Annotated in this window: 99 protein-coding genes, 4 tRNA genes, 3 rRNA genes, 1 pseudogene and 1 riboswitch (1 of these 108 cut by a window edge); of the genes and pseudogenes, 54 read left to right on the plus strand and 53 right to left on the minus strand. The window is 53.5% G+C overall.

Going from position 1 to position 115343, the window contains the following annotated elements:
- Positions 1 to 58: 58 nt before the first annotated feature.
- A complete protein-coding gene (gene ilvL / locus AAEY27_RS21460; RefSeq protein WP_071818784.1) occupies positions 59 to 157 on the minus strand; it encodes an ilv operon leader peptide in 99 nt (32 codons plus the stop codon).
- 319 nt (positions 158 to 476) lie between these two features.
- Here ilvL and AAEY27_RS21465 point away from each other — a divergent pair, with 319 nt between their 5' ends.
- On the plus strand, positions 477 to 1997 hold the full coding sequence (locus tag AAEY27_RS21465) for a YifB family Mg chelatase-like AAA ATPase (RefSeq protein ID WP_342322779.1): 1521 nt from the start codon (positions 477 to 479) through the stop codon (positions 1995 to 1997).
- Between the two features lie 28 nt (positions 1998 to 2025).
- On the opposite strand, the gene AAEY27_RS21470 is transcribed toward AAEY27_RS21465, so the two are convergent.
- On the minus strand, positions 2026 to 2364 hold the full coding sequence (locus AAEY27_RS21470) for a DUF413 domain-containing protein (protein ID WP_342322780.1): 339 nt from the start codon (positions 2362 to 2364) through the stop codon (positions 2026 to 2028).
- Between the two features lie 106 nt (positions 2365 to 2470).
- Between AAEY27_RS21470 and hdfR the strand changes: the two genes are divergently transcribed.
- Positions 2471 to 3304, plus strand: coding sequence for an HTH-type transcriptional regulator HdfR (gene hdfR, locus AAEY27_RS21475; protein WP_342322781.1), 834 nt, complete (start codon positions 2471 to 2473; stop codon positions 3302 to 3304).
- 101 nt (positions 3305 to 3405) lie between these two features.
- Here hdfR and AAEY27_RS21480 read toward each other — a convergent pair.
- The 9 genes from AAEY27_RS21480 to btuB all read right to left on the minus strand — a co-directional run bounded on the left by AAEY27_RS21480 (position 3406) and on the right by btuB (position 11801).
- Positions 3406 to 3481: transfer RNA gene (locus tag AAEY27_RS21480), tRNA-Trp, on the minus strand.
- Positions 3482 to 3489: 8 nt separating this feature from the next.
- Positions 3490 to 3566: transfer RNA gene (locus AAEY27_RS21485), tRNA-Asp, on the minus strand.
- A gap of 55 nt (positions 3567 to 3621) precedes the next feature.
- Positions 3622 to 3737: ribosomal RNA gene (gene rrf, locus AAEY27_RS21490) — 5S ribosomal RNA — on the minus strand.
- 102 nt (positions 3738 to 3839) lie between these two features.
- Positions 3840 to 6745, minus strand: a 23S ribosomal RNA gene (locus AAEY27_RS21495).
- Between the two features lie 179 nt (positions 6746 to 6924).
- Positions 6925 to 7000 (minus strand) — tRNA-Ala (locus AAEY27_RS21500).
- Positions 7001 to 7107: 107 nt separating this feature from the next.
- Positions 7108 to 7184 (minus strand) — tRNA-Ile (locus tag AAEY27_RS21505).
- A gap of 71 nt (positions 7185 to 7255) precedes the next feature.
- A 16S ribosomal RNA gene (locus AAEY27_RS21510) occupies positions 7256 to 8797 on the minus strand.
- Together the 16S, 23S and 5S rRNA genes with 4 tRNA genes alongside form the textbook arrangement of a ribosomal RNA operon.
- A 357-nt stretch (positions 8798 to 9154) precedes the next feature.
- Positions 9155 to 10006 carry a glutamate racemase gene (gene murI / locus AAEY27_RS21515; protein ID WP_342322782.1) on the minus strand — a complete coding sequence of 284 codons (852 nt, stop codon included), beginning with the start codon at positions 10004 to 10006 and terminating at the stop codon, positions 9155 to 9157.
- Entirely contained in the window at positions 9951 to 11801 is a 1851-nt protein-coding gene (btuB, locus tag AAEY27_RS21520; protein WP_342322783.1) for a TonB-dependent vitamin B12 receptor BtuB, read from the minus strand. Before btuB ends, murI begins: the two co-directional genes overlap by 56 nt.
- A gap of 66 nt (positions 11802 to 11867) precedes the next feature.
- Positions 11868 to 12038, minus strand: a riboswitch (cobalamin riboswitch).
- 117 nt (positions 12039 to 12155) lie between these two features.
- Between btuB and trmA the strand changes: the two genes are divergently transcribed.
- Positions 12156 to 13256, plus strand: a complete 1101-nt coding sequence (gene trmA, locus AAEY27_RS21525) for a tRNA (uridine(54)-C5)-methyltransferase TrmA (RefSeq protein ID WP_342322784.1) — start codon at positions 12156 to 12158, stop codon at positions 13254 to 13256.
- A 43-nt stretch (positions 13257 to 13299) separates the two neighbouring features.
- Here trmA and AAEY27_RS21530 read toward each other — a convergent pair whose 3' ends face one another.
- Both AAEY27_RS21530 and fabR read right to left on the minus strand, forming a co-directional pair.
- Complete coding sequence (locus tag AAEY27_RS21530) at positions 13300 to 13665, minus strand: YijD family membrane protein (protein ID WP_342322785.1); 366 nt, start codon at positions 13663 to 13665, stop codon at positions 13300 to 13302.
- Between the two features lie 3 nt (positions 13666 to 13668).
- Entirely contained in the window at positions 13669 to 14313 is a 645-nt protein-coding gene (fabR, locus tag AAEY27_RS21535; RefSeq protein WP_342322786.1) for an HTH-type transcriptional repressor FabR, read from the minus strand.
- A gap of 196 nt (positions 14314 to 14509) precedes the next feature.
- Between fabR and sthA the strand changes: the two genes are divergently transcribed.
- The gene (gene sthA, locus AAEY27_RS21540; protein ID WP_342322787.1) at positions 14510 to 15910 is read left to right on the plus strand and encodes a Si-specific NAD(P)(+) transhydrogenase; all 1401 of its coding nucleotides are present in this window, start codon (positions 14510 to 14512) and stop codon (positions 15908 to 15910) included.
- On the opposite strand, the gene oxyR is transcribed toward sthA, so the two are convergent.
- The 4 genes from oxyR to argC form a co-directional block, all read right to left on the minus strand.
- Entirely contained in the window at positions 15893 to 16810 is a 918-nt protein-coding gene (gene oxyR, locus AAEY27_RS21545; protein ID WP_342322788.1) for a DNA-binding transcriptional regulator OxyR, read from the minus strand. The genes sthA and oxyR overlap by 18 nt on opposite strands.
- Positions 16811 to 17070: 260 nt before the next feature.
- Positions 17071 to 18444, minus strand: a complete 1374-nt coding sequence (gene argH, locus AAEY27_RS21550) for an argininosuccinate lyase (protein WP_342322789.1) — start codon at positions 18442 to 18444, stop codon at positions 17071 to 17073.
- Positions 18445 to 18523: 79 nt separating this feature from the next.
- Positions 18524 to 19300, minus strand: a complete 777-nt coding sequence (argB, locus tag AAEY27_RS21555; RefSeq protein ID WP_342322790.1) for an acetylglutamate kinase — start codon at positions 19298 to 19300, stop codon at positions 18524 to 18526.
- Between the two features lie 13 nt (positions 19301 to 19313).
- A complete protein-coding gene (gene argC, locus AAEY27_RS21560) occupies positions 19314 to 20318 on the minus strand; it encodes an N-acetyl-gamma-glutamyl-phosphate reductase (RefSeq protein ID WP_342322791.1) in 1005 nt (334 codons plus the stop codon).
- 168 nt (positions 20319 to 20486) lie between these two features.
- Between argC and argE the strand changes: the two genes are divergently transcribed.
- From argE to gldA, 6 genes are all read left to right on the plus strand, one after another.
- Positions 20487 to 21638 (plus strand): acetylornithine deacetylase, encoded by a 1152-nt coding sequence (gene argE / locus AAEY27_RS21565; RefSeq protein WP_342325671.1) that lies wholly within the window; start codon positions 20487 to 20489, stop codon positions 21636 to 21638.
- A 254-nt stretch (positions 21639 to 21892) separates the two neighbouring features.
- On the plus strand, positions 21893 to 24544 hold the full coding sequence (gene ppc / locus AAEY27_RS21570) for a phosphoenolpyruvate carboxylase (protein WP_342322792.1): 2652 nt from the start codon (positions 21893 to 21895) through the stop codon (positions 24542 to 24544).
- Between the two features lie 227 nt (positions 24545 to 24771).
- A complete protein-coding gene (locus tag AAEY27_RS21575) occupies positions 24772 to 26505 on the plus strand; it encodes a phosphoethanolamine transferase CptA (protein ID WP_342322793.1) in 1734 nt (577 codons plus the stop codon).
- A gap of 83 nt (positions 26506 to 26588) precedes the next feature.
- Positions 26589 to 27449, plus strand: a complete 861-nt coding sequence (locus AAEY27_RS21580; protein ID WP_342322794.1) for a helix-turn-helix transcriptional regulator — start codon at positions 26589 to 26591, stop codon at positions 27447 to 27449.
- A gap of 210 nt (positions 27450 to 27659) precedes the next feature.
- Positions 27660 to 28322: a fructose-6-phosphate aldolase gene (fsa, locus tag AAEY27_RS21585; RefSeq protein ID WP_342322795.1), complete on the plus strand. Its 663-nt coding sequence runs from the start codon at positions 27660 to 27662 to the stop codon at positions 28320 to 28322.
- A gap of 10 nt (positions 28323 to 28332) precedes the next feature.
- On the plus strand, positions 28333 to 29436 hold the full coding sequence (gene gldA, locus AAEY27_RS21590; RefSeq protein ID WP_342322796.1) for a bifunctional L-1,2-propanediol dehydrogenase/glycerol dehydrogenase: 1104 nt from the start codon (positions 28333 to 28335) through the stop codon (positions 29434 to 29436).
- 93 nt (positions 29437 to 29529) lie between these two features.
- On the opposite strand, the gene metF is transcribed toward gldA, so the two are convergent.
- From metF to metB, 3 genes are all read right to left on the minus strand, one after another.
- Positions 29530 to 30417, minus strand: coding sequence for a methylenetetrahydrofolate reductase (gene metF / locus AAEY27_RS21595; RefSeq protein WP_342322797.1), 888 nt, complete (start codon positions 30415 to 30417; stop codon positions 29530 to 29532).
- Positions 30418 to 30621: 204 nt separating this feature from the next.
- A complete protein-coding gene (locus AAEY27_RS21600; RefSeq protein WP_342322798.1) occupies positions 30622 to 33054 on the minus strand; it encodes a bifunctional aspartate kinase/homoserine dehydrogenase II in 2433 nt (810 codons plus the stop codon).
- A 2-nt stretch (positions 33055 to 33056) separates the two neighbouring features.
- Positions 33057 to 34217, minus strand: coding sequence for a cystathionine gamma-synthase (metB, locus tag AAEY27_RS21605; RefSeq protein ID WP_342322799.1), 1161 nt, complete (start codon positions 34215 to 34217; stop codon positions 33057 to 33059).
- A gap of 263 nt (positions 34218 to 34480) precedes the next feature.
- Here metB and metJ point away from each other — a divergent pair, with 263 nt between their 5' ends.
- Entirely contained in the window at positions 34481 to 34798 is a 318-nt protein-coding gene (gene metJ, locus AAEY27_RS21610) for a met regulon transcriptional regulator MetJ (protein ID WP_007369220.1), read from the plus strand.
- A gap of 307 nt (positions 34799 to 35105) precedes the next feature.
- Here metJ and rpmE read toward each other — a convergent pair whose 3' ends face one another.
- Complete coding sequence (rpmE, locus tag AAEY27_RS21615) at positions 35106 to 35318, minus strand: 50S ribosomal protein L31 (RefSeq protein WP_342322800.1); 213 nt, start codon at positions 35316 to 35318, stop codon at positions 35106 to 35108.
- A gap of 206 nt (positions 35319 to 35524) precedes the next feature.
- Here rpmE and priA point away from each other — a divergent pair, with 206 nt between their 5' ends.
- From priA to rraA, 7 genes are all read left to right on the plus strand, one after another.
- Complete coding sequence (gene priA, locus AAEY27_RS21620) at positions 35525 to 37717, plus strand: primosomal protein N' (protein WP_342322801.1); 2193 nt, start codon at positions 35525 to 35527, stop codon at positions 37715 to 37717.
- A gap of 124 nt (positions 37718 to 37841) precedes the next feature.
- On the plus strand, positions 37842 to 38867 hold the full coding sequence (gene cytR, locus AAEY27_RS21625) for a DNA-binding transcriptional regulator CytR (RefSeq protein ID WP_342322802.1): 1026 nt from the start codon (positions 37842 to 37844) through the stop codon (positions 38865 to 38867).
- Between the two features lie 94 nt (positions 38868 to 38961).
- Positions 38962 to 39951 carry a cell division protein FtsN gene (gene ftsN / locus AAEY27_RS21630; RefSeq protein ID WP_342322803.1) on the plus strand — a complete coding sequence of 330 codons (990 nt, stop codon included), beginning with the start codon at positions 38962 to 38964 and terminating at the stop codon, positions 39949 to 39951.
- A gap of 92 nt (positions 39952 to 40043) precedes the next feature.
- Positions 40044 to 40574 carry an ATP-dependent protease subunit HslV gene (gene hslV, locus AAEY27_RS21635; RefSeq protein ID WP_039055225.1) on the plus strand — a complete coding sequence of 177 codons (531 nt, stop codon included), beginning with the start codon at positions 40044 to 40046 and terminating at the stop codon, positions 40572 to 40574.
- A gap of 9 nt (positions 40575 to 40583) precedes the next feature.
- A complete protein-coding gene (gene hslU, locus AAEY27_RS21640) occupies positions 40584 to 41918 on the plus strand; it encodes an HslU--HslV peptidase ATPase subunit (protein ID WP_342322804.1) in 1335 nt (444 codons plus the stop codon).
- Positions 41919 to 41984: 66 nt separating this feature from the next.
- Positions 41985 to 42914, plus strand: a complete 930-nt coding sequence (gene menA / locus AAEY27_RS21645; protein ID WP_342322805.1) for a 1,4-dihydroxy-2-naphthoate polyprenyltransferase — start codon at positions 41985 to 41987, stop codon at positions 42912 to 42914.
- A gap of 93 nt (positions 42915 to 43007) precedes the next feature.
- A complete protein-coding gene (rraA, locus tag AAEY27_RS21650; protein ID WP_342322806.1) occupies positions 43008 to 43493 on the plus strand; it encodes a ribonuclease E activity regulator RraA in 486 nt (161 codons plus the stop codon).
- 95 nt (positions 43494 to 43588) lie between these two features.
- Here rraA and zapB read toward each other — a convergent pair whose 3' ends face one another.
- Positions 43589 to 43834 (minus strand): septal ring assembly protein ZapB, encoded by a 246-nt coding sequence (zapB, locus tag AAEY27_RS21655; RefSeq protein WP_342322807.1) that lies wholly within the window; start codon positions 43832 to 43834, stop codon positions 43589 to 43591.
- A 478-nt stretch (positions 43835 to 44312) separates the two neighbouring features.
- On the opposite strand from zapB, the gene AAEY27_RS21660 reads away from it, so the two are divergent.
- From AAEY27_RS21660 to fpr, 4 genes are all read left to right on the plus strand, one after another.
- Positions 44313 to 45167 carry an MIP/aquaporin family protein gene (locus AAEY27_RS21660; RefSeq protein WP_342322808.1) on the plus strand — a complete coding sequence of 285 codons (855 nt, stop codon included), beginning with the start codon at positions 44313 to 44315 and terminating at the stop codon, positions 45165 to 45167.
- 21 nt (positions 45168 to 45188) lie between these two features.
- Positions 45189 to 46697 (plus strand): glycerol kinase GlpK, encoded by a 1509-nt coding sequence (gene glpK, locus AAEY27_RS21665; protein WP_342322809.1) that lies wholly within the window; start codon positions 45189 to 45191, stop codon positions 46695 to 46697.
- Positions 46698 to 46807: 110 nt separating this feature from the next.
- Positions 46808 to 47818 (plus strand): class II fructose-bisphosphatase, encoded by a 1011-nt coding sequence (glpX, locus tag AAEY27_RS21670; protein ID WP_342322810.1) that lies wholly within the window; start codon positions 46808 to 46810, stop codon positions 47816 to 47818.
- A gap of 96 nt (positions 47819 to 47914) precedes the next feature.
- Complete coding sequence (gene fpr / locus AAEY27_RS21675; RefSeq protein ID WP_342322811.1) at positions 47915 to 48661, plus strand: ferredoxin--NADP(+) reductase; 747 nt, start codon at positions 47915 to 47917, stop codon at positions 48659 to 48661.
- Here fpr and AAEY27_RS21680 read toward each other — a convergent pair whose 3' ends face one another.
- Positions 48662 to 49081, minus strand: a complete 420-nt coding sequence (locus tag AAEY27_RS21680) for a DUF805 domain-containing protein (protein WP_342322812.1) — start codon at positions 49079 to 49081, stop codon at positions 48662 to 48664.
- 112 nt (positions 49082 to 49193) lie between these two features.
- Here AAEY27_RS21680 and AAEY27_RS21685 point away from each other — a divergent pair, with 112 nt between their 5' ends.
- Positions 49194 to 49793: a DUF1454 family protein gene (locus AAEY27_RS21685; RefSeq protein ID WP_342322813.1), complete on the plus strand. Its 600-nt coding sequence runs from the start codon at positions 49194 to 49196 to the stop codon at positions 49791 to 49793.
- Between the two features lie 107 nt (positions 49794 to 49900).
- Positions 49901 to 50668, plus strand: a complete 768-nt coding sequence (tpiA, locus tag AAEY27_RS21690; protein ID WP_342322814.1) for a triose-phosphate isomerase — start codon at positions 49901 to 49903, stop codon at positions 50666 to 50668.
- 41 nt (positions 50669 to 50709) lie between these two features.
- On the opposite strand, the gene AAEY27_RS21695 is transcribed toward tpiA, so the two are convergent.
- From AAEY27_RS21695 to fieF, 5 genes are all read right to left on the minus strand, one after another.
- A complete protein-coding gene (locus AAEY27_RS21695; RefSeq protein ID WP_342322815.1) occupies positions 50710 to 52014 on the minus strand; it encodes an SLC13 family permease in 1305 nt (434 codons plus the stop codon).
- Positions 52015 to 52087: 73 nt separating this feature from the next.
- Positions 52088 to 52846, minus strand: coding sequence for a CDP-diacylglycerol diphosphatase (locus AAEY27_RS21700; protein WP_342322816.1), 759 nt, complete (start codon positions 52844 to 52846; stop codon positions 52088 to 52090).
- Positions 52847 to 52994: 148 nt separating this feature from the next.
- Positions 52995 to 53984 (minus strand): sulfate ABC transporter substrate-binding protein, encoded by a 990-nt coding sequence (locus tag AAEY27_RS21705; RefSeq protein ID WP_342322817.1) that lies wholly within the window; start codon positions 53982 to 53984, stop codon positions 52995 to 52997.
- Between the two features lie 146 nt (positions 53985 to 54130).
- Positions 54131 to 55093, minus strand: a complete 963-nt coding sequence (gene pfkA, locus AAEY27_RS21710; protein ID WP_017459651.1) for a 6-phosphofructokinase — start codon at positions 55091 to 55093, stop codon at positions 54131 to 54133.
- A gap of 201 nt (positions 55094 to 55294) precedes the next feature.
- A complete protein-coding gene (fieF, locus tag AAEY27_RS21715) occupies positions 55295 to 56179 on the minus strand; it encodes a CDF family cation-efflux transporter FieF (protein WP_342322818.1) in 885 nt (294 codons plus the stop codon).
- A gap of 334 nt (positions 56180 to 56513) precedes the next feature.
- Between fieF and AAEY27_RS21720 the strand changes: the two genes are divergently transcribed.
- Both AAEY27_RS21720 and AAEY27_RS21725 read left to right on the plus strand, forming a co-directional pair.
- Positions 56514 to 57224 carry a class I SAM-dependent methyltransferase gene (locus AAEY27_RS21720; RefSeq protein ID WP_342322819.1) on the plus strand — a complete coding sequence of 237 codons (711 nt, stop codon included), beginning with the start codon at positions 56514 to 56516 and terminating at the stop codon, positions 57222 to 57224.
- A gap of 361 nt (positions 57225 to 57585) precedes the next feature.
- Positions 57586 to 58980, plus strand: a complete 1395-nt coding sequence (locus tag AAEY27_RS21725; protein WP_342322820.1) for a hypothetical protein — start codon at positions 57586 to 57588, stop codon at positions 58978 to 58980.
- 198 nt (positions 58981 to 59178) lie between these two features.
- On the opposite strand, the gene cpxP is transcribed toward AAEY27_RS21725, so the two are convergent.
- Complete coding sequence (gene cpxP, locus AAEY27_RS21730; protein WP_342325672.1) at positions 59179 to 59673, minus strand: cell-envelope stress modulator CpxP; 495 nt, start codon at positions 59671 to 59673, stop codon at positions 59179 to 59181.
- Between the two features lie 151 nt (positions 59674 to 59824).
- Between cpxP and cpxR the strand changes: the two genes are divergently transcribed.
- Positions 59825 to 60523, plus strand: coding sequence for an envelope stress response regulator transcription factor CpxR (gene cpxR, locus AAEY27_RS21735; protein WP_342322821.1), 699 nt, complete (start codon positions 59825 to 59827; stop codon positions 60521 to 60523).
- A complete protein-coding gene (gene cpxA, locus AAEY27_RS21740) occupies positions 60520 to 61893 on the plus strand; it encodes an envelope stress sensor histidine kinase CpxA (RefSeq protein ID WP_342322822.1) in 1374 nt (457 codons plus the stop codon). The genes cpxR and cpxA overlap by 4 nt, the downstream gene beginning before the upstream one ends.
- Here the strand turns inward: cpxA and yiiM are convergent.
- A pseudogene (yiiM, locus tag AAEY27_RS21745) lies at positions 61876 to 62599 on the minus strand (6-hydroxyaminopurine reductase). The gene cpxA and the pseudogene yiiM sit on opposite strands and share 18 nt — an antisense overlap.
- A 163-nt stretch (positions 62600 to 62762) precedes the next feature.
- On the opposite strand from yiiM, the gene AAEY27_RS21750 reads away from it, so the two are divergent.
- Positions 62763 to 63653, plus strand: a complete 891-nt coding sequence (locus AAEY27_RS21750; protein WP_342322823.1) for a dihydrodipicolinate synthase family protein — start codon at positions 62763 to 62765, stop codon at positions 63651 to 63653.
- Positions 63654 to 63694: 41 nt separating this feature from the next.
- Here the strand turns inward: AAEY27_RS21750 and kdgT are convergent, their stop codons facing one another.
- Together kdgT and sodA are read right to left on the minus strand one after the other, a co-directional pair.
- Complete coding sequence (kdgT, locus tag AAEY27_RS21755; RefSeq protein ID WP_342322824.1) at positions 63695 to 64678, minus strand: 2-keto-3-deoxygluconate transporter; 984 nt, start codon at positions 64676 to 64678, stop codon at positions 63695 to 63697.
- 257 nt (positions 64679 to 64935) lie between these two features.
- Complete coding sequence (gene sodA / locus AAEY27_RS21760) at positions 64936 to 65556, minus strand: superoxide dismutase [Mn] (RefSeq protein WP_342322825.1); 621 nt, start codon at positions 65554 to 65556, stop codon at positions 64936 to 64938.
- Between the two features lie 289 nt (positions 65557 to 65845).
- Between sodA and rhaT the strand changes: the two genes are divergently transcribed.
- Positions 65846 to 66880 (plus strand): L-rhamnose/proton symporter RhaT, encoded by a 1035-nt coding sequence (rhaT, locus tag AAEY27_RS21765; protein WP_342322826.1) that lies wholly within the window; start codon positions 65846 to 65848, stop codon positions 66878 to 66880.
- On the opposite strand, the gene rhaR is transcribed toward rhaT, so the two are convergent.
- Positions 66881 to 67729 carry an HTH-type transcriptional activator RhaR gene (gene rhaR, locus AAEY27_RS21770; protein WP_342322827.1) on the minus strand — a complete coding sequence of 283 codons (849 nt, stop codon included), beginning with the start codon at positions 67727 to 67729 and terminating at the stop codon, positions 66881 to 66883.
- A 73-nt stretch (positions 67730 to 67802) separates the two neighbouring features.
- Complete coding sequence (gene rhaS / locus AAEY27_RS21775; protein ID WP_342322828.1) at positions 67803 to 68639, minus strand: HTH-type transcriptional activator RhaS; 837 nt, start codon at positions 68637 to 68639, stop codon at positions 67803 to 67805.
- Between the two features lie 301 nt (positions 68640 to 68940).
- On the opposite strand from rhaS (AAEY27_RS21775), the gene rhaB reads away from it, so the two are divergent.
- The 9 genes from rhaB (at position 68941) to rhaM (ending at position 78792) form a co-directional block, all read left to right on the plus strand.
- Positions 68941 to 70410, plus strand: a complete 1470-nt coding sequence (rhaB, locus tag AAEY27_RS21780) for a rhamnulokinase (protein WP_342322829.1) — start codon at positions 68941 to 68943, stop codon at positions 70408 to 70410.
- Positions 70407 to 71666, plus strand: a complete 1260-nt coding sequence (gene rhaA / locus AAEY27_RS21785; RefSeq protein WP_342322830.1) for an L-rhamnose isomerase — start codon at positions 70407 to 70409, stop codon at positions 71664 to 71666. The genes rhaB and rhaA overlap by 4 nt, the downstream gene beginning before the upstream one ends.
- 60 nt (positions 71667 to 71726) lie before the next feature.
- Positions 71727 to 72557, plus strand: a complete 831-nt coding sequence (gene rhaD, locus AAEY27_RS21790; RefSeq protein WP_342322831.1) for a rhamnulose-1-phosphate aldolase — start codon at positions 71727 to 71729, stop codon at positions 72555 to 72557.
- 80 nt (positions 72558 to 72637) lie between these two features.
- Positions 72638 to 73624: a rhamnose ABC transporter substrate-binding protein gene (gene rhaS, locus AAEY27_RS21795; protein ID WP_342322832.1), complete on the plus strand. Its 987-nt coding sequence runs from the start codon at positions 72638 to 72640 to the stop codon at positions 73622 to 73624.
- A gap of 50 nt (positions 73625 to 73674) precedes the next feature.
- Positions 73675 to 75186, plus strand: a complete 1512-nt coding sequence (locus AAEY27_RS21800; RefSeq protein ID WP_342322833.1) for a sugar ABC transporter ATP-binding protein — start codon at positions 73675 to 73677, stop codon at positions 75184 to 75186.
- On the plus strand, positions 75186 to 76190 hold the full coding sequence (locus tag AAEY27_RS21805; RefSeq protein WP_342322834.1) for an ABC transporter permease: 1005 nt from the start codon (positions 75186 to 75188) through the stop codon (positions 76188 to 76190). Before AAEY27_RS21800 ends, AAEY27_RS21805 begins: the two co-directional genes overlap by 1 nt.
- The gene (locus tag AAEY27_RS21810) at positions 76187 to 77191 is read left to right on the plus strand and encodes an ABC transporter permease (protein ID WP_342322835.1); all 1005 of its coding nucleotides are present in this window, start codon (positions 76187 to 76189) and stop codon (positions 77189 to 77191) included. Before AAEY27_RS21805 ends, AAEY27_RS21810 begins: the two co-directional genes overlap by 4 nt.
- Positions 77192 to 77332: 141 nt before the next feature.
- The gene (gene fucO / locus AAEY27_RS21815; protein WP_342325674.1) at positions 77333 to 78481 is read left to right on the plus strand and encodes a lactaldehyde reductase; all 1149 of its coding nucleotides are present in this window, start codon (positions 77333 to 77335) and stop codon (positions 78479 to 78481) included.
- Positions 78478 to 78792, plus strand: coding sequence for an L-rhamnose mutarotase (rhaM, locus tag AAEY27_RS21820; RefSeq protein ID WP_342322836.1), 315 nt, complete (start codon positions 78478 to 78480; stop codon positions 78790 to 78792). The genes fucO and rhaM overlap by 4 nt, the downstream gene beginning before the upstream one ends.
- Positions 78793 to 78824: 32 nt before the next feature.
- Here rhaM and AAEY27_RS21825 read toward each other — a convergent pair whose 3' ends face one another.
- The 6 genes from AAEY27_RS21825 to AAEY27_RS21850 form a co-directional block, all read right to left on the minus strand.
- Positions 78825 to 79541 carry a fimbrial biogenesis chaperone gene (locus tag AAEY27_RS21825; RefSeq protein ID WP_342322837.1) on the minus strand — a complete coding sequence of 239 codons (717 nt, stop codon included), beginning with the start codon at positions 79539 to 79541 and terminating at the stop codon, positions 78825 to 78827.
- Positions 79542 to 79564: 23 nt separating this feature from the next.
- The gene (locus AAEY27_RS21830) at positions 79565 to 80884 is read right to left on the minus strand and encodes a fimbrial protein (protein ID WP_342322838.1); all 1320 of its coding nucleotides are present in this window, start codon (positions 80882 to 80884) and stop codon (positions 79565 to 79567) included.
- Positions 80885 to 80899: 15 nt separating this feature from the next.
- A complete protein-coding gene (locus tag AAEY27_RS21835; protein ID WP_342322839.1) occupies positions 80900 to 83365 on the minus strand; it encodes a fimbria/pilus outer membrane usher protein in 2466 nt (821 codons plus the stop codon).
- A gap of 114 nt (positions 83366 to 83479) precedes the next feature.
- A complete protein-coding gene (locus AAEY27_RS21840) occupies positions 83480 to 84196 on the minus strand; it encodes a fimbrial biogenesis chaperone (protein ID WP_342322840.1) in 717 nt (238 codons plus the stop codon).
- Positions 84197 to 84247: 51 nt separating this feature from the next.
- Positions 84248 to 84787, minus strand: coding sequence for a fimbrial protein (locus tag AAEY27_RS21845; RefSeq protein ID WP_342322841.1), 540 nt, complete (start codon positions 84785 to 84787; stop codon positions 84248 to 84250).
- 416 nt (positions 84788 to 85203) lie between these two features.
- Entirely contained in the window at positions 85204 to 85752 is a 549-nt protein-coding gene (locus AAEY27_RS21850; protein ID WP_342322842.1) for a helix-turn-helix domain-containing protein, read from the minus strand.
- A 102-nt stretch (positions 85753 to 85854) separates the two neighbouring features.
- Between AAEY27_RS21850 and AAEY27_RS21855 the strand changes: the two genes are divergently transcribed.
- Entirely contained in the window at positions 85855 to 86517 is a 663-nt protein-coding gene (locus AAEY27_RS21855; RefSeq protein ID WP_342322843.1) for an AzlC family ABC transporter permease, read from the plus strand.
- Positions 86517 to 86840, plus strand: coding sequence for an AzlD domain-containing protein (locus AAEY27_RS21860; protein ID WP_342322844.1), 324 nt, complete (start codon positions 86517 to 86519; stop codon positions 86838 to 86840). The genes AAEY27_RS21855 and AAEY27_RS21860 overlap by 1 nt, the downstream gene beginning before the upstream one ends.
- Positions 86841 to 86891: 51 nt before the next feature.
- Here the strand turns inward: AAEY27_RS21860 and AAEY27_RS21865 are convergent, their stop codons facing one another.
- Complete coding sequence (locus AAEY27_RS21865) at positions 86892 to 87104, minus strand: YdgH/BhsA/McbA-like domain containing protein (RefSeq protein WP_342322845.1); 213 nt, start codon at positions 87102 to 87104, stop codon at positions 86892 to 86894.
- A 126-nt stretch (positions 87105 to 87230) separates the two neighbouring features.
- Positions 87231 to 88067 carry a formate dehydrogenase accessory sulfurtransferase FdhD gene (fdhD, locus tag AAEY27_RS21870; protein WP_342322846.1) on the minus strand — a complete coding sequence of 279 codons (837 nt, stop codon included), beginning with the start codon at positions 88065 to 88067 and terminating at the stop codon, positions 87231 to 87233.
- Between the two features lie 154 nt (positions 88068 to 88221).
- On the opposite strand from fdhD, the gene fdnG reads away from it, so the two are divergent.
- The 5 genes from fdnG to AAEY27_RS21895 all read left to right on the plus strand — a co-directional run bounded on the left by fdnG (position 88222) and on the right by AAEY27_RS21895 (position 94825).
- The gene (fdnG, locus tag AAEY27_RS21875) at positions 88222 to 91272 is read left to right on the plus strand and encodes a formate dehydrogenase-N subunit alpha (RefSeq protein ID WP_342322847.1); all 3051 of its coding nucleotides are present in this window, start codon (positions 88222 to 88224) and stop codon (positions 91270 to 91272) included.
- 12 nt (positions 91273 to 91284) lie between these two features.
- A complete protein-coding gene (gene fdxH, locus AAEY27_RS21880; RefSeq protein WP_342322848.1) occupies positions 91285 to 92187 on the plus strand; it encodes a formate dehydrogenase subunit beta in 903 nt (300 codons plus the stop codon).
- Positions 92184 to 92819, plus strand: coding sequence for a formate dehydrogenase cytochrome b556 subunit (gene fdoI / locus AAEY27_RS21885; protein WP_342322849.1), 636 nt, complete (start codon positions 92184 to 92186; stop codon positions 92817 to 92819). The genes fdxH and fdoI overlap by 4 nt, the downstream gene beginning before the upstream one ends.
- Positions 92816 to 93745: a formate dehydrogenase accessory protein FdhE gene (gene fdhE / locus AAEY27_RS21890; protein ID WP_342322850.1), complete on the plus strand. Its 930-nt coding sequence runs from the start codon at positions 92816 to 92818 to the stop codon at positions 93743 to 93745. The genes fdoI and fdhE overlap by 4 nt, the downstream gene beginning before the upstream one ends.
- A gap of 168 nt (positions 93746 to 93913) precedes the next feature.
- Positions 93914 to 94825 carry an alpha/beta hydrolase gene (locus tag AAEY27_RS21895; protein WP_342322851.1) on the plus strand — a complete coding sequence of 304 codons (912 nt, stop codon included), beginning with the start codon at positions 93914 to 93916 and terminating at the stop codon, positions 94823 to 94825.
- 32 nt (positions 94826 to 94857) lie between these two features.
- Here AAEY27_RS21895 and fabY read toward each other — a convergent pair whose 3' ends face one another.
- From fabY to typA, 5 genes are all read right to left on the minus strand, one after another.
- Complete coding sequence (gene fabY / locus AAEY27_RS21900; protein WP_342322852.1) at positions 94858 to 95799, minus strand: fatty acid biosynthesis protein FabY; 942 nt, start codon at positions 95797 to 95799, stop codon at positions 94858 to 94860.
- Positions 95800 to 95843: 44 nt separating this feature from the next.
- Positions 95844 to 96281 carry a D-aminoacyl-tRNA deacylase gene (gene dtd, locus AAEY27_RS21905; RefSeq protein WP_342322853.1) on the minus strand — a complete coding sequence of 146 codons (438 nt, stop codon included), beginning with the start codon at positions 96279 to 96281 and terminating at the stop codon, positions 95844 to 95846.
- Positions 96278 to 97150 (minus strand): virulence factor BrkB family protein, encoded by an 873-nt coding sequence (locus AAEY27_RS21910; RefSeq protein ID WP_342322854.1) that lies wholly within the window; start codon positions 97148 to 97150, stop codon positions 96278 to 96280. Before AAEY27_RS21910 ends, dtd begins: the two co-directional genes overlap by 4 nt.
- On the minus strand, positions 97144 to 97743 hold the full coding sequence (gene yihX, locus AAEY27_RS21915) for a glucose-1-phosphatase (RefSeq protein ID WP_342322855.1): 600 nt from the start codon (positions 97741 to 97743) through the stop codon (positions 97144 to 97146). The genes AAEY27_RS21910 and yihX overlap by 7 nt, the downstream gene beginning before the upstream one ends.
- 139 nt (positions 97744 to 97882) lie before the next feature.
- A complete protein-coding gene (typA, locus tag AAEY27_RS21920; protein ID WP_342322856.1) occupies positions 97883 to 99706 on the minus strand; it encodes a ribosome-dependent GTPase TypA in 1824 nt (607 codons plus the stop codon).
- Positions 99707 to 100086: 380 nt separating this feature from the next.
- Here typA and glnA point away from each other — a divergent pair, with 380 nt between their 5' ends.
- The 4 genes from glnA to AAEY27_RS21940 all read left to right on the plus strand — a co-directional run bounded on the left by glnA (position 100087) and on the right by AAEY27_RS21940 (position 104448).
- A complete protein-coding gene (glnA, locus tag AAEY27_RS21925; protein ID WP_342322857.1) occupies positions 100087 to 101496 on the plus strand; it encodes a glutamate--ammonia ligase in 1410 nt (469 codons plus the stop codon).
- Between the two features lie 263 nt (positions 101497 to 101759).
- Positions 101760 to 102809: a nitrogen regulation protein NR(II) gene (gene glnL, locus AAEY27_RS21930; protein WP_342322858.1), complete on the plus strand. Its 1050-nt coding sequence runs from the start codon at positions 101760 to 101762 to the stop codon at positions 102807 to 102809.
- Positions 102810 to 102817: 8 nt separating this feature from the next.
- Positions 102818 to 104227, plus strand: a complete 1410-nt coding sequence (glnG, locus tag AAEY27_RS21935; RefSeq protein WP_342322859.1) for a nitrogen regulation protein NR(I) — start codon at positions 102818 to 102820, stop codon at positions 104225 to 104227.
- 110 nt (positions 104228 to 104337) lie between these two features.
- A complete protein-coding gene (locus AAEY27_RS21940) occupies positions 104338 to 104448 on the plus strand; it encodes a YshB family small membrane protein (RefSeq protein ID WP_342322860.1) in 111 nt (36 codons plus the stop codon).
- 72 nt (positions 104449 to 104520) lie between these two features.
- Here the strand turns inward: AAEY27_RS21940 and hemN are convergent, their stop codons facing one another.
- Both hemN and yihI read right to left on the minus strand, forming a co-directional pair.
- Complete coding sequence (hemN, locus tag AAEY27_RS21945; RefSeq protein ID WP_342322861.1) at positions 104521 to 105894, minus strand: oxygen-independent coproporphyrinogen III oxidase; 1374 nt, start codon at positions 105892 to 105894, stop codon at positions 104521 to 104523.
- Between the two features lie 186 nt (positions 105895 to 106080).
- A complete protein-coding gene (yihI, locus tag AAEY27_RS21950) occupies positions 106081 to 106581 on the minus strand; it encodes a Der GTPase-activating protein YihI (protein WP_342322862.1) in 501 nt (166 codons plus the stop codon).
- A 574-nt stretch (positions 106582 to 107155) separates the two neighbouring features.
- Between yihI and yihA the strand changes: the two genes are divergently transcribed.
- Entirely contained in the window at positions 107156 to 107782 is a 627-nt protein-coding gene (gene yihA, locus AAEY27_RS21955) for a ribosome biogenesis GTP-binding protein YihA/YsxC (RefSeq protein ID WP_342322863.1), read from the plus strand.
- Between the two features lie 300 nt (positions 107783 to 108082).
- On the opposite strand, the gene polA is transcribed toward yihA, so the two are convergent.
- On the minus strand, positions 108083 to 110869 hold the full coding sequence (polA, locus tag AAEY27_RS21960; RefSeq protein WP_342322864.1) for a DNA polymerase I: 2787 nt from the start codon (positions 110867 to 110869) through the stop codon (positions 108083 to 108085).
- Between the two features lie 421 nt (positions 110870 to 111290).
- Between polA and AAEY27_RS21965 the strand changes: the two genes are divergently transcribed.
- On the plus strand, positions 111291 to 112199 hold the full coding sequence (locus tag AAEY27_RS21965; RefSeq protein WP_342322865.1) for an acyltransferase: 909 nt from the start codon (positions 111291 to 111293) through the stop codon (positions 112197 to 112199).
- 14 nt (positions 112200 to 112213) lie between these two features.
- On the opposite strand, the gene dsbA is transcribed toward AAEY27_RS21965, so the two are convergent.
- The 3 genes from dsbA to AAEY27_RS21980 all read right to left on the minus strand — a co-directional run bounded on the left by dsbA (position 112214) and on the right by AAEY27_RS21980 (position 114185).
- Positions 112214 to 112837 carry a thiol:disulfide interchange protein DsbA gene (gene dsbA / locus AAEY27_RS21970; protein WP_342322866.1) on the minus strand — a complete coding sequence of 208 codons (624 nt, stop codon included), beginning with the start codon at positions 112835 to 112837 and terminating at the stop codon, positions 112214 to 112216.
- Positions 112838 to 112853: 16 nt separating this feature from the next.
- On the minus strand, positions 112854 to 113840 hold the full coding sequence (locus AAEY27_RS21975) for a serine/threonine protein kinase (RefSeq protein WP_342322867.1): 987 nt from the start codon (positions 113838 to 113840) through the stop codon (positions 112854 to 112856).
- A 75-nt stretch (positions 113841 to 113915) separates the two neighbouring features.
- Entirely contained in the window at positions 113916 to 114185 is a 270-nt protein-coding gene (locus AAEY27_RS21980) for a YihD family protein (RefSeq protein ID WP_342322868.1), read from the minus strand.
- Positions 114186 to 114311: 126 nt separating this feature from the next.
- Here AAEY27_RS21980 and mobA point away from each other — a divergent pair, with 126 nt between their 5' ends.
- Complete coding sequence (gene mobA, locus AAEY27_RS21985; RefSeq protein ID WP_342325676.1) at positions 114312 to 114839, plus strand: molybdenum cofactor guanylyltransferase MobA; 528 nt, start codon at positions 114312 to 114314, stop codon at positions 114837 to 114839.
- On the plus strand, positions 114836 to 115343 hold the 5' portion of the coding sequence (gene mobB, locus AAEY27_RS21990) for a molybdopterin-guanine dinucleotide biosynthesis protein MobB (protein WP_342322869.1). Its footprint extends 2 nt past the window's final position; 508 of the gene's 510 nt are visible here — the first part of the coding sequence; the start codon lies at positions 114836 to 114838; the stop codon is cut by the window's right edge — 1 of its three bases falls inside, at position 115343. The genes mobA and mobB overlap by 4 nt, the downstream gene beginning before the upstream one ends.

A 115343-nucleotide genomic window follows, 5' to 3' on the forward strand; every position in this document is an offset into this window, starting at 1 on the left:
TATAAAAAAACCCCCGGACCTTTCGGTGCGGGGGTCTTAGTTCGTTAAGGCTTGTTTTTTAAGCCTTTCCTCGTCCAAGTGCAGCCCCGCACGGTGGGATAATAATCACCACCACGCTAATCACGACTAGGCTAATCACTTGCAGAAGGGCTTTCATATGTGTTCGTTCTGGCTTCATGTTCGAAGGAATGCCTAAAGAGGTAACACAGATTTGCGACAAGACACAAGAAAAAATTATGGCAAGTTTTGTGGCGAAGTTAGCAATTCAATAAAAAACCGTTGTTTTATATGACAAAAATGAAAGGTGAAAATATTTCACCCATTCGGAGCTACCGACATAGCTGCGATCGTGGTTCCAATTGCATGAAAATTGCGTCCTTTTGCCTTCAAATGCTGGGAAATAGTACGTAAATCCGTTATTTCAGCGGTGATAAAGGTGTGATGAAAACAGATAATGCGTAGGACAAGGAGGGGTTATGGCATTGTCTGTAATTTATACAAGGGCTGTATTGGGCGTGACGGCGCCGCTAGTAACTGTTGAAGTACATATTAGTAACGGGCTACCGGGGCTGACTATTGTTGGCTTGCCGGAAACAACCGTCAAAGAGGCGCGCGATCGGGTACGTAGCGCAGTCATCAACAGTGGTTATGATTTCCCGGCCAAGCGGATCACGATAAATCTCGCACCTGCGGATTTACCAAAAGAAGGGGGACGGTACGATTTGCCCATCGCCATCGCACTTCTGGCAGCCTCTGAGCAGATCACGGTGTCCGAGCTCGGCCATTACGAGTTCGTCGGCGAGCTTGCTCTTACAGGCGCGCTACGGGGAGTTCCTGGTGCTATATCTTGTGTAATTGATGCGGTGAATGCAAACAGGCAAATCATTATCGCAAAAGAGAACGAAGCGGAAGCAAGCCTGGTCGAAACGCAGGCATGCCTGGTCGCCAGCCATCTATTGGAAGTATGCGCATTTCTTGAAGGTAAACAGGCTTTACGCCCTCCGGAACCGTTGGTTGGCTACGAGGAAAGACGCAGTGAGGATTTGAGCGACGTCATTGGGCAGGAGCAAGGGAAGCGAGCCTTAGAGATCACCGCTGCAGGTGGACATAACTTACTGCTGATTGGGCCGCCGGGAACAGGAAAAACAATGCTGGCGAGTCGGATGGGTGGGTTGTTACCTCCGCTCAGTAATCGCGAAGCATTGGAAAGTGCGGCAGTAATGAGTGTAGTGAATACTACTGCCCTTGCCCGTCATTGGAAGCGCCGTCCTTTTAGGGCACCTCACCACAGTGCTTCGCTAACCGCTATGGTAGGTGGCGGCTCAATACCGGCACCGGGTGAAATTTCACTGGCACATAATGGCATACTGTTTTTGGATGAATTGCCAGAGTTCGAACGGCGCGTTTTGGATGCCCTGCGAGAACCGATTGAATCCGGACAAATCCATATTTCACGGACAAGAGCAAAGGTCACTTACCCTGCGCGCTTCCAGCTAATCGCCGCGATGAATCCCAGCCCGACCGGCCATTATCAGGGGAATCATAACCGCTGCACACCGGAGCAAACGCTGCGGTATCTGGGAAAATTATCAGGCCCTTTTCTTGACCGTTTCGACCTCTCGCTTGAAATACCGCTGCCTGCACGGGGGTTGATGAGTGAACCGCAGCCTAAAGGTGAAAGTAGCGAAGCAGTAAGATCGCGCGTGATTAACGCTCAGGCGAGACAGCACAGTCGGCAGAATAAACTTAATGCGCGGCTGGAGAGCAGCGAAACGAAACAGTTCTGCGCACTCACCAGGGAAGATGGATGCTGGTTGGAAGAGACGTTAACAAGACTGGGTTTATCAGTTCGTGCCTGGCAACGACTATTGAAGGTAGCGAGAACGATTGCAGATCTCGAACAGCAAGAGACTATCCATCGAGTGCATCTGCAAGAAGCGCTGAGCTATCGCGCAATTGATAGATTACTCATTCACCTGCAAAAAATGCTGGCATAAAAAAAGGGGCCATAGCCCCTTTTTTCGTTTAATCGTCGGAATCTGAGTAGTCTTCCGTGCCTTCCATCTGCGGTTTTCCGCCAGAAAGGGTATGAAAACGCTTCGGACGCTTAATACGTGCCATATACTTGATCCACACGCGTTCAGCTTCCGTATTGGGTTCACGTTCCCCGCGGCACACAGCGACAAATTGGTTCTCTTCTTCAGTCACCGGTTCACGCTTACCGAGCTCAAGCTCGTTAAAGGCAAAACCATGACGCTCAAGCAGTTGAGCCTCTTTGATGGTGAAATCACCGTGGCGAGAGAACCCGCGTGGATAATTTTTATTGTCGAAAAAACGATTCGTCGTCGTAAAGCTTTCCGCCATCCTGCACGCTCCTAATTCTTTGGCCGAGCTATTTATGGCGCGGAGTATTAGTTACGCTTGACAGAGTGTAAAACAAAACATTTAAATCATTACGACAAATATTTTTGTGGAGAAAACCGTGGATACGGAATTGTTAAAAACTTTCCTGGAAGTAAGCAGGACTCGTCACTTCGGTCGCGCAGCCGAGGCACTCTATCTGACACAGTCCGCGGTGAGTTTTCGTATTCGCCAGTTGGAGAACCAGCTTGGGGTCAATCTTTTTACCCGTCATCGTAATAACATACGTCTGACAGCGGCTGGAGAGAAACTCCTCCCCTACGCAGAAACACTGATGAGCACATGGCAAGCAGCCAGAAAAGAAGTGGCTCATACCTCGCGGCATCATCAATTTTCGATCGGTGCCAGTGCGTCGCTTTGGGAATGTATGCTGAGTGACTGGCTTACCCGGCTCTATGATCTGCAAGGTAACCTACAGTTCGAAGCACGTATCGCTCAACGACAATCTTTGGTTAAACAGTTACATGAAAGGCAGTTGGATCTGCTTATCACCACTGAAACACCCAAAATGGATGAGTTTAGTAGCCAATTGCTGGGGCATTTCACACTCGCGCTTTACTGCGCAGCACCCGAAAAGAACAAATCAGAATTGAATTATCTACGCCTGGAATGGGGTCCGGACTTTCAGCAACATGAATCGGAGCTGATTGCCAGTGATGACGTGCCCACTTTGACGACCAGCTCAGCAGAAGTGGCGCATCAACAGTTGCCGCAGTTGAATGGTTGCACATGGTTACCAGTTTCATGGGCAGAACAAAAAGATAGGCTACATCCGGTTACTGACACGGAAACACTTTCCCGACCGCTTTATGCGATTTGGCTGCAAAATAGCGATAAACAAAACCAGATTAAGGATCTTTTGAAGATTAATGTTATTGACTGAATTCGTATAGCAGGGACGCTATACGAATTTATTCAATGAGGGAAATGAGGAAGCTTTGAAAAAGGCAAAAAAAATCCTTAGCAGACGCTAAGGATTATTTCTGGCAGGGGCGGAGGGACTCGAACCCCCAACACCCGGTTTTGGAGACCGGTGCTCTACCAATTGAACTACGCCCCTAATTAGGGTGGCGGAACGGACGGGACTCGAACCCGCGACCCCCTGCGTGACAGGCAGGTATTCTAACCGACTGAACTACCGCTCCACCGAATTTTTTCACAACCACCGGTTTGTTGCCCCGGTTTTCACTGCAATTTGATGCCTGGCAGTTCCCTACTCTCGCATGGGGAGACCCCACACTACCATCGGCGCTACGGCGTTTCACTTCTGAGTTCGGCATGGGGTCAGGTGGGACCACCGCGCTAGTGCCGCCAGGCAAATTCTGTTTACCGCATGCAGACTTCTCCTCCGCACCCGGCTTTATCTGTATCAGGCTGAAAATCTTCTCTCTCTCACACCAAAACATCTTCGGCGTTGTAAGGTTAAGCCTCACGGTTCATTAGTACCGGTTAGCTCAACGCATCGCTGCGCTTACACACCCGGCCTATCAACGTCGTCGTCTTCAACGTTCCTTCAGGAGACTTTAAGTCTCAGGGAGAACTCATCTCGGGGCAAGTTTCGTGCTTAGATGCTTTCAGCACTTATCTCTTCCGCATTTAGCTACCGGGCAGTGCCATTGGCATGACAACCCGAACACCAGTGATGCGTCCACTCCGGTCCTCTCGTACTAGGAGCAGCCCCCCTCAGTTCTCCAGCGCCCACGGCAGATAGGGACCGAACTGTCTCACGACGTTCTAAACCCAGCTCGCGTACCACTTTAAATGGCGAACAGCCATACCCTTGGGACCTACTTCAGCCCCAGGATGTGATGAGCCGACATCGAGGTGCCAAACACCGCCGTCGATATGAACTCTTGGGCGGTATCAGCCTGTTATCCCCGGAGTACCTTTTATCCGTTGAGCGATGGCCCTTCCATTCAGAACCACCGGATCACTATGACCTGCTTTCGCACCTGCTCGCGCCGTCACGCTCGCAGTCAAGCCAGCTTATGCCATTGCACTAACCTCCTGATGTCCGACCAGGATTAGCTGACCTTCGTGCTCCTCCGTTACGCTTTAGGAGGAGACCGCCCCAGTCAAACTACCCACCAGACACTGTCCGCAACCCGGTTCACGGGTCCACGTTAGAACATCAAACATTAAAGGGTGGTATTTCAAGGTCGGCTCCACGCAGACTGGCGTCCACGCTTCAAAGCCTCCCACCTATCCTACACATCAAGGCTCAGTGTTCAGTGTCAAGCTATAGTAAAGGTTCACGGGGTCTTTCCGTCTTGCCGCGGGTACACTGCATCTTCACAGCGAGTTCAATTTCACTGAGCCTCGGGTGGAGACAGCCTGGCCATCATTACGCCATTCGTGCAGGTCGGAACTTACCCGACAAGGAATTTCGCTACCTTAGGACCGTTATAGTTACGGCCGCCGTTTACCGGGGCTTCGATCAGGAGCTTCGCTTGCGCTGACCCCATCAATTAACCTTCCGGCACCGGGCAGGCGTCACACCGTATACGTCCACTTTCGTGTTTGCACAGTGCTGTGTTTTTAATAAACAGTTGCAGCCAGCTGGTATCTTCGACTGGTTTCAGCTCCGTGAGCAAGTCACTTCACCTACGCACCAGCGTGCCTTCTCCCGAAGTTACGGCACCATTTTGCCTAGTTCCTTCACCCGAGTTCTCTCAAGCGCCTTGGTATTCTCTACCTGACCACCTGTGTCGGTTTGGGGTACGATTTCGTGTTACCTGATGCTTAGAGGCTTTTCCTGGAAGCAGGGCATTTGTCACTTCAGCACCGTGGTGCCTCGTCATCACGCCTCAGTGTTAAAAACAACCGGATTTACCTGGTCGTTCCACCTGCACGCTTAAACCGGGACAACCGTCGCCCGGCCGACATAGCCTTCTCCGTCCCCCCTTCGCAGTAACACCAAGTACAGGAATATTAACCTGTTTCCCATCGACTACGCCTTTCGGCCTCGCCTTAGGGGTCGACTCACCCTGCCCCGATTAACGTTGGACAGGAACCCTTGGTCTTCCGGCGAGCGGGCTTTTCACCCGCTTTATCGTTACTTATGTCAGCATTCGCACTTCTGATACCTCCAGCATGCCTCACAGCACACCTTCAACGGCTTACAGAACGCTCCCCTACCCAACAACGCATAAGCGTCGCTGCCGCAGCTTCGGTGCATGGTTTAGCCCCGTTACATCTTCCGCGCAGGCCGACTCGACCAGTGAGCTATTACGCTTTCTTTAAATGATGGCTGCTTCTAAGCCAACATCCTGGCTGTCTGGGCCTTCCCACATCGTTTCCCACTTAACCATGACTTTGGGACCTTAGCTGGCGGTCTGGGTTGTTTCCCTCTTCACGACGGACGTTAGCACCCGCCGTGTGTCTCCCGTGATAACATTCTCCGGTATTCGTAGTTTGCATCGGGTTGGTAAGCCGGGATGGCCCCCTAGCCGAAACAGTGCTCTACCCCCGGAGATGAATTCACGAGGCGCTACCTAAATAGCTTTCGGGGAGAACCAGCTATCTCCCGGTTTGATTGGCCTTTCACCCCCAGCCACAGGTCATCCGCTAATTTTTCAACATTAGTCGGTTCGGTCCTCCAGTTAGTGTTACCCAACCTTCAACCTGCCCATGGCTAGATCACCGGGTTTCGGGTCTATACCCTGCAACTTAACGCCCAGTTAAGACTCGGTTTCCCTTCGGCTCCCCTATACGGTTAACCTTGCTACAGAATATAAGTCGCTGACCCATTATACAAAAGGTACGCAGTCACCCCATTAATGAGGCTCCCACTGCTTGTACGTACACGGTTTCAGGTTCTCTTTCACTCCCCTCGCCGGGGTTCTTTTCGCCTTTCCCTCACGGTACTGGTTCACTATCGGTCAGTCAGGAGTATTTAGCCTTGGAGGATGGTCCCCCCATATTCAGACAGGATACCACGTGTCCCGCCCTACTCTTCGAGCTCACAGCATGTGCATCTTCGTGTACGGGGCTTTCACCCTGTATCGCGCGACTTTCCAGACGCTTCCACTGACACACAAACTGATTCAGGCTCTGGGCTGTTCCCCGTTCGCTCGCCGCTACTGGGGGAATCTCGGTTGATTTCTTTTCCTCGGGGTACTTAGATGTTTCAGTTCCCCCGGTTCGCTTCACAGCACTATGGATTCATGCTGTGATGATGCACCTGAGTGCACCGGGTTTCCCCATTCGGACATCGCCGGCTATAACGGTTCATATCACCTTACCGGCGCTTTTCGCAGATTAGCACGTCCTTCATCGCCTCTGACTGCCAGGGCATCCACCGTGTACGCTTAGTCGCTTAACCTCACAACCCGAAGATGTTTCTTACGCATCATCACGTTGCGAAAATTTGAGAGACTCACGGAACAGTTCGCACTGCTCCGCGTTTCAATTTTCAGCTTGATCCAGATTTTTAAAGAGCAAAACTTCGCAGCACACACAGAATGTGTACTCTGAAGTTTTCTTGTACCGAACAGTAAAGGATGGTGGAGCTATGCGGGATCGAACCGCAGACCTCCTGCGTGCAAAGCAGGCGCTCTCCCAGCTGAGCTATAGCCCCATCGTAGTCAAACCTCATGAACCGGAATTTCTGGTGAGGCAGGGCGAGGTGGCACGAAGCATACTGAAGTATGCGAGTGTCGCCGCAACGCAGCATCAGCAGAAATTTGGTAGGCCTGAGTGGACTTGAACCACCGACCTCACCCTTATCAGGGGTGCGCTCTAACCACCTGAGCTACAAGCCTGCAGAGATTTTTTACTGCTCGTTTTTCATCAGACAATCTGTGTGGGCACTGCAGGGGCAGGTTCTTTCAGGTAAGGAGGTGATCCAACCGCAGGTTCCCCTACGGTTACCTTGTTACGACTTCACCCCAGTCATGAATCACAAAGTGGTAAGCGCCCTCCCGGAGGTTAAGCTACCTACTTCTTTTGCAACCCACTCCCATGGTGTGACGGGCGGTGTGTACAAGGCCCGGGAACGTATTCACCGTGACATTCTGATTCACGATTACTAGCGATTCCGACTTCATGGAGTCGAGTTGCAGACTCCAATCCGGACTACGACGCACTTTATGAGGTCCGCTTGCTCTCGCGAGGTCGCTTCTCTTTGTATGCGCCATTGTAGCACGTGTGTAGCCCTGGTCGTAAGGGCCATGATGACTTGACGTCATCCCCACCTTCCTCCAGTTTATCACTGGCAGTCTCCTTTGAGTTCCCGGCCGGACCGCTGGCAACAAAGGATAAGGGTTGCGCTCGTTGCGGGACTTAACCCAACATTTCACAACACGAGCTGACGACAGCCATGCAGCACCTGTCTCACAGTTCCCGAAGGCACCCCGGCATCTCTGCCAGGTTCTGTGGATGTCAAGACCAGGTAAGGTTCTTCGCGTTGCATCGAATTAAACCACATGCTCCACCGCTTGTGCGGGCCCCCGTCAATTCATTTGAGTTTTAACCTTGCGGCCGTACTCCCCAGGCGGTCGACTTAACGCGTTAGCTCCGGAAGCCACGCCTCAAGGGCACAACCTCCAAGTCGACATCGTTTACGGCGTGGACTACCAGGGTATCTAATCCTGTTTGCTCCCCACGCTTTCGCACCTGAGCGTCAGTCTTCGTCCAGGAGGCCGCCTTCGCCACCGGTATTCCTCCAGATCTCTACGCATTTCACCGCTACACCTGGAATTCTACCTCCCTCTACGAGACTCAAGCCTGCCAGTTTCGAATGCAGTTCCCAGGTTGAGCCCGGGGATTTCACATCCGACTTGACAGACCGCCTGCGTGCGCTTTACGCCCAGTAATTCCGATTAACGCTTGCACCCTCCGTATTACCGCGGCTGCTGGCACGGAGTTAGCCGGTGCTTCTTCTGCGGGTAACGTCAATGAAAATGGTTATTAACCATTCCCCCTTCCTCCCCGCTGAAAGTACTTTACAACCCGAAGGCCTTCTTCATACACGCGGCATGGCTGCATCAGGCTTGCGCCCATTGTGCAATATTCCCCACTGCTGCCTCCCGTAGGAGTCTGGACCGTGTCTCAGTTCCAGTGTGGCTGGTCATCCTCTCAGACCAGCTAGGGATCGTCGCCTAGGTGAGCCTTTACCCCACCTACTAGCTAATCCCATCTGGGCACATCTGATGGCAAGAGGCCCGAAGGTCCCCCTCTTTGGTCTTGCGACGTTATGCGGTATTAGCTACCGTTTCCAGTAGTTATCCCCCTCCATCAGGCAGTTTCCCAGACTTTACTCACCCGTCCGCCACTCGTCAGCGAAGCAGCAAGCTGCTTCCTGTTACCGTCCGACTTGCATGTGTTAGGCCTGCCGCCAGCGTTCAATCTGAGCCATGATCAAACTCTTCAATTTAAGTTTGATGCTCACTGAATTAAACTTCGTAATGAATTACGTGTTCACCCGTGAGACTTGGTATTCATTTAGCGTCTTGCGACGTTCAAGAATCCATATCCCCTGAGTGCCCACACAGATTGTCTGATAAATTGTTAAAGAGCAGTGCCGCCTCGCTTTTCGCTGCGGCGCGGGGTGTGCATATTACGCTTTCCCGCCGTGAAGTCAACTGATTATTTTCAGAATTCTTCACCTGACAGGCCGGTGTGTCTGCCGTTGTGCCGTGTCAGTGGAGGCGCATTATAGGGAGTTAATTCCGGCTGACAACCCCTAAATTCAAAAAACTTTTCAACCGCCTCTTTTTTGCGCAAAACCGCCCTAAACAGCCAGTTTTTCGAGCTTTTTGAACCCGTAGCGCTGCAAAACGGGCACTAATTGTGCGGTCTCTGGCGTGAGCGCCATGCAATACGCAATATTGTCGGCACAAGATTTTGCATCAGGCGCTTCGTGTTCAAGAAGCCAGGCGGTTCGACGTGCAATCGCCGAGCCGGAATCCACCAGACGCGTACCTTCAGGCAAGACCTGCAATAACTCTTCTTGTAATAAGGGAAAATGCGTACAACCTAAAACCACGGTATCCGGCGGTTCCTTCATGCGCAGCCAGGGGCGCAGAATACGACGCAACTCTTCGAGCGGTACGGGTGCACCGTGCAGTTTCGCTTCGGCCAGTTCCACCAGCTCAGCCGAACCCAGCATCTCAATCCGGCATTCATTCGCGAAACGCGCGATCAGCTCGTGCGTATAAGGACGCTTCACCGTACCGCGCGTCGCCAGTAAACCCACAATACCGTTCGCCGTTAAGCGCGCCGCTGGTTTAATGGCAGGTACAACGCCCACAACAGGAAAAGTGAATTTATCACGCAGCGCGGGCAGAGAAACGGTGCTTGCCGTATTACAGGCGATAACGGCCAGCGAGAGGGGGTATTGCGCCTGAACGGCGGTGACAATTTCAACGACGCGTTCAACGATAAACGCTTCGCTTTTCTCTCCATAAGGAAAAGCGACATTATCAAACGCGTAGATGTAATGCAGATCCGGCAGGAGATGCCGGATCTCATCATAAACGGATAACCCACCGACGCCGGAGTCAAACACCAGGACGGTGGGACGCGCGTCAGAAGGTGTAGCTGCCAGACAAGGTATATTCCCGTCCTGCAGTTTGGTAGCCATAAGCTGTCTCGTACTCTTTATCGAACAAGTTCGCGATTTTACCACGAACTGTCAGATGAGAGGTCACAGGATATGAGGCAGAAAAATCGACGGTGCTATAACTTGGCAGAATACGTTGCACAGAGTTATAGGCCGAAGTTGGGTTGTCATAACGCTTACCGAAGTACTCCCAGGCCAGATCCATATCAACATTCAATACGGACCAGTCAAGCTGGTACTTCGCCTGGCGTTTCGCGCGACGCGCCAGAACTTCGTTATTCTCATCATTACGCGGGTCAATGTATTGCAGCGTGACGCGATGCGAGAAAATGCCCGTATCCACGCTGCCGGTCCACTCCACGCCTTTGATTGTGGCAGAGTTAACGTTGTAATAAGCCGTATCACTATAGGTAATAAGGTTCTCGATTTCATAGCGATAGGCCGACAAGCGCCAGTCAACCGGACCCGTTAACCCTTCGATACCGGCTTCCCATTGTTTTGACTCTTCCGGTTTGAGATCCGGGTTTGCGGCGATACCAAAACGCTTAGCGCCATACTGCTGGCCCAACGAAGGCGCGAGGAAGCCCGTGCCGTAAGAAACCGTCAGGCGGTAATTCTCGATAAACTCCCAACCTGCGGCAGTCTGCCAGGTGCCGTGCCAGCCAAATTCATCATCTTTATCTTCGCGACCGGATGCTTCAAGCGTAACGTCGCCAAACTGCTGCATCCCATTCAGGTAGAGACCTGTATTATCGCGGTCATAATTATCACGCGTGCTTTGATTCGACGCGATCAAGCGCTCCTGTTTCCAGTCTGCGCCCGCTCCGATAAAACCTTTACCCACGGCAACATTGTTGCCCCACTGGATATAACGCTGTTCCATATCATCCAGTGTGGTGCCGTCGTTATAACGACCATAGATGCTGCTGTAGTTGTAGTCTTTACTTTTCTGGTAGCTCGCCAGCAACTGCGAAGAGTAAATTCCCTGCTGGAAGTTCAGCCCAGTATCCCAGCCTTGCACATAGAGCTGACGTTCATCAGCGCTGTACTCCGGGCTATACGGCGCGCTGCCCAGGTCGTAATCGACATTGTTGGTAAAGTTGTAGCCGCGAAAGAAGCCGTCGACGTTCTCATTGAACTTGTGCTGTAAACTGCCCCAGAAGGTTTTATTGCGATAGCCATCGCGGTCGTCGTCATGATCCCAGGTCGAATCCGGCTGAACGTTAAATCCACGCTTGCTGGTATAAGAGCCAGCCGCCGTGACCACAGTGTCGCCGAAACGCTGGCGCACGGTGCCATCGTAGGTTTGATAACCCTTCGAACCGATACCGGCGTTGATTTGCGATTTCCCATCTCCCGTTAGGGTGATGACGTTTACCACGCCACCGATCGCCCCGGAACCGTAAACGGCAGAGCGCGGCCCGCGAATGTATTCAACGCGTTGCACCAGAGAAAGCGGGATTTGATTGAGTTCGGGATTGTTGGAAATCCCGGAGCGCGCAACCGGCACGCCATCAATAAGCAGCAAAAGGTGTTTGGCTTCCGTACCACGTACATAAACAGAAGCGGTTTGCCCCATACCGCCATTTTGCGCGATATCCACGCCAGGCAAACGGCGCAGTACATCGATCAGCGACTGTGACTGCCAGCGATCGATATCCTCACGCGTGACGACTTCCGTCGGCGCCAGCACCGTCTTGACGGGTTGTTGAAAACGATTTGCTGTCACCACCAAATTGTCTGAACCGCTGTCTTGCGCCCAGCCGGAAAATGCCGTGACGGAGAGCGCCGTCAGCAGCGAAGCTTTTTTAATCATTGTGAAAGCATCCACAAAATAAAAAGGATGCCGCAGGTTCCATCAATAGCTCGCGATGATGTTAACCAGATGCGACGTATTCCGGCAGGTCTTCGGGCTTGGAGGTACAACGAGATGGCGACTTCCCACCCGCAGGCAGTGTCTGTCCTCTCACCTTAATCCTTACCGCTGCGCGTCAGCCCCAGATTTACACTGGGTTCCCTTTTAACTCACAGGACCGGAACAGGGATGCTACATTCTGTTACACATAGATGTCCAGACTGCTAAGTGAGTATTTCGCTCACATCCGGGGCTGGACATCCCGTGAGCAATCCCTACAATCGCCGCGTTATTCATAATCTCTCAGGAAGCGCCATGACCCCAGAACACCTGCCGACAGATCAATACGAAGCCCAACTGGCCGAAAAAGTCGTGCGTCTGCAATCACTGATGACGCCCTTTTCCGCGCCGCTTCCGGAGGTGTTCCGCTCACCGGTCAGCCATTACCGCATGCGCGCCGAGTTCCGTTTATGGCATGACGGCGACGATCTCTACCACATCATCTTCGATCAGCAGACAAAATCGCGTATTCGCGTCGACAGCTTCCCGGCGGCGAGCGAGCTGATTAATCAGTTAATGAAAGTGATGATTGATGCGGTGCGCGACAACAAAACGCTGCGCCACAAGCTGTTTCAGATTGATTATCTGAGCACGCTGAGCAACCAGGCGATTGTCACACTGCTGTATCACAAAAAGCTGGATGAACAGTGGCAGGAAGAAGCGACGCGCCTGCGCGATGCGCTGCGTGCGCAAAACCTGAATGTGCAAATCATTGGCCGCGCGACGAAAACTAAAATCGAACTGGATCAGGATTTCGTCGACGAACGTCTGCCTGTGGGCGGTCGGGAGATGATCTATCGCCAGGTCGAGAACAGCTTTACCCAACCGAACGCGGCGATGAATATTCAGATGCTGGAATGGGCGCTGGATGTCACGCGCAACGCGACTGGCGATCTGTTGGAGTTATATTGCGGCAACGGTAATTTTTCCCTGGCGCTGGCGCGCAATTTTGACCGCGTGCTGGCGACTGAGATCGCCAAACCGTCCGTGGCGGCAGCGCAGTACAACATTGCTGCGAACCATATTGATAACGTGCAGATTATCCGCATGTCGGCGGAAGAATTTACCCAGGCCATGAACGGCGTGCGCGCCTTTAATCGGCTGCAAGGAATCGACCTGAAAAGTTATCAATGTGAGACGATTTTCGTCGATCCGCCGCGCAGTGGGCTCGATGCCGAAACCGAGAAGATGGTGCAGGCTTACCCGCGAATTCTGTACATTTCCTGCAATCCGGAAACGCTGTGTAGGAACCTGGAAACATTAAGCCAGACGCACACTGTTTCGCGCCTGGCTCTGTTTGATCAGTTCCCGTACACGCACCATATGGAGTGTGGCGTACTGCTAACCCGCAAATAAGTCCGTATGCCGGAGCAAGCGACACCGCCCTCCGGCAAACAGATCACTCTGACATTTCGTATTTACGGCTACGCCCGCGCAGACGAAAACCGATCCAGAACACCAGAATCACCGACAGCACCGCAGGCAGGAAGTTGGAGCCAATGTCCGGATATTCCGCACGCACCACGGTGCTATATAGCAGCACGCCCAGAATAAAACAGGCGGCGGACAGCCCAGGCAGACCAACTGGCATCGTGCGGTTTTGATAACGCTGATGCAGGCAATAGACCGTCAGCACCAGCGAGATAATTGGGAATATCGAAAACGGCACGATGGAGCTAAAAACAGCTGAAAACGTACCGTTAATGGACAAGCCAGCGATCAGCGCCAGCAGCAACGTACCTTTATCTTGACCTGACTGTTTCATTACTCATCCTTCATTCGTCGGTTGATGCGCCATTTTTTCCTGTTCACGGCGATACCAGTAATATGCACCTTTCGAAATCATACGCAGCTGTAATACCAGCCGCTCTTCTAACTGCTTGCGCTGCTCTGCGCTCACGTCCAGCGCTTCTGCACCGGCGTTAAACACAATCGTCACCATCGCTTCCGCCTGCGCTTCGGTGAAAGCGCGCGGCATATGGTTTTCGAGTTCAAGGTAATCGGCAAGTTCCGCGATGAAATGCTGAATTTCACGCGCTACCGCCGCGCGGAATGCCGCAGAGGTTCCGGAGCGCTCCCGTAAAAGTAGCTGAAATGCGTTGGGATTATTGCCGATAAATTCCATAAAAGTGGATACCGAGGTGCGAATAACGCTGCCGCCTTTCGCGATACGTTGACGCGCCTGGCGCATCAACTGGCGCAGCATCAGCCCGCTTTCGTCCACCATGGTTAGGCCAAGCTCATCCACGTCGCGAAAATGCCGGTAAAAAGACGTGGGTGCGATGCCCGCCTCGCGGGCGACTTCTCGCAGGCTCAGGCTGGCAAAGCTTCGCTCAGCGCTAAGTTGGCTAAATGCAGCTTCTACCAGCGAACGCCGGGTTCTTTCTTTTTGTTGCGCTCTTACACCCATCACGATGTTTGAATCCTTCCAAAGGCCTGCTGGCACTATACCAGAGAATAATTCTGATCGGATTGTACTGGATTGTGACTGATTGTTTACGCGCAGTTTCTCCTGGCTCACCGGAAAAAAGCACAGCGATAATTGGGTTATCCCGGCTTTAATGTTAGTATTATGTTGCTTTTATGTATAAGAACAGGTAAGCCTTACCATGCCACATTCCTACGATTATGACGCAATAGTAATAGGCTCCGGTCCCGGCGGCGAAGGTGCAGCCATGGGCCTGGTTAAACAGGGAGCACGGGTAGCGGTTATCGAGCGCTACCACAACGTTGGCGGCGGTTGCACGCACTGGGGCACCATCCCCTCGAAAGCGCTGCGCCACGCTGTTAGCCGTATCATCGAATTCAACCAAAACCCGCTTTACAGCGATCACTCCCGCCTTCTTCGCTCCTCTTTTGCCGATATCCTGAACCATGCTGAAAGCGTCATTAATCAGCAAACCAACATGCGTCAGGGCTTTTATGAGCGCAATCGCTGCAAAATTTTAGAAGGCAACGCGCACTTTATTGATGACCACACGTTGGCGCTGGAGTGTCACGACGGCACCGTCGAAACCATCACCGCAGATAAGTTTGTCATTGCCTGCGGTTCGCGTCCTTACCGCCCAAGTGATGTCGACTTTGCCCATCCGCGCGTTTATGACAGCGACTCGATTCTCGACATGCACCACGAGCCGCGCCATGTGATTATTTATGGCGCCGGGGTGATTGGCTGCGAATATGCGTCGATCTTCCGCGGAATGAACGTCAAAGTGGATCTGATCAACACCCGCGATCGGCTGCTGGCGTTTCTCGATCAAGAGATGTCGGATTCGCTTTCGTACCACTTCTGGAATAGCGGCGTGGTGATTCGCCATAACGAAGAGTACGAACGTATTGAGCCGCTGGAAGATGGCGTGATTATGCACCTGAAATCCGGCAAAAAGCTGAAAGCCGACTGCCTGCTGTATGCCAACGGGCGCACCGGGAATACCGACAGCCTGCACCTGGCCAATATTGGTCTGGAAGCGGACGGGCGCGGTCAGTTGAAGGTCAACAGTATGTACCAAACCGCACTGCCGCATATTTACGCAGTGGGTGATGTAATTGGTTATCCGAGCCTGGCGTCAGCGGCTTACGATCAGGGCCGTATCGCCGCGCAGGCGATGGTGAAAGGTGAAGCTACCGCGCATCTGATTGAAGATATCCCGACCGGCATTTACACCATTCCGGAAATCAGCTCAGTTGGTAAAACCGAACAGCAGCTAACGTCAATGAAAGTGCCGTACGAAGTGGGTCGCGCCCAGTTTAAACACCTCGCGCGCGCGCAGATTGTCGGCATGAATGTCGGCACGCTGAAAATCCTGTTTCACCGTGAAACCAAAGAAATTTTGGGTATTCATTGCTTTGGGGAGCGCGCGGCCGAAATCATTCATATCGGCCAGGCGATTATGGAGCAGAAAGGTGGCGGTAACACTATCGAGTACTTTGTTAACACCACCTTTAACTACCCGACCATGGCGGAAGCCTATCGGGTAGCGGCGCTAAACGGCTTAAACCGCCTGTTTTAACGTGTTGTCGAAATGGCCATCCATCGCACCACGGATGGCCTCTGCCAGTTGCTCATAGCGGCTGCGCAGCGGTGAACCCGGGCGGTAAACCAGGCCAACGGTACGTTTCGGTTCCGGCTTGATGCACGGCAGGTAAACAACCCCATCGCGTTTGCGTTCACGCGGTACGGAAAGCGCCGGCAGCAAGGTAATACCGCTTCCGGCGGCTACCATGTTGCGCAGTGTTTCCAGGCTGGTTGCGCGGAAGTGCGTATCTTCATCCGCGCCCGCTTCAAAGCAGAAACCCATCGCCTGATCGCGCAGGCAGTGCCCATCTTCCAGCATTAGCAGTTTTTCACCCGCCAGATCGGACATCGGCACGCATTCGCGGTTCGCCCACGGATGATCTTCATAAATCGCCAGCATCATCGGCTCATCGTACAGCGGCACTTCGATAAACGCTTCACTCTCTTTGACCAGCGCCAGAATCGCGCAGTCGAGCTTGCCGCTGTCCAGTTGCGCCAGTAGCTGATGCGTTTGCGCTTCATGCAGATACATTTCGAGTTTCGGGAAGGTTTGGTGTAGCAGCGGAATAATATGTGGCAGCAGATAAGGTCCAACGGTTGGGATCAGACCAATATGCAGCGGGCCGGACATGGTTTCCCCCTGCTGGCTTGCCATTTCCTTCAGCACTTTGACCTCGCGCAGCACGGTTCGCGCCTGATCCACCAGCAGCAACCCCGCTTGGGTAAACAGGACTTTGCGGCTGGTACGCTCCAGCAGCATGACGCCCAGTTCATCTTCAAGCTTACGAATCTGCCCGCTCAGCGTAGGCTGGCTAACATGGCAAGAGTCGGCTGCGCGGCGAAAATGGCGATGTTCGGCTAACGCCACCAGGTATTCAAGATCACGAATATTCATTATTCATCCTCCGTCGCCACGATAGTTCATGGCGATAGATAGCATAGCAACGAACGATTATCCCTATCAAGCGTTCTGTTCAATAATTAGCGCCAGAAACGCAGCGGTCCCGCGATTGACCTTTGATGTGACCGTTTACCCTCTGTTTCTCTCTGAACAACTAAAGCCAACGTGAACGTTTTAGCGGACCTGAGTGTCCGCTTTTTTTTGCATAAAAAAGCCCGGCATCACGCCAGGCTCTTCATTTCGTATTGCGAACGTTACACCAACCGCGCTTTTGCATCCGCAATCGCCTGAGCGACCTGAACCGGCGAAACACCGCCTTTTGCCGCACGTTTATCAAGGCAAGATTGCAGCGACAGGATGGGATAAACGTCATCGCCGATCACCGTACTGAATTTCTGCAAATCAGCCAGCGCCAGCTCTTCCAGTGGTTTGCCCTGGTTAATGGCTTCCACCACCGCTTCACCGACAATATGGTGCGCTTCGCGAAACGGCACGCCTTTCGCGACCAGGTAATCCGCCAGTTCGGTCGCATTAGCGTAACCTTGCTGCGCCGCTTCCTGGCAGCGCGGGCGTTTCACCTGAATGCCGTCCAGCACCAGCGCCGCCATGTGTAAACAGTCAAGCCAGGTATCAAGCGCGTCGAACAGCCCTTCTTTATCTTCCTGCATATCTTTGTTGTACGCCAACGGCAGGCCTTTCAGTGTCATTATCATGCCGGTCAGCGCACCCTGTACACGGCCACATTTCCCGCGGATCAGCTCCAGCGCATCCGGGTTTTTCTTCTGAGGCATTAACGATGAACCGGAGGTCACGCGATCGGACAGCTCAACAAACGCGGCTTCGCCAGAATTAAAGAAGATCAGATCTTCGGCAAAGCGCGACAGGTGCACCATACCAATTGATGCATCAGAGAGCAGTTCCAGCACGTGATCACGATCGGACACGCTGTCCAGGCTGTTGCGGGTTGCCGAAGCGAATCCTAGCCAGCCCGCCAATTGTTCACGGTCGATGTCATAAGCCGTACCCGCCAGCGCACCGCAGCCCAGCGGACTTACATCAAGGCGTTTCAGCGTATCTTGCAAACGGCTCTCATCACGCGCCAGCATTTCAACATAGGCCAATGACCAGTGCGCGAACGTAACCGGCTGCGCGCGTTGCAGGTGCGTATAGCCCGGCATTACGGCATCCTGGTTATTCTCTGCAGTGACCACCAGCGCGCTCTGCAACTGGCGATTCGCCAACAGCAACTCGCTCACGGTGTCTTTGCACCACAGTTTCAGATCGGTGGCGACCTGATCGTTACGGCTACGCCCGGTGTGCAGTTTCTTGCCCAGTTGGCCGACTTTGTCGATCAGCTTGCCTTCGACCCAACTGTGAATATCTTCAGCATCGCTTTGCAGGATCTGCTGCGGGTTAGCGCGCACCTCTTCGAGCAGGTTATTCAGCGCTTCTTCCAGCTCAACCTGCTCCGCCTGGGTCAGCACGCCTACGGTGACCAGCGCTTTAGACCAGGCCACAGAGCCAACGATATCCTGCTCCGCCAGGCGATAATCAAAGCGCAAAGAGTCATTGAACTGTTTGAACCGTTGATCTGCTGCCTGAGTAAAACGCCCGCCCCAAAGTGCCATAATATGCTTCCTTAATTGCTTGAATTTCACTGCCGGATGGCGCTGCGCTTATCCGGCTTACAAAGAGATGTTGCCTTGATTACGCCAGAATGCGTGTACCGATCGGCGTGCCGTTAAACAGCGCCGGTAACTGCTCGGCGTGACGCCAGGAGGCAATATCCACCGGGCGACCCAGCGTGCGAGCCGCATCGAGCGCCGCGTTCACTTTTACGATCATGCCATCGGTAATAATGCCCTGCGCGATCAACTGCTCAGCTTTAGCCGCCGTCATTTCGGCGATTCGCTGGCCTTTGCCATCCAGAATCCCGCTCACATCAGACAGCAGAATCAGATCCGCGCCGAGCGTTGCGGCTAATGCGGTCGCCGCCTGATCGGCGTTGACGTTCATCAGCTCGCCTTCGTCGGTCACGCCAATGGAGCTCATCACCGGCAGGAAACCGCCGTCCAGCAGAGCATTGATCAACTTCGGTGAACCCGGCTGCGCTAAGCCCACATGACCGAGTTCTTCATCCAGCTGCGTCACGTTTACGCTGTCGCCATCGCCAAGGAACAGGCCGACAGACGCGATACGGTGTTTCTTCGCCCATGCCAGCAGCGTTTTATTGGCGGTACCCGCCAGCGCGCCAGTAATGATGTCGATCTGATCGGCGGGGGTAACACGCAGACCATTTTTCTTCTTCACGGGCAGATTAAGCTGTTTCATTAACTCATCCACCACGCAGCCGCCGCCGTGAACGATCACTAACGGGCGCTGATGAGATTCGCGATATTGCACCAGGGCGGTAAACAAACGTTCCAGCGCTTCCTCGCTATCCAGCAGTACGCCACCGAGCTTGATAATTAATGGATTCATCATTACGCCTGTTCGATTAAATAAGTGACTGGGTTTCAGCATAGCCGAAACGAATGTTCGCACACTGTATGGCCTGCGCCGCCGCGCCTTTCAGCAGGTTGTCTTCGGCAGCGACAACAATCAGATGCTCCCCCTGCACGGCAAAGCCGATATCGCAGAACGGCAGACCGACCACGTTTTTCAGCGCCGGAACGCCTTTGTCATATAAGCGTACCAATGGTTTGCTGTCATAAGCCTGTTTGAACGCGTCCGCAACCTGATCATGAGTTACACCCGGTTTCAAACGGCAAGTAATGGTTTCCAAAATTCCACGCGGGAAACTTGCCAGATGCGGGGTAAAAATCACATCCGTGCCGAGATGCGTGGCGATCTCCGGGTGGTGACGATGGTTGAAGATGCCGTAAGGTTGCAGGCTCACTTCGCAGAAACTATTGGAAAGCGCCGCTTTACGCCCGGCACCGCTCACGCCGCTGGTCGCGTTGATCACCGGCCACTGGTTGAGATCCAACAGCCCGGCGTCGATCAGCGGTTTTAACGACAGCTGTGCCGCCGTCGGGTAGCAACCCGGCACCGCAATCAGCTGCGCGTCTTTCAATTTGTCGTGGTTCCACTCGGCCAGGCCGTACACCGCTTTCTCAAGCAGATCGGCGTGCTGATGCGTAAAACCATAAAATGTTTCATAAAACGCGGAATCGTTAACGCGGAATGCGCCAGAAAGATCGAACACCACACAGCCTGCCGCCAGGCAGGTGGGCGCCAGGTCATGACTCACTTCATGGGCGGTGGCGAGGAAAACAACGTCTACGCCATCAAGGAACGCGCCAATGTCGGACATCGGTTGCAGCGGGAGATCGACAATGCCTTTCAACTGCGGATGTAAATCAGAGATACATTTTCCTGCATCATTACTTTGCGCAGAAACCGTCAAAGCGGTTATGTTCATATGAGGATGGCGATTTACATAGGTCACTAGCTCTGCGCCAGCATAACCGCTGGCGCCCACAATTAATGTGTTCAACATTGGGGCGGTTTACCTTCTTACGTCATGTGTGCCAGGGAGAGACTCAGCATCCATCCCGCGTTGCTGAGCGAAGTGCCTTACGGGTTCCCTTACGCTCAACACTATTGTATTTTTATTCACATTTAGTGCATGAATATTGATACTATCACGAACTCAGGTATGTCAACAATGAAAATGAATTTGCCGCCATTTATCGAGATTTACCGCGCCCTGATAGCGACACCGTCGATCAGCGCAACGGAAGAAGCACTGGATCAGAGCAATGCGTCTTTAATCAATTTGCTGGCAGGATGGTTTGGCGACCTCGGCTTCAATGTTGAAGTGCAGCCGGTACCCGGCACACGCAATAAATTCAACATGCTTGCCAGTGCAGGAACGGGCGCAGGCGGCCTGCTGTTGACCGGTCACACCGATACGGTGCCTTATGATGATGGGCGCTGGACGCGCGATCCGTTTACGCTGACTGAGCATGACAACAAGCTCTACGGCCTCGGCACCGCCGATATGAAAGGCTTTTTTGCCTTTATCCTCGATGCGTTGCGTGACGTCGATGTGACAAAACTGAGCAAGCCGCTGTATATCCTCGCCACCGCCGATGAAGAAACCAGCATGGCTGGCGCACGTTATTTCTCCGAGAACACGCAACTGCGCCCGGACTGCGCCATTATCGGCGAGCCGACCTCGCTGCAACCGGTTCGCGCGCATAAAGGCCATATTTCCAATGCCATTCGTATTCTGGGCCAATCCGGCCACTCCAGCGATCCGGCGCGCGGCGTCAACGCGATTGAACTGATGCACGACGCCATCGGCCATATTCTGCAACTGCGCGACAGCCTGAAAGAGCGTTATCACTACGATGCGTTCACCGTGCCTTATCCGACGCTGAACCTTGGGCACATTCACGGTGGTGATGCGGCAAACCGTATCTGCGCCTGCTGTGAATTACATATGGATATTCGCCCGCTGCCGGGTATGACGCTGAACGATTTGAACGGCTTGCTTAATGATGCGCTGGAGCCGGTCAGTTCCCGCTGGCCGGGCCGCCTGACCATTTCCGAGCTGCACCCGCCAATTCCAGGTTATGAATGCCCGCCGGATCATCAATTGGTGGCGGTGGTGGAAAAACTGCTCGGTGTAGAAACCGACGTGGTGAACTACTGCACCGAAGCGCCGTTTATTCAAACGCTGTGCCCAACGTTGGTGCTCGGTCCTGGCTCAATCAACCAGGCGCACCAACCGGATGAATACCTGGAAACGCGCTTTATTAAGCCAACACGCGAACTTATTACGCAGGTTGTGCACCATTTCTGTTGGCATTAAGCACCGTTTCTTCTTCTCTCGCATCCCCTCTTTTGAGGGGATTTTTATGCGCGCAAAGGGTGATTTTCATAAGCGAAACTTATCTGGCGCAAAGTGAATTAAATTTCGTAAATTGCCGACATTTATTGGTTTGCTGAACCGATTTCGCCGCAATTGACGTGGTGGGTTTTACGTGGCTTTATAAAAGACGGTGTCTTATATCTGCTCAACGGCAGGTATAACAAAATAAAATGAGATGGGGTGTCTGGGGTAACATGAACGAACAATATTCCGCTTTGCGTAGTAATGTCAGTATGCTCGGCAAACTGCTGGGAGATACCATCAAGGATGCACTGGGCGAGAACATTCTCGACCGGGTTGAAACGATCCGTAAGCTGTCCAAATCTTCTCGCGCCGGAAACGAAGCCGACCGTCAGGAGCTGCTCACCACCTTGCAGAATCTGTCCAATGACGAGCTGTTGCCGGTTGCGCGCGCCTTTAGCCAGTTCCTGAATCTGGCGAACACCGCGGAGCAGTACCACAGCATTTCAGCAAAAGGCGAAGCGGCGAATAACCCGGAAGTGATTGCCCGCACCATCAGAAAGCTGAAAGACCAACCTCATCTCAACGAAGCCACCATTATTAAAGCGGTTGAAGCGCTGTCGCTGGAGCTGGTGCTGACCGCCCACCCGACCGAGATCACGCGCCGTACGCTGATCCACAAAATGGTGGAAGTGAACGCCTGCTTAAAGCAGCTGGATAACGGCGATATCGCCGATTACGAACGCCACCAGCTCATGCGCCGTCTGCGCCAGCTGATTGCCCAGTCCTGGCACACGGATGAAATCCGCCGCAACCGCCCAAGCCCGGTAGATGAAGCCAAATGGGGCTTTGCGGTGGTGGAAAACAGTCTGTGGGAAGGCGTGCCGAATTACCTGCGCGAACTGAACGAACAGCTGGAAGAGAACCTCAATTACAAGCTACCGGTAGATTTTGTCCCGGTGCGCTTTACCTCCTGGATGGGCGGCGACCGTGACGGCAACCCGAACGTTACCGCCGATATTACCCGCCACGTGCTGCTGCTCAGCCGCTGGAAAGCAACCGACTTGTTCCTGAAAGATATCCAGTTGCTGATTTCCGAACTGTCGATGGTTGAGTGCACCGACGAGTTGCGCGAACTGGCCGGTGCCGAAGGCGCGCGCGAGCCGTATCGCTACCTGATGAAAAAACTGCGCAGCGATCTGATGGCCACGCAAACCTGGCTGGAAGCACGTCTGAAAGGCCAGAAACTGCCGAAACCTGCCGGGCTGCTGACGCAGAATGAGCAACTTTGGGAGCCGCTGTACGCCTGTTATAAATCCCTGCAAGCCTGCGGCATGGGCATTATCGCCAATGGCGAACTGCTCGATACGTTACGCCGCGTGAAGAGTTTCGGCGTGCCGTTGGTGCGTATCGATATTCGTCAGGAAAGCACTCGCCACACCGAAGCGCTGGGCGAACTGACCCGCTATCTCGGCATTGGCGATTACGAAAGTTGGTCGGAAGCCGATAAACAAGCGTTCCTGATCCGCGAACTGAATTCCAAACGCCCGCTGCTGCCACGCCAGTGGGAGCCGAGCGAAGAAACCCGCGAGGTGCTGGACACCTGCCGGGTGATCGCCGAAGCGCCGCGGGGATCCATCGCCGCCTATGTGATCTCCATGGCGAAAACGCCGTCCGACGTGCTGGCCGTGCACCTGCTGCTAAAAGAAGCCGGTATCGGTTTTGCGCTGCCGGTCGCACCGCTGTTTGAAACTCTTGATGACCTGAACAACGCCGACGATGTGATGACCCAGTTGCTGAATATCGACTGGTATCGCGGCTTTATTCAGGGCAAACAGATGGTGATGATTGGCTATTCCGACTCCGCGAAAGACGCGGGCGTGATGGCCGCAAGCTGGGCGCAATACCAGGCGCAAGACGCGCTGATTAAAACCTGCGAGAAAGCCGGTATCGAACTGACGCTGTTCCACGGTCGCGGCGGCTCCATTGGTCGTGGCGGTGCGCCAGCACACGCCGCGCTGCTTTCGCAACCGCCAGGCAGCCTGAAAGGCGGCCTGCGCGTGACCGAACAGGGTGAGATGATTCGCTTTAAGTACGGTCTGCCGGAAGTCACCATCAGCAGCCTGTCGCTGTACACCAGCGCCATTATGGAAGCGAATCTGCTGCCGCCGCCGGAGCCGAAAAGCGAATGGCGTCATATTATGGACTCACTGTCGGCCACCTCCTGCGAGATGTACCGCGGTTATGTGCGCGAAAACAAAGACTTTGTGCCCTATTTCCGCTCTGCGACACCGGAACAGGAGCTGGGCAAACTGCCGCTGGGTTCCCGCCCGGCAAAACGTCGCCCGACCGGCGGCGTGGAATCCCTGCGCGCCATTCCGTGGATCTTCGCCTGGACGCAAAACCGCTTAATGCTGCCAGCGTGGCTCGGTGCCGGCGCGGCGCTGCAAAAAGTGGTGGAAGACGGCAAGCAGAGCGAACTGGAAGCGATGTGTCGCGACTGGCCGTTCTTCTCAACGCGCCTTGGTATGCTGGAGATGGTCTTCTCGAAAGCCGACCTGTGGCTGGCAGAATATTACGATCAGCGCCTGGTGAAACCGGAGCTGTGGCCGCTGGGTGAAGAGCTGCGTAAGCAACTGGAAGCAGACATCAACGTGGTGCTGGATATCGCCAACGATTCGCACCTGATGGCCGATCTGCCGTGGATTGCCGAGTCTATCCAGCTACGCAACATTTATACCGACCCGCTCAACGTGTTGCAGGCCGAGTTGCTGCACCGCTCGCGCCTTGCGGAAGAGCAAAGTCAGGAGCCGGACAGCCGTGTCGAACAGGCGTTGATGGTCACCATCGCCGGGGTTGCTGCGGGTATGCGTAACACGGGTTAAGCATCTAACGTCAACCAACGCTCAACAAACGCAGCATTTTTACCTGACGGGTAAAAATGCTGCAAAATTTCGTTGTCATATATCCATCACATTCCCTATATTCCTCCCGTTATTGACTCTCATTGATGAATGTCCAACACAACATTTTCGCCTGAAAAGACAACATTCAGGTTTGCTTAAGGTTTAGTCGCTATTTTTTTGCGCACTTACACACACAGGCTCTTCGTATGCGTTCCACTCAAACTCACGTTAAACAGTCGTTTAGTGTGAAAGCCCTTGGTTGGGTTCTTCTCTATTTTTGGTATTTCTCCACGGTATTGCAGGCCGCTATTTTCATCAGCGGTTATAGCGGAACCAACGGACTTCGCGATTCGCTGCTGTTCAGCTCGCTATGGTTTATTCCGGTCTTCCTGCTGCCGCGCTATACGCGAATCCTCGCCGCAGTTATCGGCATCGTATTGTGGGCGGCCTCGCTGTCGATGCTCTGTTATTACGTCATCTACGGGCAAGAGTTCTCGCAGAGCGTGTTGTTTGTGATGTTCGAAACGAACACCCATGAAGCGAGCGAGTTTTTAGGCCAGTACTTCAGCCTGAAGATTGTGCTGATTGCGCTGGCGTACACCGCTGGTGCGATTTTCCTCTGGACGCGCCTGCGCCCGGTTTATATCCCGAACCCGTGGCGCTGGCTGGTTTCCTTTGCCCTGCTTTATGGATTGATCCTCAATCCGATAGCAATGAATATGCTGAAGAACAAACAGGATCTGGCAAAAGCCTCGTCGGGCCTGGTCTCCCGGCTGGAGCCCGCCGCGCCGTGGCAACTGGTGATGGGCTATGTGCAATATCGTAATCAGTTGGCTAGCCTCAACAAGCTGCTCGACAAGAACAACGCGTTACCGCCGCTGGCGAATTTGCAAGACACCTCCGGTGATGCGCCGCGTACGCTGGTGCTGGTGATTGGCGAATCCACGCAGCGGGGTCGGATGAGCCTGTATGGTTACCCGCGCGAAACCACGCCGGAACTGGATGCGCTACATAAAAACGACCCGCGAATGACGCTGTTTAACGATGTGGTGACCTCGCGTCCGTATACCATTGAAATCCTGCAACAGGCGCTCACCTTCGCGGATGAGAAGAATCCTGACCTGTATCTGACACAGCCGTCGCTGATGAACATGATGAAGCAGGCCGGGTATAAAACGTTCTGGATCACCAACCAGCAGACGATGACCGAGCGCAACACCATGTTGACGGTGTTCTCGAAACAGACCGATGTGCAGTTCTATATGAACCAGCAGCGCACACAAAGTGCGCGCGAATACGACACCAACGTGTTGCAGCCGTTTAAAACGGTGCTCGCCGACCCTGCACCGAAGAAATTCATCATTGTGCATTTGCTGGGTACGCACATTCGCTACGACTTCCGTTACCCGAAAGACTGGGGCACGTTTACGGATAAGACCGATCATCAGCCCGCGGGGCTCGACCACGATCAGTCCGAAACGTACAACAATTATGACGATGCCAACCGCTTTAACGATCATGTTGTCGCCTCGCTGATTAATGACTACAAAGCGACGGATCCTAACGGCTTCCTGCTTTACTTCTCCGACCACGGTGAAGAGGTTTACGACACACCGCCGCATAACATTCAGGGGCGTAACGAAGCAGAGCCGACGCGCCACATGTACACCATTCCTTTTATCCTCTGGACCTCGGATAAATGGCAGGCCGTACATCCGCGTGATTTGGCAGCCGACGCCAACCGCAAATACAGCAGTTCGCAGTTGATCCACACCTGGTCAGATTTGGCGGGTTTACGCTATGACGGCTACGATCCGACGCGTTCGGTTGTCAGCCCGCAGTTTGTCGAAGCGACCCGCTGGATTGGTAACCCGTACAAAAAGAATGCGTTACGGGATTACGACGCACTGCCCTATGGCGATCAAATCGCCAATCAATAAACGACGTTCAGCCATCCCATCGGGATGGCTTTTTTTTTGCCTCAGCGCTAAGGTTGTCCTGTTTTTTCTTCAACAGGACCATCATGAGCCACGACGTCAGTCATCTTATCTCGCGCCTGATCAACGGTCCGGCACCGCTGCGGCAAATCCGTTTCGCGGCCGTGAGCGGATCAGCACCTGCGCTGGCCTGTCAGGTTGATTTTCCGCGTCTGGAGATTGTGCTGGAAGGCGCGTTAACCGATGCCGGGATCACCGGGGACACATCGTTGATGACGCAACATGATGTTCTGTATGTCCCCGCTGGCGGCTGGAATTGTCAGCAATGGCAGGCTCCCGCGACAACGTTAAGCGTGTTATTTGCTAAGCAGCAACTGAGTTTTAGCGTCACGCAATGGGATGGCATGGCGCTACAAAACCTGGTGAAACAGCATGTTGCCCGCCGCGGCCCGCGTGTTGGCGCATTCCTGCTGCAAACATTACATGAGATGCAGATGCAGCCGCGCGAACAACAAACCGCCCGATTGATTGTCACCAGCCTGCTGAGCCACTGTAGCGACCTGCTCGGTAGCCAGATCCAAACCGCGTCCCGCAGCCAGGCGCTGTTCGAAGCAGTTCGTGACTATATCGACGAACATTACGCCATGCCGCTGACCCGCGAATCGGTCGCGCAGGCGTTTTATATCTCCCCCAATTATCTCTCCCATTTATTCCAGAAAACCGGCGCCATCGGCTTTAATGAATACCTCAATCACACGAGGCTGGAACATGCGAAAACCCTGCTTAAAGGCTACGACCTGAAAGTAAAAGAAGTGGCGCACAGCTGCGGGTTTGCGGACAGCAATTACTTCTGCCGCCTGTTTCGAAAAAACACCGAACGTTCGCCCTCTGAATATCGCCAGCAATACCACAGCCATCTCACTGAAAAACCGCTCGGCGAGAAATAAAAAGCTGGATTTTTGTACGTTAAAAAGCACACCAGCACCCTCCTGACCGCGCTATCCTCTGCTTTTCACCGCCATACATAGCAATTTGCGAGCTAACTCGCATTTTGGTTCATAGCGTACATTTATCCAGTTTTTGGCAGAATTGTTATATGGCGCAGGGTAGCGCTGCGCTCTTATCCTGAAAGCAGAAACGTAATTGGAGGAAGTGCGATGGAACTGTATCTGGATACCGCAAATGTGGCCGAAGTGGAGCGTCTGGCGCGTATTTATCCGCTGGCGGGCGTAACGACTAACCCCAGCATTATCGCGGCGGGCAACGTGTCAGTGTGGGATGTGTTACCGCGTCTGCAAAATGCCATTGGCCCGCAAGGCAGGCTGTTTGCCCAGGTCATGAGCCGTAACGCAGAGGGCATGGTAAGCGAGGCAAAGCGTTTCAATAACGCGCTGCCGGACATTGTGGTCAAAATCCCGGTTACCGCCGAAGGCCTCGCCGCGATCAAACAATTGCGTAAAGAGGGCATTGTCACACTAGGCACGGCGGTATATAGCGCCACGCAAGGTTTGTTAGCCGCGCTGGCCGGTGCGAAATATGTCGCGCCTTATGTTAATCGCGTTGATGCGCAGGGCGGCGACGGCGTGCGCATGGTGCAAGAGTTGCAAACCTTGCTGCAACTGCATGCGCCAGAAAGCAAAGTGCTGGCCGCCAGCTTCAAAACACCACGCCAGGCGCTCGACTGCCTGTTAGCCGGATGTGAAGCTATTACGCTTCCTTTAGACGTAGCGCAACAAATGCTCAATACGCCAGCAGTAGAGTCAGCAATTGAGAAGTTTGAGCAGGACTGGAAAACGGCTTTTGGCAACCTCAACGTATAGGAGGCAGTATATGGATCGCATCATCCAGTCGCCAGGCAAGTACATCCAGGGTGCAGACGTTATCACCCGTCTCGGCGACTATCTCAAACCGCTGGCCGACCGCTGGTTGGTCGTTGGCGATAAATTCGTTCTCGGCTTTGCGCAGGAAACCCTGCAAAAAAGCCTGTCCAATGCCGGACTGGCGTGCGAAGTGGCGCCGTTCGGCGGTGAATGTTCACAAACTGAAATCGACCGCTTGCGCGGCATCGCCCAGGAAGCTCGCTGTGGCGCAGTGCTGGGGATCGGCGGCGGTAAAACGCTGGATACCGCAAAAGCGCTGGCGCATTTTATGCAGTTGCCGGTCGCCATTGCGCCGACCATTGCGTCCACCGATGCGCCGTGCAGCGCGCTGTCGGTTATCTACACCGACAACGGCGAGTTCGACCGTTATCTGTTGCTTCCCAATAATCCTGACCGCGTGATTGTCGACACTAAAATCGTCGCCGGTGCGCCCGCGCGTTTGCTGGCAGCGGGGATTGGCGATGCGCTCTCCACCTGGTTTGAAGCCCGCGCCTGTTCACGCAGCGGCGCGAAAACCATGGCGGGCGGGCAATGCACGCAATCCGCACTCGCGCTAGCGGAGCTCTGTTACAACACACTGTTGGAAGAGGGTGAGAAAGCGATGCTGGCCGCAGAGCAACATGTGGTTACGCCCGCGCTGGAGCGTGTCGTCGAGGCCAATACGTTTCTCAGCGGCGTCGGTTTTGAGAGCGGCGGACTGGCGGCGGCGCATGCCATCCACAATGGCTTAACCGCGCTTCCTGACACGCACCCTTTCTATCACGGTGAGAAAGTGGCGTTCGGCACCTTAACCCACCTGGTGCTGGAAAACGCGCCGATTGAGGAGATCGAAACGGTCGCCGCGCTGTGCCATACCGTCGGTTTACCAATCACGCTGGAACAACTGGATATCAAAACCGATATTCCGACCAAGATGCGCATTGTGGCGCAGGCAGCCTGTGCGGAAGGCGAAACCATTCACAATATGCCGGGCGGTGCAACGCCGGATCAGGTGTATGCGGCGCTGTTGGTCGCCGACCAGTATGGTCAACGTTTTTTAGGTGAGTGGGAATAGAGTAAGTGCTGTAATCGCCGGATGGTACTGAACGCTTACCCGGCCTACAACCTCTGTAGGTCGGATAAAGCGAAGCCGCCATCCGGCAAAGTTTTACGCCGGGCGAACGCCCAATGTGTGGCAAATCGCATAACTCATTTCAGCGCGGTTCAGTGTGTAGAAGTGGAAATCCTTCACCCCTTCACGACTGAGGATCTTCACCATATCCATGGCGATATTCGCGCCCACCAGCTTGCGGGTTTCCGCATCGTCATCCAACCCTTCAAACATTTGTGACATCCACGCCGGGATACGCACGTTGGTCATATCCGCGAACTTTTTCGCCTGCTTAAAGTTAGACACCGGCAGGATGCCAGGAATGATTTCGACGTCGATACCGGTCGAGGCACAGCGATCGCGAAAACGCAGGTAACTTTCAACATCGAAGAAGAACTGCGTAATCGCACGACTGGCACCGGCATCGACTTTCCGTTTCAGATTGAGCAGATCGGCTTGCGCGCTTTTCGCTTCCGGGTGCACTTCCGGGTAAGCCGCGACAGAAATATCGAAGTCAGCCACCTCTTTTAACAGCGCGACCAAATCGGCAGCGTACATATCCGGTTTACCGCCGCCCGGCGGTAAATCACCGCGCAGCGCAACGATATGGCGAATACCGTTATTCCAGTAATCCTGCGCGATAGTGCGCAGTTCATCGCGCGTGGCGTCGATACAGGTCAGATGCGGCACGGCTTCAAGCCCGGTGCGATCTTTAATGCCTTTGATAATGCTGTGGGTGCGGTCGCGCTCGCCAGAGTTCGCGCCGTAAGTCACCGAAACAAATTTCGGCTTCAGGCTGCTTAAGCGATCGATGGAGCTCCACAAGGTCTGTTCCATTTCACTGGTGCGCGGCGGGAAAAATTCGAACGAAACATTAATCTGGCCGTGTACTTCCGCCAGGCTCTGATTCAGGGCTTCCCGCTGGTTGGCGTGAAAAAAGCTCATACCTTACCTCATCAATCACAAGTCGTTGTCTGTTGGTTGTGAACTTCTATACGTTTAGACGTCCGGATGTAAAAATGACGGAATTCGGCCAAAGCGTCAACAGGAAAATCATCATTAAGCGTGAGGAATGTTCAGTGAAGATGAAAAAGCTTCATGATCAGGGGAAAGCATCCTCTCCCTTACGAGAGAGGATGCTGGGGAAAACTACAACAGTTGCGCCAGGCGATTGATATCTGACTGAATGGCGCCAGCGGTCACATCACGACCCGCGCCAGGCCCACGGATCACCAGCGGGTTGTCGCGATACCAGCGGCTTTCGATGGCAAAAACATTATCGCACGGCAATAACGACGCCAGCGGATGTTCAGCGCGTACCGCTTCAACACCAACACGAGCTTTGCCGTTGGCATCGAAACGCGCCACGTAACGCAGCACCAGCCCCATTTCGCGGGCGGCTTCAAGACGCTGGGTCATCTGCTCGTTCAGTTCATCACCGTTTTCAAAGAAGTGATCGACCGACTCCTCTTCGCAGGCTGGCGGCACCAGCGATTCCACACGCACCTGATCTGGTTCGATGTCGTAACCCGCTTCGCGAGCGAGGATCACCAGCTTGCGCATCACATCTTTCCCGGAGAGATCGACGCGCGGGTCCGGTTCGGTCAAACCTTGTTGCCACGCCTGATCCACCAGATCGGTAAACGGCACAGAACCATCGAATTGCAGGAACAGCCAGGAGAGCGTCCCGGAGAAAATGCCGCTGATCGCCAGAATCGAATCCCCGCTGTCGCGCAGATCGCGCACGGTGTGGTTCACCGGCAACCCGGCGCCAACAGTCGCGTTATACAGCCAATGGCGGCCAGTTTTTTCGAACGCATCGTGAATCTGGCGGTATTTGTCGCTGGTGCTCGCGCCCGCCAGTTTGTTGGCGCTGATGACATGGAAACCGTGGCTGGCGAAATCCAGATACTGCCCGGCAAGCTGCTCGCTTGCGGTCACATCCAGCACCACTAAATCGTCATACGGGTGCGCGCGCATCCATAAAAACAGCGACTCTTCGTCCTGTTCCACCGCTTCATCATTGAAGAACGCCAACGCGCGGCTGGCATCCAGCCCATCGTAGCTCAGCAGGCTGCGACGGCTGTCCACCACGCCCGCCAGCACAAATTCGAAACCAGTACGTGCCGACAGCGCACTCTGCTCGCGGGAGAACAGCTCAAGCCAGCGCGAACCGATATTCCCTTTGCCGAACAGCACCAGGCCGATGCGTTTTTCCGCGCGAAACAGTGACTGGTGCAGCCCCTGAATCAGGCTTTCTGTCGGGCCCACGCGCAGCACAGCGACCAGGCTGATGCCTTCGTCCGACTGCCAGATAAACTCCACTGGCTGGCCTTTCAACTGCTGCCAGAAACGGTGGCTATGCAACGGGTTGCGGCAAACGCCCGCCCCGACCATCGCCACCAGCGCCAGCCCCTGACGCAAGCGCAACTCACCTGGCAGCCCGGCTTCGTCGAGCAGTTTAAAGACGCTATCGACCACTTCCGAGGTATAGCAAAGTTGCAGCAAGTTACGGTCGGCGTGCGCGCCAACCGCCAGCGGGCGCACCTGCGCGCGTTTCAGCACCAAATCAATTTCTTTGTGCGCCAGTTTGAAGTCTTGCCCGGCAGGCACGAGGAATTCAATCAGGCAAACGTCATCGTGGCTGGTGACAATTCGCGCCCCGGTGCCAGAGGCCAGCACGCGTTCGATGCGCGTTGAACCCTGATCCGGGTTATAGCTACAGCGTAATTGCAGATCGATATTGCTGCCGGAAACCGGCTGTAAAGTACGGGCGTGCAGCACCGGTGCGGCGAGGCGCGCCAGTTCGCTGGCTTCATCAAGACGCAACAGCGGCAGCAGACAGGCATCTTTCACTTTGCGCGGATCGGCGCTGTAAACACCGGCCACGTCGCTCCAGATTGTCACGCGGGTCACATCGCCCAGCGCGCCAATTTGCGTTGCCGAGTAGTCCGAGCCGTTACGCCCCAGCAGCACCGTTTCACCCGCGTCGTTACGGCTGATAAAGCCCGTGACAACAATGCGTTTGCCCGGGTGCTGCGCAAGTTGCTGTTGTAATAAGGGGTATGAAGCGCCTTCGTTAACTTGCGGCTGCGCGGCGCGTTCGGCGCGCAGGAAATCGCGGGCATCCAGCCAGGTGGCGTCCAGGCCTTGTTGATTCAGCACGGCGGACATCAAACGCGCCGACCAGATTTCACCATGACCGACCACTTCGGCGTAAACCGCATCGGTGATGCCGCTGTCGAGCAGCGCGGCAAGGTGTTCAAGATCGTGGATAAATTCGCTGGTCAGGCCGTCGGCGACATCGGCGGGTAACAGGCCGCTAATCAAATCGCTTTGATAACGGCGCAGTGATTGTTGTACTTGATGCGCAGAGAGGCGATCGGTCTGGCTGAGCTTCAGCCAGTTGATCAGCTGGTTGGTCGTGCTTCCTGCGGCAGAGACAACCATCATATCGCCCGGTTGTGAGTACTCCGCCATGATCCCTGCGACGCGGAGGTAACACTTCACATCCGCCAGACTACTGCCACCAAATTTGTGCAGCTGACGAGCCTTCGTCCCTGCCTGCGCAATCACACTCATGTTTACCCCTCAGCGGCGATCCGGAAGCCATTTTCCAGATCGGCAATTAAATCTTCACTATCTTCAATACCGGTTGAGATGCGTAGCAGCGTCTCAGAAATCCCGGCGGCGGCGCGTGCTTCCGGCGCCATGCCCGCGTGGGTCATGGTCGCAGCGTGGGAGATCAAACTTTCCACCCCGCCCAGCGATTCCGCCAACGTAAACAGCGACAGCCCACTCAGGAAGCGACGCAGCGTTTGCTCATCGCCATCCAGTTCAAAACTTAACATTGCGCCAAAGCCTTTTTGTTGACGCGCGGCAATCTCATGCCCCTGGTTATCCGGCAAAGAAGGATGGTACAGCTTTTTCACCAGAGGTTGCGTTTGCAGGAAATCGACAATCGCCTGCGCGTTACGCTGCGCCACTTCCATGCGCGGCGACAAGGTACGCAGACCGCGCAACAGCAAATAGCTGTCGAAAGCGCTGCCGGTGACGCCAATATTATTGGCCCACCATGCCAGTTCGGTGACAGTGGCCTCATCCTTTGCAATCACCACGCCTGCTACCACATCGGAATGCCCGTTGAGGTATTTGGTGCAGGAGTGCAGAACCAAGTCAGCGCCCAGCGCCAGCGGGTTTTGCAATGCCGGGCTGAGGAAAGTGTTGTCCACCACGCTAATAGCCCCAACTTCACGCGCAAGTTGGCAGATTTTCGCAATATCCACGACGCGCAACAATGGGTTGCTTGGACTTTCTACCAGCACCAGTTTCGGTTTTTCCGCCAGCGCGGCTTTCAGTGCTTGCTCATCCCCTTGATCCACAAAGCGAACGCGGTAACAGCCGCGTTTTTGCAGACTGTCGAACAGGCGATAGCTGCCGCCGTAGCAATCATGCGGCGCAACCAAAAGATCGCCAGGTTTGAGGAACACCGTGGTCACCAGGTGAATCGCCGACATGCCAGTATTGGTCATCACCGCGCCCGCGCCGCCTTCCAGTTCCGCCAGCGCACGCTGTACCACATCGCGCGTTGGGTTGCCGCGACGAGAATAGTCGTGCGTTCGAGGTTCATTGAAACCGGTGAAATTATAGGTGCTGGAGAGGTGGATCGGCGGGACAACGCAACCGTACTGCTCGTCATCGTTCAATCCGCTACGCACTGCGATGGTGGCCTGTTTACGCGTCATGGTGAAGGCTTCCTGGCTTAATGGATGAAAAGTCAGGCAACAGAGTAAACACTGCGATAATAGACGTCAATACATCTGGACATCTAAACTTCTTAGCGTATAGATTGAGCAAAAGCATAATAGCCGTTAAAATTATATGCTTTAGTACGGCATAGCTGAGCAATACACCGTGTCACCTCGTTGACTCTACGGTAAACTACGCGGGATTACGGCCTGGGCTTGCCTGGGTTTAGACTAATGACTGAGAGGATTAAAGGTATCTCATGGCTGAATGGAGCGGCGAATATATCAGCCCATACGCTGAGCACGGCAAGAAGAGTGAGCAAGTAAAGAAAATTACGGTTTCCATTCCTCTTAAGGTGTTAAAAATCCTCACCGATGAACGTACCCGTCGTCAGGTGAACAACCTGCGCCACGCCACTAACAGCGAGCTGCTGTGCGAGGCGTTTTTGCATGCGTTCACCGGCCAACCTCTGCCGAATGATGAAGATCTGCGTAAAGAGCGCAGCGATGAAATCCCGGAAGAGGCGAAAGTGATTATGCGTGAACTGGGCATCGACCCGGATACATGGGAATACTGATTCCAATAAAAAGGGCGGAAGATAACTTCCGCCCTTTTTGCTTATCTGGCCTGCCCAATCAGAAGCGCGTCACTTCCGGGTGCACTTCTGCCAGTGAAAGCAGGTAAGACATAAATACGTTTTTCATTGCTGTCAGCATATCGCTCATCATTTACGCTCATTCATTGTTCAGAAGAATGTATGGCGAAATGATATGCGCGTTTTTTGACCAGAGCAATATTTTTGTGACATGCCTCACAAAAATATCTCTCCGCAGGCGAACCGCAGGCACAAAAAAAGCGCCTCTCGGCGCTTTTTTCTTGGCAACTTATTTGCTGCCCGGGATGCTGAAGCGTTTGTTGAAACGGTCAACACGGCCACCAGTTGCAACATCACGCTGCTTACCGGTGAAGAACGGGTGGCATTTAGCGCACACGTCCAGGTTCAGATCGCGACCCAGAGTTGAGTGGGTTTTGATCACATTACCGCAAGAGCAAGTTGCAGTAATAGCTACATAATTCGGGTGAATACCTTTTTTCATGGGAAACCTCAGTTTAAGGCCGCGTCGCTCTTCCAGCCCTAACGCCAGACACCACGCGAGTTGATATGTAAGTTTATCTTCGACACGCCAAAACGCATCAAAGGCGGCGAATCATACAGAAATTAACCAGCACATGCAAACTGATCCGCTCGCCAGTCTTAACAATGTGTATACTAACCCGCCAGTTTTCAAGTCAGGAAGATGAGATGCCCGTCGCCCGCGTTGCGCTATCTGTACCTTTGCCCCGCACCTTTGATTACCTGCTGCCGGAAGCGATGTCCGCAAGCACCGGTTGTCGCGTGCGCGTGCCGTTTGGTAACCAGCAACGCGTCGGTATTGTTGTGGCGGTAAGCGACAAAAGCGAGTTGCCGCTGACAGAGCTGAAAAGCGTAGAAGAGGTGCTCGACAGCGAACCGGCGTTTTCGCCTTCGGTCTGGCGATTGCTGCTGTGGGCGGCAGAGTATTACCACCATCCTCTTGGCGATGTGTTGTTCAACGCCCTTCCCGTCCTGCTACGCCAGACAAAAGCTACCAGCGCCGAATTTCAGGGCTACTGGTTCGCCACCGAACAGGGCCAGGCAGTGGACATCAATCGCGTAAAGTCGCTCAAACAGCAACAAGCGTTGTCAGCATTGCGCAAAGGGAAAATCTGGCAGCATCAATTGGCGGCGTTGGAACTGAAAAGCGTGACCCTGCAAGCGCTGCGCGCCAAAGGGCTGGCGGAGATGAACAGCGAAACGCCCACCTTTAGCGACTGGCGCAGCACATTTTCGGTCAGCGGCGATCGGTTGCGGCTCAATACCGAACAAGCGACAGCAGTCGGTGCGATTCACAGCGCGGCGGATCGATTCTCCGCATGGCTGCTGGCGGGCGTTACCGGCTCCGGCAAGACGGAAGTCTATTTAAGTGTGCTGGAAAACGTGCTGGCGCAAGGTAAACAGGCGCTGGTGATGGTGCCGGAAATTGGCCTGACGCCGCAGACCATCGCCCGTTTTCGCGAGCGTTTTAATGCGCCCGTCGAAGTGCTGCACTCCGGGCTGAACGACAGCGAGCGCCTCGCCACCTGGCAGAAAGCGAAAAACGGCGAAGCGGCAATTGTAATTGGCACGCGCTCATCGCTGTTTACTCCGTTTAAAAATCTCGGCGTGATCGTTATCGATGAAGAGCACGACAGCTCCTATAAACAACAGGAAGGCTGGCGTTATCACGCGCGGGATCTGGCGGTTTATCGCGCCCATAGTGAACAAATTCCGATAATCCTCGGTTCGGCGACCCCGGCGCTGGAAACCCTGCATAACGTGCGGGCGCGTAAATACCATATTCTGCGCCTGACGCGCCGCGCCGGTAGCGCACGCCCAGCCATGCAACACGTGTTGGATATGAAAGGCCAACCGTTACAGGCCGGCCTGGCGCCAGCGCTGCTCAACCGCATGCGCCAGCATTTGCAGGCGGGAAATCAGGTAATCCTTTTTCTTAACCGACGCGGATTTGCGCCAGCGCTGTTGTGCCACGATTGCGGCTGGATAGCGGAATGCCCGCGCTGCGATCACTATTACACCTTCCATCAGGCGCAGCAGCATTTGCGCTGCCACCACTGCGACAGCCAGCGCCCCGTGCCGCGCCAGTGTCCTTCGTGCGGTTCCACGCACTTGCTGCCGGTTGGTCTTGGCACCGAGCAGCTCGAACATGCGCTGGTGCCGCTGTTTCCCGACGTGCCGGTGTCGCGTATCGACAGGGATACCACCAGTCGCAAAGGCGCACTGGAACAGCATCTTGCCGAAGTGCATCGCGGCGGCGCGCGCATTTTGATCGGCACGCAAATGCTGGCAAAAGGGCACCATTTCCCGGATGTCACGCTGGTAGCATTGCTCGATGTTGATGGCGCGCTGTTTTCGGCGGATTTCCGCGCAGCAGAACGTTTTGCCCAGCTTTATACTCAGGTTTCCGGCCGTGCCGGACGCGCCGGGAAGCAGGGCGAAGTGGTGCTGCAAACCCACCATCCAGAACATCCTTTATTACAAACGCTGCTGCATAAGGGTTATGACACCTTCGCTGAACAGGCGCTGGCCGAGCGGCAAACCCTGCAATTACCGCCGTGGACCAGCCATGTGCTGATCCGCGCCGAAGATCAGAACAATCAATACGCCCCCCTGTTCCTGCAACAGTTGAAAAATCTGTTGCAGGCCAGCCCATTGGCCGATAACCAATTGTGGGTTCTCGGCCCGGTTCCGGCGCTGGCGGCCAAACGCGCCGGGCGCTACCGCTGGCAGATTCTGCTGCAACACCCTTCCCGTATTCGCCTGCAACATATCGTTCACGGCGCACTTGCCTTGATTAACACCCTGCCGGATGCGCGACGCGTTAAATGGGTGCTGGATGTCGATCCGATCGAAGGCTAATGCTGCGAGCGAGGGCATAAAATTCAACTTTCATCACACTTTTCGTGAAAATTCTGTAACCGGTGCGGTTAACTATCTGATAAAAATGTGGCAACGCCTGCGCCGTGCATGCGAGGAGAACAAGGTGAAACCCAAAAATCAGGTTGCGGCAGCAACCATGAAAGATGTTGCCATGAAAGCAAAGGTTTCTACGGCAACCGTATCTCGTGCATTAATGAACCCGGATAAAGTGTCACAAGCGACCCGCAACCGGGTGGAGCAAGCCGCCATGGAAGTCGGCTATTTGCCCCAATCGATGGGACGCAATGTGAAGCGCAACGAATCCCGAACCCTGCTGGTCATCGTGCCGGATATTTGCGATCCCTTCTTCAGCGAAATGATTCGTGGTATCGAAGTGACAGCCGCCGAACACGGCTACCTGGTGTTGATTGGCGATTGCGCCCATCAAAATCAGCAGGAAAAAACCTTCATTGATCTGATTATCACCAAGCAAATCGACGGCATGTTGCTGCTGGGTTCGCGCCTGCCTTTTGACGCCAGCATTGAAGAACAACGAAATTTACCGCCGATGGTGATGGCCAACGAGTTTGCGCCGGAACTGGAACTGCCAACGGTGCATATCGATAACCTCACCGCCGCCTTTAACGCCGTTAATTATCTGCAAGAACAAGGACATCACCTGATTGGCTGCATCGCTGGCCCGGAAGAGATGCCGCTGTGTCACTACCGTTTGCAGGGTTACGTGCAGGCGCTGCGCCGCGCCGGCGTGACCGTTGATCCACACTATATTACGCGCGGTGATTTCACCTTCGAAGCCGGCGCTCGCGCGCTGGAACAGTTATTAACACTGCCGAAACCGCCGACCGCCGTGTTCTGCCATAGCGATATCATGGCGCTTGGCGCGCTGTCGCAGGCCAAACGCCGCGGGCTGAAAGTGCCAGATGACTTATCGATTATCGGCTTCGATAACATTTCGTTAGCGGAATATTGCGATCCTCCGTTAACCACCGTTGCGCAACCCCGCTATGAGATTGGTCGTGAAGCCATGCTGTTGCTGCTGGAACAGCTGCAAGGTCATACGGTTAGCAGCGGATCGCGCCTGATGGATTGTGAATTAATCCTGCGTGGCAGCACGCGGGCGCTAACGTAAAGCTGCGGGCTTTAAGACGCCCTCTTCTGGTCAAAGCCCCGTCGCTTAAGTAACATGGCGGGCTGTTAAACGAAATAAATACAGCGAAACGATAGTGGCACAACGAGATTATGTACGCCGCAGCCAGTCGGCTCCTTCGCGGCGAAAGACGAGTAACTCAAGGAAAAAGCAACGCAGGACATCTGCGGTCTCTCCAGCGATGGTCGCTATTGCAGCCGCCGTGCTGGTCGCCTTTATCGGTGGTTTGTACTTTATTACGCACCATAAAAAAGAAGAATCTGAGTCACTGCAAAACCAGAAAGTCACCGGTAACGGCTTGCCGCCGAAGCCGGAAGAGCGCTGGCGCTATATTAAAGAACTGGAAAGCCGCCAGCCAGGCGTGCGTGCGCCGACCGAGCCTTCAGCCGGTGGCGAAGTGAAAAATCCAGATCAGCTCACCGATGAACAACGCCAGTTGTTAGCGCAAATGCAAGCGGATATGCGCCAGACGCCGACGCAACTCAGCGAAGTGCCGTGGAACGAGCAAACCGCCGAGCAGCGCCAGCAAACGCTGCAACTACAGCGTCAGCGCCAGGCGCAGCAGCAGTCGCAACAACAGTCGCAGTGGACGCAGACCCAACCGGTGCAGCAGCCTCGCGTGACTGAGCAACCCGCGCGCACTACCACGCCGCCGCCGCGCCAGACACAAACACAAACACAAACGCAGCAGCAGAAACCGACATCGACTTCTCAACCGTATCAGGATCTGTTGCAGACGCCGCCGCACAACACCGCCTCTCAGCCTAAGACGCAGCAGCCTGCGCCTGTGACACATGAAGCGGAAACAGCGAAGCCGCAAACGGCAGAGAAAAAAGATGACCGCCGCTGGCTGATCCAATGCGGTTCGTTTAAAGGCCAGGATCAGGCTGAAACCGTCCGCGCACAGCTGGCGTTTGAAGGTTTTGACTCTCGCATCACCAGCAATAATGGTTGGAACCGCGTGGTAATGGGGCCGGTGAAAGGCAAAGATAATGCCGATTCGACCCTCAGCCGCCTGAAAATGGCGGGTCACGCAAACTGCATCCGTCTCGCCTCCGGGGGTTGAAACCCCCGAAATCCCCCCCATCTATAATTGCATTCTGCCCCGTACGCTGTGCGGGGCGCTGTATTGTGCATTTGTAACCAAGGGGTCTGCTCGTGACAACAATCGTAAGCGTACGCCGTAACGGCCATGTCGTTATCGCCGGTGATGGCCAGGCCACACTGGGCAACACCGTGATGAAAGGCAACGTGAAAAAAGTTCGCCGTCTGTATAACGACAAAGTCATCGCAGGCTTTGCGGGCGGCACGGCTGATGCCTTCACGCTGTTTGAATTATTTGAACGCAAACTGGAAATGCACCAGGGTCACCTGGTGAAAGCGGCTGTCGAGCTGGCAAAGGATTGGCGTACCGACCGCATGCTGCGCAAGTTGGAAGCGCTGTTGGCGGTTGCCGACGAAACCGCATCGCTGATCATCACCGGTAACGGCGATGTGATTCAGCCGGAAAATGACCTGATCGCGATCGGTTCCGGCGGGCCATACGCCCAGGCCGCTGCCCGTGCTCTGCTGGAAAACACCGAGCTTGGCGCGCGTGAAATTGCTGAAAAGGCGTTGGGGATCGCAGGTGATATCTGCATCTACACCAACCACTTCCATACCATCGAAGAATTACCCTCTAAAGCGTAAGGATCTCCCATGTCTGAAATGACCCCACGCGAAATTGTCAGCGAACTGAACAAACACATCATCGGCCAGGACGCGGCGAAGCGTTCTGTGGCGATTGCTCTGCGTAACCGCTGGCGTCGTATGCAGCTCGACGAAGAGCTGCGTCATGAAGTCACACCAAAAAATATTCTGATGATCGGCCCAACCGGCGTCGGTAAAACCGAAATCGCCCGTCGCCTGGCGAAGCTCGCCAATGCGCCGTTTATCAAAGTCGAAGCGACCAAGTTCACCGAAGTGGGCTATGTAGGGAAAGAAGTGGACTCTATCATCCGCGATCTGACCGATGCCGCCGTGAAAATGGTGCGTATTCAGTCCATCGATAAAAACCGCTACCGCGCGGAAGAAATGGCGGAAGAGCGCATTCTCGACGTGCTGATCCCCCCGGCGAAAAACAACTGGGGCCAGCCAGAACAGGCCGCTGAACCTTCTGCTGCGCGTCAATCGTTTCGCAAAAAACTGCGCGAAGGCCAGCTCGATGATAAAGAGATTGAAATCGATCTCGCCGCTGCGCCGATGGGCGTAGAAATCATGGCGCCTCCGGGCATGGAAGAGATGACCAACCAGCTGCAATCCATGTTTCAGAACCTGGGTGGCCAGAAGCAGAAGCCGCGTAAGCTGAAAATCAAAGACGCGATGAAGCTGCTGATTGAAGAAGAAGCGGCGAAACTGGTGAACCCGGAAGAGCTGAAGCAGGAAGCCATCGACGCAGTTGAGCAGCACGGCATCGTGTTTATCGACGAAATCGACAAAATCTGTAAGCGTGGCGGCAACACGTCCGGCCCGGACGTTTCCCGCGAAGGCGTACAGCGCGACCTGCTGCCGCTGGTAGAAGGCTGCACCGTATCGACCAAGCACGGCATGGTGAAAACTGACCATATCCTGTTTATCGCTTCTGGCGCATTCCAGGTTGCCAGTCCGTCGGATCTGATCCCGGAGCTGCAAGGCCGTTTACCTATTCGCGTTGAGTTGCAGGCGCTGACCGCCGAAGATTTCGAACGCATTCTGACCGAGCCAAATGCCTCTGTGACCGTACAGTACAAAGCGCTGATGGCGACCGAAGGCGTGAACATTGAGTTCACCGACGACGGCATCAAGCGCATCGCTCAGGCGGCATGGCAGGTGAACGAATCCACAGAAAACATCGGTGCGCGTCGTTTGCATACGGTGCTGGAACGTTTGATGGAAGATATCTCTTATGACGCCAGCGATCTGGGCGGCGAGACAATCACCATTGATGCAGACTATGTGAGTAAGCATCTTGATGCTTTAGTGGCGGATGAAGATCTGAGCCGTTTTATCTTATAATCCCGGTCACAACGTTTTCATCACACTCGATGGGGGCTTTTGCCCCCATTTTTGTTGGCCAAAATTATGAACGAAACGCAATCTCTGAGCCTTACCCAGGCGTGGCTGGAAAGCCTGCGACCTAAAACATTACCGCTGGCGTTCGCTGCGATTGTTGTCGGTACCGTGCTGGCGTGGTGGCAGGGTTATTTCGATCCGCTGGTCGCCATGCTTGCGCTGATCACTGCCGGTTTGCTGCAAATTCTCTCCAATCTCGCCAATGATTACGGTGACGCGGTAAAAGGCAGCGATAAGCCCGATCGCATCGGGCCGTTGCGTGGCATGCAGAAAGGAGCCATCTCGCTGGCGCAAATGAAACGCGCGCTGATGATTGTGATTGCGCTGAGCTGCATCTCCGGGTTGCTGCTGGTCACGGCGGCAACGCAAACCATGGCGGATTTTATTGGCTTCCTGGTACTTGGAGGGTTGTCGATTATCGCCGCCATCACTTATACCGTTGGCAAACGCCCTTACGGCTATCTTGGTCTTGGCGATATTTCTGTGCTGATTTTCTTCGGCTGGATAAGCGTCGTGGGAAGCTGGTATTTGCAGGCGCATATGCTCATTCCGGCGGTGATTCTACCCGCGACCGCCTGCGGTTTACTGGCGACGGCGGTGCTGAATATCAACAATTTGCGCGATATCGAAAGCGATCGTGAAAATGGTAAAAACACGCTGGTGGTGCGTTTAGGGCCAATCAACGCCCGCCGTTATCATGCTGGTTTGCTGATCGGCGCGCTACTGTGCCTGGCGCTGTTCAATCTGTTTTCGTTGCAAAGCCTTTGGGGCTGGCTGTTCGTGCTGGCGGCGCCGCTACTGATCAAGCAGGCGCGCTTTGTGCTGCGCGAACGCGACCCGCGTGCCATGCCGCCGATGCTTGAGCGGACGGTCAAAGGCGCGCTGCTGACTAATCTCTTGTTTGTATTAGGGATTATTTTGAGCCAGCAGAATTTTTAACAGGAAAAAGACGAATTAAAAATTGATGGTTTTGCCAACAGTGCGTTATGCGCGATATACTGACGATTCTCGCAGCAACTGAACGTTAATCCTATGAAATACGATACTTCTGAGCTTTGTGATATCTACCAGGAAGAGATCAACGTTGTTGAACCGCTGTTCTCCAATTTTGGTGGGCGGTCGTCTTTTGGCGGACAAATCATCACGGTGAAATGTTTCGAGGATAACGGGTTGCTCTATGATCTGCTCGAACAGAATGGTCGTGGGCGTGTCCTGCTGGTTGACGGTGGCGGTTCAATGCGCCGCGCGTTAATCGACGCAGATCTCGCACGCATTGCGGTGCAAAACGAGTGGGAAGGCATGGTGATTTACGGCGCGGTGCGCCAGGTGGATGACCTTGAAGAGCTGGATATTGGCATTCAGGCGATTGCCGCCATTCCGGTTGGCGCAGTGGGCGAAGGCATTGGCGAAAGCGACGTGCGCGTGAACTTCGGCGGCGTGACCTTCTTCTCCGGCGACCATCTTTATGCCGACAATACCGGCATTATCCTTTCCGAAGATCCCCTCGATATCGAGTAAAAAAAGGGTGCCTGATGGCACCCTTTTTTATGTGTTATCGGATGGCGCTTCGCCTATCCGACCTACCCGATGATTACGCGAAAGATAACGCGTAATCAGACTTCTTCCATGCGGCCTAACAGCGCTTGCAAACGCTCCTGCCAGCCGTGCTGCTGTTCTCTCAGCTGGCTATTTTCGCGCTCCAGCTCTTCACGGCTATGCTGTGCGGACTGAACATCCTGTGCCAGACTGTTGTTTTTCTCTTTCAGTTCTTCGATTTCCATCTGCAACAGCGTGATGGTATCAATCGCCTGCTGCACTTTTGCTTCCAATTTCTCAAACACTTCTAATGACATAGTCATACCTCTCCTGAGTTGCAAGGCGTTGATGGATAAACACTTTATTCTTAAGGTTGCAGGCATATTTGCCACCTGCAACTTAAATGCGTTTCCTCGTCCCGAATACCGGCGACGCCTTAAAAAAATGGGCGAATTTCGCTAGTGATCGATTGTATGAATCGCGCCTCCCCCTGTCCAGCGCGGAGCCTTGCTGTTTGCGCTTTGCAACACTTTTCATCCTCATCCTGGTGCAATGCCGCGCTCTACCACTAAATTGTTAATGCCAGGGTTACAAAAATGATTCAGCTCACGTTTCGAACTGGCGCAAAAACACATCTCAGCGCTCGAAAACGCTCATTTTATGACGCAGTACACACATTTTAATTTCGATATTTCTCGTTTTTGCTCGTTAACGATAAATTAACACTATGTCTACACGACATCATGGGGCGATGTTTCCCCTATGCATACAATAACCATTAAACTTTTGCAGGATCCGATTATGAGTCAGACATCAACCTTAAAAGGCCAGTGCATCGCCGAGTTTCTCGGTACCGGGTTGTTGATTTTCTTCGGTGTGGGATGTGTCGCGGCATTAAAAGTGGCGGGCGCCACCTTTGGCCAATGGGAAATCAGTATCATCTGGGGTCTGGGCGTGGCAATGTCCATCTACCTGACCGCTGGGGTTTCCGGTGCGCATCTTAACCCGGCGGTAACAATCGCATTGTGGCTTTTCGCAAGCTTTGACGGACGCAAAGTTGTTCCCTTCATCATTTCTCAATTTGCCGGTGCGTTTTGCGCGGCAGCACTTGTTTACGGGCTTTACTACAATCTTTTTCTCGATTTCGAACAAACGCACAACATGGTGCGCGGCAGTGTCGAAAGTCTTGACCTGGCTGGCATCTTTTCAACGTACCCGAACCCGCACATCAATTTTGTGCAGGCCTTCGCAGTTGAGATGGTGATTACCGCTATTCTGATGGGCGTCATTATGGCGCTCGGCGATGACGGCAACGGCATCCCGCGTGGGCCGCTGGCTCCGCTGCTGATTGGTCTGCTGATTGCGATTATCGGCGCGTCAATGGGCCCACTGACTGGCTTCGCCATGAACCCGGCGCGTGACCTCGGGCCGAAAACGTTCGCCTGGCTCGCCGGCTGGGGCAATGTCGCCTTTACCGGTGGCAAAGATATTCCCTACTTCCTCGTGCCGATGTTCGGCCCGGTGGTAGGCGCGGCGCTTGGCGCGTTCGGTTATCGTAAGCTGATTGCTCGCCATCTGCCGACGGGAACCAGTGAGGCCGCCGAAGAAAAAGGCACGGCCTCCACGACCACGACTCAACAAAAAGCTTCGCTGTAATGTGACTACGGGATTCTAACCATGACTGACAAAAAATATATCGTTGCGCTCGATCAGGGCACTACCAGCTCCCGCGCCGTTGTGATGGATCACGATGCCAACATCATCAGCGTCTCACAGCGCGAATTCGAACAAATTTATCCTAAGCCAGGCTGGGTTGAGCATGACCCGATGGAAATCTGGGCCTCGCAAAGTTCCACGCTGGTGGAAGTGCTAGCGAAAGCGGATATCAATTCCGACGAGATTGCCGCTATCGGCATCACCAACCAGCGTGAAACCGCGATTGTCTGGGAACGTGAAACCGGCAAACCGATTTACAACGCCATCGTCTGGCAGTGCCGCCGTACCGCGGAGATTTGCGAGCAGCTTAAACGCGACGGCATGGAAGAGTACGTCCGCAACACCACCGGCCTGGTGATTGACCCATACTTCTCCGGCACCAAAGTGAAATGGATCCTCGACCATGTTGAAGGCTCCCGCGAGCGCGCTAAGCGTGGCGAACTGCTATTTGGCACCGTCGATACCTGGCTTATCTGGAAAATGACCCAGGGACGCGTTCACGTAACCGACTACACCAACGCCTCGCGTACCATGCTGTTCAACATCCACGAGCTGGATTGGGACGACAAAATGCTGGACGCGCTGGATATTCCGCGCGCCATGCTGCCGGAAGTGCATAAATCCTCTGAAGTGTACGGCCAGACTAATATCGGTGGTAAAGGCGGCACGCGTATTCCTATCGCCGGGATCGCCGGTGACCAGCAAGCGGCGCTGTTTGGCCAGCTGTGCGTGAAAGAGGGGATGGCGAAAAATACCTACGGTACCGGCTGCTTTATGCTGATGAACACTGGCGAAAAAGCGGTGAAATCCGAGCATGGCCTGCTGACCACCATCGGTTGTGGCCCGAGGGGCGAAGTGAATTACGCCCTGGAAGGCGCGGTGTTTATGGCCGGTGCGTCCATTCAGTGGCTGCGTGACGAGATGAAACTGATTAGCGATGCGTTCGACTCCGAATACTTTGCCACCAAAGTGAAAGACACCAATGGTGTATACGTGGTACCGGCCTTTACCGGCCTCGGCGCGCCCTATTGGGATCCGTATGCGCGTGGTGCCATTTTCGGTCTGACGCGCGGTGTGAACGCCAACCACATTATTCGCGCCACGCTGGAATCTATCGCTTACCAGACCCGCGATGTGCTGGAAGCGATGCAGGCTGATTCCGGCATCCGCTTACACGCCCTGCGCGTGGACGGCGGTGCGGTAGCGAACAACTTCCTGATGCAGTTCCAGTCCGATATTCTCGGCACCCGCGTGGAACGCCCGGAAGTGCGTGAAGTCACCGCGCTCGGCGCGGCGTACCTTGCCGGTCTGGCGGTCGGTTTCTGGCAGAATCTGGATGAACTGCAAGAAAAAGCGGTCATCGAGCGTGAATTCCGCCCAGGCATCGAAACAACCGAACGTAACTACCGTTACAGCGGCTGGAAAAAAGCGGTGAAACGCGCGCTGGCGTGGGAAGAGCACGACGAGTAATTTGCCCCAACGATGCCCTCTCTTCAGTGGGGAGAGGGCATCTGCCCAATCAACCCTCACCTTCTCGCTGTGATAAACTTCGCCCAATTTCTTTCACTATAGAGTTTGTTATGAGACGAGAACTTGCCATCGAATTCTCCCGTGTTACCGAGGCTGCGGCGCTGGCTGGCTACAAATGGCTGGGGCGCGGCGACAAAAACACGGCGGACGGCGCAGCGGTACACGCTATGCGCATCATGCTCAATCAGGTCAACATTGACGGCACGATCGTCATTGGCGAAGGCGAAATTGACGAAGCGCCAATGCTGTTTATTGGCGAAAAAGTCGGTACCGGCAAAGGCGACGCGGTCGATATCGCGGTCGATCCGATTGAAGGCACGCGCATGACGGCAATGGGCCAGGCGAACGCGCTGGCGGTGTTAGCGGTTGGCGATAAAGGCTGCTTCCTGAACGCGCCAGATATGTACATGGAAAAACTGATTGTCGGCCCCGGCGCGAAAGGCGCAATCGATTTGAATCTGCCGCTGGCCGATAACCTGCGTAACGTCGCAACCGCGTTGAACAAACCGCTCAGCGAGTTGACGGTCACGATTCTTGCTAAACCGCGCCACGACGCGATTATCGCCGAGATGCAACGGCTTGGCGTGCGCGTCTTTGCCATTCCCGACGGTGATGTCGCTGCGTCTATTCTTACCTGTATGCCGGATAGCGAAGTCGATGTGCTGTACGGTATTGGCGGCGCGCCAGAAGGTGTGGTGTCGGCGGCGGTGATCCGCGCGCTCGATGGCGATATGCAAGGCCGCCTGTTGGCGCGCCATCAGGTGAAAGGTGACAGCGAAGAGAACCGTCGCATCGGCGAGCATGAATTAAAACGCTGTCGCGGTATGGGGATTGAAGCGGGCAACGTACTGCAACTGGACGATATGGCGCGCAGCGACAATGTGATTTTCTCGGCAACGGGCATCACCAAAGGTGATCTGCTGGATGGCATCACCCGTAAAGGCAATATCGCTACCACCGAAACGCTGCTGATCCGTGGCAAATCGCGCACAATTCGCCGCATTCAATCTATTCACTACCTGGATCGGAAAGACCCGGACGTACAACGACACATACTGTAGGTCTATTTGTTCAATTGAGCTTTCCGGCCCCCACGGGCTGGAAATCTCAGGCAACAGGCACCAGGATAAGGCAACGCGACAGGACAGGAGAAAACCATGGCGGATTGGGTAACAGGAAAAGTCACAAAGGTAGAGTTCTGGACCGATGCGCTATTCAGCCTCACCGTTCATGCCCCTATTCACCCCTTCACTGCCGGACAATTCGCCAAGCTTGGGCTGGAGATTGACGGTGAGCGCGTACAGCGCGCTTACTCTTATGTGAATGCGCCGAGCAACCCCGATTTAGAGTTCTATCTCGTTACCGTACCGGAAGGGAAACTGAGCCCGCGCCTGGCCGCATTGCAACCGGGAGATGACATCTTAATCGTCAGCGAAGCCGCCGGCTTTTTTGTCCTTGAAGAAGTGCCGGATTGCGACACACTGTGGATGCTGGCGACGGGTACTGCCATCGGGCCTTATCTGTCGATTCTGCAAGAAGGCAAGGATCTGGATCGCTTCAAAAACCTCGTGCTGCTACACGCGGTGCGCTACGCGGCGGATTTGAGTTATTTACCGCTGATGCTGGAGCTGCAAAAGCGCTACGAAGGCAAATTGCGGATTCAAACGGTTGTCAGCCGGGAGACAATTTCAGGTTCGCTGACCGGGCGCGTACCGGCCCTGATTGAAAGTGGCGCGCTGGAAGACGCGGTCGGGCTGCCGATGAACGCCAACACCAGCCATGTGATGCTGTGCGGCAACCCGCAGATGGTGCGTGATACCACACAACTGCTGAAAGATACCCGGCAGATGACCAAACACCTTCGTCGCCGTCCGGGGCATATCACCGCTGAACATTACTGGTGATCAGCGGTACTTCACGTCCAACGTCTCTTTACCGTATTTATTTTCCCCCTGGGTGCCGACAAACGCGCCCAGGTCAATCAACATCATCACGATGATCACGACCGGAATCAGGCGTCCCACCGCCCATTCCAGCGGGCCGCTTAACATTTCCCAGTGACCGGAAAGCAGCATCCACGCCAACACCATCAAAAATCCCCATGCGCCGTGGCGACCGCGATCGTGCAAGCGTTTCACCATCACACAGGCTGTTGGCCAAACCAGGCAGACGAGGATAAAGGCCGCCATCTGGAAATCGAGCATGCCGCCATTCGCCAGTGTGAACAGCGCCGTCATACTCAGCACCCACAGGATAATCCACACCCAAAAATCGCGGCGTCCAATGCGCCCTTTAAAAGAGAACAACCACTGCTGCATGCCCATGTAAGGTTCCTTATTATCGTAGTGCCGGGTAGTTTACCCTGGCGACGGGAGTTTTTGACAAGCCAGCCCGATATCGTTTTAATCGTGAGCACACTTACAGAGGACGATGTGAATGAAAACACGGCGTTATCCGTTTTGGCTGCTTTTATCCGCGCTGGTGTTCAGCTCGCAACTCCAGGCGGAAGAAGTTCCTCCCGTCGTCACCGCGCCCTATCTGTTGCCAGGCGCACCGACTTTTGACCAATCTATCAGCCAGTTTCGGGAAAAATTTAATGTTGATAACCCGACGCTGATGCTCAGCGAATTCCGTGCGGTGGATGGGCGAAACGAACCGGCGAACCTGACGCGAGCGGCAACCAAGATCAATGAGTATCTGTATGCGTCGACGGCGCTGGAGCGCGGTACGCTGAAAATAAAATCGATGCAGATAACCTGGCTGCCGGTGCAGGGGCCGGAGCAAAAAGCGGCGAAAGCGAAAGCGCAGGAGTACATGACCGCGTTTATCCGCGCGTTTTCGCCGGCGATGACCGTCGTGCAAAGTACGCAAAAACTGCAAAAGTTGCTGACCAATGGCAAAAACAAACCGTATTACGCGGAAACAGAAGGTGCGATTCGCTATGTTGTTGCAGATAACGGGGAAAAGGGGCTGACCTTCGCTGTTGAACCGATTAAGCTGACGCTATCTGAACCTCTGGATGAGAACAATAAATGACAAAAAGCAAAGCCTTTCAGGGGATGAATCTCTATACTGTTTCACAGACCATGCTGCCCTGAAGGGCGGCCATCTTCCTTAATTCGCCAAGCGCGTGGAGAGTAAAAATGCGACATCCTTTAGTGATGGGTAACTGGAAACTGAACGGCAGCCGCCACATGGTAAACGAACTGGTTGCGAACCTGCGTACCGAGCTGGCTGGTGTAACGGGTTGTGCAGTTTCAATTGCCCCGCCGGACCTGTACCTGGATCTGGCGAAACATGCTGCTGACGGCAGCCACATCATCCTGGGCGCACAGAACGTTGACGTAAATCTGTCTGGCGCATTCACCGGCGAAACCTCTGCCGAAATGCTGAAAGATATCGGCGCGAAATACATCATCATCGGTCACTCTGAGCGTCGTACTTATCACGCTGAATCCGATGAATTTATCGCAAAAAAATTCGCGGTACTGAAAGCGCAAGGCCTGACGCCGGTTCTGTGCATCGGTGAAACCGAAGCAGAAAACGAAGCGGGCAAAACCGAAGAAGTGTGCGCACGCCAGATCGACGCGGTGCTGAAAACTCAGGGTGCGAGCGCGTTCGAAGGCGCAGTGATTGCTTACGAACCGGTTTGGGCTATCGGTACCGGCAAATCTGCTACCCCGGCACAAGCTCAGGCAGTGCACAAATTTATCCGTGACCATATTGCTAAAGCCGACGCGAAAGTGGCTGAGCAAGTGATCATCCAGTACGGCGGTTCTGTAAATGCGGGCAACGCGGCAGAACTGTTCACTCAGCCGGATATCGACGGCGCGCTGGTTGGCGGTGCTTCCCTGAAAGCCGACGCTTTTGCCGTGATCGTGAAAGCAGCCGAAGCAGCAAAACAGGCGTAATGATGTTTTTTACCCTCTTCCTGACGGGAGAGGGTATTGTTTTAAAGTTTCCCCAACATGCTAAACCACGCGTAATCCAGCGGTAACAGCACCAAATACGTCACCACCGCCAGCGCCAGACAGAGCAGCATGCCCGCTCTTGCAGGCACTTTTCCGAGCGCCATCGCCACCACAATGGGCGACGCCTGATACGGCAACAACGGCGTCGAATACCCCAACACCTGAATCATGATCACCGACAGCAGCGGGAAACCGGTCGCATCGGAAAAACTCTGCGCCAGCGTTGTAAACAGCGCAGGAACGCCGTTGGCGGTCATAATAAAATTGAGCGCGGTGGTAATACCGGTCAGCGCGAGGAAACTGGTAAACGGACGCGCAGGATCGAGCGGCATCACCTGTAACAGCGCTTCGCCGACCGCACGGCCAATCCCGGTTTGGGTCACAGTGATCGCCAGCCCCAGAATGCCCGCGACATAAATACAGGTGCGGATATTCACCCCGCTGGAAAACTCGTCGCCATTGATAAAACCCACGCGCGGGAGCAATGTCACACAAGCGGCCGCAAGCCCTGTCCACGCCGGGCCGATGCCGTGCCAACTCTCGGTGACCCACATCGTCAGCACCACTGCCAGCAGCCACGCCAGGCGCTTTTCGTTCCGGCTCATCGGCTCTGCCGGAGTCTGCTCGCGAGGCGCCTGCGGCTGGCCCGGAAAGAGCCAGCAAATCAGGCCAATCAGGATAATGCCTTTCAGAATACCCAGCACCGGCGTATGCAACAGCAGATAGGGCACATAGTTGAGATGAATACCGTACGAGCCTTCCGCCGCGCCGCTCATCACCAGGTTTGGTACGTTGGCGGGCAAAATGGTGGCCGATAGCTGGAAAGTGCCGAACCCAACCGCCAGCGCCAATCCATACCACGATCGCGTGCCTTCATTGATCCCGGCACGCATCGCCATCGCTGCGACAATGGGCATCAACAGCGCGATACGCCCCATATTCGATGGCATGACAAATGCCAGCGCATAACTTAGCAACACGACGCTGGCGACCATTTGCAGCCATGAATCCGTCATTCGCGCCGACAGCGCCCTCGCCGCTCTGTCCGCCAGGCCGGTTTTGCGAATCGCAACGCCGAGCACAAAACCGCTAAAGACAAGCCAGAAAGCGGAAGAGGCGAAACCGCCAAAAATCACTTCCGGCGGCGCGATTTTCGCCACCATCGCCGCCGTAAAGAACAGCAGCGCGGTGATGAACTCCGGCAGCAACGAGGTGGCCCACAACACAATCGTGATGCCGACAATAACCGAGGGAAGAAACAGAGGGTGTGAAAGCCAGAGCGACATGCCTGTCTCCTGTAGATTTTTTCAGCAAGTCTACGGCGACAGGCATGTTGAGTAAACGCGAATTATGGTGGGCTTATTTCAGGATATCGCATTGATGATCCTGTAATTCCTCCGCCGATGCGCGATTAAGCGCAAGCAGGTTACGTTCGGTTGCCAGCAAGACAAAAGAGCCATCTGCCTGCTGCGCCACCGCCAGCGCGAAACGCCCCATATGATCTTTTGCTTCTGGCACTTCTTCGGCCAACATTAAGAATGGGCTGCGTTGCGCCAGCTCCGTTTCGGTCACGCGACGCGCTAAATATTGATGACCGCGCAGGCCGCCGGGGAATTCGAGCCACTGGCTGCTGATGCGCCCGGCGTTTTCATTTAATTTTTCGCGCACATCGGTACGCAGACAAGAAATGTGAATATGGAAGTGATTTTGCGAACGCCCAAGACGGGAGTTGATCGTTAAAGCAATGGCGTTATCCGGGACCTGGCTGCCGCGCAGTTTGCTCATCACGTCGCGGGATTGCCACGATTGCCAGAAGAAATTGGGTGTCGTGGGCTGGAGTAATAGCGGGCTTTCGGTGCCGTTAATGCGGTACGTTGGCATCAGTAAAAACTGCAACGGGCCGTTGCGGTCTTTCATCAGCACATAGCCATTGTTGAGGTTCACCTGCGCGCAGGGTTCAGGAGAGTTATGCTCGCGCGCGTTCGGCAAGCATTGTTCGGTAACGATTTGGCGCAGCGCATCCGGGTTGACGCTGTATTTTATCCAAATCCATGCTCCTGCTGCTGCCAGTAAAATCACCACCAACAGAGCGATTACAATACGACGAACTGTTTTCATATTTCCGCTTCCTATGCTGAAAGAAACGGCATGATAGCGCAAAAGCTGAGCGAAGTTAGAGATCGTTTTGTTAAATTGCAACGGTGCTTATCCGGCCTACAACACCCGCAGGCCCGGTAAGCATAACGCCACCGGGCACTTAACGAGGTTAGCGTTTACTGATTTGATCGAAGGTGCCGCCGTTAGAGAAGTGCTCTTTCTGCGCTTTGGTCCAGCCGCCGAACTCTTCGTCAATGGTAAAGAGTTTCAGTTTCGGGAACGCATTGGCATATTTCGCGGCGACCTGCGGGTCACGCGGGCGGTAGAAGTTCTTCGCCGCGATCTCCTGGCCTTCCGGCGAGTAGAGATACTTCAGGTAGGCTTCCGCCACTTTCCCGGTGCCTTTTTTCTCGGCCACTTTGTCGACCACCGAAACGGTAGGCTCGGCAAGGATGGATTCGCTCGGCGTGACAATTTCAAATTTGTCTTTGCCCAGCTCGTTGGTCGCCAGCAGCGCTTCGTTTTCCCACGCAATCAGCACATCGCCGATACCGCGTTCAACGAAGGTATTGGTCGCGCCGCGTGCGCCGGAATCCAGCACTTCAACGTTTTTGTACAGCGCTTTTACGAAATCCTGTGCTTTGGCCTGATCGCCATTGTTGTGGTGCAGCGCGTAGCCCCAGGCAGCCAAATAGTTCCAGCGCGCGCCGCCGGAACTTTTCGGGTTCGGCGTAATAATGGAAACGCCCGGTTTAACCAGATCGTTCCAGTCATGAATTTGTTTCGGGTTGTCTTTTCGCACCAGGAAAACGATGGTCGAGGTGTACGGCGCGGAGTTATCCGGCAGGCGTTTGATCCAGTTTTTATCGATACGACCGCGCTCCGCAATCGCGTCAACATCATAGGCCAGCGCCAGAGTGACCACATCCGCATCAATGCCGTTGATAACTGATGTCGCCTGTTTGCCAGAGCCGCCGTGAGACTGACGAACCACCACGTTGTCACCGGTTTCTTGTTTCCAGTGCGCGCTGAACGCTTTGTTGTATTGCTCATACAACTCACGCGTTGGATCGTAAGACACGTTTAATAATTGGATGTCCTTAGCCAGAACGCTGGTGGATGCCAGCAGTAAAGTTAATCCCACGCTCCATTTATTCATCGCCCACTCTCTCGGTTGTGTATTTTGATGACACCAGCCTGCCAGAAAGGCATCCAATGATTAAAGAATAAAAAAAGATTTGCTATAACTTTGTGGAATATCTTACGACAGGAAAACGCCCTCGTTTGCGGAGGGCGTTTTGATAATCAGTAGAGCTTTTTCGCGCAGTCCAGCCAGTCACCTTTGAACGGACGCTTCATGTTTTCAATGGCGTCGATGATGTCGTGATGCACCATTTTTTCGTTCTGGATACCGACGCAACGACCGCCGTAGCCTTGCAGCAGCAGTTCAATCGCGTAAGAACCCATGCGGGAAGCCAGGATACGGTCATAAGGCACCGGAGAACCGCCGCGCTGAATGTGACCGAGAACGGTAGCGCGCGTTTCACGCTGCGTTTCGCTTTCGATGTACTTCGCCAGCTCGTCGATATCACAGATATGCTCGGTGATTGCCACGATCGCGTGCTTTTTGCCTTTGGCGATACCGGCTTTGATCTCTGCAACCAGATCTTCGCGGTTAAACTCCACTTCCGGCAGAACGATAAACTCGCAACCGCCGGCAATGGCCGCTGCCAGTGTCAGGTCGCCGCAGTAACGGCCCATCACTTCCACGATGGAAATACGTTGGTGGGAAGAAGAGGTGTCACGCAGGCGGTCAATCGCTTCAACCACGGTTTGCAGCGCGGTGAAGTAACCGATGGTGTAGTCGGTACCTGCAACGTCGTTATCGATGGTGCCTGGCAGACCGATGCAGGGGAAACCCATTTCGGTCAGGCGCTTCGCCCCCATGTAGGAACCGTCGCCGCCGATAACGACCAGCGCGTCGATGCCGCGTTTTTTCATGTTTTCAATAGCTACTGCGCGGATATGTTCTTCGCGGAATTCCGGGAAGCGGGCAGAGCCGAGGAAGGTTCCGCCGCGGTTGATCATGTCTGATACGCTGTAGCGGTCGAGTTGGATCATGCGGTCTTCGTACAGGCCGAGGTAACCATCATAGATACCTGCAACTTCCAGACCTTCTGTTAACGCTGCACGAACAACGCCGCGGATCGCGGCGTTCATGCCTGGCGCATCACCGCCACTTGTCAACACACCGATTTTTTTAATCATGACTACCTCTGAACTTAGGAATGCAAAATAAAATTCTGTGGCCCGAAGCAACTCCCACTGGGAGCGAACAACTATGCTGCAAATAGTATATCAATCCATAGTTGCTGAATTGATTCAGGTCAGACCAAATGGCGGTAATTTGTCCACAAAATGTTGGTCTGGCTCACTGTTTTACAAAGAAATACGAAAGCCTCTGCGGGCTTATCGTCCTTGAGGTACGACAGAACAGGGGTCCTGATGAATAATCACATCGGAGCCTGGAAAACGTTGCAGAATCGCCTGCTCAACTTGTTCGGCGACAAGGTGCGCCTGAACTAACGGCAGGTTATCTTCCATTTCTAAATGTATTTGAATAAAGCGGGTCGGCCCTGACTGCCGCGTACGAAGATCGTGAGCGCCGTTGACGCCCGGCCAGGAAGTGACGATATCGACAATATCCTGACGCTCTTCATCGGGTAACGCGCGATCTAATAATGCCTGCACCGCGTCATATCCCATGCGTAACGCGCTATACAAAATATAGCCGCCGATACCCAGCGCAAACAGCGCATCCGCCCGGTGCCAGCCATACCATGACAGGCCAAGCGCGATGAGAATTGCGCCGTTCATCATAACATCAGACTGATAATGAAGCATATCCGCCCGCACTGCCTGACTGTGGGTTTTACGCACAACCCAGCGCTGAAAAGTGACCAATATCACAGTACTGAACAGCGCAATCAGCGTAACCGCCACGCCGATACCCGCCGCGCGAAGCGGTTCAGGATTCGCCAAATGCTGAATGCCGGTTAAGAACAGGAACAATGCGGAACCGGAAATAAACATACTTTGCGCCAGCGCCGCCAGCGACTCGGCTTTGCCGTGGCCGAAGGTGTGTTCTTCATCCGCCGGTTGCAGCGAATAACGCACGACCAATAAATTGGTGAGCGATGCGGCAATATCGACCAGAGAATCAACCAGCGCCGCCAGGATACTGACCGAACCGGTAAACCACCACGCGAAGATTTTGATCAACAATAATGACGAGGCCATGACCGTCGCCGCAATCGCCGCCCGGGTTACCAGCCGCCCATAGGATTTATTCATAAGCGCTCATTTTAGCTAATCTGTATGTTCGGATTACTGTTTAGCAAAGTAGCATAAATGCTCATCAATGATCTAAAACCCTCTCCGAACTTCATACGAGCCGGTATAATGACTAGAATGCCCATAAAAACAGTTATCCGGCTCTTGTAGGAATAAAATTTAGCGCTGGAAACAGGAGTTATAACAGGATGAAAATTCACGATGAGATACATTAGGCTTGTAATAAAAACCACCAGGATGGTGAACTCGTAAACTTTATGGGTTATTCCCGTATTTAATGAGTGGGATTCAGTAGCGATTTTTTTCAAAGGCATTAGCTTTCTTAGGAATGAATATGGATCTTAAAGAGACAGAAATACTCGGCGATGATGTGAATACACACTGGTATTATCTTTCAAAAGCAAAAGCGCTAACGAAACTGCTGGGTAACTTTACACCTAAGAAAATTATGGACATTGGCGCTGGATCTGGCTATTTCTCAAAGTTATTGCTCAATGAGACAACAGCGTCAGAAGCCTGGTGCGTCGACATCAGCTATGAGAGGGAAGAAACCGCTAATGAACACGGTAAGCCGATTCATTTCGTACGTGGGATAGATGAAACCGATGCAGACCTCGTTTTACTGATGGATGTCCTTGAACATGTTGATGATGACGTAGGTCTACTGAAAGAGTATGTAGATAAGGTCCCTGCAAACACTAAATTTTTAATCAGCGTACCTGCTTTCGAGTGGTTATGGAGCCCGCATGACGATTTTCTGGAACACAGGAGGAGATATACACTTCGCCAACTCGAGAGTGTCGTTCAGTCCACCGGGCTTTCCATTGAAAGGTCATGTTATTATTTTGGTGTTGTTCTACCCTTAGCCGTTTTAACGCGCTTCGCTTCTCGAAATAGTGGAAAAAAAGAATCACAGCTTAAAAGACACAGTAAATTTGTGAATACTGTATTAAAAACATTATGTTCACTTGATCTTATTTTCTTCGAAAAGAATAAGGTCGGCGGTTTAACCGTATTTTGTTATGCAGAGAAAAAAGAAAAGTAATATGCTTAATTTGCATATTATTTCGACTTATCTCATAAAGCCCGTGTATTTTTGGCTATATTTTATTAAAAAATCATTAACAGCCCTGTTGTATTTACTCTTCGCTTTGCAAACTACATTTAATAAAGGGTTGCCGCGAAAATTTGGCAATACCATTTCTTTGAAGATAATTACCAGAAGAATATCTAGATATGCCGTTGAAGCAGACATAGATTTTTCTCTTGTTTATAATGCAGTTTTATTGCCTTTGCATTTAGTGATGAAACCAATTATGAGCACTCTTTTTATTACTATTGTTGTTTCATGTAGCACTTCTTCAATTAATAAAAAGTGGATGTTTTTTAACCAGGAGAAGCAGTAAATGTTCAATAGCATTATTAAACAAAAGAATCCGTTGCTGCTGGCATTGATAATGATGCTATATGTCCCGGTCCTTTTTTCCAGAACCGATATGTGGGATGGCGCATTAATTGATCATGCTATATCAGTAGCCCGTATCGATGTTTATCACGAATGGTTTAGTGAAGCTGGCTTATATCTCACTGCTTTCTTTTATGACCCTCTAACACTCGCAAAAGGATTTTATCCGCTGTCAGGCCAGTTGATAACATTGCTGTTTCTTTATCTTTCCGCGATGCAAATAGCGCGTATAGCCCAAACGTTATATCATCTCTCCGAAAAAGAGTCCCTGCTTGTAGGGGTTTTTTACTTGCTCCTGCCGCTATGGTCTACTTTTTTCTCGACCATTTATTTAATGCATTCTGCCACTATTTTCTTTGCTCTCTTTTCTGCAAGACTAGTCATAGAGAAGCGTTACCCTCTAATTCCATTAATATTGATCCCGCTCACTTTCCAGCAGGCATCAATGGCTCCTGTGATACTTTCCATTTTTATGTTGTATGCCATCGAGAATAAATTCAAAAAAATAACGTATATCATTTTATTCTCTCTTTGGATTGTTATCTCCTTTTTCGCTCTACGGTCTATATTTGCGACAACTGAGCTTTATGCAGACTACAATAAAATTGTTATAAACAGTCTTCTGAATATGCTTTTATGGAAGAGATTTGCAATTTTCTTAGCAGTATGTTTGGGGCCGGTCATTGCTTATTATATCCTTACGCCTATAAAGCTTATCAAATTATCCAGTGCAGGATTAGTCATCGCGCTTATTGCCACTGTTGTTCCATATATTGTAGTCAACAAAACCCCATCCACTGTTGATATTATTCAAATGCACGGAAACTCAATGAGATTTTTATTCTCTTGTGCTCCTATCTTAGCACTGATCTTTGCATATATATTGCAGCATAAACCGATTAAGAAGCCTCTCGTAATTATTATTATGCTGTATATGTTTTCAATCTTCGTTTGCGCTCAATATGCAAAGGTTATTGAAGTAATATATCAACGATCATTCATTGCTAATATTAAGGCCCATCCCGAATTAAATGGAAAAGTCATTACAATTATTACTTCAGATAATCTTAATTTTTACCAATATTCCTATATGTTTATGAAAGCATTCGGTGAAAATAAAAGCATTATATTGACGAATAAGCATGTACCCGATCCCATTATTTATAAAAAAGAATCATATCGCGTAAAATATATTCAACCTTCCTTTGAGAATATCACTCAGGCCGAGAAGCTTTATGTCAGATCTAACATGGCCGCGGCGAACCCTGTATCGGCGTACTGGAGATATCTATCGAATGGAAGCTTCCCTGAGCTGATAACGATAAAAGTGAGGTAGTGGAAGCAACAGGTACGGCGTGACCACATTGTCCACAAATTGGCCGCACTGGTGATAATAAAACCCTTCCTGTCGCTTTGTGCTGTCAGTTATATCATTGATTTATAATAATTTTCACTGAATTGGAGACAAAAAAAACCCCCACATCATGTGGGGGAAGACAGGGATGGTGTCTATGGCAAGGAAAAACAGGGTTTGTTACCTGGTACTGCTACTACTCATTACCGTCAACGGAGAACTTTGTTGCATCTGCGCGACGCTACGCAGCTTGGTCATTCTCTGTTGATGTTTCTGGTTTAAAACCGCTTGCTGCTCCGGCGTTAGCAGGTTGTACATCTGGTTGCGGACTTTCGCCATTTCAACCTGACGAGCGACTTGCTCCTGCGCCATTTTTTCTGCCTGAGCGCGCACAGCGTTTTCATCAAATTTTTCTGCGGTGACAAGGCGATGCATTGCCTCCATTTCGCTAACATTAACAGGTGGCTGGTCGTGCCGCGCCTGTGTCATCAGATCCCGCATCTGCTGGCGCTGATGTTCGGTCAAATTAATACCGTCGAACATATGGCTCTGAACACTGCGCTGTGCGAACCCTTCAGTCGGGTGCCAGTTATCGCCTGTTACGACTTCAGCAGCCTGGCTAACAGTGCTTAATGCCAGCGTTGAGGCCATGACGGCAGCGGTAACGATGCGCATCATTTGCTCCAGTAACCTTTTCGTCTCACGAATCAACGAGAATCAGTCTACGATTCAGGCTGCAAACAAGCGTCAGGGGGTGTAAAACAACGTAAAGTCATGGATTAGCGAGTCTTGATGACGTAATTTCTGCCTCGGAGGTATTTAAACAATGAATAAAATCCTTTTAGTAGATGATGACCGAGAGCTGACTTCCTTGTTAAAGGAGCTACTCGACATGGAAGGTTTTAACGTACTCGTTGCCCATGATGGGGAACAGGCGCTCGACCTCCTCGACGACAGCATCGACCTGCTTTTGCTCGACGTCATGATGCCGAAGAAAAACGGTATCGACACCCTTAAAGAGCTACGCCAGACACACCAGACACCGGTAATTATGTTGACTGCACGCGGCAGCGAGTTGGATCGCGTTCTCGGCCTTGAGCTGGGCGCGGATGACTATCTGCCAAAACCTTTTAACGATCGTGAATTAGTCGCGCGTATTCGTGCGATCCTGCGCCGTTCCCACTGGAGCGAGCAACAGCAAAACAGCGACAGCGGTTCGCCAACGCTGGAAGTGGACGCCCTAAGCCTCAATCCGGGCCGCCAGGAAGCCAGCTTTGATGGCCAGTCGCTGGAGTTAACTGGCACCGAATTTACCCTGCTCTACCTTCTGGCTCAGCATTTAGGCCAAGTGGTTTCTCGCGAACATTTAAGCCAGGAAGTGCTGGGTAAACGCCTGACACCGTTCGATCGCGCTATCGATATGCACATTTCCAATCTGCGCCGCAAATTGCCGGATCGCAAAGATGGGCATCCGTGGTTTAAAACCTTGCGCGGTCGCGGTTATCTGATGGTGTCCGCTTCATGATAGGAAGTTTGACCGCCCGCATCTTTGCCATTTTTTGGTTAACGCTGGCACTGGTGCTGATGCTGGTTTTGATGGTGCCGAAGCTGGACTCCCGTCAAATGACAGAGTTGCTGGACAGCGAGCAGCGTCAGGGCGTGATGATTGAACAGCATGTTGAAGCGGAACTGGCCAACGACCCGCCGAATGACCTGATGTGGTGGCGCAGGTTGTTTCGCGCTATCGACAAATGGGCGCCGCCGGGTCAACGCCTGCTTTTGGTGACCAGTGAAGGCCGCGTGATCGGTGCCGAACGCAACGAGATGCAGATCATTCGCAACTTCATCGGCCAGGCGGATAACTCCGACCATCCGCAGAAGAAAAAGTATGGTCGCGTCGAGATGGTTGGCCCTTTTTCCATCCGTGACGGGGAAGATAATTACCAGCTCTACCTGATTCGCCCCGCCAGCAGCTCACAATCTGATTTCATCAACCTGCTGTTTGACCGCCCGCTGTTGCTGCTGATTGTCACCATGCTTATCAGCTCGCCGTTGCTGTTATGGCTGGCGTGGAGCCTGGCGAAACCAGCGCGTAAGCTGAAAAACGCGGCGGATGAAGTGGCGCAGGGCAATTTACGCCAACATCCGGAACTGGAAGCCGGGCCGCAGGAATTTCTGGCCGCCGGCGCCAGTTTTAACCAAATGGTGAGCGCGCTCGAACGCATGATGACCGCACAGCAACGCCTGCTTTCGGATATCTCGCACGAACTTCGCACACCGCTGACGCGCTTGCAGCTTGGTACCGCGCTGTTGCGTCGTCGCAGCGGTGAAAGCAAAGAGTTAGAGCGCATTGAAACTGAAGCGCAGCGGCTGGACAGCATGATCAACGATCTGTTAGTGATGTCGCGCAATCAGCAGAAAAACGCGCTGGTGAGCGAAACGGTGAAAGCCAATCAGATGTGGAACGAAGTGCTGGATAACGCCGCCTTCGAAGCCGAGCAGATGGGAAAATCCCTGACGGTCAATTTCCCGCCGGGTCCCTGGCCGATGTACGGCAACCCGAATGCGCTGGAAAGCGCGCTGGAAAACATTGTTCGCAACGCGCTGCGCTATTCGCATAGCAAAATCGAAGTCAGTTTTGCGGTGGATAAAGACGGCATCACCATTAACGTGGACGATGACGGTCCTGGCGTCAGCACGGAAGATCGCGAGCAGATTTTCCGCCCGTTCTACCGCACCGACGAAGCGCGCGATCGCGAATCCGGCGGTACCGGTCTTGGCCTGGCGATTGTCGAAACCGCGATTCAGCAGCATCGCGGCTGGGTGAAAGCAGACGACAGCCCGTTAGGCGGTTTACGCTTAACGATGTGGCTGCCGTTATACAAACGCTCGTGATGATTCGCCCTCTCCCAACGGAGAGGGCGATTTATTAGCCCAACAGCCGCCGCGAATTATCTTCAATCTTGCCGCTGATGCGCCGCTTTTGCATGGTGCGCGTCCAGCTCGCCGACAACCCCGCCGCCGACAATAAACGGTGATATTGCTCATCATCGAAAGGCTGGAACCAGGCAATGGAAGCCGCCTCATAAACGCTGACATCGCTAACGCGGGACACCAACTCCAGTGGCGCGTCTGCCGACACCTTACCCGCCGCAATCACGCGATACAGCCAGCCAATGCGCCCGCTGTCCTGCATTTGCGTCGACATATCGCGGATACCGAAATGGTAATTGAGCTTGAAACAAGGCGAACGCGGCTGCGTCACCTGAATCAGCGTATCGCCCCAGCGGAAGATATCGCCGATAAAAACATTTTTCTCTGTTAATCCGCTGGTAGAGAAATTCTCGCCGAATGCCGGTGCGCAAAACAGCGCGGCTTGTTCCGGGTACATTTGCGCCCAGTGCGCATAATGTTCGCGCGGGTAGTGGCACAACGCGCGATCCGCTCCGCCGTGGTAACTTTTTTCCGCCTGCTCGTCTCCGCCCAACCCCATTTCCGTCAGGGTGAGTTCCCCTTCCACCTGCAATTTGGCGATGGCACTGGGCCGACTGCCGTCATAATCCCTGACCTTTCCCGTAAATACGTCAACCTGATGTCGCATCTTCCCTCCCGGACACGCTTTTTTCGTCGCGCTATTACACCATAATTTTTTGTCGGCTAAACCTGCGAAAATGAGACATTCATGCGCGTGTCAGCCCGTAAGGCGTGCTATCACTTAACGTGAACTTTTGAAACGCAATTTCATTAACCAAGGAGAGAGTGACGTGACCAGTACAACTCCATTTTCCGGCGTCTGGTGCCCTTCCATCACGCCGATGGACAGCGAAGGCAAGGTCGATGTTGATGGTTTGCGACAGCATATTGCGCGTCTGACAGCGGCAAAAATCGATGTGATATTGCTGATGGGCAGCATCGGCGAGTTTGCCTCTCTCTCCCTTGAAGAGCGAATCATGCTGATCCGCGAAGCGCGCGCCATGTCGCCTCTGCCAATGGTCGCCAATGTTTCATCTACTTGTTTTAACGATATTTTATGGATGGTGGATGAGGCCTGGCGAGTCGGCTACGATGCCGTAATGGTGCTGCCGCCTTATTACTATGGGCAAACCAGCGCGCAATTGCTCAGTTACTTCCGCGCGCTGGGTAACGCGATCAGCGGAAAATGGTTTGCCTATAATTTCCCGGCGCGTACCGGGTGTGATCTGACGCCAGAACTGGTCGCCACGCTGGCAGCAGAATTCCCGGACTTCGCCGGTATCAAAGACACGGTGGATTGCCAGTCGCATACCCGCAGCATGATTCAGGCCACCGCGCGCGTACGCGATGATTTCGCTGTGCTGAGCGGTTATGACGAGTATTACATTCCCAACTTACTGGCAGGCGGCGCTGGGGTGATTTCCGGGCTGAACAACGTGATGCCAGAACTGTTTGTCGAGGCGCGGGAAGCCTGGCGGCAGAACGATTTAGCCACGCTGCAAAAGCTGCAACAAGAGATCGGCAAGTTTATGGCGATTTACGCCATCGGCGATGATTTCGTCACCACCATTAAAACGGTGGTATCGCGCAAGTTTGGTTATTGCACCCCTACCGCGCGCAATTTTGGCGGCACGTTGAGCGACGATCAGTGCAAAATCGTGGACACGGTGTTTGGTATCTAGTAATTGCCGGATGGCGCTGCGCTTACCCGGCAATCAAAAAGTTATTTCACCGTATTGCGTATCGCGATTTCCGCTTCCGCGCCTTTCACTTTCCGTGACCAGACCGAGGTCAAAATCGGCACCAGAATCGAGGTGACAATCACCGACGTCGCCACCAGCGCGGTTGCTGCTGGCGCCATCGGTTTAAAGTCCGGCACCATTTCAGCAATCAACACCGGCGTTGCCACCGCCGCGCCTGCGGAACTGGAGGCCGCCAAACCCGCCGTGCCGTCGCCGCCGCCAATCAGCTTATCGGCGATGATCAGCGGAATACCGGTAATCACAATCACCGCCAGGCCCAGCAGAACACCCAGCAAACCGGTTTGTGCGATCACACTTAAATCGATGGTATTGCCGAGCGCGAAAGCAAAGAACGGGATCAGCGTTTGCACGGCGTTACTAAAGAACTCGCGCAGTTCCGGGTCGAGGTTCCCCAGCGCGAACCCCACCAGGAAAGGCAACACGGCACCGACAAACACATGGGGTTCAAACGACGCGATACCCGCAGTGCCGAGGATAATCATCGTCATCAGCGGGCCGGATTCCAGCGACATCAACACAAAAGCCCCGGCCTCCTCTTTAGTGCCGTACTGTTGCATGATTGACGCATACAGCCCGCCATTGGTCATATCCATCGACGCCACCAGCGCCAGCGTCGACATCCCGGCAAAGAACCCGACTTCCACACCGTGTTCGGGAATCACGCGGGACGCGATAGCCGCAACCACCCACGCAACCGCGATTTTCGTTACTACCAGCGTTCCCGATTTACGCAGCACCGTACCGGTCGCGCTCAGCTTGATGGAGGCGCCCATACAGAAAAACCACACCGCCAGGATTGGCACCGTGCCAGTGATCATGCCGTTGGTAAACGAGCCGAAGTATTTTCCCGCCCCGGGCGCAAAGGTGTGGCACAACGCACCGATGAACAATGGAACCAGCATCATCCCGCCAGGGATCTTTTCAATTGCACGCTTGATTTGCATATCTTCACCTGTCAAAAACGTCCGATTTTTGTACGCTGACACTCCAGTGTTGCGGGAAAACAGCAGCGCGGATGAAGAGATGGTAGAAGCAGATCGGGCAAAGAAAAGTGATCAAACAACCAGAACAAAACAATATTTCATTAATTCCAGACAGGTGTTCCCTTTAGTTATGACCAGGCAAAAAAGCATAAAAAAACCCCCGTCGGCAACGCCTGGCGGGGGTTTTGACTCACCTCACAGTGAGCGATGGAACAGACTTATTTTTTCGCAGCGAAACGCGCAGCCGCTTCATCCCAGTTAACCACATTCCAGAACTCTTTGATGTAGTCCGGGCGGCGGTTCTGGAATTTCAGGTAGTAAGCGTGTTCCCACACATCCAGGCCAACAATCGGGAAACCGGACGCGCCAGAAATCGCTTCACCCATCAGCGGGGAATCCTGGTTAGCGGTAGACACTACAGCCAGTTTGTCGCCTTTCAGCACCAGCCAGGCCCAACCGGAACCAAAGCGAGTGGCAGCCGCTTTTTCGAATTCCGCTTTGAAGTTGTCAACGGAACCGAAATCGCGCTCGATAGCCGCTTTCAGGTCACCCTGCAGGGTGGTGCCTTTTTTCAGACCTTTCCAGAAAAAACTGTGGTTAGCGTGACCACCTGCGTTGTTACGCAGCACGGTTTTTTTGTCTGCTGGCAGCTGATCCAGTTTGGTGATCAGCTCTTCAACCGGCAGGCTAGCGAATTCCGGCAGGCTTTCCAGCGCAGCGTTAGCATTGTTGACGTAGGTCTGGTGATGTTTGGTGTGATGGATTTCCATCGTCTGCTTGTCGAAATGAGGCTCAAGGGCATCATACGCATACGGCAGAGCGGGCAGTGTATAGCTCATTTTCATCTCCATTATTGTCTGGCGGCACGTGTGTTAATGCCGCGTAAGCAGTCGGATCATTATAGTTAATTAAATGATATTGAAAATGTTTATCAATGCCGTAGTTTTTATATGGTTATAACTTTTGGTTATGTTCATGAAACTGTGAAGCCGCTCACCTCCATAACGCGCTCATTGCCAGCTCACGCCGCAATGCGGCAAACGCCTCAAGGTTAATCCTCTGACTGATTTTTACACTCATCGGGTCGGCTGCTCGTATCCCGGCGATAAAAACAAAGAGGATTGATTAATGAGTAACGCGATTACGATGGGTATTTTATGGCATTTGATAGGCGCAGCCAGTGCAGCCTGTTTCTATGCCCCGTTTAAAAAGGTGAAAAATTGGTCCTGGGAAACCATGTGGTCAATCGGTGGCATCGTCTCCTGGTTGATTCTTCCCTGGACCATCAGCGCGCTGTTATTGCCTGATTTTTGGGCCTATTTCAGCTCGTTTAATGCTTCCACGCTGCTGCCGGTGTTTCTGTTTGGCGCGATGTGGGGCGTCGGCAACATCAACTACGGCCTGACCATGCGCTATTTAGGCATGTCGATGGGTATTGGTATCGCCATCGGCATTACGCTGATTGTCGGTACGTTGATGACCCCGATTCTCAACGGTAATTTCGATGTGCTGATCAATACCGAAGGCGGCCGTATGACGCTGCTGGGCGTGCTGGTCGCGCTGATTGGCGTCGGGATTGTCACCCGCGCAGGTCAGTTGAAAGAGCGCAAAATGGGCATCAAAGCCGAAGAGTTCAACCTGAAAAAAGGTCTCGCGCTCGCCATCATGTGCGGCGTGTTCTCTGCCGGGATGTCGTTTGCAATGAACGCCGCAAAACCGATGCACGAAGCCGCCGCGGCGCTGGGCATCGATCCGCTTTACACCGCCTTGCCAAGCTATGTGGTGATCATGGGCGGCGGCGCGCTGGTGAATCTCGGCTTCTGCTTTGTTCGTCTGGCAAAAGTGAAGAACTTGTCGGTAAAAGCAGACTTCTCGCTGGCAAAACCACTGATCATCAGCAATATCCTGCTTTCCGCGTTGGGCGGTTTGATGTGGTATCTGCAATTTTTCTTCTACGCCTGGGGCCACGCGCGCATTCCGGCGCAGTATGACTACATCAGTTGGATGCTGCATATGAGCTTCTACGTGCTGTGCGGCGGAATTGTCGGGCTGATTCTGAAAGAGTGGAAGAACGCCGGGCGCCAGCCGGTGAGCGTATTGAGCCTCGGCTGCGTGGTGATCATTGTCGCGGCCAATATTGTTGGCCTCGGCATGGCCAGTTAATCAGGCAGCAACCCGGCTACGATGACGCCACTGGCCTGGCGTCATCCCTACCTCGCGGCTAAACACCACCGAAAAGTAGTTACTGTCTTCAAACCCGCACTGCATGGCAATTTCACTGATCATCTGCTCGGAGTGCTGCAACAAATATTGCGCATGGCAGATGCGTAACTGGCGCAAATAGTGGTTGATGGTCATCCCGGTTTGGGTGCGGAATTGCTGACGCAACGCGCGCTCGCTGCACTGCTCCTGCTCGCAAAATTGCTCCAGCACAAAGCTGCGGTTCAGGCTGCCGGTTAGCGCGGTGATCAGCTTATCGAGCAGCGCTTCGCTGTGCGTGGCGGCCAGGTTATCGGCGGCGAAACGGTGGCGTTTTAAGGTCATCACCAACTGCGCGAACAGGGTTTCCGCCATCAGGTTCGCCAGCGGATCGCTCTTGGTACTTTCATGCTCAAGCTGCGCAATCACCTGCCGCGCCTGCGTCATACCGGAACTGCCAATGCGCCAGTGCGGGATCCATTGCGCGCCATTGAGGCCAGGAATATGCGCCGCCCAGTCGAGATTGAGCGTCAACCTGTCCGGGCAGTAGATGATGTTCTGCAACACCAGGTCATTGACCGAGGCGTAAGAGTGGCAATCTTGCGCGCGGATATAAAACAGATCGCCGCGCGTGATGCGGTAAGGCCGGTCATTGAGCACGTGCAGACCGTTGCCGCGCCATACCATCACCAGTTCGTAAAACTCATGGGTATGTTCAGCAAAGACATTTTGCGGGTAGCGATCCGCCACCGCCACCGTTTGCCCGGCGCGGGGGAAGAAGTCCGCTTGACGAAGAATTAACTGGCCTGCCACAAAGTCACCTCTGCCCTGAACAACCTGACATTATTAGCGGAAGTTCGGCAAAAAATCGGTGATAGCCTTCTCGTTACTGAAGCAGCGTGTCGCGGCCCTGGCGAATATCGCGCGGCGACCAGTCGAACTCGCGGCGAAACAGCGTCGAAAAGTGGTTACTGTCGCCAAACCCGCAGCGATAAGCGATATCCGTAACGCTCTCATCGCTGTGGCGCAGCATATGACGCGCTTTAATCAGCCGCAGGCGGTTCAGGTAGCGTTGCGGCGTCATGCCGGTGGATTGTTTAAGCTGGCGATGCAGGGTGCGCAACGAAAGCGTGAACTGCTCGGCCAGCGACTCCCAACACACCTCTTGCGCAAAGTTGTCTTCCAGCCACAGCATCAGTTGATTAAGCCGCGCGTCGCTGTTGCCAGCCCCTTCTTGCTGGCTGCTTTTACGCAGCAACACCAGCAACTGCATAAACAAGATTTCGCGGTTGGCAATCGCGTGCGTATCCGTTTCCGCGCCCCTCTCTTCCATCTGGCTGATAATGCCGCGCACCAGCCCCAGCGTGTGCTGGCTCACCCGCCAGTGCGACGGATAATTACCGTCCTGCTCTTGCGGCAAAAGCTGGTTTAACCCGGCCAGAAACTGGAACGCGTCCGGCGAGCGGTACAACACATTGGTCAAACAAAGGTTATCGGTATGTTCATACAGATGCCGGTCATGGTCGCGCACAAAACAGACCGTCCCGCCGCTGATGGTGTAAGGCTGGCCGTTGAACACATGAATGCCCGTTCCGTGCTCGACAATCACAATTTCATGAAAATCATGATGATGCTCAGGAAACGCGGCCTGGGGTAATCGCGGCTCGATGGCAACGGGTGATTTACCTGTCGGAAAAAAATCCACGCTATGCAGTACGGTCATGATCGCCCCAGCAGTGAGAAATGTTCTCAAAATAGTAATTAAGGGTTCTCAACCTCACCTTAAATTTTCGACGCCATTTCGCGCATAGGCTGCCGTTTTTTCAAGAAACGGGCGGAAAGATCGGGAAATGTGGCGAGGGTCACAATGGCTGAAAACCCCGCCATTACTGGAAACTGTGAACTCTCTCACGTTCATCTTTGCTTTCTTGCCAGCGCGAAATGGGCGCTGTCAGTAACAAGAAGGTACATCCCTCGGCCCTTTTTTAGACTGTCCGCAATGACTCTATGAAGGACCCCTCATCATGACTTTTCGCCATTGTGTCGCGGTTGATTTAGGTGCCTCCAGCGGGCGGGTAATGCTGGCGCGCTATGACCGGAAAAACCGCGCGCTTACGCTTCGCGAAATTCACCGTTTTGTTAACTGCCTGCAAAAAGTAGACGGCTTTGATTGCTGGGATATCGACAGCCTCGAAGCCGAAATTCGTACCGGTCTTGAGAAAGTGTGCGCCGAAGGCATTCAGCCAGACAGCATCGGCATTGATACCTGGGGCGTGGATTACGTACTGATTAACCGCGAAGGTCAGCGCGTTGGGTTGCCGATTGCCTACCGCGACGATCGCACCGACGGCGTGATGCACCGCGCCATGCAGCAACCGGGCAAAGCGGATATCTATCGCCGCAGCGGCATCCAATTTTTGCCTTTCAATACCCTCTACCAACTGCGCGCGCTGGCGGAACAACAGCCGGAGCTGCTGGAGCAGGTCGAACACGCCTTGCTGATCCCGGATTACTTCAGCTACCGCCTGACTGGCAATCTGAACTGGGAATACACCAACGCCACCACCACGCAACTGGTCAATATCAATACCGATAACTGGGACGACACGCTGCTGGCATGGGCCGGCGTTCCCGCGCGCTGGTTCGGGACGCCGACCCATCCGGGGAATGTGATTGGCCATTGGATCTGCCCGCAGGGCAACGCCATTCCGGTGGTGGCGGTCGCCAGCCATGACACCGCCAGCGCGGTGATCGCTTCGCCGCTGGCGGATAACGACGCGGCGTACCTCTCTTCCGGCACCTGGTCATTGATGGGTTTTGAGAGCAAAACCCCCTACACCAGCGATAACGCCCTCGCCGCCAATATCACCAACGAAGGCGGCGCAGAAGGCCGTTACCGCGTGCTGAAAAACATCATGGGTTTGTGGCTGTTACAGCGGGTGCTGAAAGAGCAAAACGTCACCGACCTGCCCGCGCTGATTGCCCTTACCGAGCAAGTCCCGACCTGCCGTTTCGTGATAAATCCAAACGACGATCGCTTTATCAACCCACATGACATGAGCGCCGAAATTCAGGCCGCCTGCCTTGATGCCAACCAGCCTGCGCCGCAAAACGCCGCCGAGCTGGCGCGCTGCATCTTCGATAGCCTCGCGCTGCTGTATGCCGATGTGCTGAGCGAGCTGGCCTTCCTGCGCGGTAAGCCGTTTACCCGCTTGCACATTGTTGGCGGCGGTTGCCAGAACCAGTTACTGAACCAACTGTGCGCCGACGCCTGCGGTTTACCGGTGATCGCCGGCCCGGTTGAAGCCTCGACGCTGGGCAATATCGGTGTGCAACTGATGACGCTGGATGAACTGACCAACGTGGACGATTTCCGCCAGGTGGTGGTGGCTAACCACAACCTGCTTACCTTTACCCCTAATCCTGACAATGAAATCGCCCGCTACGTCGCGCGCTTTCAACAAAAACGACAGACAAAGGAGCTTTGCGCATGACCACTCAACTTGAACAAGCCTGGGAAATTGCTAAACAGCGTTTCGCCGCTGTGGGTATTGATGTCGAGGAGGCGCTGCGCCAGCTCGATCGCCTGCCGGTTTCCATGCACTGCTGGCAGGGCGATGACGTTGCCGGTTTTGAAAATCCGGAAGGCAGCCTGACCGGCGGTATCCAGGCGACCGGGAATTACCCGGGCAAAGCGCGTAATGCTCGCGAGTTGCGCGCCGATCTCGAACAAGCGCTGAGCCTGATCCCTGGCCCCAAACGCCTTAACCTGCACGCCATTTATCACGAAGCCGATGAGCCAGTTGCGCGTAACGAAATCAAACCAGAGCACTTCAAAAATTGGGTGCAGTGGGCGAAAGCCAACAAGCTGGGGCTGGATTTTAACCCGTCTTGCTTCTCTCACCCGCTGAGCGCCGATGGCTTTACGCTCTCGCACGCTAACGATGAAATCCGCCAGTTCTGGATTGACCATGTGAAAGCCAGCCGTCGCGTATCGGCCTATTTTGGTGAGCAATTGGGTACGCCATCGGTGATGAACATCTGGATCCCGGACGGCATGAAAGATGTCACCGTTGACCGCCTGGCGCCGCGCCAGCGTCTGCTGAATGCCCTCGATGAAGCGATCAGTGAAAAACTGAACCCGGCGCATCACATCGACGCAGTGGAAAGCAAGCTGTTCGGTATCGGCGCAGAGAGCTACACCGTCGGTTCCAACGAGTTCTATATGGGTTACGCCACCACACGCCAGACCGCGCTGTGTCTCGACGCTGGTCACTTCCACCCGACAGAAGTGATCTCCGACAAAATCTCCGCCGCCATGCTTTACGTGCCGCGCCTGCTGCTGCACGTCAGCCGACCGGTGCGTTGGGACAGCGATCACGTGGTGCTGCTGGATGACGAAACCCAGGCCATCGCCAGCGAAATCATTCGCCATAAACTGTTTGACCGCGTGCATATCGGTCTCGATTTCTTCGACGCTTCCATCAACCGTATCGCCGCCTGGGTGATCGGCACACGCAATATGAAAAAAGCGCTGCTGCGCGCGCTGCTGGAGCCGGTCGATCAGCTGCGCAAACTGGAAGCCGACGGCGATTACACCGCACGTTTGGCGCTGTTAGAGGAACAGAAATCCCTGCCGTGGCAGGCGGTATGGGAAATGTATTGCCAGCGTCACGACACGCCAGCCGGTAGCCAATGGCTGGAAAGCGTGCGGGCGTATGAGAAAGATGTGTTAAGCCAGCGCCATTAATTGATGCGCCGGATAAGCACAGCGCCATCCGGCAACAGAACAAACAGGAACAGAGCAACTATGCAGACCATGACTAATGCCTGGTTCGTCCAGGGGATGATCAAAGCCACTACCGACGCCTGGCTGAAAGGCTGGGACGAACGCAACGGCGGCAACTTAACCCTGCGTCTGGACGAGGCGGATATCGCGCCGTTCGAAGCGGATTTCCACCAAAAGCCGCGCTATATCGCCCTGAGCCAGCCGATGCCGCTGCTGGCGAACACGCCGTTTATTGTCACCGGTTCCGGCAAATTCTTCCGCAACGTGCAGCTTGAGCCGTCCGCGAACTTAGGCGTAGTGAAAGTCGACAGCGATGGCGCGGGTTACCACATTCTGTGGGGGCTTACGCATGAAGCAGTACCAACTTCAGAACTGCCCGCACACTTCTTGTCGCACTGCGAACGCATCAAAACCACGGGCGGCAAAGACCGCGTGATTATGCACTGCCACGCCACCAACCTGATCGCGTTGACTTACGTGCTGGAAAATACCGCTGACCTGATTACCCGCAAACTGTGGGAAGGCAGCACCGAGTGCCTGGTGGTGTTCCCGGACGGCGTGGGCATTTTGCCGTGGATGGTGCCAGGCACCGATGAAATCGGCCAAGCCACCGCTGGAGAAATGCAAAAACATTCGCTGGTGCTGTGGCCGTTCCACGGCGTTTTCGGCAGCGGCCCGACGCTCGATGAAGCTTTTGGCTTGATCGACACCGCCGAGAAGTCAGCGGAAGTGCTGGTCAAAATCTATTCGATGGGCGGCATGAAACAAACCATCACGCGCGAAGAACTGATTGCGCTCGGCAAACGCTTTGGTGTCACCCCGCTGCAATCAGCGTTAGATCTGTACTCATAAAAACATCGCGCCCCGCAGACACTGACGGGGCGAATCCTCACCTGCAAACCCTACAAACACTGACTCGTGGAGTAAAAGCAATGAAAACAAAAGCAAGCTTAATCCTCACCGTTGCCATTTTGGCGTTGTCCGGTTCCGCTTTAGCTGAAGTAAAAATCGCCCTGGTGGCGAAATCTTTAGGTAATGGCTTTTTTGAAGCAGCAAACACCGGCGCGCAGGAGGCAGCCAAAGAGTTAGGTGACGTTAAAGTGATTTACACCGGCCCGACCACCACCACGGCGGAAGCGCAGATCGAAGTGCTGAACGGCTTGATCGCTCAGGGGGTGGATGCGATCGCGATTTCTGCCAACGATCCTGATGCCGTGGTGCCGGTGCTGAAAAAAGCGATGCAGCGCGGTATCAAAGTGGTGTCCTGGGATTCCGGCGTGGCGAAAGCCGGGCGGCAAATCCACCTTAACCCGTCCAACAACGCGCTGATTGGCGAAACTAACGTGAAGTTGGCCGACGATGCGCTGAAAGCGCTGAACGTCGAGAAAGGCGATGTCGCCATTTTGAGCGCCACACCGACATCCACGAACCAAAATATCTGGATTGCGGAGATGAAAAAGGTGCTGCCGAAGTACCCGTCCATCAACCTGGTGACCGTCGCCTATGGCGATGATCTATCGGATAAAAGCTACCGCGAAGCGGTCGGTTTGCTGAAATCCTACCCGGATTTGAAAGTGATCGTCTCGCCGTCGTCGGTCGGCATTGTCGCCGCGGCGCAAGCGGTCAAAGACCAGGGCAAAATCGGCAAAGTGTATGTCACCGGTCTGGGGTTGCCGTCTGAAATGGCCGGCGCGATTAAATCCGGCGCCAGCAAAAGTTTCGCTATCTGGAACCCGATCGATCTCGGTTATGCCGCGACCTATTTAGCGGATGATTTGGTGAAAGGCACGGCGACCAAAGAGGAAGCCAGCATGGGCAAACTGGGCAAAGTCAAACTGGATGCCGATGGCAACGGCGCGATGTCGAAGCCGTTTGTCTACGATGCCAGCAACATTGATAAGTTCTCGAAGATTTTTTAATCCCATAGCCCTCTCCCCCAACGGGAGAGGGTGAACACTGGAGAATTATCATGACGGCATCCACGCCTCTGCTGTCGCTTAAGGGCATCACCAAAGTGTTTCCCGGTGTGCGCGCTCTTGAGAACGTACAGCTCTCTCTCTGGCCCGGCAAAGTCACCGCGTTGATCGGTGAAAACGGCGCGGGGAAGTCCACGCTGGTCAAAGTGATGACCGGCATTTATCAGCCTGAAGAGGGCGAAATACTCTACAAAGCGATCCCAATTTCGCTCCCAACGCCCGAGTCGGCGCACAAAGTGGGGATCACCGCCATCCACCAGGAAACGGTGCTGTTTGACGAACTGTCGGTGACCGAGAACATTTTCGTCGGCCAGTATTTGTATAAAGGGCTGCTCAAAAAACTCGACTGGCCCGCCATGCACCAACAAGCACAAGCGATCCTGACCCGGCTGGAAGTGCAGATCGATCCGCGCGCGACGTTAAAAGCCCTGAGCATCGCCCAGCGGCATATGGTGGCGATTGCCCGTGCGCTGTCGTTTGACGCGCAGGTGGTGATTCTGGATGAACCGACCGCCGCGCTTTCGCAACATGAGATTCTCGAGTTCTACCAAATCGTCGAGCGCCTGAAACAGGAAGGCAAAGCGATTTTGTTTATCTCGCACAAATTCGATGAAATTTTTGAACTGGCGGATCACTACACGATTTTGCGCGACGGCGTGTATGTCGATTCCGGCGCCATCAAAGACATTACCGAAGAGCGGATGGTGGCGATGATGGTCGGTCGCGCCATCAGCCAGAGCTGGCCGAAAGCCGATTGCGCGCTGGGCGAAACCGTGCTGGAAGTGAAAGATCTGTGCCATCCCACCGAATTCGCGCATATCAACTTTTCGCTGCGCAAAGGCGAGATCCTCGGCTTTTACGGCCTGGTGGGCGCGGGGCGCACTGAACTGATGCAGGCGTTGTCTGGCGTGACCCGGCCCTCTTCCGGCGAAATTATCCTCAAAGGCAAAGCGGTGCAGTTCCACCAGCCGGCGGATGCGATTAACGCCGGGATTGTTTGCGTGCCGGAAGAGCGACAAAAGCAGGGCGCGATTATCGAACTGTCGATTGCCCAAAACATTAGCCTGCCGCAGTTGAGCAAGCTGAACAGCAACGGCGTGCTGAATGAGGGCAAAGAGTGGGCGCTGGCGGATGAGTACGCCCGCCGTTTGCAAGTGAAGGCTTTTAGCTGGAAACAAGCGGTTGAAACGCTTTCCGGCGGCAATCAGCAAAAAGTGGTGATCGGTAAATGGCTCGCCACTCATCCGGACGTGATTATTCTCGACGAACCGACCAAAGGCATTGATATCGGCTCCAAAGCGGCGGTGCACCAGTTTATGTCTGAGCTGGTGGCGCATGGGCTGGCGGTGATTATGGTGTCGTCGGAATTGCCAGAAGTGATGGGCATGGCCGACCGGGTGATCGTCATGCATGAAGGGTTGATGGTCGCGCAGTATCAAGCCGGTGAAGCCACGGCGGAAACCATTGTCAGCGCCGCCAGCGGCGCCGGTAAGGAGGCAGCGTAATGTGGCAACAACTGCTTAAACATCGCGAAGCGCTGCTCGGCGGCGTGATTGTGCTGCTGGTGCTGGCGATCGGCAGCCGCGTGCCGTCCTTTATCGGCCCCGGCAATCTGGTGGAGATGTTCAACGATACCGCCATTCTGGTCATCCTTGCACTCGGGCAAATGATGGTGCTGCTGACCAAAGGTATCGATCTGTCGATGGCGGCGAACCTGGCGCTGACCGGCATGATTGTCGCGCTGATTAACTTCCATCATCCCGATGTACCGGTGTGGTCGTTGCTGCTGCTGGCAACGGCGCTTGGGCTGGTGATGGGCATGATCAATGGTCTGCTGGTATGGAAACTGGGCATTCCGGCGATTGTCGTGACGCTTGGTACTATGAGCATTTATCGCGGGATTATCTTTTTGCTCTCCGGCGGCGGTTGGGTGAACTCCAACCAAATGGGCGCCGATTTCCTGGCGCTGCCGCGCGCCTCGGTGTTGGGCTTGCCGGTGCTGAGCTGGTGCGCCATCGCTGCGCTGTTATTAGTGGGGTATTTCCTGCGTTACAGCCGCACCGGGCGCGCGCTGTATACCGCGGGCGGCAACGCCACGGCGGCGTATTACACCGGTATCAACGCCGGAAAAATGCAATTTGTCAGCTTCTGCCTTTCGGGCGCGCTGGCCGGCTTCTGCGGCTATTTATGGATTTCACGTTTTGCCGTGGCGTATGTCGACGTCGCTAACGGTTTTGAGCTGCAAGTGGTGGCAGCTTGTGTGATCGGCGGCATCAGCACCATGGGCGGCACCGGTCGCGTGCTCGGTTGTTTGTTCGGCGCGCTGTTCCTTGGCGTTATCAACAACGCGCTGCCGGTAATTGGGATTTCCCCTTTCTGGCAGATGGCGATTTCCGGCACGGTGATTGTCATTGCGGTGCTGCTTAATGAGCGCGGAAACAAACGCAAAGGTCGCTTGATCCTGCGCGATGCGGCGCTGGCTCGTCAAAAACAGGCGGTGAAACCATGAGCAAAATCCTGACGTCTGACCCCCTGAAACCGTCCGCTGCGCCAACCTCGTTCTTTCGTCGGTTGCTGTGCTGGGAAGGGTTTTTGCTGGCGGTCACGCTGGCGGTGTTTGTGGTGAACGCCATTGCTTCGCCATATTTCCTCAATATCTGGAACCTCTCGGACGCGACGTTCAACTTCACCGAGAAAGCGATCATCGTGTTGCCAATGGCAATGCTGATTATCGCCAGGGAGATTGATTTGTCGGTCGCCGCCACTATCGCGCTTAGCTCAACGGCGATGGGCTTTTGCGCGCAGGCGGGTGTGGATACACCGCTGCTGGTGTGCGTGGGGTTGGGTATCGGGCTGCTGTGCGGGTTGTTCAACGGCATTCTGGTGACCCGCTTTAACCTGTCGTCGATTGTGATCACCATCGGCACCATGAGTTTGTATCGCGGCATTACCTACATTTTGCTTGGCGATCAGGCGCTAAACACCTGGCCAGAAAGTTTCGCGTGGTTCGGTCAGGGCTATGTATGGGGCGCGCTGTCGTTTGAGTTTGCGCTTTTTATCGTGCTGGCGCTGCTGTTTGCCTTCCTGCTGCACAGAACCAATTTTGGCCGCCGCACTTACGCCATCGGCAATAACCCGACCGGTGCGTGGTATTCCGGCATTAACGTCAAGCGTCACAACCTGATCCTGTTTGCGCTGGTCGGGTTGATGGCGGGTCTGGCGTCGGTGCTGCTGACGTCGCGGTTGGGCAGCACGCGACCCACGATTGCGCTGGGCTGGGAACTGTCGGTGGTGACGATGGCGGTGCTCGGCGGCGTCAATATTCTTGGCGGTTCCGGCAGCATGGTGGGGGTGATTATCGCCGCCTTCCTGATGGGGCTGGTGACCTTTGGCCTGAGCCTGCTCAACGTGCCGGGCATTGTGATGTCGATTATTGTCGGCGCGATGCTGATTGTGGTGATTTCGTTGCCGATTATCACCCGCCGCGTGATGCAGCGCAGGCGCATGTAGTTCGGGGGGTGATTGCCGGATGGTGTTGCGCCTTATCCGGCCGACAAAACCGCACCACAGGTGCGACCGGGCAAAAAAATTTACCCGGCGACATGGAGTATCGCCGCCGGAAAAAATCACAGCAAATTAAGGAGAGTTATGATGAGTTTTATGTTGGCACTACCCAAAATCAGCCTGCATGGCGCAGGCGCTATCGGCGATATGGTCAATCTGGTGGCGAACAAAAACTGGGGTAAAGCCCTGATCGTGACCGACGGGCAACTGGTGAAGCTGGGCCTGCTGGACAGTTTGTTTGCCGCGCTGAAAGCACACAACATGCCTTATCACCTGTTTGATGACGTCTTCCCGAACCCGACCGAAGCGCTGGTGCAAAAAGGCTACGCCGCGTACCAAAATACGGCCTGCGATTACATTATCGCTTTCGGCGGCGGCAGCCCGATCGACACCGCCAAAGCCGTGAAAATCCTCACCGCCAACCCTGGCCCGTCAACGGCTTACTCCGGCGTCGGTAAAGTGAAAAACGCCGGTGTGCCGCTGGTGGCGATCAACACGACCGCCGGTACGGCGGCGGAAATGACCAGTAACGCGGTGATTATTGATTCCGCGCGGCAGGTGAAAGAGGTGATTATCGATCCCAACATTATTCCGGATATCGCCGTGGACGATGCCAGCGTGATGCTGGAGATCCCCGCCTCAGTGACCGCCGCAACCGGTATGGATGCGTTGACCCACGCTGTTGAAGCCTATGTTTCGGTGGGTGCGCACCCGCTAACCGATGCCAATGCGCTGGAAGCGATTCGCTTGATCAATCTGTGGCTGCCGAAAGCAGTAGACGAGGGTCACAACCTGCAAGCGCGTGAGCAAATGGCGTTTGGGCAATACCTGGCCGGTATGGCGTTTAACAGCGCCGGTCTTGGCCTGGTGCATGCGCTGGCCCACCAGCCGGGCGCGACGCACAACCTGCCGCACGGGGTGTGTAACGCCATCCTGCTGCCGATCATCGAAAACTTTAACCGCCCGAATGCTGTTGCCCGCTTTGCTCGGGTCGCGCAGGCCATGGGCGTCGACACCAAAGGCATGAGCGATGAAGCAGCCAGCATGGAAGCGATTAAGGCGATTCGTGCGCTGAGCACGCGCGTCGGTATTCCGTCCGGCTTTAGCAAACTGGGCGTCACCAAAGAGGATATAGAAGGCTGGCTGGATAAAGCGTTAGCCGACCCGTGTGCGCCGTGCAACCCGCGAACCGCCAGCCGGGATGAGGTCCGCGAGCTGTATCTGGAGGCATTATGATCCGTAAAGCCTTTGTGATGCAGGTGAATCCCGATGCGCACGAAGAGTACCAACGTCGCCACAACCCGATCTGGCCGGAATTGGAAGCGGCGTTGAAAGAGGGTGGCGCGCACCATTACGCCATTTATCTGGATAAAGAACGCAACCTGCTGTTCGCAACGGTTGAGATCGAATCCGAAGCGCGGTGGAATGCGGTGGCAAACACCGATGTGTGCCAGCGCTGGTGGAAATATATGCGCGATGTCATGCAGGCCAATGCGGATAACAGCCCGGTAAGCGCAGAGCTTAAAGAGGTGTTTTATTTGCCGTAGCCGTTTGCCCCCTCCTTGTTACAGGGAGGGGGTTAGCGAAGCGGAAACTCGCTTTCATGAATTTGGCCCTGGTCATCAATCAGGTTGGCTTTGATGTGCAAAGGCACCATGGCGGGTGGAGGGGTCTTTACCACTACCGTGTACTGTTTTTCGCCATAGGGCGACACCATCATGTCGGGCTGTTGTTCAATGGCGTAGGCCTGGTTTCCGGCCTGTAACGACATGTTGGCAAACGAGACATACCAGGGCGATGCGTTCCGACAAACAATGTCGATTTTTTCGCTGTGACTTACCCGGCTGAAGCTGATTTTTTTGCTGATATCTTTCGGTTCACCCAGGTTTTTCGGACGCCAGAAGATTTTCATTTGCGTGTTCATGGTCAGGATCACGCTCTGACTATTTGGCTCAGGTGTAGCCGATTTTGGGGGGATCTCATACAGATTGAGCCAGAACACGGATTCACGATCCTCCGGCAACACTTGCTGGTTATACAGAAGCCGCAACCCCTGCATCGCCTGTGGTTCCAGGGAAAATAACGGCGGAATCGACACAAACGGCGTTTTGATGCGCCCCGGCGACGCATCATCAACATCACCATGATCGACCCAGGTTTGCACCATCACCGGCCAGTTATTGGTGTTCACCAACATCAGGCTTTGTTGTGTTTCGCCTTCTTTAAAAATCACGCGCGTTGAGGCCGCAATCAGCCCCGCGTGTGTAGAAAAGGCAGCCGTGAACAAGACCACCATGAGTAACGCCACGCTACGCCGCGTCATTGTACTTTCACCAACACTTGCGCACTGGCATCCACTTTCCCTGCCGTCACCGTTTGACCCGCAATGCGCGTCAGATAAGCATTGAAATTAACGGCATACTCGCTGATCCCGTGAGCCCCCCCGCTAGAAACCATTGTTGCCCCGTCACGTACGGCATACCAGCCGCCGTTATTACCCGTCAGGCAAGTACCGCTCTGGCAATGATACCAACCCAGAAAATTGCGCAGCACACCGCTGTTGGCGTTCGCAATCCGGATACCTACGCCGCCCGCAACGCCAGGCTGACCATAATTTGCAGGCAACAGGTGACTCACACCACCCGAAGCATTCACCAGATTAAGTTGTTTTGCAGCCAGATAACTGTCGTACGGTACTTGCAGACCCAGCGCCGTCATCCCCTGTACTGTGCCACTATTTGAGAGCCCCTCGCAGAGAACACGCACGTCAAAATGACTTTGCGCGCTTTGACCGTTGTTCAAATCGGTGATGGAAATGGTGGGAAACATGACAATCGGTGTCACACTTTTGGCCACACAGGTAGGCCTCGACACTAGATTTGCGCCCGGAATGGTGGCGTTTCCCATATTGATGGCCATCCAGTTATCTTTCCACCAGCCGTTGAAGTCATAGGCGGAATCCCCGCTATCACAATAGGTTGCCGGGCTATTAGGTGAGCAGAAAGAGACGTAGCCGTTGGGCTGGTCACACGTATAGGCACCCGTTGTTATCTGGTATTTTTTGCCACAGTAATCTGAAGGTGCCTTCCCGAAAAGCGATACTGAGCTGATACGAATCAAGTCAGCACGAATAGGACTGAAATCTTTGACCCGAATAAAAATCTTTGTGCCATCCGCTGAGAGACCATAATTTTTCATCGGGATACGCTGGTATTGACGCGTAAATACCGTTCCTGAATTGACATGCGTCAGACGCAGCCCCACGTGGCTAAACAGTGTACTGTAGTAGTTGGGATAACCATCGGCAGCACCTAAATCAAAGAAACCACCGTTACGATCATCACCGTTGGTCGAAATGATTTCGAAGATATTATTTTTATCTGCAATATCACAGACCCATAAAATACTCTCCGGGCCTCTGTAACGCGGGTTATTCGCGAATGTCACAATGTTTGCACCCAGCGGCGTGCCCACCGGATGTATCGCAAGACTGGAGACGTTAACAGTCCCCAACCCTAACCCAACACCCCATGCATCTAGTTCTGTGCGGACAAAATCCGGTCCTTTGCTGCAAAGCGCGCTGACGGGCAAGCTAATGAACAAAAACAAATTCAGCAAAATGATGCGTATGAATGTCATAAATAACTCCGTTTATTAGCGGCAAGGCAAATCCATCAGAAGTAATGGCTTGCGGGGTGGTGTAATCAACCATTCAATACGGCAACTCTCTTCGGCGTGATTACCCCACTGAACCCGTAGCTCCCCTTCTTTATCGTTAGTCCGCAGGTAGATTTGATTGGCTTGCCCCACCATGCCGGTGTAGTTGCCATAGCCGTCATACACGGCTGCGCCCATGGGGATATTTTTCGGGTGTTGCGCGGTGATAAGCATCGCTTGCCCACTCAGCGTGTTAAAACGCAGCCGCACTGTCGCCCCGGCATACGGCGCGATACGCTGTTGCGCGGTTTGCAGTTCAGCATCATCGTTCATATTGCGAGGATCCAAACCGATGCTGTTGAATTGATACGCACCGAGCGACGGCGCAATCGCATAGCCAAAAGCGTCGACGCGTGTTCCCTGGCCGCCGATTATTTCCGCTCCGCTGGCGCCCGGCGCATCAATCAGCGCAAAGCTGTCGCCCACCCAGTGCCCAAGCGTTACGCCGCCTTTATGCGCCACCACCGAGCCCTGTAACGAACCGGAAGCCTGCCAGTAATTTTTCGACGTGGACCATGACATGCCCGCATTGGCATACGAGAAACTCTTTTGCAGACCCCCACCGAATACCGACTGCTCTCCTTTGTAATCGGTTGAGTAGTTCAGGCTGTAGCTCAGAGGATTTCGTTCGCCGTAGACACCGCTAAACGTCGTCTGATAGCCGCCGTCGTGGCTGTTGCTGTCGCTTGAACGATGCGCACTGGTGGAAACAATGGGTGAGTAACGCTGGTCACCAAGCGGCACAGACATTGAAAGCGACCACATGGTTTGCATCTGATTACGCAGAGAAAACGTCGGCATAGAACCGCTGTTTTGCCATGCGCTATTCCCCATTCCCGGGAGAACGTTATAAGTACGGGCGATGCCAAGGCTGAGCGCGATGCCGTATTTGAAGGTTTTGCTCCAGTTGAACTGAAGCTGCTTATCGCGTTTTTTACTGTCGCGATAATCCTGTGATGAAGCAGAAAGGCTGATATCACCCAGCTCGCCTAATGTCTGACCGGCAGAGATCTCAATGCGGTTACGCTGCTTCCAACTGAGTGATTGCCACTGCGCGCCACGCCTGGACGCTTCACGCGAACCTAAAGCATCATAAAGCTCGGAATAACCCGCCGTTGAATAGCGGTAGCCCGCCAGCGTAACCGACGTGCCGGTTTGCGGAATGAATTTGCTGTAATTCGCACGCATCGTCCAGCCGCTTCGGTAGCTGTTATCCGTCGTCTTCGCACGGGAAAACATGGTATTCAGACCAAATGCCCCTGCGACAGTACTGTAGACACTACCCAGCGAATAACTCATGTAACCTTTTGCGAGCTGGTTACCGAGATTGAGGGTCAGTGAGTTTGTCAGCCCCTGCCGCCAGACGAGCTCGCTGAACAATTCGTTATCGCCAACGTCTCTGGTTCGGCCCAGAGTGTAAACGTAGCTGAAAGCGCCAGGACGCATCGACTCCGCCAACGCGGAAAAAGGCACATTAAATGTGCTTTCGCTGCCGTCCGCTTCGCTGACGAGGACCGTCAAATCCCCCGCAAAACTTGTCGGATAAAGGCTATCAATGGCAAATGGGCCTGGTGCGACAGTCGTTTCATACAGGGTGGTATTGCCCTGCAGGATGGTCACTTTTGCGTTGGTTTTCGCGATCCCGCGAACGACTGGCGCGTAACCACGCTGGGAATTGGGTAGCATTCGGGTATCTGATGAGAGCTGAAAACCGCGAAAGCCCATGCTGGAAAAGAACTGGCCGTCCGTAAAACCTTCGCCAAGCAAAAGCTCGCTGCGTAATGGGTAGATGGCGCGCTGTACATAACGGCGAACGGTGCTCCAGCGGCTACCTTCATATTTGCTGTAGCTTAAGTTGGATTGCTGGCGATAGCGCCACAGCCCAAGATTGAAACCGCCATTAAGGCTCAGCCAGCTCGAATCCATACCGCCTGCGTTACCCTGCCGCGATTTAACATGGTATTGGTTGGCAATGTAGTTGAGGAATAACATACTTTCCCCGGCATCAAGGCTCGCTTCGCTTACGCTGCCCCGGGGAATGGTTTTTAGCAACGCCTGCGGTACCGTAAAATCGACGCGTAGCTGCGCCAGGTCTTCTTTACGTCTTACGCCCGCCATCACCGCATCATCACCCCAATAGCAGGAGGTTTTCGCCTCTGGAGGCAGCGATTTGAGGCCGATCATTGCTAACAATTCATGGGATAAGCAAGGTTCAACGTTCTCACCCCGGCGAGAATATTCTATATCGCCGTGTGTGATGAATTTCCCATTAAGATAAATATTCAGAGAGTGGTGACCGGGAGTGATCAGTTCATCATTATTTAGCCGTTGCAGGTCTTCAACGGATAATCCGCTGTCTCTCAATAATGAGGCATCGAAATAAAACTCCTGGTTTTCAGCCAATACCGCACATGAAAAAACGGAAGCCAAACCTATAAATGTACGTAAATGAGGAAAGTAAAAATGCATGATAATCATCCAGGTTGATCATATATCCGTATTATCAAGCGGGAATTTTTAATGAACCAATGCATAGGTTTTACTAAATACGCCGCCATAATCATTTATTGCATTAATTATTAGTTTCTTTCCTGTACCAGAAGGCGCTACCCATTGCGCAGCAGAATACGGTTTGATAATTCCTGTCGTTTTCACAGGCGTTTTTCGCTGACCATCTTCAATGAAGGCATTAACAATAGAAATGTGCCAGGGGCTCATGTTCTTAACGTCAATGGTTTTGCCTTGTAAGCTAACCTGCACATCGTCAAGCGAGTTATTTGCATTTCCTTTAAGACCTGAAGGACGATAAAAAATTTTTACCCGACTTTTTATCATCACAATGAGGCTATTTTTATCTTTATCGGTAGCTTTTTTTGCCGGGTACTGTAGGAAATTCAGCCAAAAAAGAGATTCGCGATCTTGTGGCAAATCTGCGCCGGTAAACTTCAACCGCAAAGAGTGCTTAACGGTAGGATTGATACGAAAAATCGGCGGCATCACAATAAAAGGGGCATCTGCCGTTTCTGCTGTTGAATCCGGATTATTGATATCCGTCCATACCTGCACTAAAACAGGATCGCCACCGGTGTTGGTGAAAACTAACGATTTTTCTTTAACATCAGATGGATAAACAATGCGCGTCCCCAGCATCATCACGCTTGCCGATGCGTTGCTGAATGCGAGTGAAAGCAGAAGAAGCGAAAACAGAGCGGAAAATAATTTGTATTTTGGCATGCTGATTTAAACCGCATTTAGGCGCTGCACAAGGCAGCGCCTTAAATAATATTACAGGTAAGTCACGGCAAACTGCGCCTGTGCTTCAACGTTACCTGCAGTAGCAACACCTGTCGCAAAATAGCGAGCGGTCAGGTCATAAGTCGCGGAAAGATTGCTACCGCCGACAGACTGTTTGGCTGTTTCAACTTTATTATTTACAAAGTTCAGCTCAGTTGTGCCTTCCAACAGTTGGATCGCAACATTGGTTGCCGGAGCAGTAGTGGCGGTATTTTTCAGATTCTGGCCATCAATGTTATTCGCAACGAAAACAATGCCGGCACTGGTTAATTGCGGGCCGCAACCGGAAAGGGTCACGGTGAAAGGCGTATCTCCGGCCGTTGAGCCAGAGCTGGCGAGTTGGCTATTACTCACCGTAGGTAAAAGTACAACTGGAGAAGTTGAGTTACCATCGATATCAATATTACAAGTTTGTTCGCTCACTTCGCCCATAAAACGTACTGTATTATTTGCGGTAGCAGCAAAAGCTGAGCTACTTAAACCAAGAGCAAAAATAGTGGCTGCCGTACAAAAGCTTTTCATCCTGAACATAAATCACCTCATGTTTATTTAGCGCAAAAAAAATGATTGACTTAATCTCAATCACGATAATTCCTATTCAAAGTACAACGATATAAAGCGTCATGTAAAGACGTGAACACCTACGTAAAAATGAAATGAGCTTATTAATATAGGAATAGCAAATAACACATCCAGGAACATTCGCGAAAATAATAGAAAAAGTGATCAATCAATTAAAAAACAGCAAGTTAATAAAAATCCAAAACCTTTAAAATGCGAGAAGACAACGTCTAAAATTTAATTAATCAGGCTTTAAATAAGAAATAGATCCGTTTAAAAATTAGAAAACGATAGATTTTCAAAATATTATGGACGGGAAGGGTTAAGTAATATAAATGCGTCTTAACCTTTCCCAATGTTATGTGCAGTGAAAAGTGGAAATACAATTAATTTTGCTCTGCCACCAAAATTGCTTGCGTATCTGGCTCCAGCGCTTTGAAGATATGTTCCCGATCGCCGGGGTAACAAATGTAATCCCCTTCGTTTAGCTCCTCGGGCGCGTCTGTCAGCCCAACCAGCGCACGACCTTGTGTCACAATAATGTGCTCGACTGAGCCAGCGGGATGCGGCTGCGAGACACGATCCGCGCCGGGCTGCGTCAGCAGAAGATAGATGTCGCGCCGCGCGCCGGGTGGGCAGGAAGCCAGTAATATGGCCTGATAATGCGCCAGTTCGGCGACGACTTTGGTCCCTTCCCCACGGCGGATCACCTGGGTTTTAGCTTTTTGTGGCTCCAGCAGTCGGGCAAAGGGAATATCCAATGCGACGCACAACGCCCACAGGGTTTCCAAACTAGGATTACCGTTTCCGGCTTCCAGCTGAGACAGCGTGGATTTCGCGATACCGGCGCGACGGGCAATTTCTGCCAATGAAAGACCGGTTCGCTGGCGTTCACGCACCAGGCTTTTGGCGATGATGCTGATGGGCTGTGTCATACACGACCTCAGTGTTCATTTAATCGAACAATACGTTCGTCTTGTAAAACGGCTTAGATGTGTTCATTATAATGGATACATGTTCGATATGGCGAAAAAGAGATGTTTAAACGACACTTCGCGTCCCTTGGGGGCGACACCATAAAAGCAATTTTCCTTGTTTGTCTGGCCGTCGGTGTTGTTGCCGTTTCGTATGGATCGCTAGCAATGGCTTACGGCTTCCCACTTTGGGTTCCGCTTGCGCTCTCGATGCTGGTGCTGGCTGGCGCCTCCGAATTTATGTTTATCGGCATTGTCGCCAGCGGCGGCAATCCACTGGCGGCGGCGGTTGCCGGGCTGTTAGTGAACGCTCGCCATGTGCCGTTTGGCGTGACGGTGCGTGAACTAGTCGGTACGCGCGCCGTCAGTTTGCTGGGCTGCCACATTATGAACGACGAAAGCGTAGTGTTCGGGTTATCGCAACCCACACCAGAACAACGCAAAGCCGCCTACTGGCTATGCGGATTGGGCGTTGCGCTATTGTGGCCCGCCGGTGTGCTGATCGGCGCATCGGTTGGCAAACTGCTCCCCGCACCAGAAACCATCGGGTTAGATGCCGTTTTCCCGGCTATTTTGCTGGCGCTGGTATTACCGGCACTGAAAAAGCGAACCACATTCGTGCGCGCGTCGAGCGGCGCGGTGTTGTCGCTTGCCGCTGTGCCGTTTGCGCCGGTGGGCTTGCCGGTGCTGCTTTCATTACTGGGTTTACTGACGAGGAAGAAATAATGGCCAGTGTTGCGCTTACTGTCGGCGGCATCGCCATCCTTTCCATCGGCACTTACTTAATGCGCTTCGGCGGCGCGAAACTGGGTAGCCGGTTGGCGCTGTCTGAGCGCTCACAAGCGCTGCTGTCCGATGCGGCAACAACCTTACTGTTTGCGGTCGCGCTGGCGTCCATGTTGTATGAGGGCGATCATTTCGCCGGAATGGCGCGGGTGTTGGGCGTCGCTTTCGCGCTATTTCTCGCCTGGCGGAAGATGCCACTGATTGTGGTGATTCTCTCTGCGGCGCTGGTCACGGCGCTGCTGCGCCTGGCGGGGCTTCATTAAGAAGGCACAAAAAAAGCGCCCGAGGGCGCTCTTTCGACAGTACTGCGTGGCTTATTTGGTCAGTTCAGCCGTCATATGAACTTGGTTGCCGTTATAGGCTTCGGTGATCTGGTAAGAAGAAGCACCCGCCTGCTGAGCCTGCGCGGCGATTTTTGCTTCAGCACCGCTGAGCGTAGTGTCGGTTGCGGTTACAGACTGTGCAGCGAAAGTACCGAAAGACGTAGCGAGAGCGATAACTGCAACAAAAGTTTTGATGTTTTTCATGATATAAACCCTTACGTTAATTTGTTTGAGCGAGGCGCTGTGCCTCAATGAGATAAATAGTAGACCTCATTACTCACAACAAAAAGCGGAAGGATTTGCTGTCATCTTTCAAAATTTTTGATTGTTTTATAAACCGATTAAACGCTGCGGATGAGTATAGATTGTCGCCCTGCCCGGTTTGCAAAAGCCCACCAGCGTCAGGTTGCAGCGCTGCGCCACTTCCACCGCCAGCGTTGTCGCCGCAGAGACCGCAAACAGGATCTCAACGCCGCACATGGCAGACTTTTGCACCATCTCATAACTGGCGCGGCTGGAAACCAGCACCACCCCGGACGACCAGTTTTCCCTTTCCCGCGCGCGATGCCCCAGCAATTTATCCAGTGCGACATGGCGGCCAACGTCTTCATGCCCGCCCACCAGCTCGCCAGAAGGCAACATCCAGGCGGCAGCGTGAGTGCAGCCGGTTAATTGGCCGACGGGTTGAAAGTCGGTTAAATGCGCCAGCCCGCTATCCAAAGACGCCAAATCAAAGGTCTGGGTGAAGGGCAGCGGCGCGATCGGTTTACCGATATCATCAAGCTGCTCGACACCGCACACCCCGCAGCCGGTGCGTCCGGCTAGCGCGCGTCGGCGCTCTTTCAGCCCCATAAAGCGGCGGCTGGAAAGCTCGATCTGCACCTCTAACCCGTTACAGGATGGCACCACGTCCATGCCATAAATTTCGGAAGGGTTTTCGATAATCCCTTCGGATAAGGAGAAGCCGATCGCAAAGTCTTCGAGATCTTTGGGCGACACCATCATCACCACATGCGAAATGCCGTTATAGACCAGCGCAACGGGAACCTCTTCCGCCAGCATGTCCGGCTGCGCCTGCTGCAAATCATCGCGTTTCCACAGCGAGACCTGACGCGCGCCTGTGACCGATGTTGCATTTTTGTGCTTTTTAGTGTGCAAATTGTTCACTTTGTCTTAACCACCTTCGAACAAGCTTACCAACATTGTGGTATCCTCAGCGCATATCCGTCGGGAAAAGAGGGATAATTAGCAATTCTGAACCTTTGCGAAAATCACCGCAAAGAAAAAAAAGATAAGAGTAATGTCAACCCAGGAGCAAACCATGCAGGTCAGCAGAAGGCAGTTCTTTAAGATCTGCGCTGGCGGTATGGCAGGTACAACGGCTGCAGCATTGGGCTTTGCCCCAAACATCGCGCTGGCGGAAACTCGGCAATATAAATTGCTGCGTACCCGCGAAACCCGTAATACCTGCACATATTGTTCTGTCGGCTGTGGGCTATTGATGTATAGCCTCGGCGACGGTGCAAAAAACGCCAAAGCGTCAATCTTCCATATCGAAGGCGATCCGGACCATCCGGTAAGCCGTGGGGCGCTCTGCCCGAAAGGCGCGGGTCTGGTGGATTTCATCCACTCCGAAAGCCGTCTCAAATACCCGGAATATCGCGCGCCAGGTTCCGATAAGTGGCAACGCATCACGTGGGATGATGCTTTTGATCGCATCGCCAAATTGATGAAAGCCGATCGCGACGCCAACTATATCGCGCAGAACGCCGAAGGTACCACCGTCAACCGCTGGCTGAGCACCGGGATGCTGTGCGCATCCGCTTCCAGTAATGAAACCGGCTACTTAACGCAAAAATTTACCCGCGCACTCGGCATGTTAGCCGTCGACAACCAGGCGCGTGTCTGACACGGACCAACGGTAGCAAGTCTTGCTCCAACGTTTGGTCGCGGTGCGATGACCAACCACTGGGTCGACATGAAAAACGCCAACCTTATCATTGTGATGGGGGGGAACGCGGCAGAAGCGCATCCGGTGGGATTCCGCTGGGCGATGGAAGCCAAGATCCATAATGGCGCGAAGCTGATTGTTATCGATCCGCGCTTTACGCGTACCGCCTCTGTTGCGGATTTTTATACGCCGATTCGTTCCGGTACTGACATTGCCTTCCTGTCAGGCGTGTTGCTGTACCTGATGACCAACGAAAAATACAACCGCGAATACACCGAGGCCTACACCAACGCCAGCCTAATCGTGCGTGAAGATTTTGGCTTCGACGATGGCCTGTTCACCGGCTATGACGCGGATAAACGTAAATACGACAAAACCAGCTGGAACTACGAACTGGATGAGAAAGGTTTCGCCAAACGCGACACCACGCTCAGCCATCCGCGCTGCGTGTGGAACCTGCTGAAAGAGCACGTTTCACGCTATACGCCGGACGTAGTGGAAAACATCTGCGGGACGCCAAAAGCGGATTTCCTGAAGGTGTGCGAATACATCGCCGAAACCAGTGTGCATGATAAAACCGCCTCGTTCCTTTATGCACTGGGTTGGACGCAGCACTCTGTTGGCGCGCAAAACATTCGCACCATGGCAATGATCCAGTTGCTGCTCGGCAATATGGGAATGGCAGGCGGCGGCGTGAACGCCCTGCGCGGTCACTCCAACATTCAGGGGCTGACGGATCTTGGCCTGCTGTCGCAAAGCCTGCCGGGCTATATGACGCTGCCAAGCGAAAAACAGACCGACCTCCAGACATACCTTGCCGCCAACACGCCAAAACCGCTGCTGGAAGGCCAGGTGAACTACTGGGGTAACTATCCGAAATTCTTCGTTTCGATGATGAAAGCCTTCTTTGGTGACAAAGCGACGGCGGAGAACAGCTGGGGCTTTGACTGGCTGCCGAAGTGGGACAAAGGTTACGACGTTTTGCAGTACTTCGACATGATGTACAAAGGTCAGGTGAACGGTTATCTGTGCCAGGGCTTTAATCCGGTGGCGTCGTTCCCGAACAAAAACAAGGTAGTTGCCGCGCTGTCGAAGCTGAAATTCCTTGTCACCATCGATCCGCTGAACACTGAAACCTCAACGTTCTGGCAGAACCACGGCGAGCAGAATGATGTCGATCCGTCGACAATCCAGACCGAAGTGTTCCGTCTGCCTTCTACCTGCTTCGCCGAAGAGAACGGTTCAATCGTTAACTCCGGTCGCTGGTTGCAGTGGCACTGGAAAGGCGCGGATGGTCCGGGCGAAGCGGTAACCGATGGCGAAATCCTCGCCGGTATCTTTACGCGCCTGCGTAAGATGTATGCCGAAGAGGGTGGCGCGTGTCCGGAACAGGTGCTGAATATGACCTGGAACTACTCCACGCCGCATGAACCGGCTTCCGAAGAAGTGGCGATGGAGAGCAACGGCAAAGCGCTGGCGGATATTACCGACCCGGCAACGGGCGCGGTGATCGTCAAAAAAGGCCAGCAGCTGAGTTCGTTCGCGCAGCTGCGTGATGACGGCACAACCTCCAGTGGTTGCTGGATTTTCGCCGGTAGCTGGACGCCGGAAGGCAACCAGATGGCGCGCCGTGATAACTCTGACCCGTCGGGCCTCGGCAATACGCTAGGCTGGGCATGGGCGTGGCCGCTCAACCGCCGCATTCTTTACAACCGCGCGTCGGCGGATCCGCAGGGTAAACCGTGGGATGCCAAACGCCAGTTGCTGAAATGGGACGGCGCGAAATGGGGCGGCGTGGATATTCCGGACTACAGCACCGCCGCACCTGGCAGTGAAGTGGGGCCGTTTATCATGCAACCTGAAGGTCTGGGCCGCCTGTTTGCCCTCGATAAGATGGCGGAAGGGCCGTTCCCGGAACACTACGAGCCGTTTGAAACGCCGCTGGGGACTAACCCGCTGCATCCGAATGTTATCTCGAACCCGGCCGCCCGTGTCTTTAAAGACGACATGGACGCGATGGGCAAAGCGGATAAGTTCCCGTATGTCGGTACCACGTACCGCCTGACCGAGCATTTCCACTACTGGACCAAGCACGCGCTGCTTAACGCCATCGCGCAGCCGGAACAGTTTGTGGAGATCGGTGAAAAACTGGCGGGCAAGCTGGGCATTGTTCAGGGCGACACCGTGCGCGTCTCCTCCAACCGAGGCTATATCAAAGCCAAGGCGGTGGTGACCAAACGTATTCGCACGCTGAAAGTGGACGGCAAAGATATCGATACTATCGGCATTCCTATTCACTGGGGTTATGAAGGTGTGGCGAAGAAAGGCTTTATCGCTAACACGCTGACGCCGTTTGTCGGTGATGCGAATACCCAAACGCCAGAGTTTAAGGCGTTCCTGGTGAACGTGGAAAAGGTGTAACGGAGACGACTTATGGCTTATCAATCGCAAGACATCATCCGTCGTTCCGCGACTAACGGTTTCACTCCCGCGCCACAGGCGCGGGATCACCAGCAGGAAGTGGCGAAGCTTATCGACGTCACCACCTGTATTGGCTGTAAAGCCTGTCAGGTGGCCTGTTCTGAGTGGAACGACATTCGTGATGAAGTGGGGCATAACGTCGGGGTATATGACAACCCGGCGGATTTGACCGCGAAATCATGGACGGTTATGCGTTTCTCGGAAGTAGAGCAGAACGACAAACTGGAGTGGCTGATCCGTAAAGATGGCTGCATGCACTGCGCCGATCCTGGCTGCCTGAAAGCATGTCCGTCAGAAGGGGCTATCATTCAGTATGCCAACGGCATTGTCGACTTCCAGTCTGAGCAGTGCATTGGCTGCGGTTACTGCATCGCCGGGTGTCCGTTCGATGTGCCGCGTCTGAATCCGGAAGACAACCGCGTCTACAAATGTACGCTGTGCGTCGACCGCGTTACCGTGGGCCAGGAACCGGCTTGTGTGAAAACCTGCCCGACCGGCGCTATCCACTTTGGCTCCAAAGAGGATATGAAAACGTTGGCCGGCGAGCGTGTAGAAGAGCTGAAAACCCGCGGTTACGATAACGCAGGTCTGTACGATCCGGCGGGCGTTGGCGGTACGCACGTAATGTATGTGCTGCATCATGCCGACAAGCCGAATCTGTATCACGGCCTGCCGGAAAACCCGCAGATCAGCGCAACCGTGAAGTTCTGGAAAGGTATCTGGAAACCTCTTGCGGCGGTCGGCTTTGCTGCGACCTTCGCTGCCAGCATCTTCCACTATGTCGGTGTCGGTCCGAACCGCGCAGAAGAGGAAGACGATAATCTGCATGAAGAGAAAGACGAGGTGCGCAAATGAAAAGACGTGACACCATCGTGCGCTACACGGCTCCCGAGCGCATCAACCACTGGGTCACCGCCTTCTGCTTCGTGCTGGCGTCGGTGAGCGGGCTGGGGTTTTTCTTCCCCTCCTTCAATTGGTTGATGAACATTCTGGGGACGCCGCAGCTGGCGCGCATTCTCCATCCGTTTGTCGGCGTGGTCATGTTCGCGTCATTTATAATCATGTTTTTCCGCTATTGGCACCATAACCTCATCAATAGGGATGATATCTTTTGGGCGAAGAATATTCGTAAGATCGTCGTCAATGAGGAAGTGGGCGACACCGGGCGCTATAATTTCGGTCAGAAGTGTGTGTTCTGGGCGGCGATTATTTTCCTGGTGTTGTTGCTGGCAAGCGGCGTGGTTATCTGGCGTCCTTACTTCGCCCCCGCATTTCCGATTCCGGTGATCCGATTAGCGTTGATGGTGCATTCATTTGCCGCAGTCGCGTTAATTGTGGTTATCATGGTGCATATTTACGCCGCCTTGTGGGTGAAAGGCACCATAACTGCAATGGTGGAAGGCTGGGTTACCAGCACGTGGGCCAAAAAGCATCATCCGCGCTGGTACCGAGAAGTTCGCAAGACAACGGAAAAATCGACTGAATGAGTATTCGCATAATCCCGCAAGATGAGCTGGAGAAGAGCGATAAACGCACGGCGGAAGTGATTCCGCCGTTATTATTCCCCAGACTGAAAAATCTCTATAACCGTCGCGCAGAGCGTTTGCGTGAGCTTGCAGAGAGTAACCCGCTGGGTGATTACCTGCGTTTCGCTGCGCTTATCGCCCATGCCCAGGAAGTGGTGCTGTATGACCACCCTTTGCAGCTCGACCTGACGGCGCGCATCAAAAAAGCCGCCGAACAGGGCAAACCGCCGCTGGACATTCACGTGCTGCCGCGCGATACGCACTGGCATAAGCTGCTGCATTCGCTGATCGCCGAGCTGAAGCCGGAGATGAGCGGCCCGGCGCTGGCGGTGATCGAGAACCTGGAAAAAGCCTCCGCACAGGAGCTGGAAGCGATGGCAAGCGCGCTGTTTGCCGCGGATTTCGGCGCGGTCAGCAGTGATAAAGCCCCGTTTATCTGGGCGGCGTTGTCACTCTACTGGGCGCAAATGGCAAGCTTAATCCCAGGGAAAGCGCGTGCTGAATATGGCGAACAACGCCAGTTTTGCCCGGTATGCGGTTCTATGCCGGTCTCCAGTATGGTGCATATCGGGACCACTCAAGGGCTGCGCTATTTGCACTGCAACCTGTGTGAAACCGAATGGCACGTGGTGCGCGTTAAATGCAGCAATTGCGAGCAAACGCGCGATCTGCATTACTGGTCGCTCGACAACGAGCAGGCGGCAATCAAAGCGGAAAGCTGCGGCGATTGCGGCACTTACCTGAAGATTCTCTATCAGGAAAAAGACCCGAACGTTGAGCCAGTGGCCGATGATTTAGCCTCGCTGATCCTCGATGCCCGCATGGAGCAAGAAGGATTCGCCCGTAGCTCGATCAATCCGTTCTTATTCCCTGGCGAAGGGGAATAAGAACGCCAACCCTTGCCGCGTTTGGCAGGGGTTTCCCCACTCCTTTGCCGTCGTTATCTCACCGCAAAATCCTTTTTATCTGGCACACATTGTCAAAAACCTGCCGTTCCCATTTCGCGAAAACCAGGCTATAACAACTGGATATTTATACAGACAAGGGAATGCAAAATGGCACTGGAAAACGGTATCGCCGGGCTGGTAAAAGCGTTTATCGCCGCAGGTCGTCCATCGGCTCGCGCAGCGAGTATTGATGACCGACGCGCCGGTTATCTCGCCAGCACGGGGTTAGCCGGGGAAACGGAACCCCGTGTTCAGGTGGAAGATTTCACGCTGGAAGGTCAGGCATTTCGTCTATTTTCGCCGCAAAACGCCAGCGGTTGCCTGCCAACGCTTATCTACTACCACGGCGGCTGCTTTGTGAGCGGCAGTTTTGAAACCCATGACAACCAATTGCGCCAACTCGCCTTTTACAGCGGCTGCCGGGTGATCGCCGTGCAGTATCGGCTTGCGCCGGAACATTGCTGGCCCGCCGCGCATGATGATGCGCAAAACGGCGCCGATCTGCTGTGGAAAAATGCTGAAAAGCTCGGCATCGACCGACAACGTATCACATTGGCAGGCGATAGCGCAGGCGGGCATCTGGCGCTGGTGACAGCGCTACGCTTGAAAACAGCAGGAATCTGGCAACCCGCGCAACTGGTGCTTGTCTACCCAATGCTTGACGCGACCGCCTATTTCGACAGCTATGCCTTCAACGGTTCCGATTATGTGATCACGCGTGACGCATTACTCTCTGGCTATGAGTTCTATCTCGGTGATACCGATCGCTTGCTGCCGGATGTCAGCCCACTGTGGCGCGATGATTTTGCTGGCCTGCCGCCGGTGCACATTATTACGGCGGAGTTTGATCCGCTTTGTGATGAGGGCGAGGCCCTGCATCAGCATATGACCGAGCAGGGCGTTGCCTGCACGTGTTCACGTTATTTGGGCGTGATTCACGGCTTCTTCCAGCTTGCAGGGATCAGCCAGACGGCGCAGGACGTGATTAAAGATGTCGCCGCGCGCGTCGCCAGGGCATAACTAAGCGCCTGTAGAAACAGGCGCTTAGTTGGTTACTCTTCTTCGTTGCCGCCCTCTTCATACGGGCCGAAAGGTTTCGCGGGCAGGACGATATAAATCCCTTCGAAAATCGCGCCGTGCGTGTCGTTGCCGAACAATTCAACCTGAAGCTGTACGCGTGCTTTGCGCCCGCGAGCAAGGCGGTCGAGATCGCCGCTAAGAGAACCGAGATCGGCAATCGCGCTCGGTTTACCGCTGATCGGCGTGCTGTAGCGGATATGCGCATCGGCCAGAATAATGGTGCCGCCAAGATGGCGCTCACGCAGCATCAGCCAGATCAGCCCCCAGCCAGTCAGCGTCGCCAGCGAAAACAGGCTACCGGCAAACAGTGTATGGTGCGGGTTCTGGTTGCCGACTTCCGGCATGGTGGTAATAAACTTCTGCCCGGTGTACTGCTGAATGCGCACGCCCATCTTTTCGCTGAGCGGAATATGCTGATACCAGGCCTGTTGCAACTGCCCGCACCAATCGCCGCGATGGAGAATATCGTCCAGTGACGCAATGGGTTTAATCATCAAAAAGTGGCGTATTGGCGTGGTTTGCGGCGCGGTGATTTCGCCTTCGTTGATAAATCCAAGCTTGGCGAAAAACGCCACCGCATCTTCGCGGGCGCTACAGGTTACGCGTTTTACGCCTTCCTGGCGGGCAACGGATTCCAGCGTCATCGCCATCAATGTGCCCAGACCTTTATCCTGCACGGAAGGGTGCACCGCCATAAAACGGATCGAACCTTCGTTATCCGCATTGATATACAGCCGCCCTACCGCCACGAGGTTGCCTTCTTCATCAACGACCATCTGATGATGGGCAAACGCATCCCAGGCATCGCGCTCGGAGCCCTGGGGTTGATGCAGCGGTTTACGCAGCATTTCCCAGCGGAACTGGTAATAGAGATCTAACTCTTCTGCCGTTTGCGGTACGCGAAGGTGATACATAGCTGCATTCTCTCTTGTGACCCGGGGCCACGCCGCAAGCTGGCTCATACCTGCAACCAGAATGTGACGGGGCCGTCGTTGACCAGCGAAACTTGCATATCAGCAGCGAATCGCCCGGTTTGCGTTTCCATCTGCTGGCTGCGGCAACGTTCGACAAAATAGTTGTACAGGGCTTCGGCGTGTTCCGGGGCGGCACCTCGTGAAAACCCCGGACGCATGCCGCGCCCTGTATCCGCAGCCAGCGTGAATTGCGACACCACCAGCACGCTGCCACCAGCCTGCTGGACATTAAGGTTCATCTTTCCTTCGGCGTCGCTAAAAATACGGTACCCCAGTACGCGTTCGCACAGGCGGTTCGCTTTTTGTTCATCGTCATCCTTTTCGACCCCTAACAACACCAAAAGTCCTGGGCCGATTTCACCCGTCACTTCCCCCGCCACGCTTACGCTCGCACGGGAAACGCGTTGAATTAATGCAATCATGGTTGGTTTACGTCTTCTTGTTGTGTTGTTTTTTTGAGTTTTCGGTATTCGCCGAGAGTGACAGTTATTTCAGCGCCAAGCAAGACGATACACCAGGTCCAATAGACCCAGAGAAACAAAATGGGGATGACAGCCAGCACGCCATAAATCAGCTGGTAAGACGGGAACATGGTGATATATAAAGCAAAACCTTTCTTCCCGAGTTCGAACAATACCGCAGCGACAAACGCGCCAAGCACGGCGTCGCGATTGGGAACCCGCGTGGTGGGCACGATGCTGTATAGCAACCAAAACGAGAGCCAGGATAGGATCAGCGGGAAAATCCGCAGCACATCGTCGATCACGCTGTTTAACTCGCTGGCCCAGCGCAACGACAACAAATAGGAACTGATTGCCAGGCTTGCGCCAGCTAACAGCGGCCCGAGCGTCAGAATCATCCAGTAAACGGCAAACGAATAAACGTGGGGGCGAACGCGGGTGCTGCGCCAGATGGTGTTCAATGCGCTGTCGATGGAGTACATCAACAGTAATGACGTCACCACCAGCCCGCAAGCCCCGACCGCCGTCATTTTTGTCGAGTTTGCGACGAATTGTTCAATGTAGTTCTGGATGACATCCCCGGTAGTAGGAATGAAATTGGCGAAGATAAAGTGACGCAACTGAATGCTGATGTCCGAAAACATCGGAAAAACAGCGAACAGGGCGAATACCACGGCGATCAGCGGCACCAGCGAGAGTAAGGAGACGTAGGCGAGGTTACCCGCCAACGTCGTCATGTTGTCGTCGTTAATATGCTGCCAAAGGAGTTTCAACCACGCACGCAGCGAGCGCGTATGGTCGTTCGCTCTGTGCTGTACGTTTTTTAGCATAACTGCTTCGAAAAATAGTCGGGGATGGTCGCTTTGCTGGTCACCAGAATCGCAGTGATTCCGAGCTGTTCGGCACCGGCGATATTATCAGCATTGTCGTCGAAAAAGACGGTATCGCCGACAGAAAAACCCTCAAGTGCGATAACTTGCTGATAAATTCGCGACTCCGGTTTGCGCATTCCCATCTCCTGCGAAAGGTAGATGTTATCAGCGGCGACATGCACTTCAGGATATTGTTCCGGCCAATAAGTCGTATGCAGACGGTTGGTATTCGACAGCACGACCACGCGGTGTCCTTGCTCGCGCAGTTTCTGCATGATGTCGATAACCTCCGGGCGCAGCGCAACAAATACTGCCTGCCAGCCCGTGGAAAATTGCTCATAGCTCAGCGGCAGATCCATCTCTTCACACAGCGCTTTTGCGAACTCTTCATCACTGATTTCACCGCGTTCATGCTGGTGAAATGGCTCCCCCATGTTAAAACTCTGCTTTAGGGTCGCCAGCGGCACACGACTAAAATCACTCCAGGCACCCAGTACCCGGTTAAAGTCGATGTCGACAATCACGTTACCTAAATCAAAGATATAGAGCATTTCTCTCTCCTTGCCTGCCATGGAAAGTTAACTGTAGCGGGAAAGTGCTGAATTGAATAGTTCACCACTACGCGTACAGAAAATACAGGCATAAAAAAAGCCGCTGAAAATCAGCGGCTTCTTGGCAGAGAAAGGAAGATTACTCTTCTTTCGTACCACGACTTGCGCGTTTACGATCGTTCTCGGTCAGGTGACGTTTACGAATACGAATGGACTGAGGCGTTACCTCTACCAGTTCGTCGTCATCGATGAACTCCAGAGCTTGCTCCAGGGTCATCTTCACTGGCGGAACCAGAACCGTTGCTTCGTCCGTACCGGACGCACGCATGTTGGTCAGTTTTTTACCGGTCAGGCAGTTTACAGTCAGGTCGTTAGAACGGCTGTGAATACCGATAATCTGGCCTTCGTAAACTTCTGCACCGTGACCCAAGAACAGCTTACCGCGATCCTGCAGGCTGAACAGCGCAAACGCGACAGCTTTACCCTGACCGTTGGAGATCAGTACGCCGTTGTTGCGCTGGCCAACTTCGCCCGGACGAACATCGTCGTAGTGGCTGAAGGTGGAGTAGAGCAGGCCGGTACCGGAAGTCATGGTCATGAACTCAGAACGGAAGCCGATCAGGCCACGGCTTGGGATCACGTAGTCGAGACGTACGCGGCCTTTGCCATCTGGATTCATGTTTTTCAGGTCGCCTTTACGCTCACCCAGAGCCTGCATGACAGAACCCTGATGCTGCTCTTCAACATCCAGCGTTACGTTCTCGAACGGCTCTTGTTTGCGGCCGTCGATTTCGCGGAAGATAACTTTCGGACGGGAAACCGCCATTTCGAAACCTTCACGACGCATGTTTTCGATCAGAACAGACAGGTGCAGCTCACCACGACCGGAAACGCGGAACGCATCAGCGTCTTCGGTTTCTTCAACGCGCAGTGCAACGTTGTGCACCAGCTCTTTGTTCAGGCGGTCAAGGATCTGACGAGAGGTAACGTATTTACCTTCTTTGCCACAGAACGGAGAGGTGTTGACGTTGAAGAACATGGTTACGGTCGGCTCATCAACAGACAGCGCCGGCAGCGCTTCAACATTTTGCGGATCGCAAATGGTGTCAGAGATGTTCAGCTCGCCCAGGCCGGTAATCGCGATGATGTCGCCAGCTTCGGCGAGATCGGTATCGATACGCTCCAGACCCAGGTGACCCAGCACTTTACCGACTTTACCGTTGCGGGTTTTGCCTTCGCTATCAATGATAGTGACCTGCTGGTTCGGCTTCACTTTACCGCGTTTGATACGGCCAATGCCGATTACACCAACGTAGTTGTTGTAATCGAGCTGAGAGATCTGCATCTGCAGCGGGCCGTCGAGATCAACGTCCGGAGCCGGTACGTGGTCGACAATCGCCTGATACAGCGGGGTCATGTCTTCCGCCATATCTTCGTGGTCCAGACCCGCGATACCGTTCAGCGCAGAAGCGTAAACGATCGGGAAGTCCAGTTGCTCATCGGTCGCGTCGAGGTTAACGAACAGGTCGAATACCTGATCGACAACCCAGTCAGGACGCGCGCCAGGACGGTCAACTTTGTTGATTACCACAATCGGTTTCAGGCCATGGGCAAATGCTTTTTTGGTCACGAAGCGCGTTTGCGGCATTGGGCCGTCAAATGCGTCAACCACCAGCAGCACGGAATCGACCATGGACATTACACGCTCAACTTCACCACCGAAGTCGGCGTGCCCCGGGGTATCAACGATGTTGATACGATAATCATTCCATTTGATAGCGGTGTTTTTAGCGAGGATGGTAATCCCACGCTCTTTCTCCAAATCGTTGGAGTCCATCACACGCTCTTGAGTTTCAGCACGTTCGTCGAACGTACCGGATTGCTGCAGCAGCTTGTCAACCAGGGTCGTTTTACCGTGGTCAACGTGAGCAATGATGGCGATGTTACGCAGATTTTCGATCACAACTTTGCCTCAGGCATTAGAAATAGCGCGTTATTGTACACGTATTAATCGAAGGACTAAACAGGATCACAAACATCCTCCGCAAACAAGTATTGCAGAGTTGCTTTGTGATCGCTTTCACGGAGCGTGAAAAGGGGCAATTAACGAAAATTGCACCAATACGGTGCTCTATGTTCACATAAAAGCACTATATTGGTGCAACATGACCATCATGGTGCAGCCCTTTTGCACTATGCCGAGCATAATAACGCCTTTTTAGGGCGATTTAAAAGTTGGCATAGATTTCGCTTTATCTATTGTACGGCAACTACGCCAGGTTTACGTAATATTAGAAGACCTCGTTTCCACGACGACAATGACAATTCCGGGAGAGTTTAAGTATGTCCGCTGAACACGTTTTGACGATGCTGAATGAGCACGAAGTGAAGTTTGTTGATTTGCGCTTCACAGATACCAAAGGTAAAGAACAGCACGTCACTATCCCAGCTCATCAGGTAAACGCCGACTTCTTCGAAGAAGGTAAAATGTTCGATGGTTCTTCGATTGGTGGCTGGAAAGGCATCAACGAATCCGACATGGTGCTGATGCCGGACGCGACTACCGCTGTCATTGACCCGTTCTACGAAGAACCTACGCTGATCATCCGCTGCGATATCCTCGAACCTGGCACCATGCAGGGCTACGATCGTGACCCGCGCTCCATTGCTAAACGTGCAGAAGAGTACCTGCGTTCCACCGGTCTTGCTGACACCGTTCTGTTCGGGCCAGAGCCGGAGTTCTTCCTGTTTGACGACGTTCGCTTCGGCACCTCCATTTCCGGTTCCAGCGTTGCTATCGACGATATCGAAGGCGCATGGAACACTTCCACCAAATACGAAGGTGGTAACAAAGGTCACCGTCCGGCAGTTAAAGGCGGTTACTTCCCGGTTCCGCCGGTTGATTCCTCTCAGGATCTGCGTTCCACCATGTGTCTGGTGATGGAAGAGATGGGTCTGGTTGTTGAAGCTCACCACCACGAAGTGGCGACTGCGGGTCAGAACGAAGTGGCAACCCGCTTCAACACCATGACCAAAAAAGCGGACGAAATTCAGATTTACAAATATGTGGTTCACAACGTTGCGCACCGCTTCGGTAAAACCGCGACCTTTATGCCGAAACCGATGTTCGGTGATAACGGTTCCGGTATGCACTGCCACATGTCCCTGTCCAAGAACGGCACCAACCTGTTCTCTGGCGATAAATATGCTGGCCTGTCTGAAATGGCGCTGTACTACATCGGCGGCGTAATCAAACACGCGAAAGCAATCAACGCCCTGTCCAACCCGACCACCAACTCCTACAAGCGTCTGGTCCCGGGTTATGAAGCGCCGGTTATGCTGGCTTACTCTGCACGTAACCGTTCTGCTTCTATCCGTATCCCGGTGGTGGCGTCTCCGAAAGCACGTCGTATAGAAGTGCGTTTCCCGGACCCGGCTGCGAACCCGTACCTGTGCTTTGCTGCGCTGCTGATGGCAGGCCTGGATGGTATTAAAAACAAAATCCACCCGGGCGAAGCGATGGATAAAAACCTGTACGACCTGCCAGCGGAAGAAGCAAAAGAAATCCCGCAGGTTGCAGGCTCTCTGGAAGAAGCGCTCAATGCACTGGACGCTGACCGCGAGTTCCTGACCGCGGGCGGCGTGTTCACTGACGACGCTATCGATGCTTACATCGCCCTGCGTATTGAAGAGAACGACCGCGTTCGCATGACTCCGCACCCGGTAGAGTTCGAACTGTATTACAGCGTTTAATGTATTAAATACTCGGCGCATTTCTTGTCGCAGCAAGGCGGCAACTGAGTGAATCCCCGGAAGCATAGATAACTATGTGACCGGGGTGAGCGAAGGCAGCCAACACAGCAGCGGCGAGTAAGACGCCAGAGGATTTGTTGCCGTGGAACTTTTGGCCCATCCCAGGATGGGCTTTTTTCTCCACCAACGTCCTGATCTGACGCCTTAATCTATAAAAACGCTATACTGCACTAACTTGGTGCATATCTCCGGGAGACTGCTAAATGGCAAGCGGCGCGGTGCCCGATGCTGGGCAGATCCTCAATTCTTTAATCAACAGCATCCTGCTCGTTGATGACGACCTGGCGGTTCATTACGCCAACCCTGCGGCACAACAGTTGCTGGCGCAAAGCTCGCGCAAATTATTCGGCACTCCGCTCCCTGAACTGCTGAGCTACTTTTCGCTGAACATCGAATTGATGCGTGAAAGTTTGCATGCCGGTCAAGGCTTCACCGATAACGAAGTGACGCTAGTGATCGACGGGCGCTCACACATTCTTTCGCTGACGGCGCAACGCCTGCCGGACGGGCTGGTGCTGCTGGAAATGGCGCCGATGGATAACCAGCGACGTCTAAGCCAGGAGCAACTTCAGCACGCCCAGCAAGTGGCGGCGCGTGATTTAGTGCGCGGCCTGGCACATGAAATTAAAAACCCGCTTGGCGGCTTACGCGGTGCGGCGCAGCTGCTGAGCAAAGCATTGCCCGATCCGGCGCTGACGGAATACACCAAAGTGATCATTGAGCAGGCTGATCGCCTGCGCAATCTGGTGGATCGCTTGTTAGGCCCGCAACAACCGGGAATGCACGTTACCGACAGCATTCATAAAGTTGCCGAGCGCGTAGTGAATCTGGTGTCGATGGAGTTGCCGGATAATGTCACGTTTACCCGCGATTACGACCCCAGCTTGCCGGAATTTGCGCATGATCCTGACCAAATCGAGCAAGTTTTATTGAACATCGTCCGTAATGCCTTGCAGGCGTTGGGGCCGGAAGGGGGCGAAATTATTTTGCGTACCCGCACCGCTTTCCAGTTAACGCTGCACGGTGTGCGTTACCGCCTGACGGCGAGGATAGATGTGGAAGATAATGGCCCGGGCATTCCGCAAAATCTCCAGGATACGCTGTTTTATCCGATGGTGAGCGGGCGCGAAGGCGGCACCGGGCTTGGGTTATCTATCGCACGCAGCTTGATTGATCAACATTCGGGCAAAATTGAATTTACCAGTTGGCCAGGTCATACCGAATTCTCGGTATTTCTGCCTATTCGGAAGTAGAGGTGTTTATGCAACGAGGGATAGTCTGGATCGTTGATGACGATAGCTCCATCCGTTGGGTGCTTGAACGCGCGCTCACCGGGGCAGGCTTGAGTTGTACAACGTTTGAAAATGCCAATGAAGCGCTTGATGCGCTAACCACCAAAACCCCGGATGTGCTGCTTTCAGATATTCGTATGCCAGGGATGGATGGACTTGCATTATTAAAACAGATAAAGCAGCGCCATCCGATGCTTCCGGTCATCATAATGACCGCGCATTCCGATCTGGACGCGGCGGTGAGCGCTTACCAGCAAGGGGCGTTTGATTATCTGCCCAAACCTTTTGATATCGACGAGGCCGTAGCGCTGGTTGAACGTGCTATCAGCCATTATCAGGAGCAGCAGCAGCCGCGCAATGTGCAGGTTAGCGGGCCGACGACCGATATCATCGGTGAAGCGCCGGCAATGCAGGATGTGTTCCGCATTATCGGCCGTTTGTCGCGTTCGTCGATAAGCGTCCTGATTAACGGTGAATCCGGGACCGGCAAAGAACTGGTAGCGCATGCGCTGCATCGCCACAGCCCGCGGGTGAAAGCGCCGTTTATCGCGCTGAATATGGCGGCCATTCCGAAGGATTTGATCGAATCTGAATTGTTTGGCCACGAGAAAGGCGCGTTTACCGGCGCGAACACCATTCGCCAGGGCCGTTTTGAACAGGCCGATGGCGGAACCCTGTTCCTTGATGAAATCGGCGATATGCCGCTGGATGTGCAGACACGTTTGCTGCGCGTGCTGGCCGATGGTCAGTTCTATCGCGTTGGCGGCTATGCGCCGGTGAAAGTCGATGTGCGCATTATCGCCGCTACGCACCAGAACCTGGAATTACGCGTTCAGGAGGGAAAGTTCCGTGAGGACTTATTCCACCGCCTGAATGTTATCCGTGTGCATTTGCCGCCGCTGCGCGAGCGTCGGGAAGATATTCCACGTCTGGCACGCCACTTTTTACAAGTCGCCGCCCGTGAACTTGGTGTGGAAGCGAAGCAGCTGCATCCGGAAACTGAAGCCGCCTTAACTCGCTTGGCCTGGCCGGGTAACGTGCGCCAACTGGAAAACACCTGTCGCTGGTTAACAGTGATGGCAGCAGGCCAGGAAGTGCTGATTCAGGATTTACCTGGTGAGTTGTTTGAAGCTACCGTGCCAGATAGCCCAACACAAAGCCTGCCGGACAGTTGGGCAACGCTGTTGGCGCAGTGGGCGGATCGCGCGTTACGTTCCGGTCATCAAAACCTGCTTTCCGAGGCGCAACCTGAAATGGAACGCACCTTACTGACGACCGCGCTGCGCCATACGCAGGGTCACAAACAGGAAGCGGCCCGGCTACTCGGCTGGGGTCGTAACACCCTGACGCGGAAGTTGAAAGAGCTGGGAATGGAGTAAAATGCGGGCGAAATGTAAAGAATGAATCGCAATAGCAAATTGCTGTTATTTTGCGCTTTACTGTTAACCGCAGTGACGTATGATCTTGCCCGTTTACAGGGGGGGTCATCATGCTGGAATCATTAATCAACGTGGTCACGGCAGGCGCATCAGCCAGCCACACGCCGCAAACGGCCATCGCAGCGGTACTTTGCGCTGCGCTGGTTGGGCTGTTTAGTTAGCCGTTCAGGCTAGCTGATGGCGCTACGTTTATCAGGCCTACGCATCACGCTGTAGGCCTGATAGCGTCACCGCTAAATCACTCTTGAGAACTGCTGTAACCGTGCTTTCTGACGTAGATAGGCGTCGAAACACATGCAGATATTGCGAATCAACAAGCGCCCTTTCGGTGTCACCTGCAAACCCTGCTCGTTCATCGCCACCAGCCCATCGTTCACCAGCGGCGTTAACAGCCGTAAATCTTCGGCGAAGTAATCACGGAAATCGAGATCCCACGCGTTTTCGACGTCGCTGAATGCCAGGCGGAAATTGCAAATAAGCCCTTTGATCACATCGCGGCGAATGCAGTCATCACGGGTTAACGCAATACCGCGCCACAACGCATCACCACGCTCATCCACCTGCTGATAATAGTGTTTCAGCTCTTTCTGGTTTTGCGCGTAGCTGTCGCCAATCATGCTGATCGCAGAAACGCCCAGGCCAAGCAGATCGCTATCGCCCTGCGTGGTGTAGCCCTGGAAATTACGATGCAGTACGCCGTTACGCTGCGCCACTGCAAGCTCGTCGTCCGGGCGGGCAAAGTGATCCATACCGATAAACTGGTAACCAGAACCGGTCAGCGACGTGATAGTTTGCTGCAAGATATCGAGCTTTTGCTGTGCCGAGGGTAAATCCGCATCTTTGATTTTGCGCTGGGCGGCGAACAACGTTGGCAAATGCGCGTAGTTAAAGACGCTTAAACGATCCGGACTAAGCGCCGCGACGCGTTGCAGCGTAAAAGCGAAACTTTCCGGCGTCTGTTTCGGCAGACCATAAATCAGATCGATATTGGTCGAGGTAAAACCAATCTCGCGAGCGTGGTTGAGCAGAGCAAAGATAAATTCTTCATCCTGCTCGCGGTTAACCAGCCGCTGTACTTCTTTATTGAAGTCCTGTACGCCCATGCTCAAGCGGTTAAAGCCTTCGCAGCGCAGGTGATCAAGCACATCCAGTTCGATTTCGCGGGGATCGACTTCGATCGAAATTTCCGCATCAGCTCTAAATTCAAAATGGCCGCGCAGTAGCGTCATCAGGCGACTGATTTGCGCTTTATTCAGATAGGTTGGCGTACCGCCGCCCCAATGCAGCTGGCTAACGTGGCGGCCCTTAAACAGCGGCGCGCGATGGGCAATCTCTTGCTCCAGCGCATCCAGATATTGATCGGCCTTATGCTGCTGGCGGGTGACAATTTTATTGCAGCCGCAGAAATAGCAAAGCTTGTGGCAGAACGGGATATGAACATACAGCGACAGCGGGCGTTCAGGGTAACGCGCAACTGCGCGGCGAAAATCATCTTCGCCATAGGCGTCGGAAAACTCCAGCGCGGTGGGATACGACGTATAACGTGGCCCGGAATAGTTATATTTCTGGATTAGGGCCAAATCCCAGTCGATTACATGCTCAGACATTACTCACTCCTTCCGATGACACCGCTGGCGATTCCGGCGGCCCGGCCTGACCTCTTTTTTGGTCATAAGCCGGTTGCGCAGCCACACTTTGCGCCGCGACAACCGCTGTAGTTTAACGAATAACCACACCAGATAACATATAACCGGAAGGGTTATAAGCAGGACGGGAAGCCCCATAGGAAAGGATTAGTTGCCGCCTTTCAGCAGGCGCATCATATCTTCCTTACCTTCTTCTTCCTCTTCTTCGTCGTCATCGTAAGAGAGGCCGAGTTTCTGCATCAGCTCATCAATGCGGTCGAGTTTGGCATCTACCCAAGCCTGATCCTCAGCGCTCAGGGTTCCGCCCTCTTCCAGACGTTCCAGTAGCGCATCCAGGCGCTCATCCGTTTCCAGCATCTCCAACTCAGCCTGCGGTGAAAGCATAGGTTTCTCGCTCTTAGGTTTGTGCTGCTTGTTGACTGGCGTGTCTGTGACACCCAGCGGAATCGGTTTTTTACTGCCAACACGCGGGTCTTTCTGCGCTTTGCTCTTTCCGGAGCCAGATGCGTCACCGCCACCGTTCGCACGGCTACCTGAAGCATTACCACGATGCTTTTTATCACGCTTGCGGTCGCGGCCTTCCTGATTCATTTCTTCACGGGTTTTACGGCGTACTTTGCCGCGCGGAGTGGTAGACGGTTTTTTCATAATAGGAGTCTTAAGTCGTTTTTCATCAGTATAGAATTGCGGCGGAATCTAGCAGAAAGCAAGCAAAGAAAAAAGGCGACAGTGCAAACTGTCGCCTTTTTTCTTGACCCTAACCCGTAATGGGTTCTACGTTCCGTGTTCGCTATCAACGCGCCCTGTCTATCCATTAGCGTAAACGTTCCTTGTTACGGTCCCTCTTCCTTTTTAAATGTCTTCTGACATTATCTTCCTGTCCTCGCCTCCTGGCGCTCCCGACCCCTCTTTCCTTGAGTCATCCTTTCCTGACAAGCCTCCTGCCTTGGTGAGTTACTTTACGCATCTGGAAAAAACTGACAAGCAGGAATAGGCCATCGATCTATAAATTAAGAAAATTCCATAATCACAACTTATTGATTTAAGGAGAATTAGCTATTTTTCAGCCTAAAGCTTCTCTGAAAGTTCGCATAGCATAAAGGGCAGATATCTTACACGTCAGCCAGCAAAGGCTTACAGAAACAGTTTATCGCGAGAAAAACAGTCTTTTGCGTGGGTTCAGGTATAATCGCCGCACGCTTTGCAGATGGAGACGACCATTTTGACTACTTTGAATTATCAACAGACGCACTTTGTTACCAGTGCGCCTGACATTCGCCACTTGCCTGCCGACACCGGTATCGAAGTGGCATTTGCTGGCCGCTCCAACGCTGGTAAATCAAGCGCACTCAACACGCTAACGAATCAGAAGAACCTGGCGCGCACCTCAAAAACGCCAGGCCGTACGCAGCTGATTAACCTGTTCCAGGTCGCTGATGGCAAACGCCTTGTCGACCTGCCGGGTTACGGTTATGCGGAAGTCCCCGAAGAGATGAAAATCAAATGGCAGCGCGCGTTGGGCGAATATCTCGAAAAGCGCCAGTGTTTGCAGGGTTTGGTGGTGCTGATGGACATTCGCCATCCGCTTAAAGATCTCGATCAGCAGATGATCCACTGGGCAGTGGAGAGCAATATCCAGGTGCTGGTGCTGCTGACCAAAGCAGATAAGCTCGCCAGCGGCGCACGTAAAGCGCAGTTGAATATCGTGCGGGAAGCAGTGCTGGCCTTTAACGGCGAAGTACAAGTTGAAGCGTTTTCTTCATTAAAGAAACAAGGCGTGGATAAATTACGCGAGAAGCTGGATGGCTGGTTCACTTCTCTACCGCCGGTTGAAGAAACCGAAGAATAAGCCTCAGGCGCAGCACTCGCTGCGCTTTTTTCTTTCTTTCGCGCAATAAAAAACGCCCCAGTCATTACTGACTGGGGCGGCTAAATATTCAGCCAAATCCGATTACGTGAAGTAAAAGGTCTGAAAGATAGAACATCTTACCTCTGTACCCTACACGAATAACTCTACTCCCTTTTTGGATCTGGACAAAGCACTTTTTGTAATTTCTTTTCACTTTTTACATAGGGAATTCTAATGATCGTCACAAAATAGCAGCGATATGTTGCTTACTTACAGAAAACTCCCTTTCACGTCGCACACTTAGTGCGCCTGATCCCAGTTTGGCCCACTTCCGACTTCTACCAGTAACGGCACATCCAGTTTTGTACTACTTTCCATCAGCTCATGGATCTTTTTCGACACTGCCTCGACATCATCTTTATGCACTTCGAACACCAGTTCATCGTGCACCTGCATGATCATGCGTACGCGAGGTTTCTCATTTTGCAGCCAGTCATCAACGGCGATCATCGCGCGTTTGATGATATCCGCCGCGGTCCCCTGCATTGGCGCGTTGATCGCCGCGCGTTCAGCACCTGCGCGTCTGGCCGCGTTACTTGATTTGATGTCCGGAAGATAAAGACGACGCCCATCAAGGGTTTCAACATAGCCATTTTCTTTCGCCTGCGCGCGGGTCCGCTCCATATACTCCAGCACACCAGGGTAGCGTTCGAAGTAGAGATCCATATATTTTTGCGACTCTTTCCGCGGAATATTCAACTGGCGCGATAAGCCAAACGCACTCATGCCGTAAATCAGCCCAAAGTTAATCGCCTTCGCGCTGCGGCGCTGTTCATTGCTGACACTGTCCAGCGGCAAACCAAAAACTTCCGCCGCCGTCGCCCGGTGGATGTCTTTGCCTTCGGCAAACGCCGTCAGCAGGCCTTTATCACGCGAGAGGTGCGCCATAATACGCAGTTCAATTTGTGAGTAATCCGCAGAAACAATCACGTAATCTTTCGGCGCGATAAAAGCCTGGCGAATACGGCGACCTTCTTCATTACGTACCGGAATGTTTTGCAGGTTCGGATCGGTGGAGGACAAACGCCCGGTCGCCGTCACCGCCTGATGGTATGACGTATGAACGCGCCCAGTTTTCGGGTTGATCATCAGCGGCAATTTGTCGGTATACGTTGATTTGAGTTTCGCCAATCCACGGTATTCCAGAATCACTTTCGGCAATGGGTAATCCAGCGCCAGCTCTTCCAGCACCTCTTCCGACGTGGACGGCGCGCCGCCCGGCGTTTTCTTCAGCGGTTTAATACCCTGTTTTTCAAACAATATCGTTTGCAGTTGCTTGGGGGAAGAGAGGTTAAAAGGCTCGTCAGCGATCTCGTGCGCTTTTTTCTCCAGCTCCGCCAGGCGCAGCGTCAACTCTTCAGAGTGTTTATGCAGCACGGCGGGATCGATATTGACGCCGTTACGTTCAATGCGTGAAATCACCGGAACCAGCGGCATTTCGATATTCTGGAACACATTAAGCGGCCCTGCGGCTTTTTGCAGTTCTGGCCACATCGCCAGATGCAATTGCAGCGTGACATCCGCGTCTTCCGCCGCGTACTGACCGGCCTGCTCCAGCGCAATCTGGTTAAAGGTCAGCTGATTTTTGCCTTTGCCTGCAATCTCTTCAAAGGTGATGGTTTTGTGCTTCAACCAGCGCTCTGAAAGGGTGTCCATGTCGTGACGACCAACAACGCTATTTAGCGTGTAGGACTCCAGCATGGTATCGAAGGCGATTCCGCGCAGTTCAATACCATAATTTTCCAGCACACCACGATCGTATTTCAGGTTCTGCCCCACTTTGGGGGCGTTTTCGTCTTCCAGCAGCGGCTTCAACAACTCAAGCGCGCGATCGCGGGAAATTTGATCTGGTGCGTCAAGATAGTCATGCGCCACCGGCACATACGCCGCTACACCAGGCTCCGTGGCAAAGGAGAGCCCAACCAGGTTAGCGCTGATATTGTCCAGGCTGTCCGTTTCGGTATCGAAAGCAAACAGCGGCGCTTTTTTCAGCCTGGCGATCCACGCTTGCAACGTTTCTTCATCAAGGATAGTGACGTAATTTTCCGCAGAAAGTGTGGCGGCAGGAATATCGGGCTCCGCTTCCACCACGATGGTTTCCTGCGGCTTCGCGCCCGGCTTGCTTCCTTTTGCTTGCAGCCACTTGCCGGCTTCCACATCCGCCGTCCAGCGCTTGAATTCGTACTTTTTGAACAGCTCAATCAACGCTTGCGTTGCGGGCTGCTGAACTTCCAATTGCTCGCACGTCAGTTCCAGTTCAACATCCGTTTTGATAGTCGCCAGTTGATAAGAGAGATAGGCGACCTCTTTATTCTGCTCTAGCTTAGCCGCCATGGTTTTGGCACCACGGAAAGTCAGCCCGGCAATTTTATCCGGCTCAGCATACAGCGCGTCCAGACCACCGAGGCCCTGCAACAATGCCTGCGCCGTTTTCTCACCAACGCCCGGAACGCCAGGGATGTTATCCGAGGAGTCACCCATCAGCGCGAGGAAATCGATGATAAGTTCTGGCGGCACGCCATATTTGGTGACAACTTCATCTGGGCCAAGAATGGTGTTGGTCATGGTATTAATCAGCGTGATATTTGGCGTCACCAGCTGCGCCATATCTTTATCACCGGTACTGATCAGCACAGGGCGACCATTTTTATCCGCTTCACGCGCCAGCGTACCGATCACGTCATCGGCCTCAACACCGGAAACAGCCAGCAACGGCAACCCCATCGCTTTTACCATGGCGTGTAACGGCTCAATTTGCGCACGCAGGTCATCCGGCATCGGCGGGCGGTGAGATTTGTAATGTTCAAACAACTCATCACGGAACGTTTTACCCTTCGCGTCAAACACCACTGCGACATGTGTCGGCTGATACTGCAATAACAAACTACGCAGCATATTCAACACGCCGTACATTGCACCGGTGGGTTCCCCGACACTGTTGGTCAGAGGTGGAAACGCATGATAAGCGCGATAGAGGTAAGACGAGCCGTCAACAAGAATGAGTGGGTTTTCTGGGATCTGAACCATGATGTCCATGCCTGTTTATCAATTTATGGTTAAAGGATGCCACAGACAGGGGGAAAACATGAGTTTTTCCCGGTAAATGCCGGAAAAGATTTCGCGATCGTCGGGATCGCTCGCACAATCATCCTGTGGATAAGTTTGTGAATAGTTTATTTTGGGCTGGATTTTTGTGGCTTCACTTTGATCGCAGATTTATACAAATACTTTAAATTCATGTAGTTATAACAACACCAGGGATCGTTATTGTATTTTGGTGGCAATTTACTCTATGTGGATATAAGAAAAGACGATTGACTTCCCCTTCACGTACCTGGCAGCAACACTCATAAGGATTACGCTTGCAGCGACCTATTTTCTGATAAAATCTGCGCCTTGCGCTTTCGTTAGCGAGCATTTTTCGGCTAACTTTCTGAATCATATAACTATGTCGAGATTTCTTGCAGTAAGCACTCTGGTTTTGAGTGTGCTGCTAACCATTTTGGTTACCGTTGTTTGTTCCGTGCCAATTATTGTCGCCGGGATGCTAAAACTATTACTCCCGATTCCATTTCTGTGGCGTGCAATCTCAGCCTTCTGCAATTTTATGATGTATTGCTGGTGCGAAGGGCTTTCTTGGCTGTTGCATCTGAATCCCTATCTAAAATGGGACGTTGAAGGGCTGGAAGGACTGGATAATAAGAACTGGTATTTGCTGATCTGCAATCATCATAGCTGGTCAGATATCGTGGTGTTATGCGTACTGTTTCGCAAACATATTCCGATGAATAAATACTTCCTTAAGCAGCAATTGGCTTGGGTACCCTTCATTGGCCTCGCGTGCTGGGCGTTGGATATGCCCTTTATGCGGCGTTACTCCAGAAGCTACCTCATTCGCCACCCGGAACGTCGCGGCAAAGATGTTGAAACAACGCGCCGTTCATGCGAGAAGTTTCGCCATCATCCCACAACGATCGTGAATTTCGTTGAAGGCTCGCGCTTTACCGAAGATAAGCGCCATCAAACGCGTTCTCCCTTTAAGAATCTATTGCCACCCAAAGCGGCCGGCGTGGCAATGGCATTGAACGTGCTGGGTAAACAATTCGATAAGCTTCTAGATGTCACCCTGTGCTACCCGGAAAATGACCGAACCCCATTCTTCGATATGCTCAGCGGTAAGCTGACACGCATTGTCGTTCGTATCGATTTACTGCCAGTGAATGAGGAACTGCACGGGGATTATGTCAGCGACAAAAACTTTAAACGGGGCTTTCAGCAATGGCTGAATAAGCTATGGCTCGGTAAAGACGAACGCATCGACGTGATTAAAGCGCAATACAAAAACGCCGGTCAGTAACCGGCGTTATTTTTTTACTTCTTCTCAACCAGATATTTCACAGTGTCTACGTAGCTTTTCACGAAGGCATCGAGGCTACTGCCATCCATACCTTGTTGATTGACTTGGTATTTACCGTTAACGAACATTGCCGGGACGCCCTGAAGTTGCAGATCGGCAGCGGCTTTTTCTTGCTGAGCAACCAGTGATTTCACCACGAAGCTGTTCCATGCTGCGTCATACTCTTCACCTTTCACACCTGCGCTGATGAAGACATCACGGATATCAGCAACAGACTGAACGGTCTGCGTTTTTTGTACCGCTTCAAACATCGGGGAAGTGATTTTATCTTCCACACCAAGCGCCATCGCAACAGCCCAAGCCTGAGTTAGCTCTTTGCCCAGCGGCCCCAGGAACTCAACATGGTATTTGGTCATTTTGGTGCCCTGCGGCAGCTTCTGTTTCACCGCATCGGAAACATGCCATACCTGCTCAAAGTCGTAGCAGTGTGGGCAATAGAATGAGAAGAACTCAAGAACCTGAGGTTCACCCGCCACCGGCTTTTCGAGGGTAGTGAATTGTTTACCGTCGGTGATATCCGCTGCTGAGGCGCTAAAAGCCAGAATCATTCCTGCCAGCGCCAGCCAAATCTTCTTCATGGTTAACTCTCTCCGTTTAATACATGGGTGTTAATGCTAAAGGTGGTTCTTGCAGAACGTTCACCTGTTCAAGAAAAATCAGTGTTTGTCTGCGCCAGTGATCTTCACTGTTCAGCCATGGGAAGTTTTTAGGAAACGCCGGATCGTCCCAACGACGAATAAGCCACGCCAGATAGTAAACCAGGCGCATTGCACGCAGTGGCTCGATCAGACCAAGCTCAGCGGTATTGAACTCGCTAAACTCTTCATATGCCTCAACGATCATCTCCAGCTGCATGCGCTGTTCTGTTTTATCGCCATGCAGCAACATCCACAAATCCTGTACCGCTGGGCCGTTACGCGCATCGTCCAGATCGACAAACATAGGCCCATCGCGCCAGAGGATATTCCCTGCGTGACAATCACCGTGCAGGCGCAGGAGATTGAAGCGATTGTGCCATTGCGCCATAACGGCATCGATAAGCTTATCCACCGCGCGCAGAAACGCATCTTTTAAACCAGCGGGAATAAGCGCTGTGGTTTCAAAGAGCTGGCGTGGTTCAATCAAATACTCTTTTACGCCAATTTCGGGACGGCTGGAGAAGCGTTTTTTACTGCCGGTTTGATGAAGACGACCGAGATAACGACCAACCCACTCCATCTGATCGAGATTGTCCGCTTCAAACTGGCGGCCGCCAACGCTGGGGAAAATGGCGAAATGAAAATCCTGATGGGTGGGTAACGTTTGGCGATGAAAAGCGAGCGGCGCGACGACCGGAACGTCATCCTTCTGGAGATCCAGAGCAAACTCATGCTCTTCAAGGATTTGCTCTACGGACCAGCGTTGCGGACGATAAAACTTCACCACGTAACGACGTCGATCTTCATCCTGAAATTGGTAAACACGGTTTTCGTAGCTGTTGAGTGGAGTCAGGCCAGAGTCGACTCGGATCCCCTGTTCAAACAGCGCATCCATGATGGTATCCGGGTGAAGTGTCTGGAAAGTGAAGGCGTTGCAGGTCATCCTGAGATCCGAAAATACGACGAATAATTCAGGATATCATTTCGCGGCGCTTTCGGTTGCGCCGCTTACAAGCTTTTACTCTTTAATTACGCCGCGGGCGCGCAGCAGCGCGGTTTTAAAATCTTCTTCGTAATCTTTTTGAACACCCGGAATTACAGCGTCTTTCGAGGAATCACGCATTTTCAGGTGATAGATCAGAATGTCATCACTTAAATCTGCGAGTTCGCCGTCGTAACCTGACTCTTGCGCCAGTTTCTGTAAAAATTGCATTAAATTAAGTTCTGGCTCTTTCTGCCATGCGGGCTGGAGGAGTTCGATGACTTCGTTCAGGCGTTTACATTTCATGGTCGTGCTCCTTACTCTTGGTGCAGACACGTTAGCAGGGTCAATCACACAATAAAAGAGGCGATACTGGTGACGGATAGGGGTGCAGTAACTGGAGTGGTACTGGCGGGAGGAAAAGCTTCGCGCATGGGGGGCAAAGACAAGGGATTGCTGGAACTCAATGGGAAACCGCTCTGGCAACATGTTGCACAAAGGCTGGAACCGCAGGTCGCCAGCGTGATGATCAGCGCTAATCGAAATCTCGATATTTACCGTGCCAGCGGCCTAACCGTTGTGGCGGACTCGCTGGGTGATTTTCCAGGCCCATTGGCGGGAATGTTAGCAGTTCTACAGCAAAGCCACGGAGAGTGGTTTCTGTTTTGCCCGTGCGATACGCCGCATGTTCCTGCAAATCTCGTTGCGCGATTGCAGGAAAAACGCAAGCACGCTCCGGCGGTTTGGGTTCATGACGGTGAGCGGGATCATCCAGCTATTGCTCTGCTTCATCGTGATATTTTGCCGCATTTACAAGCATATCTGGCACGAGGTGAACGCAGAGTAATGGTGTTTATGCGTGAAATGGGTGGCCATTCAGTGGATTTCAGCGATGTTAAAAGCGCGTTCGCCAATGTGAACACGCCTGAAGATCTTGCTCATTGGCAGGAGAAACCATGATTCCTTTACTTGCTGTTGCTGCCTGGAGTGGAACAGGAAAAACGACACTGCTCAAAAAACTGATCCCGGTACTTTGTGCACGAGGTATCCGCCCTGGGTTAATCAAACATACCCATCATGATATGGACGTCGATAAACCCGGTAAAGACAGTTACGAGTTACGTAAGGCTGGAGCCGCACAGACGCTAGTGGCCAGTTCGCAACGCTGGGCATTGATGACTGAAACGCCGGACGAAACAGAGCTGGATCTGGCATATCTGGTCAGCCGGATGGATGAAACTAAGCTGGATTTGGTGCTCGTCGAGGGTTTTAAACATGAGCTGGTTTCAAAGATCTTGCTCTGGCGCCAGGACTGCGGGCATCAACTGAAAGAGTTAACACTGGATGAACATGTCATTGCTATTGCCAGTGATGTTGAACTGGAATTGGATGTGCTTGTGCTTGATTTGAATGATATTGAGCAGATTGCCGACTTTATTTTGCGCTGGCTTAATCAAAGCCGTT

This window comes from Kosakonia sp. BYX6, from assembly GCF_038449125.1.
GTDB classification, from domain to species: domain Bacteria; phylum Pseudomonadota; class Gammaproteobacteria; order Enterobacterales; family Enterobacteriaceae; genus Kosakonia; species Kosakonia calanthes.

What these genes read in the sequence shown, in the direction of transcription:
- oxyR (WP_342322788.1), bottom strand. Translation starts at nt 16,810, where the DNA reads ATGAATATTCGTGATCTTGAATACCTGGTGGCGTTAGCCGAACATCGC.
- AAEY27_RS21580 (WP_342322794.1), top strand. Translation starts at nt 26,589, where the DNA reads ATGAGCCACGACGTCAGTCATCTTATCTCGCGCCTGATCAACGGTCCG.
- fpr (WP_342322811.1), top strand. Translation starts at nt 47,915, where the DNA reads ATGGCGGATTGGGTAACAGGAAAAGTCACAAAGGTAGAGTTCTGGACC.
- AAEY27_RS21810 (WP_342322835.1), top strand. Translation starts at nt 76,187, where the DNA reads ATGAGCAAAATCCTGACGTCTGACCCCCTGAAACCGTCCGCTGCGCCA.
- fieF (WP_342322818.1), bottom strand. Translation starts at nt 56,179, where the DNA reads ATGAATAAATCCTATGGGCGGCTGGTAACCCGGGCGGCGATTGCGGCG.
- AAEY27_RS21575 (WP_342322793.1), top strand. Translation starts at nt 24,772, where the DNA reads ATGCGTTCCACTCAAACTCACGTTAAACAGTCGTTTAGTGTGAAAGCC.
- glnG (WP_342322859.1), top strand. Translation starts at nt 102,818, where the DNA reads ATGCAACGAGGGATAGTCTGGATCGTTGATGACGATAGCTCCATCCGT.
- argB (WP_342322790.1), bottom strand. Translation starts at nt 19,300, where the DNA reads ATGATGAATCCATTAATTATCAAGCTCGGTGGCGTACTGCTGGATAGC.
- AAEY27_RS21705 (WP_342322817.1), bottom strand. Translation starts at nt 53,984, where the DNA reads ATGAATAAATGGAGCGTGGGATTAACTTTACTGCTGGCATCCACCAGC.
- AAEY27_RS21805 (WP_342322834.1), top strand. Translation starts at nt 75,186, where the DNA reads ATGTGGCAACAACTGCTTAAACATCGCGAAGCGCTGCTCGGCGGCGTG.
- trmA (WP_342322784.1), top strand. Translation starts at nt 12,156, where the DNA reads ATGACCCCAGAACACCTGCCGACAGATCAATACGAAGCCCAACTGGCC.
- fsa (WP_342322795.1), top strand. Translation starts at nt 27,660, where the DNA reads ATGGAACTGTATCTGGATACCGCAAATGTGGCCGAAGTGGAGCGTCTG.
- ppc (WP_342322792.1), top strand. Translation starts at nt 21,893, where the DNA reads ATGAACGAACAATATTCCGCTTTGCGTAGTAATGTCAGTATGCTCGGC.
- AAEY27_RS21840 (WP_342322840.1), bottom strand. Translation starts at nt 84,196, where the DNA reads ATGCCAAAATACAAATTATTTTCCGCTCTGTTTTCGCTTCTTCTGCTT.
- metB (WP_342322799.1), bottom strand. Translation starts at nt 34,217, where the DNA reads ATGACGCGTAAACAGGCCACCATCGCAGTGCGTAGCGGATTGAACGAT.
- fdhE (WP_342322850.1), top strand. Translation starts at nt 92,816, where the DNA reads ATGAGTATTCGCATAATCCCGCAAGATGAGCTGGAGAAGAGCGATAAA.
- rhaS (WP_342322832.1), top strand. Translation starts at nt 72,638, where the DNA reads ATGAAAACAAAAGCAAGCTTAATCCTCACCGTTGCCATTTTGGCGTTG.
- rhaD (WP_342322831.1), top strand. Translation starts at nt 71,727, where the DNA reads ATGCAGACCATGACTAATGCCTGGTTCGTCCAGGGGATGATCAAAGCC.
- rraA (WP_342322806.1), top strand. Translation starts at nt 43,008, where the DNA reads ATGAAATACGATACTTCTGAGCTTTGTGATATCTACCAGGAAGAGATC.
- glnL (WP_342322858.1), top strand. Translation starts at nt 101,760, where the DNA reads ATGGCAAGCGGCGCGGTGCCCGATGCTGGGCAGATCCTCAATTCTTTA.
- AAEY27_RS21980 (WP_342322868.1), bottom strand. Translation starts at nt 114,185, where the DNA reads ATGAAATGTAAACGCCTGAACGAAGTCATCGAACTCCTCCAGCCCGCA.
- AAEY27_RS21845 (WP_342322841.1), bottom strand. Translation starts at nt 84,787, where the DNA reads ATGTTCAGGATGAAAAGCTTTTGTACGGCAGCCACTATTTTTGCTCTT.
- argE (WP_342325671.1), top strand. Translation starts at nt 20,487, where the DNA reads ATGAAAATGAATTTGCCGCCATTTATCGAGATTTACCGCGCCCTGATA.
- AAEY27_RS21940 (WP_342322860.1), top strand. Translation starts at nt 104,338, where the DNA reads ATGCTGGAATCATTAATCAACGTGGTCACGGCAGGCGCATCAGCCAGC.
- dsbA (WP_342322866.1), bottom strand. Translation starts at nt 112,837, where the DNA reads ATGAAGAAGATTTGGCTGGCGCTGGCAGGAATGATTCTGGCTTTTAGC.
- AAEY27_RS21700 (WP_342322816.1), bottom strand. Translation starts at nt 52,846, where the DNA reads ATGAAAACAGTTCGTCGTATTGTAATCGCTCTGTTGGTGGTGATTTTA.
- kdgT (WP_342322824.1), bottom strand. Translation starts at nt 64,678, where the DNA reads ATGCAAATCAAGCGTGCAATTGAAAAGATCCCTGGCGGGATGATGCTG.
- AAEY27_RS21865 (WP_342322845.1), bottom strand. Translation starts at nt 87,104, where the DNA reads ATGAAAAACATCAAAACTTTTGTTGCAGTTATCGCTCTCGCTACGTCT.
- btuB (WP_342322783.1), bottom strand. Translation starts at nt 11,801, where the DNA reads ATGATTAAAAAAGCTTCGCTGCTGACGGCGCTCTCCGTCACGGCATTT.
- menA (WP_342322805.1), top strand. Translation starts at nt 41,985, where the DNA reads ATGAACGAAACGCAATCTCTGAGCCTTACCCAGGCGTGGCTGGAAAGC.
- rhaM (WP_342322836.1), top strand. Translation starts at nt 78,478, where the DNA reads ATGATCCGTAAAGCCTTTGTGATGCAGGTGAATCCCGATGCGCACGAA.
- fdoI (WP_342322849.1), top strand. Translation starts at nt 92,184, where the DNA reads ATGAAAAGACGTGACACCATCGTGCGCTACACGGCTCCCGAGCGCATC.
- hemN (WP_342322861.1), bottom strand. Translation starts at nt 105,894, where the DNA reads ATGTCTGAGCATGTAATCGACTGGGATTTGGCCCTAATCCAGAAATAT.
- murI (WP_342322782.1), bottom strand. Translation starts at nt 10,006, where the DNA reads ATGGCTACCAAACTGCAGGACGGGAATATACCTTGTCTGGCAGCTACA.
- fucO (WP_342325674.1), top strand. Translation starts at nt 77,333, where the DNA reads ATGAGTTTTATGTTGGCACTACCCAAAATCAGCCTGCATGGCGCAGGC.
- fabY (WP_342322852.1), bottom strand. Translation starts at nt 95,799, where the DNA reads ATGTATCACCTTCGCGTACCGCAAACGGCAGAAGAGTTAGATCTCTAT.
- glnA (WP_342322857.1), top strand. Translation starts at nt 100,087, where the DNA reads ATGTCCGCTGAACACGTTTTGACGATGCTGAATGAGCACGAAGTGAAG.
- AAEY27_RS21910 (WP_342322854.1), bottom strand. Translation starts at nt 97,150, where the DNA reads ATGCTAAAAAACGTACAGCACAGAGCGAACGACCATACGCGCTCGCTG.
- AAEY27_RS21965 (WP_342322865.1), top strand. Translation starts at nt 111,291, where the DNA reads ATGTCGAGATTTCTTGCAGTAAGCACTCTGGTTTTGAGTGTGCTGCTA.
- rhaB (WP_342322829.1), top strand. Translation starts at nt 68,941, where the DNA reads ATGACTTTTCGCCATTGTGTCGCGGTTGATTTAGGTGCCTCCAGCGGG.
- AAEY27_RS21895 (WP_342322851.1), top strand. Translation starts at nt 93,914, where the DNA reads ATGGCACTGGAAAACGGTATCGCCGGGCTGGTAAAAGCGTTTATCGCC.
- AAEY27_RS21660 (WP_342322808.1), top strand. Translation starts at nt 44,313, where the DNA reads ATGAGTCAGACATCAACCTTAAAAGGCCAGTGCATCGCCGAGTTTCTC.
- hslU (WP_342322804.1), top strand. Translation starts at nt 40,584, where the DNA reads ATGTCTGAAATGACCCCACGCGAAATTGTCAGCGAACTGAACAAACAC.
- AAEY27_RS21860 (WP_342322844.1), top strand. Translation starts at nt 86,517, where the DNA reads ATGGCCAGTGTTGCGCTTACTGTCGGCGGCATCGCCATCCTTTCCATC.
- cpxA (WP_342322822.1), top strand. Translation starts at nt 60,520, where the DNA reads ATGATAGGAAGTTTGACCGCCCGCATCTTTGCCATTTTTTGGTTAACG.
- sthA (WP_342322787.1), top strand. Translation starts at nt 14,510, where the DNA reads ATGCCACATTCCTACGATTATGACGCAATAGTAATAGGCTCCGGTCCC.
- AAEY27_RS21855 (WP_342322843.1), top strand. Translation starts at nt 85,855, where the DNA reads ATGTTTAAACGACACTTCGCGTCCCTTGGGGGCGACACCATAAAAGCA.
- AAEY27_RS21825 (WP_342322837.1), bottom strand. Translation starts at nt 79,541, where the DNA reads ATGGTGGTCTTGTTCACGGCTGCCTTTTCTACACACGCGGGGCTGATT.
- zapB (WP_342322807.1), bottom strand. Translation starts at nt 43,834, where the DNA reads ATGACTATGTCATTAGAAGTGTTTGAGAAATTGGAAGCAAAAGTGCAG.
- AAEY27_RS21600 (WP_342322798.1), bottom strand. Translation starts at nt 33,054, where the DNA reads ATGAGTGTGATTGCGCAGGCAGGGACGAAGGCTCGTCAGCTGCACAAA.
- AAEY27_RS21470 (WP_342322780.1), bottom strand. Translation starts at nt 2,364, where the DNA reads ATGGCGGAAAGCTTTACGACGACGAATCGTTTTTTCGACAATAAAAAT.
- metJ (WP_007369220.1), top strand. Translation starts at nt 34,481, where the DNA reads ATGGCTGAATGGAGCGGCGAATATATCAGCCCATACGCTGAGCACGGC.
- polA (WP_342322864.1), bottom strand. Translation starts at nt 110,869, where the DNA reads ATGGTTCAGATCCCAGAAAACCCACTCATTCTTGTTGACGGCTCGTCT.
- yihX (WP_342322855.1), bottom strand. Translation starts at nt 97,743, where the DNA reads ATGCTCTATATCTTTGATTTAGGTAACGTGATTGTCGACATCGACTTT.
- AAEY27_RS21465 (WP_342322779.1), top strand. Translation starts at nt 477, where the DNA reads ATGGCATTGTCTGTAATTTATACAAGGGCTGTATTGGGCGTGACGGCG.
- ilvL (WP_071818784.1), bottom strand. Translation starts at nt 157, where the DNA reads ATGAAAGCCCTTCTGCAAGTGATTAGCCTAGTCGTGATTAGCGTGGTG.
- argH (WP_342322789.1), bottom strand. Translation starts at nt 18,444, where the DNA reads ATGGCACTTTGGGGCGGGCGTTTTACTCAGGCAGCAGATCAACGGTTC.
- rpmE (WP_342322800.1), bottom strand. Translation starts at nt 35,318, where the DNA reads ATGAAAAAAGGTATTCACCCGAATTATGTAGCTATTACTGCAACTTGC.
- AAEY27_RS21685 (WP_342322813.1), top strand. Translation starts at nt 49,194, where the DNA reads ATGAAAACACGGCGTTATCCGTTTTGGCTGCTTTTATCCGCGCTGGTG.
- rhaA (WP_342322830.1), top strand. Translation starts at nt 70,407, where the DNA reads ATGACCACTCAACTTGAACAAGCCTGGGAAATTGCTAAACAGCGTTTC.
- glpK (WP_342322809.1), top strand. Translation starts at nt 45,189, where the DNA reads ATGACTGACAAAAAATATATCGTTGCGCTCGATCAGGGCACTACCAGC.
- pfkA (WP_017459651.1), bottom strand. Translation starts at nt 55,093, where the DNA reads ATGATTAAAAAAATCGGTGTGTTGACAAGTGGCGGTGATGCGCCAGGC.
- AAEY27_RS21720 (WP_342322819.1), top strand. Translation starts at nt 56,514, where the DNA reads ATGGATCTTAAAGAGACAGAAATACTCGGCGATGATGTGAATACACAC.
- dtd (WP_342322853.1), bottom strand. Translation starts at nt 96,281, where the DNA reads ATGATTGCATTAATTCAACGCGTTTCCCGTGCGAGCGTAAGCGTGGCG.
- priA (WP_342322801.1), top strand. Translation starts at nt 35,525, where the DNA reads ATGCCCGTCGCCCGCGTTGCGCTATCTGTACCTTTGCCCCGCACCTTT.
- AAEY27_RS21725 (WP_342322820.1), top strand. Translation starts at nt 57,586, where the DNA reads ATGTTCAATAGCATTATTAAACAAAAGAATCCGTTGCTGCTGGCATTG.
- rhaT (WP_342322826.1), top strand. Translation starts at nt 65,846, where the DNA reads ATGAGTAACGCGATTACGATGGGTATTTTATGGCATTTGATAGGCGCA.
- metF (WP_342322797.1), bottom strand. Translation starts at nt 30,417, where the DNA reads ATGAGCTTTTTTCACGCCAACCAGCGGGAAGCCCTGAATCAGAGCCTG.
- sodA (WP_342322825.1), bottom strand. Translation starts at nt 65,556, where the DNA reads ATGAGCTATACACTGCCCGCTCTGCCGTATGCGTATGATGCCCTTGAG.
- yihI (WP_342322862.1), bottom strand. Translation starts at nt 106,581, where the DNA reads ATGAAAAAACCGTCTACCACTCCGCGCGGCAAAGTACGCCGTAAAACC.
- AAEY27_RS21850 (WP_342322842.1), bottom strand. Translation starts at nt 85,752, where the DNA reads ATGACACAGCCCATCAGCATCATCGCCAAAAGCCTGGTGCGTGAACGC.
- AAEY27_RS21695 (WP_342322815.1), bottom strand. Translation starts at nt 52,014, where the DNA reads ATGTCGCTCTGGCTTTCACACCCTCTGTTTCTTCCCTCGGTTATTGTC.
- AAEY27_RS21530 (WP_342322785.1), bottom strand. Translation starts at nt 13,665, where the DNA reads ATGAAACAGTCAGGTCAAGATAAAGGTACGTTGCTGCTGGCGCTGATC.
- cpxP (WP_342325672.1), bottom strand. Translation starts at nt 59,673, where the DNA reads ATGCGCATCGTTACCGCTGCCGTCATGGCCTCAACGCTGGCATTAAGC.
- fdxH (WP_342322848.1), top strand. Translation starts at nt 91,285, where the DNA reads ATGGCTTATCAATCGCAAGACATCATCCGTCGTTCCGCGACTAACGGT.
- AAEY27_RS21830 (WP_342322838.1), bottom strand. Translation starts at nt 80,884, where the DNA reads ATGACATTCATACGCATCATTTTGCTGAATTTGTTTTTGTTCATTAGC.
- AAEY27_RS21975 (WP_342322867.1), bottom strand. Translation starts at nt 113,840, where the DNA reads ATGACCTGCAACGCCTTCACTTTCCAGACACTTCACCCGGATACCATC.
- argC (WP_342322791.1), bottom strand. Translation starts at nt 20,318, where the DNA reads ATGTTGAACACATTAATTGTGGGCGCCAGCGGTTATGCTGGCGCAGAG.
- AAEY27_RS21680 (WP_342322812.1), bottom strand. Translation starts at nt 49,081, where the DNA reads ATGGGCATGCAGCAGTGGTTGTTCTCTTTTAAAGGGCGCATTGGACGC.
- gldA (WP_342322796.1), top strand. Translation starts at nt 28,333, where the DNA reads ATGGATCGCATCATCCAGTCGCCAGGCAAGTACATCCAGGGTGCAGAC.
- tpiA (WP_342322814.1), top strand. Translation starts at nt 49,901, where the DNA reads ATGCGACATCCTTTAGTGATGGGTAACTGGAAACTGAACGGCAGCCGC.
- rhaS (WP_342322828.1), bottom strand. Translation starts at nt 68,639, where the DNA reads ATGACCGTACTGCATAGCGTGGATTTTTTTCCGACAGGTAAATCACCC.
- glpX (WP_342322810.1), top strand. Translation starts at nt 46,808, where the DNA reads ATGAGACGAGAACTTGCCATCGAATTCTCCCGTGTTACCGAGGCTGCG.
- mobA (WP_342325676.1), top strand. Translation starts at nt 114,312, where the DNA reads ATGGGGGGCAAAGACAAGGGATTGCTGGAACTCAATGGGAAACCGCTC.
- cpxR (WP_342322821.1), top strand. Translation starts at nt 59,825, where the DNA reads ATGAATAAAATCCTTTTAGTAGATGATGACCGAGAGCTGACTTCCTTG.
- AAEY27_RS21800 (WP_342322833.1), top strand. Translation starts at nt 73,675, where the DNA reads ATGACGGCATCCACGCCTCTGCTGTCGCTTAAGGGCATCACCAAAGTG.